The organism is Candidatus Defluviilinea proxima, from assembly GCA_016721115.1.
Taxonomy (GTDB): Bacteria; Chloroflexota; Anaerolineae; order Anaerolineales; family Villigracilaceae; genus Defluviilinea; species Defluviilinea proxima.
Window position 1 is genome coordinate 4,859,086 of sequence record JADKIW010000001.1, and the last position, 115,343, is coordinate 4,974,428.

The window sequence follows — 115,343 nt, forward strand, 5'->3', positions numbered from 1 at the left end:
TCCTCGCAAGCGGACTACTTGTCAGGAAGATCCACGACTCGTCACTCGTCCTTGCAGGGATCGTACTACCCCTAGCCTTTCTCTTCGGCCCTGTCTTTTGCGGATGGGTTTGTCCTTTAGGGACAGTTCAGGAATGGGTCGGCAAATTGGGAAAGAAATTTTTCAAACGACGCTACAACCACTTCGTCCCAACCAAACTCGATAACATTTTGCGCTATGCACGCTATGGAATCTTGATCTGGGTTTTATACGTCACAGCTACAAGCGGAACCCTGGTCTTCGAAGCCTATGACCCCTACTTTGCACTCTTCAATTTCTGGAGCACCGAAGTTGCCCCCACTGCCCTACTCATTCTTGGAGTCACACTTGTATTGTCGGTCTTCGTCGAAAGACCATGGTGTAAGTATGCCTGTCCGTATGGAGCAGTGCTAGGGATCACCAATATCTTCCGCGTATTCTCAATCAAACGCGCCGAATCCACATGCAAAGCGGATGGCGCTTGTTCCATCATGTGCCCCATGAACATCGAAGTAGATACTGTCAAAACCGTACGTGACCACCAGTGCATTTCATGTCTTGAATGTACATCCGAGGCGATCTGCCCCGTTGCGCGAACGGTCGTGTTCACGGCAGGAGGTGTGAAATGACACTCACATCCAAACCTCTTGCAATCATCGTGTTCATCGCTATCTTCGGCGGTATCGGGCTTTCATCTACATTTGGATGGTGGCAAACCGAGTCAACGAAAGAGCCTGCAAAATATACAGAAGGTGAATTTGCCGGTACCGCTAACCCTGCCGATATTCGCGGCTCTTACACTTTCGGTGATATTTCCAATTCGTTTGATGTCACGCCTGAAATTCTTGCACAGGCTTTTCAAGTCACTACGGATACCCCCGCTTCATTCCCAGTGAAAGATTTGGAATCGCTCTATCTTGAAAGTGGCTATGAGATCGGCACCAATTCTGTCCGCTTGTTTGTGGCGTACTATCTTGGCCTGCCTTTCGATACAACTGGGCAAGAAATTTATCTTCCTCAGCCCGCCGCAAATATTCTTCAGAAACATACGACTCTAACACCCGAGCAGTCAACCTATATTCAAACATACACAGTGGATGTAAAACCCGCCTCCCTCGTGGACATTGAGATGAGTCCTGCTCAAAGTGAGGGAACTGCCCCTGAGGCTGGACCAACTACCAGTGCGCCCGAAGCGGGCACTTCATCCGAAGAAGAGTATGCAGTCAAAGGCAAGACCATCTTTGGTGATCTCATCCGCTGGGGCGTCTCGCAAGAGACCATCGAACAGATCATCGGCGCGCCCATGCCAGACCCGGCGATGAAAGTCAAAGATTTTGTGACAGCGAATGGGTTGGAATTTGAAACGGTCAAAACACAGTTGCAAGCAGAAGTAGATAAAGTAAAACCGTAAACTTGAGAATCAAAAACCGCAGGCTTATACCTGCGGTTTTTGGTCTCGTTTATTGCGCAATAACAGAATCATCGTCCTTGAATTTTCGCCACTTTATCAAGACTTTCTCGATCCATAGGACTATACCTACAAAAGCATACCCAACTACGAGGCAGATTCCCGCCATGAAAAACCAAACAAAGAGCAGGCTATATTCAGAACTCCGATATACATCCTTCAGCAGAAGGTTGGAGGCAAATGCCAGATCGTTCATGCGAAGCAATCCGTCAAGGAGATAGTAGATCGAGTCAGGTACCGCAATAGCAATAGCAGGTATCCCCATGGAGCACGCCAACAATACTGGGGAAAGTAAATACAAACGACGGACATCTTCCAAGCTTTTGCCACGTCCCCAGATCAACATCACGATGACCATCCATGTATAGAACGGCCCCCAAATGATCCCTGAAACCCCAAAGAAGGCGATCACTCCCACTACTACTTCAAGGGAGCTTGGCGTATTAAAAAAGCGATCCAGAATACCGGTCAAAAAAGCGACCGCCAGTGAAATGCACAGCGCAAGATAAGGCAACAAAAGGGATAAGTGGTGAAACGTCCTGCGGTTCAACAAATACCGAACCTATTGGGCCGTAATCCGTGTACCAGGTTTACTGCAAAGCAAAAGCAACGTGAACCGGACTCACCAACATCATCGGCGTATGGACCGGTGGCATCTGAGGCAGGAACGGGTTCACGATCTCCGCATCATAAACGGATAGCCACGATATACGCGCCACCTCAAGGCTGGTTGAAAGTTCGGAATGGGTCGAGATGCGGATCTTTCCCTTCACAACAAAGGTTCCCATCAAAACCTGCACGTCCTGCATCATACGGTTGGCTTCTGCAGGGTCATAATCCAAAGTTTCTTCGGTGGGCGGCAGGGTATGGAACCCGATCAGTTGTGAGGTCGGGAAAAAGATCTCAGAAAAAGCTAAAGGCTTGACCGGCGCCCCACCAAACACGATCACCTGCGGTTTAAGAATGTGCATATAATTCGGCGCACCATCTGTCCGAAGCCAGATATTCACCCGCAAAACACTCTGCTTGGTCACTACCTCCCCACGCACCAGAGAATCTTGCGTATAAAGCATGACAGGGGTTGTTTTTTCATCAGGTCGCAGTGTATACATCGTTCCTCCACGCCTGATTATACACTTGCCCCATAATTCAATCACAGTTTATACTGTAACATCAATTTTCAACTTTGAAATTCTAGTATGGGAATGGACAGACCAATAATGCACAATAAACGCTGGGTCATACAGCCTCCGATCACCAACCAAGCCGACGAAGCGCTAGTAAAGTTCCCGTCGATCCTCAAGCAGATCCTTTTTAACCGCGGTTACAGCACCGATGCCGAAGCGCGCACCTTCCTCAAGGCCGAGCCCAACTCAAACACAGACCCCTTCCAAATGATCGGGATGCAAACCGCCGTGGATCGCATCCAGTTCGCGCTCGATCATAGCGAGCCCATCGCCATTTACGGCGATTACGATGTGGATGGCGTCACCGCCACCGCATTACTCGTGCAAGCGCTTGAAGGACTTGGTGCAAATGTACGCGGCTACATTCCAAATCGCTTTGAGGAGGGCTACGGCCTCAACAAAGATGCTCTTGACTCTCTCAAAGCCGACGGCGTCAAACTGGTCATCACCGTGGATTGTGGCATCCGCTCGCCAGACGAAGCGCTTCATTCTCAAACCATCGGGCTGGATCTGATTATCAGTGACCACCACCACCCCGACGGCTTAAACCTGCCCCCTGCCCTTGCCGTCATCAACCCCAAACAACACGGCGATCCATATCCAGATAAAGAATTGGCTGGCGTTGGTATCGCTTACAAAATTGCCGAAGCACTTTTCGGTCTTCGGTCATCAACTGTCAGCTTGCAAGACCTTCTTGATCTTGTTGCCCTCGGCACCGTCGCAGACCTGGCTCCACTGGTCGGCGAGAATCGCATCCTCGTTCGCAGAGGACTCAAGCAGATCCGCGAAACTAAACGACAGGGACTTTTCTCCCTCGCCGGTGTTGCAGATACAAAACTCGAAAAGATCACCGCAGGTAACATCGGCTTCATGCTTGGGCCGCGCCTCAACGCCTCCGGCAGGCTCGAATCGGCACTCGCCTCTTTTGAATTGCTCACCACAACCGACTTCATGAAAGCCGGTCAACTCGCGCAACAACTCGATGTGCAAAACCGCCATCGGCAGACTATCACCAAATCCATGCAGGCGCAGGCCGAAGAGATCGCCATGAGCGAAGACCCCGAAGCCTTTCTGCTCTTCGCCGCACACGAAAGCTTCAACCCTGGCGTTGTTGGTCTGGCCGCCTCACGTCTCACTGAAACCTATTACCGCCCCTCCATCGTCGCCGCAAAGGGACCGGAAGAAACTCGCGGATCTTGTCGCTCCATCCCAGAGTTCCACATCACCGATGCGCTCGACCTGTGCAAGGATCTACTCGTCCGCCATGGAGGCCATGCCGCCGCCGCAGGGTTCACAGTCAAAAACGAAAACCTGCCAGAGTTCGTTACACGCTTGAAAGCGATCGCCAAAGAGCAGCTCGAGGGTAAAGACCTCCGTCAGACTCTCACAGCAGATATCGAGGTGTCACTCGAAGAGATGAATTTCGAAGTGTTGAAACATCTCAATTACCTTGAACCAACCGGTTATGGGAATCCAGACGCGGTCTTTGTCGCCAGAGATGTGCGAGTCAAATCATCGCGCACAGTCGGCGCCGATGGCAGGCATCTCAAATTATCCGTTGAAGATTCGCGTGGCGCATCCTATGATTGCATCGGTTTCCGCTTGGGAGGTCTGCAGTCATCCCTGCCACCGCGCGTGGATGTGATGTTCACGCTCGAAGCCAACGAATGGAACGGCCGCAGTACATTGCAGTTGAACTTAAAGGATTTGAAAGCTTCTGGTGTTCCCGATTGATCGCTCTGCAACCAATCTCCTACAAGGGCGTATATGAAGTGAAATCGTTTTAGGAGAAACTCATGAACACACAACAAAAACCCACCCTCATCCTTGTCATTGCATGGATGACCCTCGCAAGCGGTATCGTCAACCTGTTTTGGGGCTTTGCCGCATCAGGCGCTGTGCTCGCAACCGTTGTCGGTATTATCTGCACGCCGCTTACCATTCTGCCAACCATCCTGGGCGTCTTTGAACTGATCTACGCCGCCAAGCTTTTCAGCAATCCACCGCAAACCGTAAAGCCATCCACGAATATCGCGATCTTCGAAGTTGCATCCGTCCTCACATTCAATGTCTTCTCAATGGCTGTCGGTATTCTCTCATTGGTCTTTTACAATGACGCTGTGGTCAAGGATTACTTCGCACGCCTGAATGGGACTCTTGCACCTGAACCTGTCACTCCTCCCGCGCCCGCCTCACTACCGGACCCTGAGCCTGCTCCCGTTATCGAGGAACCTATTCCTCCACTGATGGAGGAAGCGCCAGTACCTGCTCCTGAAGAGACGCCCGAAAAGCCAAAACGCGCCCCACGTAAAATCGCGAAAAACTAATTTACTGTGCAAACCAAAACGCCCCGAAAAAATTTCGGGGCGTTTTCTTATATCCGTAGCTCGGTTTACCAGATTATGTGACAGCTTGTAAGTTCAGATACAATAAACGGGAAAGGGAACCAATGAAAAGAACAATATCTATCTCTCAATTGATGTTGGCCGTCATCATCCTGGTATCAACAGGAGGATGCAGTCTTTTCCCGAAAGATGAACGTCCCAACATCTTCATCATCGTCACAGATGATCAACGTCTCGACACGATGGAATACATGCCCGAAACTCAATCCCAAATATTCGATCAGGGCGTGACCTTTAACAACGGATTTGTGACCACACCGTTATGTTGTCCAAGCCGTGCCAGCATACTAACTGGAATGTACGCACACAATCACAACGTTCGAGAAAATGACGATAAGCTAAAGTACACCACTTTCATGGAAGTACTGCACAGGAACGGATACTATACCGGGCTGGTCGGCAAGTATCTCAACACCTGGAAAGGTGAACCACGCCCTGAGTATGATTACTGGGTTTCGTATGCCAATGGCGAAACGCGCTACTACAACCCCCGCCTGAACATCAACGGCGAATGGAAACGCCTACAGGGACAATACGTTACTTATGCGCTTGGCGATTATGCAATTGAGTTTTTGAACAAAGCAACGACACAAAGAAAACCTTTTGTTCTCTTGTTTACACCGAATGCCCCCCACCTCCCCAGCACACCTGCCAAGGAAGATGAAGGTCTTTTGCTAGACCTGCCGCCGTCCCGTCCACCTAGTTTCAACGAAACAGATATATCCGATAAACCAGCCTGGCTGGCAAACCGTCCATTGCTGAGCGATAACGATATCCAAGAAGTGGATACACACAGACGTGATGCGCTACTCACCCTCATTTCCCTTGACCGCACCATCGGCAAGATCATGACCGCGCTAAAAGATACTGGCGAGTTGGATAACACGTTGATCATCTTTATTTCAGACAACGGAGAATTCTGGGGAGAACACAGGTTCAACAATGTCAAGAACCGTTACTACGAGGAGAATGTCCACGTTCCGTTTGCGATTCGATATCCACCACTTATCCCAACACCGTATACTGAAAACAAACTTGTCGCCAACATTGATATCGCTCCAACCGTCTTTGACTTGGCCGGTATTCCCATTCCAGCCTCCATGGACGGTGAATCCATGCTCAAGTTGCTCAAACACGAGGGAACCTGGCGTGATTACCTGCTTCTCGAAGGCGGGGTTCGAGATGGCAGTTATGTAGGCGTGCGATCCGAACGGTATTTTTATGGTGAGAACGATACCTACCCAGAATTCTATGATCTACAAGAAGACCCTTTTCAACTGGAAAATCTCATCAACCACCCAGAATACCAGGACATGATCGCTCAATACAAAACCATCATGGATGACATCGCACAACCCAAGATCGTTCCCACGGTCACCCCATAAACATTCAGGAGAACTCATGCAAAGAAAAACAACTCTTTTTCTTCAATACGCACTAACAATTCTCATTCTTCTCTCCACAGGGAGTTGTGGTCTGCTTCCGAAAGATGAACGCCCGAACTTCCTCGTCATCATCACAGATGACCAGCGCTTCGACACCATGGAATACATGCCCAACACGCAGAAATTGATCTTCGATCAGGGCGTTACTTTCTCAAGCGGATATATCACCACGCCATTCTGCTGTCCGAGCCGCGCCAGCATTATGACTGGGCTGTATGCACACGACCATTATGTTCATGTCAACACAGACAAGCTCTACCTACCAACATTGATCGATGATCTACACAAAAACGGATACTACACCGGCCTGGTCGGAAAATACCTGAATTCATGGGACGGAGAAAAACGCCAAGAGTTCGACTACTGGGTTTCCTTTTATGGCGGGACAGTTCCCACTTATTACGACCCTAATTTAAACATCAACGGCAAATGGGAAAAGAAGACCGGGTACATGACTTACCTGTTTGAAGATTACGCCAAGCAATATCTCGATCAGGCCACCAAGCAAAGAAAACCCTTCCTATTGTTCTTTACTCCCAATGCGCCTCATGCACCATATACGCCTTTGAAAGAAGATAAAGAACTATACCCAGATCTGCCCCCACATCGTCCACCAAACTTTAATGAGGCAGATAACTCTGACAAACCGGCATCCATTGCCGGGAAGCCGCTACTCTCAGAAGGTGATATCACAACAATAGACAACACCCGCAGGAGGCAGATACTGACTCTTACAGCGTTGGATCGCTCGATTGGTGCGATCATGAAAAAGTTGGAGGAGACTGGCGAGCTTGATAATACAGTTGTTATCTTCCTCTCAGATAACGGCATGCACTGGGGCGAGCACCGCATGAACGTCAAAAGTACGGCCTATGAAGAAGTGGTCAAAGTTCCGTTTGCAATACGGTATCCTGCGCTGATTCCTACACCATATGTGGAAAACAAGATCGTGGCAAACATCGATATTGCTCCCACGATCTACGAGCTTTCCAAAACAAAGCCGCCCAAAGTCATGGACGGGTTATCACTGATCCCATTGCTGAATGGCAACACAGACTGGCGAACATCCATTTTGCTGGAGGCCTGGCCCGAGCGTGGACATTGGACCGCCGTCCACACCAGTGACGCCGTATACATTGAAACTGACAACGACCTTTCGGAATTTTACGATCTCAAAGTTGACCCTTACGAAATGGATAACGCCATCAACGACCCAAAATACCAGTCCACGATCAATGAGTTGAAACAGATACTGCAAAAGGAAAAAGAGCCCAAACTCTCACCACCTGAAGAAAAGTGATATTACCCAAAAGAGGGCGCTCTTCCTCTTGACTTTGGCCCCTCTAAACCGTAGAATCAAATCACAATATAACGGGCAGCAGGGAAGATGCTCTTAAGACCTGACATGTCTCCGCAAAAGGTTGGTTGATCATAACCTATGTCTATGCGGAGACAGAAAAAGAACGAATACACACTAAGACATGTCAGGTCTACTAAGAGAGCCGAAGGTGCAAATCTGGGAACAAGGCGAGCCCAGATGAATCTCTCAGGCAAAAGGACCCTGTACCTGACCAAACTCTGGAAAATTCTCCGCAGAAAATCACTGCGAGGAATACCGACGGTGTAAAGTTTCAGTCTGCTAGTCCGATAGTCTGCTAGTCTTCGAGTCCACCAGACGAGAAGGCCAAAGACAAGAAGACCAAAAGACTACACTAATCTCTCAGGTCCACTTACAGAGGCGCATGGATAGTTTCCGTGCGCCTTTTTGATTCGCCCATCCCCCACATGGAATCCAGAAGCTTGCCTCTGGAATTTACAACAGCAAGCTGTTGGATTCCAAACATAACCCAAAGGAGATATAGAACAATGAACACCCCTGCCAACTTGAAATACACCAAATCCGATGAATGGTTCGACCCTGCCACTGGTAAAGTAGGTATTACCGATTACGCCCAGTCACAACTTTCCGATATTGTTTTCGTGGAAATCCTCGTGGACGAGGGTGACACCATCGAAGCGGGCAAGGCAATTGCTTCGGTAGAGTCAGTTAAAGCTTCGGCTGAGATCTATGCTCCCGCAGGCGGAAAAGTGGTTGCTGTGAACAAAGGACTTGCAGACAAACCTGAAGCCATCAACACAGATGCCTTCGGCGAAGCATGGATGATCCAATTCGAGGGCGGTTCCGCTGGCGATGTGATGGATGCCGCGGCGTATGAGAAGTATTGCAAAGAAAGAAGTCATTAGCATTCAGCTATTAGCGTTTAGCGAAGGCTAAAAGCCAACAGCTAAGAGCTAACTGCTAACTGCTCGGAGCTAAATATGACCTACATCCCAATTTCCCCAAAGGAACGGGATGCGATGCTGGAGACGGTCGGCGTTAAGTCACTCGATGACTTGTTCGACGCCATCCCCGTCAAACATCGTTTCCCCAAATTAAATCTTCCCGCCGCGCTGACCGAAATGGAAGCGATGGATGAACTCTCAGGCCTTGCCAATGCAAACGAAAACGTGCGCAGTGACCTGGTGTCCTTCCTCGGTGCGGGTATGTACAATCACTACATCCCCTCTGTTGTGGACCACATGCTACGGCGCGGTGAGTTTTATACAGCATACACTCCCTATCAGCCAGAGATCTCACAAGGCACATTGCAAGCCATCTTTGAATATCAATCCTTGATGTCTGCACTGACTGGTATGGATGTATCCAATGCGTCGCATTACGATGGCGCGACGGCAACAGCCGAAGCAGTAAATCTGGCGTTTGCACAGTATCGCGGCAAACGCAGAAAAGTGTTGATGTCGCCGAGTTTGCATCCGCAATATCGCGAAGTTGTCCGAACGTACACACAAGGCATGGAATTGGAATCCGCTGGTGACGCTGAATCAGACCTCGAGTTAAGTCCTGAAGCGTTTGCCAGTCAGGTGGATGACAATACGTGTTTGGTCATTGTCCAATATCCAGATTTCTTCGGGCGAGTCTATGATTACACAAAGCTCATCGAAGATGTCCATGCGAAGGGCGCGCTTGTGTGTGTAGTGGCGAATCCAACAGCACTCGCGATGTTCAAAACGCCTGGCTCGATGGGCGCGGACATTGTCGTGGGCGATGGACAACCGCTCGGCATCCCAATGTGGTACGGCGGACCCAGCGTTGGTTTTTTCACAACGCGAAAAAATATGGTGCACAAAATGGCAGGGCGCCTCGTCGGTGAGACGATTGACTCGCGCGGGCAACGCGCGTATGTGCTCACGCTCACCGCGCGCGAGCAACACATCAAACGCGAACGTGCCACATCGAACATCTGCACCAATCAAGGGTTGATCGCACTCGGCACAGCGGTCTATCTTTCGGTGCTCGGCAAAAAAGGATTGCGGCAGGTCGCTGAACTTTGTTATCAAAAGGCGCACTACGCCGCGCGCGAATTGAACAAGGTCAAAGGTTATAAAGTTTCAGATGGAACTTTCTTCCACGAGTTTGTTTTGGAGTGTCCTGCGCCCGCATCGGAGATCAACGCGCATCTGCTCGAGCACGGCATCATCGGCGGTTACGATCTCGGTCAGGATTTCCCATCGCTTGCGAATCAAATGTTGATCGCTGTCACTGAGATGAACACGAAGCAAGAAATTGACACGCTCATCGAAGTGTTATCGGAGGTGGATCATGGCTAACGCTTCGACTACGTCTTCGCCTAGCGCAAAGATAGTGGAACCGACCATCTTCGACTTATCCTCACCGGGACGCACCGGCGTGACGATGCCCGCTTCAGACGTCCCCGAAACTGCTCTGCCTCCCGAAGCGTTACTACGCCCAGACCTGCCTCTGCCCGAGCTCGCCGAAGTGGACGTGGTGCGACACTATATGCATCTCTCCTCCTTCAACTACAGCGTGGACAGCGGCTTCTATCCGTTGGGTTCCTGCACGATGAAGTACAACCCGAAGATCAACGAAGATACGTGCCGCTTGCCAGGCTTCTTGTTTACGCATCCACTACAACCCATTGAAACTGTACAAGGCAACCTTGCGTTGATGTTTCAATTGCAGGAATGGTTGAAAGAGATCAGCGGCTTCGCTGGTGTGACGTTACAACCCGCCGCAGGCGCACACGGAGAATTCACAGGCGTGCTCATCATGCGCGCGTATCACAAGTCACGCGGCGATGACAAACGCAAGAAGATGCTCATCCCCGATGCCGCACATGGGACCAATCCCGCCTCGGTCGGTATGATGGGCATGACCGTCGTCACCATCCCCTCTGACGAACGCGGCAACGTGGACCTGAAAGCGCTCGAAGCCGCCTGTGATGATACTGTTGTCGGCATGATGCTCACCAACCCGAACACACTCGGTCTGTTCGATGAACACATCGAGAAGGTTATTGAGTTAGTTCACGGATGCGGCGGTTTGATGTACGGCGACGGCGCGAACTTGAATGCCTTGCTTGGCATCGTCCGCCCGGGTGACTTGGGCTTCGACGTGATGCACTTCAACCTGCACAAGACGTTTGCTGTCCCGCATGGTGGCGGCGGACCAGGCTCAGGTCCCGTTGGAGTCGCCGCACATCTGGCAGACTTCCTGCCTGAACCGTTAGTTGGCATCGTCGAAGAAGGCGAGGACGATACACCTCCGCTCTATGGTTTCATCAAACCCGCCAAAACGATCGGACGCATGAAAGCCTTCCACGGACATTTCGGTGGTGGCTTCGTGCGCTCCTTCACCTACATCGCCATGCATGGACCCGATGGTCTCAAGGATATTTCACAGTACGCGGTGTTGAACGCGAACTATTTGCAGGCGCGCCTGCGCGGAACGTACAAGGTTCCGTATGACCGCATCTGCATGCACGAGTTCGTCGCGGAAGGACGCTTCGAAGGCAGTGATGTGCGCGCATTGGACATCGCCAAGCGCTTAATGGACTACAACTTCCACCCACCCACAAACTACTTCCCGCTCATCGTCCACGAAGCGCTGATGATCGAGCCGACTGAGACGGAGAACAAAGACACGCTCGATGCCTTCGCCGATGCGCTCATCAAGATCGCGGAGGAAGCCAAGTCTCAGCCTGAGTTGCTCCACAACGCCCCAAGCACAACACGCTTCGGCAGAATGGACGAGGTCAAGGCAGCAAGGGAGTTGGTTCTTTGTTGTTGGTTGCCTGAAAATTACGATGTGAACGCGTAACGCAAATTTAGTTTTTGAAATAAAAGCCTCGGAGAAATTTCTCCGAGGCTTTTATTGTCGTGCCACAAAGACGGTCTTATAATCCATCCATTGCCTTAGTTTTCAGATAGATGGAGGAGTATCCGATGGACAAGAAAATCTGCAAGAATTGCGGAATCGAATTCGACCCCGATGACCCAAAAGAGAACAATCTGTGCCTTTCCAATCGATATCACCCAGAGAAAGCAATTCATGTAGGAACCGCGGACGCTCGACATGATTATTCTGAGGTCTACAAGTATCCCTGTTGTGACCAACTGGAATTTCCTGAATCCCCATCCGCCCCTCCTGCCCCCGGGTGCGTAGATGGGATTCATATAGCGATGGAGTAGTTTGAAGTCAACTCGCCAGCGCTGCGAAGTTAGGGAGACTGTACAAGATCAAGACTGCGAGGAAATTGACAATTTGTCGTTGATTGTCTGAGAATCCTAGAGAATAAATCCTCTGACACTTTTGTTTTAGCAGTAAATCAAAATATCAATGTATAATCGATTTGGTGATAACCTTCACAATATCTGTGAAAAAATTTAATTGATTTAACAAGTTAATCAATGCTGCTGAATGAGGGTTGAAATTATGTCATCATCAAACAAAACAGACTTAGGCAATAAACCAATTGTTGTAATAATTGGCCTTATAGCATCTATTATTGGCATTATTGCTTTTTTTTCTGGCAAACAAAGTATTCAGGAATTTTTCTCTGGGCCAGAATCTCCATCCAATCACGTTTCTGTGACTGTAGTAGTTTCACAGCCTACAAATATTCCCATTGAAGATTCTCAAGATATTCTTGATCCCCAATTTGACCCAGATAACCCCGAGGGTTTCTTGAGGTGGTATTTTCATCAAATTTGGGCAACCAGGAGCTATGATTATCTATGGGAGTATTTATCGCTAGATTTTCGCCAACGCTTGGACATGTCGTATTCTTCATTTGAAGACAATTGGAATGCAATCGGGAGTATCAATGAGCCTATTGATATAACCTACGAGGGAAAAGACGGTATCTCCCAAAAATATCGCGTTAAATACACAACTCTCAGTAAAAAGAGCGGTTATACTGACAACCGAAACGACTTATATTATCTGTATTTCAACGCTAACAAAGGTCATTGGGAGTTTAAATAAGCATTAACTCATGTCTAGGTATTATTATTGAAAACAGGAAACAGAAAATGGAATTACCAAAATCAAGGCTTGGCTGTAAATCGTACATAAAGAAAATCAACGGCGAGCCAACTTCATACGAAGTAATAGACGAAGAGATATTTCTCGCTCCGTCAAATAATCGCAAGGCTTTTTGCTTACACAAACTTAAGTTTGAAGATGGTCGAGAAGAGTTTCGTATTGCTTATTACATGATTGCTGAAAAGCCTCGAATGCACGGCAAATGGGCTTATGGTCAATTTGCACCGATGATGACTAAAGATGAAATGCATATAATCTTCGAAAAGGCAAAAGCAAAAGGCTGGATATAATAAAAGCTATAAAGCAACTGCCAGTTCACTCTATATCATCATCTCGTACAATACTACTTATCCCAATCAAAATAGGACTATCTTATGAAACGATACGGCGACAATCTACCTTCCAGTTGTATGGAAGAAACAGAAAACCAAAGCGGCGAGACAAAATATCTGGCTGGGAATTGTGCCGTCAGGCAGGATATGGTGGCGTTCATCATGCCCGCAGATGCATCAAACAATCGCAAGACATGGAATCTCTTTTCTCTCTTTGGGTTCGGGCGAAAGAAAACGAACGACAAGGGTGGGTAAATCAAACTCGCTGAAATTCAGATCTCTTTTTCTTGTAAAAGACCCTAAGAGGCTGTTTAATAAATAGGAAAAAGAGGAAAAATCGGGCAAACTTGGATGATGACCAAATCAAACCAAGAATACCCGACTAACCTGAATGATACCGAATGGAAGCAAATTGCGCCATACTTGCCCAGAGCAAAGCGCAAAGGCAGACCACGAGAAATACCTTGGCGAGCGATTATGAATGGCATCTTTTACATTGTCAAAAATGGTTGTGTTTGGCGAGATTTACCACATGAGTTTCCTGCTTGGCAAACAGTCTATTATTATTTTAGACAGTTTGGGAAGAACCGCATGTGGGAAAAGCTTAATACGATCATTCGAGAGCGCGTTCGAATTCAAGCAGGGCGTAGTCCACAAGCGAGTGCAATGATTCTGGATAGTCAAAGCATAAAAAGTGCAGAAGGTGGTGAAAAAATTGGTTTTGATGGTGGCAAACTGATAAAAGGACGAAAAAGAAATGTGATTACAGATACGATGGGGCTCGTAGTTCTGGCCAAAGTCACTGCCGCTGATGTACAAGATGTTTATGCTGGCGAAGAAACTCTGGTGAAATTGAAAAAGAGGAAGTCTCTCAGAGCGCGTTTGCAAAAAATCTTTGCTGATGGTGGTTATCGTGGGCACCTCGTTGATTGGGTCAAAAATGAACTTCAAGCTGAGATCACCTTCATCTTGAAGGTAGGCAACCAAAAAGGATTTCAAGTTCTACCCAAACGCTGGGTCATTGAACGAACTAATGCTTGGATCACGCGCAATCGTCGTATGGCTAGAGACTATGAGCGCTTGGTGCAATCCAGTGAGTCTTTTATTTATATCTTGATGATCCGACTTGGGCTACGACGTCTTGCTAAATTTAAGATTTATTAAACAGCCTCTAAGGGTCTTTTTGGAAATCATCAAATCCCTGAAAGAGAAGCAGACCTTTAGGGTCTCTGTGTAAGAAGGGAACTTCACTGGCCCTTCTCCCGTTAAGTGAACTCATGAAGGAAACTCACGGGAATAACAAAGTAAAATCCATTTTGGCATTTGCGGGGAAAACAACCACTCTCCTGGTTCTCTCAACCATCCTGATCGCTTTCATTGCGGTCAACAACGCTCTGCATCCACCGCGCATTATTCCACCGGGCAACACACTCCGTAAATTACATATCCCCTATCAATCACTCGACCTTATCACCGAAGACGACATCCGTCTCTCGGCATGGTATACGCCTCCACAAAACGGAGTTGTGATCCTGCTCGCACATGGATACGGCGATAACCGCCCCGAGTGGGTCCATGCTGTGCTGGTGGATAAAGGATATGGCGTCCTATCCTGGGACGCGCGTGCACACGGCGAAAGTGGCGGCACGATCTCCACCTTTGGCTATCTCGAAGTGCTCGATGTCAAAGCCGCGCTAAAGTACGCACTTGCGCAACCCGATGTACAACATATCGGCGCATGGGGCGGGTCCATGGGCGGGGCAACGATCATCCGTGCCGCGGCCATCTTCCCTGAGATCGAAGCGCTCTGGATCGATAGTTCCTTTGCCTCGCTCGATGAAGAGTTCGATTATCTCGTGCCGTATCCCATCATCAACCCGATGGCAAAGACCATTGCACAACTTGAGACGGGCATCAACCTCAGCGAGATCGATCCGCTAAAAGACATTGCGAAGATCAGTCCGCGCCCGGTGTATATCGTGCATCCTTTGGGAGATACGGTTGCTCCTCCTACTGCGGGCAGGGAACTTTACGAAGCCGCACACGATCCGCGCTTTTTGTGGGAGGAAAAGAATGTGCCCCACCTGATGATGCACGATACGTATCCGCGCAAATATGAAAGACGGCTAACGGACTTCTTCAATGAACAGTTATTAGGGAAATAACGATTCGCATTTCATGGTATCCTACCGACCATGAACCCCATCGCCTCTATTCTCAACTTTCAACCTGCCCTCGTTATCGACGGCGCTCTCGCCACTGAATTAGAACATCGTGGCTATAACCTCAAAGATGATCTGTGGTCGGCAAAGATCTTGCTCGAACAACCCGAAGCCATCAAACAACTTCACTACGATTATTTCAAGGCAGGCGCAGACTGCGTCATCACGGCCAGCTACCAAGCCACCATTGAAGGCTTTATGAAACGCGGCTTGAACAAAGCCGAAGCAATTGACTTGATCCAAAAATCCGTGCGGCTGGCACTTGAAGCACGCGATGAGTTTTGGAGTGACGAATCAAATCGTGCAGGGAGGGTAAAGCCTTTTGTCGCCGCATCGGTCGGGCCGTATGGTGCGTTCCTGGCAGATGGTTCCGAGTATCGTGGAAATTACGGATTGACCGAAGAACAGTTGATCGAGTTTCATCGTCCGCGCATGAAAGCATTGATCGAAGCAGGCGCTGAGGTATTGGCGTGCGAGACCATCCCATCCCCCATCGAGGCGCGGGCGTTGGTCAAATTATTGGGCGAGTTTCAAGGCGTCCACGCGTGGATCAGCTTCAGTTGCCGAGATGAGGCGCATGTGTGTGAGGGAGAAACGCTCGAAGCATGTATCAGGCAAGTTGAGTCAAGTCCGCAAGTGGCGGCTGTAGGAGTCAACTGCACATCACCAAGGTTTATCACAGCGCTGATTCAAGAAGCGAAGAAAGCAACGGCCAAACCGATCCTTGTGTATCCCAACTCTGGCGAATCATACAGCGCTGAAAAAAAAGATTGGAACAACGATCCTCTGTTTGAATCGTTCGGCGAACACGCGCGCGATTGGTATCACGCAGGTGCACACATGATCGGTGGTTGTTGCCGCACATCGCCGCAAGATATTCAAGTCATCGCAAGTTGGGCAAGGAGTATTCAATGACATCACCAAAAGTTTTGCGCCCCAAGTTGCCCAAAGGATATGCGGACAACCCCGCATCTTTCGTGGAGTGGAGCTGGGTCACCGCGCAATTAACCGATTCTGAAAACTATTGGCTTTCTTCCGTACGCGCTGACGGCAGGCCACATGTGGTTCCACGCTGGGGCGCATTCATCGATAACAAGTTGTACTACGATGGAAGCCCCGAAACACAACATTCACGCAACATCCTAAAGAACCCGCATGTTACGCTTCATCTTGAAAGCGGATACAAAGCCGTCATCATGGAAGGTGTATCGAAACCAGCCGAAAAACCTTCACCGGAATTCGCAAAGATCCTGGCGGCGGCCATCGGTAAAAAATATGCAAGCCAGGGTTATTCACCTGAATCAACACAATGGGACGAAGGCGGGCTATATGTGTTCACTCCACGTCAATGTCTCGCTTGGACACTGTTCTACGAAAACCCGACGAAGTTCGTTTTCGAAGAGTAACCGAGTATGTGGACTTACATCATTCAAGGGATAGGTTATGGATTCGCCGCGGCCGTGCAACCCGGTCCATTTCAAACTTACATCATCTCTCAAACCCTGATGCGCGGCTGGAAGCGGACATTGCCCGCCATGTTTGCCCCGCTCATCAGTGACGGCCCGATCATCGCATTGTGCTTGCTCGTGTTGAGTCAGGTCCCTGTTTGGTTTCAGCGTTTTCTCTATATTGCCGGGGGATTGTTCGTTCTATATCTTGCCTATGGTGCATATCGTTCATGGAAGAATTTTGACATGCACACCCCTGCGATTGAAACAAACACAAGTCAAAGTGTGTTGAAGGCCGCGTTGATGAATACGCTCAGCCCAGGCCCTTATATTTTCTGGAGTTTGGTAACGGGGCCGATCCTATTGCGAGGCTGGCGCGAAGCACCAGTGAATGGGATCGGGTTTCTTGCAGGCTTTTATATCACCATCGTTTCAGGCATCGCGGCTGTTATTCTGGTCTTTGGCGCGGCAAGAGAACTCGGTCCGAAAGTGAACCGTGTATTGGTCGGCGCTTCAGCGGTCGCATTATTCTGTTTTGGGTTATATCAATTGTGGCAGGGAATTTTCTATACCTTACCCTGAACTGCCCAGATCTCTACCGGCTCATTCCGTCCGCGAATTTGCACAGACCCCAATGAAATAAGTTTGAACTTCTCACGGTGATCGCCAAGTGCATCATACGTCCACGGGCTGATGAGGATATCGTGTTCGGGGAATTGTTTGTTCAGCCCGTCAATGCGCGCGGCCAGGTTGACCGTATTACCGACAACCGTATATTCCTGTCGCTCCATCGGTCCAACCGCACCGGCAAGCGCAAAGCCGGTGTTGATCCCTACACCCACACGTAAAGTTTCGCCTCGTTCAGCAAGGCTGACATTCAACTGGCGAACTGCCGTGCGGATCTCAAGAGCAGTGGATACAGCTTTGAAGGCATTATCCTTCACTTCATGCGGCGCACCATAAATGATCAACGTGCTATCCCCACCAAATTTATTGACCATGCCATTATGTTTTTGAGCCGCCTGCACCACCAAAGGGAGAAACTCATTCAAGAGCTTGACCACTTCCTGCGGCGTATGACGTTCTGAAAAATCAGTAAACTCACGAATATCGCAAAACAGGACGGAGACGAGGCGATTCTCCCCTTCCAGAACGACCTGCCCATTGCGGATCGCATCAGCCACTTCCTGACTGACAAAGCGACCAAACAGGTCCTTCAACCATTCACGTTCCTGCAAACCAGTGGCCATCTCATTAAATGCTCTTGCCAGACGACCGATCTCATCTTTCGATGTCTCAGCCACCCGCATGGAAAAATTGCCTTCAGACATTTTCACAGCGGCATTGGCTACGGCGCTCAACGGGTTGATGATCTGCCTTGTCAAAAGAAATGTAAGCGCTCCTCCGATGGACAGAGTGATCAAACCCAAAAGAATACCTTGAAAGGTAATCGTTCGTATTTTTTGATTCAACGGTTCAGTGGAAAGACCGGTAACTACAGCACCAATCGGACGATTTCCAAGAATAACAGACCGTCCGGCAAGTAATTGTCCATCCTGCCATTCAGAGTATTCATCGTTTGCCTTGAGCTTTAATAACTTCTCTCCAAGCGGATCCGGTGTTTGTGAAAACCCCAAGTTTGCTTGCGAGGAATCAACCAGTACTTTCCCCTTTTGATCATATACGATGAAAACCGTTACATCCGGGTTACTGCCCACCACTTTTGCCACATCGCTCAACTCATCCAGTTGCAGATTATAGAGCGAATCGCGCAATGTAAGTGAAGTGGTATCCAAAAGCAGGTTTGCCTGCTCCAGCAATTCTTTCTGAAAGTTCGCGCGCTCCCGTTGGATGGAAAGAAACGTCAGAGCAAGGACCGTTGCCAGAACAAGTAAACTCATCAAGCCAGATATTTTGGCTTGCAATGACATTTTTTGCCAGTAGTTTTGAATACGTAACGAGGCGCGTCTCATCAAATCAATTCATAAATCAAGGAAGTTTTATTTCCTGTACAAGTTGCATCATTTCACGCATACGCGCTGTAGCCACATCAATACCTTGTGGAAATTCATCGAACTTGGATGTTTGGAACGGCTTCAGCGCAGACTTGCCTGCTTCCGTCTCATGCATGGTAGTAAGCACCTTCACAATAGCCTGCACCAACGTATCGTCAAGGCCTGAACGCATCACTACTACTTGACGTGGCGTATATTCGGTACGGGCCAATTCTACCAGTTGTGCCTTGGCATCTTCAGGAAAAGCGACATCAAAATTGTAGTCATCTGTCACCCCGGCATCGGTCAATCCGCTCAAAACCCACTGGAGAGTATTTGTATCATCATAGCTGAACACAAAACCGATCTCATTGTCTGCAACAGGGTCACCATAACTCTTTTTTCCAGTTAAGGTCAGGTCATTTTCCATCAAATGAACAGCCGGTAAAAGAAAACCAGACGTGGAATATGGCGCGTCCATGGAAACCATATGGCCGGGCAACTGATCGATGGAGGTAATGCCACTTGCAACACTGGCAAAGATCACACCCTGATATTCTTCCACGCCAAAACGCCAGCGGCGCAGGATGATCTTCGCTCCGGCCTTGTCACTGATCAACGTGGCAGGATAGGTGCTATCGAAATACAGATCCACTTCCCCATTTGCCAGCAGTTTCGCCATCTCATCGGTGGAGGAGGCGATACGAACCTGACCTTCAGTGATACCGTAATCGCCCAACTGGCTGGCAAGATAATCGGCCAACGGTTGGGTCCCCTCGATCACTTCCGTCGGGTCATCGGATATATCTCCCAGCACAATGGCATGGGTTTCAATTGATTCCGCTGTAGGAATTTCAGTGGGGGCGTTGGCAACTTGCCCACCGCAAGATGCCAACACAAAAGAGAACACAAAGAGAACAATGATCGCTGATTTAACTTTCATATTTCCTCAGAAAATAAAATTTCATTTGCAATGACCTTCCAAATTATAACCGGCGGACTAAACGAATAAGACCTATAAAAGTGTTAATTTGCGAACAAAGGACCGCAATGAACGGGCATTCCCTTTCTCATTGCGGTCCTTTGTCTAAAAAATGACAAGGTAGGGTTTTATTCAATCAGTCAAAATGAACGATCTTTCGGATATTCCCTTCAAGAGGTGCAGGAGATGGAACGTCGCCGCGTTCCCCCAAGGTCATATACAATCCATTTTTCGGGCGGATGGAATTCAACCCAATACAATCCAGTTTCGTGCCAGATTTGAGCGTAAAGGAGTAGCGTCTCAAGATAATCGAAAGCGCGATCTTTAACTGCATCATCGCCAGCGGTTGACCGATGCAATAGCGTGGGCCCGCCGAAAAGGACATGAATTCATATGCGGAGGGATGAATGGTCAACCAACGCTCTGGCAAAAATTTATACGGGTCCGAAAACACATCAGGGATGCGATGCGTAACATACGCACTCATCATTACCCATGTCCCTTTTTTCAATCGGTAATCGCCCAGTTGAAACGGCTCCATCGCATAACGCGCTGTCCAAATGCCAGCCGGGATGAGACGCATCGTCTCCTTGAGCGCGGCATCGAGAAGCGGAAGTTGATCCAGCTGTTCAGGGGTTGGACTTTCCTCCCCCATAGCCTGTTCGATCTCTGCTAAAACTTTTTTGAAGAACTCAGGGTGCTGAGTTAAAAGCAGAATCGTCCAGTAAAGCGCCATACCATTCGGACTATATCCACCACGGAACATGATCGTATGACCGATCAGATCGTTCTCACTCATCCGTGCTGGGTCCTCTTCGTGGAGGCGGATCAACGCTGACAAAATATCATCCCCATCTGTACCCTTGGCTTTTCTTGTGGCGACAATATCTTTGACTACGCGCTCCAACTCTTCTGCACTTTTTAGCAAACGGTGGAAGGGTGTGCCCGGAATATTATAGGGAAACAAAAGCGCAAAAGGTGAAAACATCAACTTCAAACTGTTTTCAAGACGATGCCCCAGTGCTTCTCCTTCTTTCTCAGGGTCAAGACCGAGAATAGGTTTGGTTGCCAGCCACATCGCCAGTTGTTCCATTTCGGAACGCAGATCGATCTGCTCCCCCATCTTCCATGAGGCCAGTTTCCGTTCAGTCACTTCCACACAAGCGTCATGATGACGCCCGATAAAATTACGATGAAAATAAGGAAGCATGTATGCACGATGATCGGCATGTTTGGGCCCATTCAAAAAGGGCATGCTATTCATCACACGTGAGACTGCATGATCGCGAGGGAATGGCAAGGGAATAAAATCGAGGTTGTAGCTGTAGAACACAGATGGATCGCGTAAAACGACACGGTTGTACTCAGGGCTAAACACAATGACCGCAGGAGCCTTCCCATACCCCAAACGGACAACATCCCCATATTTCTTTTGTAAGTTTTCCAAAGCAAGTAATGGATTGAATGCAAAACGGACAAGTTCCGGTAACCAACCCAACACTGGCACAGGTGATGGCCCGGGGATTTCAGCTACAGTCGAAAAAGCAGTCAAATGCTTCCTCCTATTGAAATTTAAGTTTTCATGAAAAGAGTTTTACAGCAAATTTATAACTGACCAGCCAGTTCTCTTGCCATCTTCCATTTGGGAACAGCATCCATCTTTTCAAAGATGCTGATCGCCTTATCGAGATGCACTTTGCGCGAAGCCGGGTCACTTGCAAGAGCCATGCCCAGTTTCATGCGGATCAAACCTTCTTCAAAGCGCATGTTGTACCGTAATGCCGAATCGAGACCCTTTTGCCAGGAACGCAATGCCTGTGCTTGTTTGTTCGTCAACCAATCGAACCAGCCTTGATAATAATGCAGGTCCGGTTCACCGATGGGGAAGACACTTCGAAAAGACAGTAATCGTTTGATCGCCTTTTCGGCAAGAGACTGATATTTCGCTGAATCAGCTGTCCCGTTGGTACGAAGCGCTTTTTCCCACAATTCAAAATACACTTCGGCAATCGCCGCAAAACCAGCATTCATCGAATATACAGTTGGCGAAAGTCCTTCTGAAAGCTCAAGGACTTTATTCGCATGAGGCAATGCCTGTTCTTCCTGACCAGCATAAAAATAAGCAAGCGCGAGCTGTCCATTCGTTTCGATAGACGAAGCGAGATTGGGCGTCTCATCTAAAATCTTCAACGCATCTTCCAACATGGGGATGGCTTCCGCCTCTTTCCCAAAACGGAGGTTGTTCACTGCCACCCCAAGCAGACTCCAACACTGATGCAGTGGGCTCCGTCTGCGACGCGCATCGGCCAACAGTGCTTTTTGCATCTCCATCGAGTATTGCAAATCACCCGCGAGCAAGGCGCTTTCACCAAGCATGGCAACACAATCGCCCCACTGACGATAATCACCAAGTTGTTCGCAGAGGGCTTTTGCTTCTTCCACTTTCTCGCGGACATCCTTCCACTTACCAACTGTGATGTTGTACGCACTGGTGACAACATTGACGGTGATCAGGTTCGATGGCTGATTAAATTCTTTCGAGATGGAGACGCCTCTCTCCGCATAGGTTTCAGCAAGCTTATGCAATTGAGCGATCCCGGCCAACACAGACATACTGGCATAGGCAGAAGCCAATTCGGGAGAAGGCCCAGCTTTTTGCGCCGAGTTCAGCAAGCGCAACCCTGTATACACGATGGGAAGGGTCTCATTGGAATAGAAATAGATACGCGACATTAATTCATATTGTCGCGTCACTTCAAGCGTTACTTCTCTTTCATCGCCATGCACCGAGCCGATATAACGTGACGGGAAGTAATGATGGAAAATCTGCCGTGTGATCTGCGGGAACAAGCTCAACCCAAACTGAATACTCGAATCTGGGATGGGGCTATCCAATAAACGCAATGCTTCACGGATATTTTTACTGCATTCAGGTAAAGACCCCAACCCATAATGCGCCAACCCTATACGGCTATACCAACGAGACCGTTGTATCTGACGTTTATGAGTGGCCGCTTTATTATCAGGCTTGGGTAATTTCGCATCCCATTCCAAGGCTTGTGTGAAGAATTGAATCGCCTCTTTGTTGGCATGGTTTTGCATGGCCTGTTCACCAGCCTTCTCAAGATATATCACTGCCTTTTGAATAGAGTCCGCGTTGACTTCAGCGGCTTGTACCCAGTGATGAGCAAGCAAGGTGTAATACGGATCGAGGTTTTCGGAATGCGTCTGTTCGATCCATTCGGCAACTGCCTGGTGCAATCTCCTGCGCTGTGAATACAGCATCAGGTTGTAGGCTACTTCCTGTGTAACAGCATGCTTGAAGATGTAAGAAAGATCAGGGAGTTCTGATTCCACCATCGTCAGACTCAGGCGCGTGAGAGAGTCCATGTAATCAGGGAGTTGAGGCCGATCCGCTTCAATGGGATGAACCGCTTCCAACACGCGGAACGTAAAGATACGCCCGATCACACTGGCTACTTTGAGCGTTAGTTGTTGTGACGGGTTGAGACTGTCAATGCGATTGATAATGGCGGCTTGCAATGTGTCTGGCAGAGAAATATCTTCAAACGTCGAAAACCGCGTATTGATATGACATTCGTGATCGTTGATCACCAGAATACCGGCCTCACGTAAAGCATACGCCAACTCTTCCGCAAAGAACGGATGCCCTTCCGATTTTTCGCGGATCAAGCGACCGATCATCGGCGGGATAGACTTGACTCCTAATCTTTGGCAGACAAGCGCCTCCACATCGTCAAGCATCATCACTTCGAGCTTGATGAGGCGCGCTTCAGGAGAATCTAAAAGCTGTTTGAATTGAAGCGGCACCGGGTCTGGCAGTGGACGCGTGTTCAACGCAAGCAGGACCGGGCGTACCTTGAGTTGAACATCCACGAGCAATGTCCACGAGGTGGAGTCAAACCAATGCAGATCCTCCAGCACAAGCAGGAGTGGAGCATTTGCGGCTTCATGTGAAAGAACTCGTGTAAGAAGTTCACGGATATTACTGCCGCGAATTTCACCCGTCATGGCGGAGGTCAATTCATTATCAGGAATTTGGATCGGCAGGATGGCATCAAGCAAAGGCGCATAACGCACAAGGTCTGAATCGATCTCTTTCAGTTTCTTCATGACCTTGCCCGTGATGATGTTGCGAGCCTCATCAATCGACTTTACTTTACCAAGCAGTTCCTCAATGTCAAAAATCTTGTTAAAGATCGGGCGCCACACGTGATACGGATTCGACTTCTCAATGGGATCGCTCGTGCTGGTAAGCATATGCACATGCAGAGTTTCGGCCTGCCGTATCAGATCCTCGAACAAACGCGATTTTCCGATCCCTGCCTCGCCTTGCACGATCAAAGTCTGTTGCGGTGTGCCGCGCGCCAATTCCTGCAGGGCATTCGCGATCAAAGCCTTTTCTTCCTGACGTCCGATCATTTCTGTCGCAGGGCGGATGACACTTTTCTTTACATCAATTGGATGGAAAACCTCAACCGGCTCAGACCGACCTTTGACCTGTTGCGGCGGAAGAACCTGGAACTCCACTGAATCTTTTGCCGCATCGAATGTAGCCCGGTCACATAGGATCGGCACATCGTACTTATCGATCAACTCATCCTGATGTCCCGCCACAGCCATCAAACGGGCAGAGAGATTGACAGCATTGCCTATCGTTGTATATTCGCGCCGTGAGTCGTTGCCAATGGATCCGCAAAAGATGCGTCCTGTTGCCACGCCGATATTACTGCGTATCTTGAGGCTCGATAATTCCTTGCGAACCATCAACGCGGCTTGCAAACCACGTGCCGGGTCATTTTCATGGGAGAACGGCGGCAAGCCCATCGCGGCAACAATAGTGATGCCTTTATCATCCACATTGATCTTGTTGATACTGCCCTCATACCGATACACAGATCGTTGCACAAGGCGCGCAACGTTTTGCGCGTCGGCCAGTTCTGTCTTTTGATCGATATCAGGGAGGTTGATGAACAATACAGTAGCGCGACGCAATTCCGCGATCCAACTGCTTTGCCCAGCGGTGAGGCGATTGATGATGGCACCCGGTATGTAAGGACGCAAGGAGCCTTCAGCGCCTTCAGGGATCATCGGTTTGGCAGGTGTCTCAAAAATGGAAGAAGGCTTATTCAGGCTTTTGAGCCGTCCGCCTTGCGCAATGGATTCTTTGAGTTCAAACTCGAGAGGGTCCGCCTCCCCATCGTTGCGGATCAATCTCCATGCAGAGGGCGTGACGATAATATCGCCTGAATTGGCGAGGCTGTTGGCAAGGCCCACTTCGATCAGTGGGTTCCCGGTCAGCAAAAATTCCCAGCGATTGAACACGCCACCTACATGCGCGGTGGTGATGCTCCCGGTGCTGATCGCCAATTTGAGGTAGAGGTTCGCATTTTCTACTTTGTAGTTGGAAAGGCGTGCACGGATCTCGAGCGCACATTCGGCCGCGCGCATTGTCCATTGCCACTGGTCGGCTCTCGAGACTGAATCAGCTGTCCCGTTGCCCCCTGCGGGGATGGTATCTGAGGCGATATTCCAGACAGCGATGACGGCATCACCGGCGAACTTGACCACGTCCCCACCAAAGTGATGGACGATGTTGATAAGTTGTCCAAAATATTCGTTGAGGATATTGGCAATCGCCTCGACTCCAGATGGACCAGCCTCAGCGAGTTGTTCTGTGAGGCGCGTGAAACCAGAAATATCCGCAAAAAGAACAGCCGCCTGGATGTCCTCTGCTACTGGCGATTCAATTGGAGAGGGATCTAGGGCGACTCGTTTTTGGATAAGCCTGGGAACATAACTGGCAAGTACTTCAGCCAGTACGGGGTTGGTCATCTAAAGGGGCTCCATCTCAGGTTTAGGGGTTGGTCGTCAAATGATACCGCCTTTCCCATGTTTCAGGGAGGGAAAATCAAAGAGCCTTCACAAGTTTGTGAAGGCTCTACAACATAAAGTTTTAAGGACTATTTTTCGATCCAACCATGGGTGTTTGTTATTTCGCAACGTGTACCATATCCCTTATTCGTGCCAGAAAGAAGCGTATACCCAAGCACGCCATGTAAATTGCTACTTTTTGCCAAAGCATATTCTCCCACTGTTTCACCATCAACAAGTACATAAGCCTGAGTACCCTTAACAACAAGGGTAACATCCGCTTCATTTGGTTTATCAAATGGATTGCCAAAGCTTACACGCCCAGTTCCATGAACTGGCCCTATTGGATAATAGTATTTGTCAGTCTTAACAAAAAGAACCTTCGATTTATCCAAGAACATAGCATAGTGGTCGCCGTTGTCTTGTATTGCAAAAGCAAATCCACAACCTGAAATATCAGCTTGACGATAGGCGCTGGACCATTTGAAATGGGCTGTCAAATAAAAATTAGTAGCTTTTTCCTCGAACTCCCAGCGACTATACCAACCCAACTGGGCCCAGTCCTCACGAAAATCATCAAACTCTACATATCGCCCTTGAACGGTTGCAAGATCAAAATATTTTTGCACTTCCGCATTGAGTTCCTCATATTTTTGAGTTGCGGTCATATTAGGCGTCCTCGTTGGTCTGGGCGTTGCCGAGGGACGAGGGGTGTTCGTGGGGGTCAATGTGACAGTCGCTGTAGGGGCGGGTGTGTCTGTAGGAACCTCGGTGGGCGCGGGTGCCAGGACACTGCATGCTGATATCGCAAATACAAATATCAACAAGCACGATACGATAGAACTTACCTTGGTTATTTTCATTTCATTCTCCTTTATTATTTGGTTTTCCTGTGATGACATAATACAATTTGCCATCATAAAATATAACTTGCTAAAACCACTACTTTTCTAATTTAACAGAAAAAAACATTATTAAGGTATCTGTTACATTTTTTCTACCCCTTAGGGTGCGAGTTACATTCTCATTCTCTGCGTAGAAACTTGTTATTTTGCAAGTGGCAACTAATCAGGTATAAACAAACGAACATCGGTCATTTCGCATCTTGTGCCATAATCCTTATTTGTACCGGAAAGAACCGTCAAAGCGATGTCTCCTGTTATTGCTTTGCTTTGCGATAGAGTGTATTCGCCAGTTAATTCATCGTTGACAAGTACATATGCCGTCAACCCCTTAACAATAAGAGTAAAGTCCGCTTCGGCAGGGTAGTCGAACTTTACCGCATTGCTTCCACGAGTTACTCCCTGCCTACGTACACCACTTTTAGTCTTGGTCAAGAAATGTACCCGTGACCGGTCAAGAAACACAGCATAATATAATTTATCGGGTGTTAGAGCAAAGATGAAACCACAGCCTGATGTGTCAGCATTCCTATAAGCGCTTTCCCATGCAAAATGGGCGCTCATATAAAAATCACTCGCTTTTTGATTAATTGGCCACCACCTAAACCAATTCAATTGCGCCCACTCCTCTTCAAAATCATCAATCTCCTTGAATTTGCCGTTTGTCGACGATAAGTAGCCCAAATCGTAATATTTTTGGGTTTCAGCTTTGAAAGCCTCGTATCTTTCGGTTGCCGCAAAGTTTGGTGTCCTCGTTGGTCTGGGTGTTGCCGAGGGACGAGGGGTGTTCGTCGAGGTCAATATGACAGTCGCTGTAGGGGCGGGTGTGTTTGTAGGCGCCTCGGCGGGCGCCAGAACGCTACATGCTGATATAGCAAACACAAATATCAACAAGCACGATACGATAGAACTTGCTTTGATTGTTTTCATTCCATTCTCCTATATTGTTTATTTTCCCTTTATGGCTCTATCCCAAATGCCATTACAAGACAAGTGCGTGCCTAAACCCGCCAACTTCCCGACTAACGATAAACAGTATTTTATGGGGAGACTTGGTATTGATTTCCCGAAACCTATATGCAGATTATATACTCATTCTAAAAAACAACGTAAAATTCAAACGCTATTTACACTATATTGTCAGACAAAGCATAAACTTTTATTGGAGACCTCATGCAAATCACTGAAGACATTCGCAAAAAGATACTTGTGTTCCAACAAACGGAGATCACAGAACACCACATTTATAAACGGCTGGCACAAAAGATCAAGTCACCCGAGAATGCCAAGGTGCTTGACAAGATCGCTGACGATGAATTACGCCATTTCAACGAGTGGAAGAAATACACAAACGCAGATGTGCAACCCAGGTGGCTCATGGTCTGGTATTACACAACCATCAGCCTGATCTTTGGCTTCACCTTTGGCATCAAGCTCATGGAACGTGGTGAGGAAGCCGCTCAATCGAACTACGAGAGCATTTCGGAAGTCATCCCAGAAGCCGCCGCAATCCAAAAAGAGGAGGATGGACACGAGGAGCAACTCATCCAAATGCTTTCCGAAGAGCGGCTGGAGTATGCAGGGTCAGTGGTGCTGGGTCTCAACGATGCTCTCGTAGAGTTGACCGGCGCTCTCGCCGGACTGACGCTTGCCCTGCAAGACGTAAAGCTAATCGCCCTTTCGGGCCTCATCACCGGCATCGCCGCTTCGCTTTCGATGGCCGCGAGCGAATATTTATCCACGCGTTCAGAGAAGACAACGAAACACCCCGTCCGTGCAGCGATCTATACCGGCATTGCCTACATCACCACGGTTACGCTTCTGGTACTCCCCTATTTGCTTTTTGAGAACTATTATCTCGATCTCGGCATCGCATTGACAACAGCCGTCATCATTATTGCAGTGTTCAATTACTATATCTCGGTCGCAAAGGACGAATCCTTCAAGGACCGCTTCCTCGAGATGGCGGGACTGAGTCTCAGCGTGGCGTTGTTCTCGTTTGTGATCGGATATTTCATCCGTCAGTGGTTGGGAATCGATGTATAGTCATGGATAACAGGCCAGGATAAAGAAGGAGCGACTATGAATCAGAATCTTCACATTGTCACATTAGGCGTCAGGGACTTCAAGAAGTCAGTTGCGTTCTACGAGAAGACTCTTGGGTGGAAGCCATCCAGCAATAGCAACGACGATATTGCGTTCTTTCCAGTAAGCGGCGTGGTGCTGGGACTCTATCCACGCGAGAAGTTGGCAGAGGATGCGCTGGTATCTTCCGTTGGCGAGGGCTTTCATGGGATGACTCTGGCCTACAATGCACGCAGTGAAGCGGAAGTGGACGAGATCATCGCGGACTTGAGATCGAAGGGCGTGAAGATTGTGAAGGAACCGCAGAAAGTGTTCTGGGGCGGGTACAGTTCATACTTCGCCGACCCCGATGGTTTTCTGTGGGAAGTAGCATATAACCCGTTCTTTGAGTTCGATGACAGTGGGAACCTGAAACTTGGTTGAGTTCAGGGAAGGATCAAATCGTATCGTTGTTCGATCAATGGGATGCCGAAAGCCGTGGACGGTTTCTCTTCGGTGAATTGATAACCATAACGTCTGTATAGTTTGGCTGCGGTCAATTGTTGTTCGGTCGTCCACAGATAGGATGACTTGTAGCCACAACTTCGCAAGAACTCCATGAAGAGATCCATCAATTTTGTGCCGAGGCCGACCCCACGGTATTCAGACTCTAGCAGGAAGTAACGCAACTGCGCGGACTCACCGCGATCCAATAAGGCCAGCGTGCCAATCGGCCTGCCCTCGTCCACAGGACTGCTTCGCTTGTGTTCGCAAACCCAAATACGACTCCGTTCGGGGGTATACCTTTCGGTAAACTCAGCCAGGCTTTGCGCCACATACATTTCAAACGGACCGGTGTATCCATATTCCTTGTAGTACAGCCTACCATGCATGGACAGGACATCGCCAATGTCACCGGGACGAAGTTCGGTGCGGATGGAAATGTCATTGAGAGAAATTTTGCTCATTGATGTATTCCGTCTTCTAATGTTGAGTTATATCAGGTGCAAGATCAGAGAGACTTACATCGGCGATCTTCTCGTGGACCACATCCGCCGCTTGCAAATGTTCAGCGGACAAAGTATGCGCTACAGCGACACAACGCATCCCAGCCGCTTTGGCCGCCTGCACCCCATTGACTGCATCTTCCACAACAGCACATTCCGCAGGCGTGACACCAAGCGTGCGTGCGGCAAGGAGAAAAATATCAGGCGCAGGTTTCTTGTGCGTCACCGCTTCACCGCCAACGACCGCGTCCCAAGTTTCGATGGGTAGACCGATCTTCTGCAAGTTGACAGCGACCTTATGTCGATCTGCACTGGAAGCCACAGCCACGCGCAAACCTGCATCGCGACAAGCCTTCACCAATTCGGGCACACCGGGAAAAGCATGAAGTTGAGATGGCACTAGCTCGAAATAGATCTCATACGTCCTTTGTTTGCCCGCAACAGGATCGAGCGGAAAACCATACTTCTCCGCCACGCCGCCGACGTAACGCTCCTCCCCTGCTCCCACAAACGGGATGAAGTCATCGGGCTGGACTGTCAGTCCTTTTTCTTTGAACATTGCAATCGCCGCTTTGTTGATGAGTGGTTCGGAATCGGTGAGCACACCGTCCATATCGAAGATAACAGCACGAATAGTTGTCATGGACGGTGATTATAATGGGTAGCGGATTTCGTTCTTAAGACCTGACAGGATTTGCCATGCCAATCATAATCTTTGGCCGTCCATAAGCTATAATTTCGTTCATAGCTTATTATGCAGAACTATTCCGCATAACACCTCCAGGCGGATTAATTAAGGAATGGTTTCGCTTAAATCATAGTTAGCCCGCTCTTTGCAAATCAGGTGGTAATTATTTCATGAACAATTCTGTTGGTATTATCTTTTCGTTTCAATCACATTATTATCGTCTAGCAGACATAGAGTGGGGTGCCGATAATTCTTTTTACTTTCTACCAAGCCAGCATGAAACTGAAGTAGGAACACGTGTTAAAAGCTACACAGAAGATTCAGGAAGACTAGTAATAAAACCAAATGAATTGGAATATGGAAAATTTCCTACAAGAAAAATTTCGCGACATCAATCAGGCTTTTATCACATAAAAGATGTAACTGGATCTGGAGGTAATAGAGAGAAAGATGGACTTCGCGGACCTGCTTTTCGCGAAACTAGCGGATTTTATGTTTTTCTCGTTGCTTGTCCCCAAGAAATAAATACAATGGTTAAAACTGAACCTGACTCAAATCGTGATGTAATAATAAATTTACCAGACTGGATTGAGCCATTTTCAGTGCAATTTGCAGCACATCGCAAGAATGTAAATATTGAACTGAAAACGCGTCCTGGAGAATTACTAGGTGACGGCGTTGTTCAAATAAATAATTCAAATTTTGAATATGGTTTGATAATATTTTTGTTAAATGTACAAAAAGGAAAACCTGATGAAGTCTTGCGCTTTCCAACAAAAACATTCTTTCTTATTCAATAATTTGTTAAAATTAAATGCGGGCTAAAAAAGCGTGCACCTGATGCTTGGGATTCTGCGGCAATCTCAAACAGTTTTCTACGCCTTTTCATTTTTCAGGTTGGACGGCTTCGCCATCCCCGCCCCACCAGCGGGTAACGCAAACCGTTCGGCGACTGTTATGCAACGAAGTGCCATCAAAAAGTAAACAATGAAAGCAAATTCCTCTATCAAATTCGACTTACTCATTCTTATTCTTCTTGCCACCATAAAACTGGTTCTGCACTTGCTTACCAACAATCAATATGGCTTTCATCGCGACGAACTTGCTATGCTTCACGACGCACGCAATCTTGCTTGGGGCTTCATTGCTTACCCACCGCTGACTCCGTTTCTTGGAAGTATTGAGCTTAAACTTTTCGGCACGTCGTTAGTCGGCTTTCGTTTTTTCTCGGCGCTGTCGCAGTCCATTGTGATGGTCATTGCGGGGTTGATGGCAAAGGAACTCGGCGGCTCGCGTAGGGCGCAAATTCTCGCCGCGTTTGGAACAGGCATCGGCATGTTCACCCTCATTCAAGGCGCTCTCTTTCAATATGTTGCCTTTGATTTTCTATGGGTTGTGTTGCTTGCCTACTTCGCCATCCGCCTGCTTAAAACAGATACCCCCCGCTGGTGGCTGGCGATAGGCGCGGTTATTGGTTTGGGCATGATGACACGCTACACGATGGGCGTGCATGTCATTGGTTTGATCCTTGCGGTTTTGCTCACACAAACACGAAAACATCTCAAATCTCCGTGGCTGTGGGCAGGTGTAGTGATTGCCTTCGTCATCTTTTTGCCCAACATCATTTGGCAGATCCAACACAACTTTATCTCGCTTGAATTTCAAAAATCTATCCATGAACGGGACGTAAATCTCGGTCGCGCCAAAGGTTATTTCATCGATCAATTATTGATGGCAAATCCGTTTATGCTGTCGTTTTGGATTTCAGGCTTGCTTTTTTATTTCCGCGAAGCAAAATATCGGCTACTCGGCTGGATGTATCTGATCCCTGTTGCTATCTTCTTCCTCATGCAAGGACGCGGCTATTATCCTGCTCCAATTTACCCCATGTTAATCGCGGCAGGCGCAGTGGTATTTGAGCGCCATTTGGAAACTCTCTCTCCTAAAAATGCGCTTCGCCATTTAACCTCGAACTGGATTTCCCTTACATTGGGCTTGGCTGTCGGTGGAGCATTAATGTTACCCGTCGCACCCATCAATTCAACTATGTGGGATATTTCCTATGGTGTCCACGACAATTTCTCCGAACAACTCGGCTGGCGCGAATTGAATGAGCAAGTCGCAAATGTATATCACGCCCTGCCCGCAGCCGAAAAATCTCGTGCGGGGATTCTCGCTGGTAACTACGGTGAAGCAGGCGCTCTGGAGTTATATGGTGATGAGTATAATCTTCCCCAAGTTATCAGTCCTGCGGACTCGTTCTGGCTACAAAGCGCACCTACCGAAAATATTGATGTGTTGATTGTCGTCGGCTACTCTAAAGAAACAGCAGAAAAATATTTCAACTCATGTATACTGGCAGGTGAGATCGTCAATCAGTATGGTGTGGTCAACGAAGAAAGTAAACTCCGAGATGTTTTCCTTTGCAAAGGCTTGCGCCAACCATGGTCTGAGTTGTGGGGTGTAATGCAAAGGTTTATGTAAGTTTTTGGCAAACGAGTCTTGCGTTCATAGAGCCGCCCAACAAAGCTTGCACCTGACGCTGGGGACTGCCCGTAGGACGTGCGCACTCAAGCAGTTTTCTACGCCTTGTCATTTTTCCAGTTGGACGGCTTCGCCGTCCCCGCCCAGTAACGCAAACCGTTGAGCGCCGATACTCAATGATGAGAGTAATACAATGTTCAACCAGATTGGTTTAGTGAGATGAATGTTGATTCCGCACATAAAAGTAATTGGGAAATTGCAGAAGTCGTGTTTGGGATTCCATTTCTTGTGAGTATCGCCTTACATTTCATAGTCCCAATTTCCTTGTCAGAAGGAAGCTTTAGACAAATCATGATCTTTGTGGGAATTGCTTTGATAATCATCGGCATAGCTTTGGTCGTTGTAGTACGCCGTGAGTTTGCACATTTCCGACAACCCACCGACCCTGGTCACCCTACAACAAAGATTGTTAAAACAGGTGTGTTCGCTATCTCAAGAAATCCGCTCTATCTCGGGGGTGTCCTTGTACTTTCAGGTGTTGCCTTGATGCTGAATATGCTTTGGGCATTAGTTATGCTTCTGCCTTCAACGATTCTGTGCCATTACATCCTGATCATTCCTGAGGAGCGCTATCTAACAGCAAAGTTCGGCGACGAATACAAAGAATACGTTGCTTCTGTTCATAGATGGCTGGGTCGTAAATGACTCTCAAAGACATGAATCGATTAATGTCAAACCGCCGCCCAACACAGGTAACGCAAACCGCTAGGCGTTCACATTGAAAATTATGTTATGAAAAAAATCATCATTCACTCATTCGCGATCATCATTTTCTTCTCAATTAGCGCATGTAGCAATTCTGGCTCTCTTCCACCTGCTAGCGCAACTCATCTCCCTCTGCAACGTATACCCCGCTTCCGTCTATCACGCCTTCACCTTTACCTACATCTAGCATACTAGAAGCCCCAGCATTAGTAAAAACATCTCTTGAATTTTTTCGAAATGGAAAAACTTACGAAGTTATTGTTGGCTATGCTGTAGGTGACGCATTCTTTTATGCAACTCCGCATGCGGAAGTCCCCAAAGGAACGCTTTCTAAAATGGGAGTAAGTAGCGCTGAATTGAAACGATATGGCGATTTCGACAATGACGGCGAAAAGGAATTTATTGTCTCCTTGATACATATCGGGGCTTACGCTAGTGAAGAGGTTCAAATCTATAAATACGATCCCGCCAACGACAATTACTATGTTGCTGATGCCTTTGGGGCTAACTATCCAGCAGTAAAAAGTTACACTGACACAAACAAAGACGGTAATCCTGAATTAATAACCAGCAATTATGGCTTTTGTTATCAGTGCAGTTCCTATTCCGTAGTATTTTCTGCCATAACCATTTTGAGATATGAAAATGGCAAGTTTACAGATGTCACAAGAGATTACCCCGAATTAATTCAGCAAGACGCCAATAAGTTTCTTGAATCTTCCAAGACAAACGCAAACAATCAAGATGCAGGACACATTACCCTTGCTTCCTATTTCTACGATATGTATCGCTTAAATAAAACCGATGAAGCCATTCTCATTTTTAACCAGATCTGCACTTCAGTCATCAAGCCAAGTATGCAAAATGCTGATTTCGCTTGTGATAAATATAAATCAGAAGTGGAAACTGCAATACATGATTTTGAGTCAAAGCTATGAATTTTTCAAACACAAAAATGCCTAACACAGCGCGCAAGAGATGGGGATTCTGCGTAATTTACAGACACTTTTCTGGCATTGATTCACCATAGGTAAGGGGACAGAACAGGAGCGTTATAATCATTCTTATAAATAAACCCTATAAGGCGGCAAGATGCAAAACGAACTTCTAGAACCCAGTTCCCTGCTCGATACAAACGGCAAACTGACACAAGTCGGCTGGTCACGTAAGCCATTATTAGATTGCAACCTCGAGAACGCACGCTTCCATCGTTTCCGCATCAAGCGCTGGGATTACTACGCCATCTTCACACCACAGCGTTTCTTCTCCGCTACCATTGCCGATCTTGGCTATGCAGGCAATATCTTCGTCTATACACTCGACTTCGCCACAGGCGAACTGCATGAAGAGGGGCTGGTCATTCCGCTTGGGAAAGGGATCCAGCTCGAAAGGAATCCCGAAGCGGGCGAAGCTTCCTTCATGAACGACAAGGTATCGCTCCACTTCCAAGCGGATGGCGGCGAGCGCCGCGTCAAAGTCGATTGGGCTGGGTTCAACAACGGACGCGGTATCCACGCTGATATCATTCTGCGTGCGCTACCCGAGCACGAGTCAATGAACATCATCATTCCCATTGGCGAAAAACGTTTCTACGACAATACCAAGATCAACTGCATGCCCGCACAGGGATATATCCAATATGGCGATCAACGCGAAGAACTGCAACCCGAAACCTGTATCGGTTCACTTGATTGGGGACGCGGCGTGTGGGAATACCAAAGCTATTGGAATTGGGCCAGCTCTTCAGGTTTCCTCCGCGATGGGCAAACCATCGGGCTAAATCTTGGAATGGGTTTCGGTGATCTCAGCAAAGCGACCGAGAACGCCATCATCCTAAACGGGCGTGTTCATAAACTCGGCACGGTTCGCTTCGACTATAAATCTGGCAATTACATGCAGCCATGGCGCTTCACCGATAATGAAGGCCGCCTTGACCTGACCTTTACTCCCTTCAAGGACCGCACCGCAAAGACCAATCTGGGCATCATCTTCAGCGAGGTCCATCAAATGTTCGGGCACTATAACGGGCGTGCGACACTTGACGATGGCAGTTCGCTTGAGATCCACAATCTGATCGGCTTTGCAGAAGAACATCACGCCCGTTGGTAGAACGAACTGTGTCAATTATCACGTTGACGGCGGATCAGTCGTTACGTATGGTAAGGAAATGAGGCTTGACCTATCCCCATCCCTTCCCAAATAGGAAGGGCGTCTTGTCGATTGATGTTCTAAAGCAATGTTTCGGTTCAAGTGTATTAGCTTCTCCCCTTCAGGGGAGGCGGGAGAGAGGTTAGACAGTAAACTCACAATCAGGATTTAAATATGAAGCAAAACGATGACTTAGACAAAATGAAAGAATGGCAAGATCACCAATACAACCCTGGATATTGGGTCAACAAATTTTCTCCAGGGTTTCCACCAAAAAGATCAAAAGGTTTTTGGCTTTTTAGTTTGATTGATGTCTTCGTTTTCGTTCCCGTATTTATCTTTTCACTGTTCGTTTATTTCATTGAAGGCAATAGTGGCTACTTATATTTGGTAGGGATATTTGGAGCATTTTCTATCTTAGCTATCTTACGTGCACGTCGATTCAAGCCGCTACCAAAGACAAAAAACCAAATAGAAATTGAGGAGTTGAGACGAGAGAAAAAGGAAGAGAAGAAGAAACGTCCGAAAAGAAGAAAAGATTACAATTAATTTCTTATGGGTGCGTACCTAGACTTCATCAAATGCGATAAACCCCTACCCCACAATAATATGCCCCAACTTCTCCAGTGAACGCTCAATCGTGTAATTGAACTCTGCCGCATTCAAGCGAATGAAATTTGCATATTGATTGGTCGCTGAAAAGACATGCCCCGGGGCGAGTGTGATCTTTTGTTCCAGCGCTTTTTTATACAACTCAAGCGAATCCACATTCTCTGGCAATTGCACCCAAAGCACAAATCCGCCTGAGGGGCGCGTGAGTCGCACACCGGAAGGGAAATAACGGATCACCGCACTCGACATCAACTCCACATTGCGCGCATACTCCCGGCGAATGCGCCGCAGATGATGATCGTATCCGCCGCCTTCGATAAAGTCCGCGATGGCGTATTGTGGCAATGTCGGCGGGGAAACGCTGATCGTGAACTTCAACCAGTCCAACTCCGTTTTGAATCGTCCGGGCGCAACCCACCCGATCCGCAAGCCGGGGCTGATATCCTTTGAAAACGCGGAGACCAGCATCACCAGTCCCTTTTTATCGAATGACTTGCAAACAATCGGTCGCTTCTCGCCGAAATAGATCTCGCCGCATACATCATTCTCGATCAGAGGGATCTCATGCCGCGCCAGCAACTCCACAAGTTCTTTCTTCTTCTCGTCTGGCATCTGGCTCCCAAGCGGATTATTGAAATTCGAAATGACGATCACCGCACGCACGGGGTTATGTTGAACAGCAAAAGATAACGCTTCAAGATTGATCCCATCGCGCGGATGTGTGGGGATCTCCAGCACACGCAATCCATGTACTTCCAATGTTTGCAGAGTACCGAAATACATCGGCGACTCGATCGCAACGATATCTCCCGGTCGGCAAACCGCAAGCAGACAAAGGTCAATCGCCTCCAACCCACCCGAGGTGACCATCACCTCACTGGGAGAGAGTTGGCACCCTGACAGTGCCGCACGCTTCGCGATCTGCACACGGAGCTCCTCCAACCCCGGTGGAATGATGTACTTGTGCCCATCCACAGCGTGACGCCGCGCGGCTCGGGTCAGTGCCTGATTGATCTTTTCAGTAGGTAAATAATTGGGATTGGGAAATGCCGCTCCGAGCTGAACAAGTTCGGGGTCGGTTGAATCGCGCATCAACATCATCGCCAGTTCGTGCAGGCTGACCCGGCTTGGGTCCTTTGCTGGAGAGGATATCTCAGGCTCTGGTACCTGGTCATGAGCTTTTCCCCGCACATAATATCCCGATTGCGGCCGGGCTTCGATCCAGCCTTGATTCTCAAGCAGTAGATATGCCTGCAACACCGTGCTGATGCTGACGCCCTGCTGTTTGCTCATCTGCCGCACCGAGGGAATGCGCTCCCCAACGCGATAGGTATCCTTCTCGATCAACGCGATCAACTTGTCTGCGAGGGAACGATACAGCAATGATGAATTCGGATCGGTTTTCATAAGGGAACAGTTTTCCTAAAAATGACCAGTACAGTTGATTATAGCATCCACTGTACTGGTTACAATTCTATAAATCTGCATCTGTACTCGTCACTGGAATATCCATACAATGTGGCTATACAACAGGAGTTTATATGATCGCAATCGAACATTGCAAGCACATAGACTTGAATCTGCACCAACACGAGGTATTGAAGCTCAGTCCAAACACGGGCTTGGAAATTGAGTGTGAAAAAGGCATTTTGTGGGTTACCAGCGCGGGAGATAACAACGACCACACATTGTCGATAGGAGAAAGTTATGTTGCACGTGGACCAAGTACCCTCGTGATCGAAGCGATAGAAGATGCCGTTGTTAATTTGAAAGACATGGACGAGGAGCCTGTGATCCCCGTCATTGCGTAATACCCAATCGCACAGATCGCAATCAAAAAACATTCTCCACCGTTCTGGCGGAGAATGTTCATTAATCCGCTTTTATGCCCGTAAGGGCGGCCCATCAAGACCGTTAAGTAAGTTGCCATTCGCTGGATGGGTCAGTCCCTACGGCAAGAACAAACTACAAAACAAGACTCGAATACATCTTTCTTTTATAGGATAACAAAATGAACCTCCCCTCTATTCTTGGGTCGATCGGCACCATGATCGACCTGATCCGCTCCACCCCACAACTGGCACGCCTGATCCGTGCGCGAAAGGCATTTGGCGTCTCGGTGGATGCCACCGGCACAAGCTGCGTTGTCAGCCTGGGCTGGCTGGCTTATGGAATCATCACCGATCAACCATTCGTCACGCTTGCTTCTGGAATTATTGCGGCGTCCTTTTTCATCATCACACTGATCGCCTTACGTCTCGGGCGAAGCATAAATGAATTTAGAGTAACCCCTGCCTGGCTGGGAGTTTTACTTGTATCAGGAATATTCTTTGGAAAAGTCGGTCTGGGTCTTGCGCTTTCCATCAGTGCGTTGATATCGAATTTCCCACAGGTGCGGGTTGCCTACAAGGAAGAGGATCTCTCTGGACTTTCATTAGGCACATGGCTGTTGAATTTATCGGCTGGGTTGATCTGGGGAGGGTACGCGCTCCTGCAACACGACCTGACGATCATCGCCGCCTCGTTCTTTCAAACGACCACCAGTACGATCATCATCGCCCTGAAGATCTTCAAGCCATCTGTAAACACGTCTTCCCTGCATGAAGTGACAGCCGAGTAAAAGCAAACGCAGAATGAACACAACAATGCTTGTATTTCATTCTGCACTACAATAAGTCCCTTATAGGCGAATACCTCGGTCTTCTAAAACGCAATCAGAAACTGCTGTAGCCAAAGGCCCCACAGAAAGTTCTTGACACAGGTCACTCCCCCACATAAAATAAGAGCAATATCGTCCACAATCAAGAAAAGGAGGCACGAAACAAAATGACAACCTTTATCTCATCCCAAAATTCTGTTTTGAGCACGCCTCCCATAGTTGGACTTTCGTAACGATTCCATTCATCGTTCATTCTGACCATCCAACCGCAGGCGTAACTCACCCTGCGGTTTTTGATTCTTTCTTCCTCGCAGGGCGCGCAACCCTGCGATCTTGTTTTCCGCAGGAGGTTTATACAGGAACACAAAAAATGAAATCCAATTCAAACAGGTTCGATATGGAAGACACGGAAGCAGAAACTTTCGTAAAGTTCAAAAGCAAAAAGCAAAAGCTGACCGGTAAACAGTCGATCAGTCAACTCGTTTCCCGTGACGGAAATTCAGACCCAGATGCAACTTTCGAGAACAGCGATCTGAACGAACTCTCCAAAATGGACTTCCTCGATGAGTTGATCTGCGGTATCAAAACTGGCAAAGAGGCATCAGTCTTTCTCGGCAGAAACTCAAAGGGACTCATAGCAGTCAAAATGTACACAGACCTGCGTGTGCGGTCATTCAAACATGATGCGGCATATAGGCAAGGCAGGTTCGTCGGCGATGACAGGATCCAGAAAGCCATTGAACAAGGCAGTAAGCATGGTCTCGATGCTCATCAAGTCCTTTGGGTGCAGGAGGAGTTCAAACAGATGAAACATCTCCTTGAGCATGGTGTGCGCGTACCACGAGGGATCGCAGTCCACGGGCTGGCACTGGTGATGGAGTTCATCGGGGATGAGAACGGCAATCCCGCTCCGCGCATATCCGATCTAAGGATGGAGAAAGCTGAGGCGGACGAAGCCTTCAGGCAATCGGTCCAGAATTTGAAGCGCATTGTAAAGTCTGGCAGAGTTCATGGCGATTACTCCACGTTCAATATCCTTTGGCACAACAAAGAAGCGGTTGTCATTGATTTCCCACAAGTAATGGAAATTGGGAGCAACCCCAATGCAAATGCCTTCCTTGAAAGGGATGTTCGTTCTTTGTGCAAATCTTTCATGAAGCAGGGTGTTCATGCCGAAGAAGGTAAAGTGTTACGAGAGGTCCGCGGCTAAAAGAAAAGATGGGCCGACTTTATGTACATCTGAATATAATTAAATCCATGAACTTCAAGTATGTACTTTGCTTATCGGGCATCTTCCTTGCTTTGCCAATCCTTGCAGTGATCGCCATTACATTTCCCATCCCGATCACCATTTCAGGGATCGGCTATTTGCTCGCAATCTCCATCGCAATCGCTGGGCTCATCCTGGCACCCTGGGTCCCAAAGTATCGTTCCTTGATCGTGATTGGTTTGCTTGCACTTGCATTGATCGTGGTCACGCGGATCGCCCTCGGAGAACTAAATTCCAAATCCAACCTGCGCATGGTCACTCTGCCACAGGAGAAAGGAACACGTTGGTTAAGTTATGTTCTTGATGAACAAGATAGCCTCATCTTCGGTGAAACGCTGTTTCATTTTATCGGCGGCTCATCAGCAAAGGAACATGAGAACATCACCGAGGCACTCTATCAAGATTATATTGATCTGCGGCAAGCACATGGAATTGTTCCCTCCCCTATTATCAATACCTATCTCACTCTTCAGAGACCGTCAGCTTTTGATGCAGTGGTTATCGAACCAAAAGTAAATCGCCACCCTGATGTCGGTGTTATCTTTCTGCACGGCTTCATGGGCAATGTCACCGCGCAGTGTTGGGAAATTGCTCACGCCGTGGATCGCTTCGGAGCAGTGACAACCTGTCCCTCAGCAGAATGGCAGGGTAAATGGTGGTATCCAGAGGGCGAAACCATTCTGCGGTCCACGTTTCAATATCTTAGGGAACAAGGGATTCAAACGATTTATCTCGGCGGCTTTTCCAACGGCGGATTTGGGATCAGTCGCCTCGCATCCAAGCTGGGAGCTGAAGATGGCCTCAGCGGCCTGATCCTCATCGACGGCATGACCGACGCCCCGGGCCTCCGTAGCTTGGGCATCCCCATCCTGCTCATCCAAGGGACTCAAGACGAAAGAATGCCCGTTACAGAAGCACGCCAGATCGCAGAAGAGCTTGGGAAACTCGGTACCTACGTTGAAATAGACAGCGACCATTTTCTCATTATGAAAGAGCCTCAACTTGTACAGAACGCCATTCAAACATGGCTCGAAGCGCAGACGAAACAGTAGCCAAAAGTATCCCATGTTTTAAAAGTATGACAATAGTCCTACCCCTGTTGACAATTAACATATTTTGAGTATCCTTTTATTAACAGATGGAAAGGAAACAATGAACACTAAAAAACTTACTCAACTACTCGTCATTACAGCACTTCTTGTCACATCTTTTGCGTCAACAGGCGGCGCCTTGGCCTGGTCACAGTGCCCTACCTACATCACTGTGCAGGCAGGTGACACCCTGAGCGGTATTGCGGCCCTCTGCAACACCACAGTGGACGCCATCCGCGCGGTCAACCCCGGTCTCGGCTGGTGGCTCTATACCGGACAAGTCATCAACATCCCAACGGGTTCCACTCCCTCCTACCCACAGACAGGCGGAACCTATGTTGTGCAAACAGGAGACACCCTTGGGAAGATCGCGGCTCGCGGCAAGACCAGCGTCAATGCGCTCCTAGCGGTCAATCCACAGATCAGCAACGCAAGCCTGATCTACGCCGGGCAGGTCATTAACTTACCTGCAGGCGTTACCCTTGAACCATCCAAACCTCCCAAGCCAACGCCTCCGCCCAGCACACCGCCCCCCTCCAACAATGGTTGGGATAAACTGAAGATCCTCTACGAAAAAGGCATGCACGTTCGCACTGGGCCCGATGGAAAGATCATCTCCTCCGCATTGTACAAGGATGTATTGTGGTACGACACAAACTCCGTGTATGTGGACGGTAAGTGGCGCGTATGGGTCATTGTGAAACTCATCAAGCCTACAAAAGATTACACAACTGGCTGGCTCATGGTCCGCGATCAATACGGAACCTACTTCGTCAGTCCGCAGATCGATCCGTAATCAGAACAACTATATTCAAACAGATAAGCCCCGGTCCATTCATCGGGGCTTATGATTCTATTTGAGCCAGACACATAATAAGTATAATTAAACCAACGGAGGCTCACATGGCAAAAAAGGAAAAAACGCAAGAACCAAAAGAAGAGGAACTGGCGATCACCCCGGTTCCTGAAGTTGCAATTCAACCGATTGAAGAAAAGGTCGAAGAACCAAAACAAGATAAGAGGCCGAAGCAAACTTTCGGCGATGTCATGAGGCGCATTATCCTTGCTATTCTGCGGCTGATCATTATTGTGGCCGTCATCGGCGGATGCGGAGCCGCTGTCTATTTTGGCGCACCGTTGGTGTACGACCAATACGTTCGCCCTGTAGAAGAGAACACATCGCAGTTGAATGATCTGGACTATAGACAAAGCCAGAGCGAGATCCAACTTGCGGATTTACAAACGCGTCTTGCCACGCTCGAGGCTGATCAAACACCCCAAAGCGATTCCATCACTCAACTTGATTCGCGCGTCCAAACCCTGGAAGGCGCCGATGTACAGCGCAACGAGACACTCGTTGAACTCACCTATCAATCAGATTTGATCCGCGCCATGGAGTTACTCTCGCGTGCAAGGTTGTTCCTCTATCAAAGCAATTTCGGTTTGGCACGATCCGATGCGCAAGCTGCGCGCGATGTTCTGGCAGAGATGCAAGTCAGCGCGCCTGAAGCCAAACAAACGGACCTCACTGAAGCGATCTTCCGCGTTGACCTAGTCATCAAGAACCTGCCCGATTTCCCCGTTGCTGCCAGCGATGACCTTGATATTGCATGGCAGATCCTCATGGATGGATACCCCGTCCCTGCTACTGCCACGCCAACACCCGTCGCCACTTTGCCCCCTATCGAGGAAACTGCCACACCGACCCTTGTCCCTGACTCAACAGCCACACCGACTGCCATTCCGTAATATAAAAGACCTGACAGGTTTTCGCAGAGCCATGGTTAACCGGCTTATAACGCAACACGAATAAGTCCGATTAACATGTTCCATGATAAAACCCGTCAGGTCTATATTTCCTCTTGACAAATAGACAAACGTCTATATAATAACCATTGATGAAATTCAACCCTGTCCTCTTCGCCAAAGCCATCGCCGATGAAACTCGTCAGAAGATCATGAGCGCGTGTTGCTGTTGCGAGCTCTCTGTCAACGAGATCGTTGAAAAGATCGGCTTCTCGCAACCCACTATCTCACATCACCTCGCCATCTTACGTGATGCGGATCTGGTAAGCATCCGCGAAGAAGGCAAGCAAACTTTTTATACTCTCAATCAAGAGAACATCGCCGTTTGCTGTGGACAGATCATGTTGAAGTTCGCACCCGAGGAAGAGGCAACCGAAGCGGTTATCAAAGTGGTCAACGCATAACCGTCTCTTTTTTTGCCTTGGTTGATAGACAAGTATCTATATGAAAGGAGATAAACGCTATGAACGAATTGAACGTGCTGAGCAACTGCGGTTGCGAAGAATGCGGCGGCGGTGGTTGCTGTTAATGGATCAAGTCTCTGCCCATCACTGTGATGAGCAGAGAGAAATTATCTGTAGGATATTTTTTTAATCTAATACATAGACAGTTGTCTATAAAAAGATTTGCATCAAGGACCAAAGAATGGACATCACATCGTTACTCCAATACACCCTTGGAAAGGTTGTCGAGACCTTTTCACATAACTGGTATTTGCTTCTACTCAGCATCGTTATCAGCGCCGCGCTAAAACTTTATGTTGACCAGGATGCCATCGCAAACTTCTTGCGACGCAACACAAAGAACAGCGTGCTCATGTCCACGGGAGTTGCTGTTGCCACACCTTTCTGCTCATGTGGTACAACAGCGATCATTCTAGGGATGATGGCATCCACTGTCCCATGGGCGCCCATCGTTGCTTTCATGGTCGCGTCACCGCTCACTTCCCCACAAGAACTCTTTTACAGTGCAGGTTTATTCGGTTGGAAATTCGCCATTGCGTTCTTTGTCGCCTCGATCTTGCTTGGCCTGATAGGCGGATTCATTGCCAGCTTTGCTGAAGCTCGTGGCTGGTTGAAAGATCAGGCACGTATGACATCGCCAAAATCAGCATCGTTCTCATTGGGCATCATGGGCGGTCCCGCTCCGCTCGATCTTCCAGTTGTTGTTCAATCATCTGCATCAACAGCACAATGCTCATGCTCATCAGAGCCCGCCAAACCAACGATCACCCTACAAATGTTCATGCAAGAGATGTGGACGATCAGCAAACGGTTGTTCCCCCTCTTCTTAGGGTTTACATTTATTGGATACCTGCTCAATGGCCTCATTCCCACAGCATGGATCACCGGTCTCTTTGGGTCTGGCCATGCCTATAGTATTCCACTTGCCGCCACGCTTGGGCTTCCGTTTTACATCAATACCGAGGCGTCACTGCCTCTTGTCCGTGCCATGCTCGAGAGCGGCATGAGCGAGGGTGCAGCACTGGCCTTCCTCATCACGGGCGCCGGCACATCCCTCGGCGCGTTGGGCGGCGCACTCACCATTGCCCGTTGGCGTGTCATTGCCATTGTTGTTGGCACGTTATGGGTCGGAGCCATTTTTATCGGCCTTGCTTATAACATTCTGTTTCTATAATTTCAAAAGGAGAACCCATGACTCAATCCCCCACCCCCATTCATGATACGGTCCGCGAGCATTATGCAGAGCGGATTAAAAGCAACACTTCCTGTTGTGGACCTTCAGACTGCTGCTCCACCGAAAGCAACCTCTACCCGACAGATCTACTTGCCGTCCTTCCCGAAGGAGAATCATCCGTCAGTTACGGCTGTGGCGACCCGATCACACTCGCATCTCTGCAACCCGGGCAAACAGTCCTTGATCTCGGCTCGGGCGCTGGCCTCGACTGCTTCTTCGCCGCAAAGAAAGTCGGCGAGACCGGAAAAGTTATCGGCGTAGATATGACTCCCGAGATGCTGGAACGGGCCCGGGGCAGTGCGAAGCGGATGAACATCACAAACGTTGAATTCCGTCAGGGATTCATCGAAGACCTGCCCGTTGACTCAAACACAGTGGATGTCATCATCTCGAACTGCGTGATCAACCTCTCGCCCGATAAATCCAAAGTGTTCGCCGAAACATTCCGCGTGCTCAAGCCTGGTGGCAAACTTGCTGTGTCTGATATTGTCACCGACGGTCCATTACCAGATGCAGTGAAACAAAGCCTGAGCGCTTGGGCAGGATGTGTAGCCGGCGCCGTGGAAGCCAAGGACTACATCGGCATGATGGAAGCTGTTGGCTTTACAAATGTATCAGTCACGCCAGTATTCTTCGATAAGCAAACAGTCGACTCCGCGCTTGACGAGATGAAGCTGGATGTGAAGGAATATCCACGCGAAGATGTGTACAAAGCTGTTTATAGCGCAAAAATCACAGCCTATAAGCCTGCATAAAAGAGAATGAGTACAGCAAGACCGTAGTCCACTAGAATATGTAGACCGTGGGCATCAACTGGTTTCAAACAAAAGTGAAGGAGACAGGCTCCTTCACTTTTTTCTTAGAAGAATGTAATCTTCATCATATTGACAGTACAGTCTTTCGGGGGTAAAAACATACCGACTGGTCGGTTTTATTCTACGAAGTAAACATAAAGAGCAAATCAAGGCCTATGCAACAACGTAGCGAAGAGACACGCACAAAAATTCTGGATGCTGCAATCAAGTTGTTCTCCAACAATGGCTATAACAAAGCCAGCGTGGACGATATTTGCGCAGAGGCGGGAATCAGTAAAGGCGCGTTCTATCATCACTTCAAAAGTAAACAGGAACTTTTCCTTGCCATATTAGATGGCTGGTTAAAAGCCATAGACAACGCCATCGAAGTATCAAAAGATATGACGGCTCCTGAAACCTTCATGCAAATGTCTGAGGCGTTTCCTTATATCTTTGAAACCGCAGGTGATGGCTTACCTATGTTCCTGGAATTCTGGATGCAAGCCAGCCGCGATAACAAGATCTGGAATGCAAGTATTTCCCCTTACCGGCGTTATCACAAATATTTCACATCACTCATCAAAAAAGGCGTAGACGAAGGTTCATTTGTTGAAGTGGACCCTGAGCTCACCTCACGCATGATCGTCTCCACAGCGATGGGTCTACTATTGCAAAGTTTGCTCGACCCCAAAGGTGCCAAATGGGAAAAGGTCGCGCGTGAAAGCACAAATATGTTGGTCAACAGTTTGTTGAAGAAGTAAAAAATAAATCTCAAAGGAAAATAAAATGAAAATCGTAACCGATTGTGCATCAGATATGTCTGCCGAGGAACTTGAAAGTTTGGGGATCGTGCAAGCCCCATTGTTCATTCAATTTCCAGAAGGTGAAGTGGACTCAACCGAAATATCTGCAGATGATTTCTACAATCGTCTCGAGGCTATGCGTCCACAGATCCCGACAACTGCACAGCCTTCCAGCGGGATCTTTGCTGAGATCTATCGCAAACTTTCGCAGGTGGAGAAAAACATCCTTTCGATCCATATTTCCTCTGGCTTGAGCGGCACCATCAACTCGGCACGTGATGGCGGCGAGCAGGTAAAGGGTGAAGCCAACATAAAACACTGGGACACACTCACCCTCTCAGGCGGCGAACGTTTTCAGGTTTTAGCGGCGGCGCTTGCATTGAAGGCAGGCTGGGCTTATCAAAACATTCAAGAACGCCTTGAAAAAATCCGCGAGAAGACTGAACTGATCTACACCCTCGACACTTTGGAATACCTTGCACGAGGCGGGCGTATTGGTCGCGTTAAGGCTTTAGCTGGTGCCTTGTTGAATCTCAAGCCCGTCATCCGCGTGGATACGGACGGCAAGTACAGCACGGTCACCAATGGACGCACCATCGGAAAATCCATGAAGGCTATGACAGATCACATCTTCCAAAAATACGGAAATGCCCCGGTCTGGGTCACTGTATTGCATGGTCGCTTTGCTGAAAAAGCCGAAAGCTTCGCAAACCAACTCCAGGAACAGCTCAATGTTGCCAAGTTGGAGGTCAGGCGTATCTCACCCGTGTTAGGTGTACATACGGGCCCCGGCATTGTCGGTGCCGCAGTTGTCCCCATGGAATTGATGGAAGATTTGACCTAAACAACACGCTCGCTATACTGACTTCGTAAAAACAATGGTCAGCCAGATTACTGGTTGACCATTATTGCTTCCAATCAAAATAATTATCGGTATTTGGCGCGTTGACGAACTTTGAGCGCATGTTGCACAAACCAACTATCGTGTTCCTCTCCGTACCCTTCTACAAGTAATGCCTTTACAGCGTTCTGACGCAACCAATACTGCATCCCATATTTTGGAACTGCCCGTAAAACCATCAAATGAAACGGTATGCTTGGTTTATCATCCGCAAGTGGCGGCGCGATGTAGTCTAGATCTTTGATCAACACCGCACCATTGCGTTTATAAAACTGAATACGTCTTTCACGGATTTGTCGATCTTGATCGTTTTCTGCCATCTCAGGGCGTTCAACTTCCAATACCAACCCAAGATAAGACCAGCCTGTTGCCCACACCCCGTCCGCGCGGACCTGTTGAATTGCATCCTGTAACAAAATAGGACCAACTCCTTTACCGCGAATATCCTCGCGCACAGCAATAAACTTTAGGAACCCAAGATAGTATTCCTTATAGCTTGAAAAATATGTAAAACCAGCAACAACATCATCCTCAATCAATACCCGTAAATGCGTCACTTCTTTGTCTGGGTTTTCATTACGTAGGCTGGTTGCAATATTTTCCACCGGGTCGCGTTCAATTTCTGGAAACGATCGTTCATAAATCTGCAACGCCTGCCGGCCCAATGACGAGTCAAGGTCAGTAACTTCACGAATATCAGCGGCAGGAGCCGGTTTGGTTTTAAACAACTGGGTAAAATGGTCAATGGTTTGCATCTCAATACTCCTATATTGTGAATGCCACTTAAAACGCTTTGTATGCTTCTCCCCTGGTATGCAACGGCCCTCGTGTGATGAGGGCCGTTGCATTTTCTACACGAGGCTATATGTTTGCTTGGTACTTACTCCACATATATTTCCACGTGTTCCCCGTCCTCTTCGTCTGTCACATCAATGATCTTGCCGGTTACGCCGGAGCGTACGGCATCCATTACATTCATCATATCTACGCCCTCCACTTCGGGGGCAAAATGAGCACCGATCTTCATACCAGCATCCACCAAAGCAAGCGGGATCTGCACTGAAGCCTTCGAGCGACCGGTGTGAATATCCGTCACACGAATCCGCAACCAGCGTGGCGTACCAGGCATCCCCGGCGTGCGAGGCGGGGTTGGTCCACGTTTCTCAGATAAAGCTACAAGTAATTTTGTCCCCTCCTCCGCGCTGAGTTTACCTTCTTCGATCATCTTTAATATCTTCATACGTTCTTCAGAGCTTGCCATCACACACCTCCATCACCCAATATAAACTTGCACATGGTTACCGTCTTGATCGTCATCAACATTTACGATGAACGGCTCGCCTGATTTACCAGTTGCATCCAACACTTCAATAATCCCATCCACGTTTACCTTTTCCATTCCATGAATATTATGTCCGAAACTTCGTAAGAACCACGAAGTCAAACCCAGAGGTAACGGAAAACCAAACGTCATATTTTTAGGCCAGTCATCGGCATAAGGACGGTCCACATTTACATATAACCACTTCGACCCCTGCCCTGCCGAACCAAGCACGATCAACAAGACGCCCAACATCAAGGGGAACATCAAACAAAAGAACCAAAAGTTCATACCCGCATTTTGCTGGATCGCATAAATACCCCAAGCGCTCAAAACAGCGATGCCGACACCACCCCATAACGGGATCATTGCAAAGTGAAGCGCTCGTGCCTTCACCTTTTCAAACTCAGGGGCTGACGTTCCGCTTCCTTCGAAACCGGAACCTGCTCCAACATCAAAAACATTTGCCGCCTCCTCAGCCTGATCCGCTTCGAGGGCGCGCATCAACTCTGCCGCCTCCCCAGCAGAGATCTTTCCTTCCTCAACCATCTGCAAGATCTTCTTGCGTTCTTCCGAAGACATTATCCGCCTCCTTCCAGTGCCTTAAGCAATTCTTCAGCCTGTGCGGCTGTGATTTTCTTTTCTTGCAACATTTTCAAGATCGACATGCGTTCATCTTCCGAAACCGGCTCAGATGTGCGTGACGATGGCGTGACAGCATTCGGGGTAATGTCCCAATTCCAACGGCCAACATTGACATTTGCCTTCCATTTACGTGCATGTCGCCCGGCATGACGTTCCGCACGGCGGGCCGCTTCTTCTGCACGTTTGGCGGCCTGTGCAGTCGCCTTCTCCACCTGACGTGAAATCCGGTCCCCAAAACCAGACCAGTCAAAGTTCAAGCCAGCAAAGTTCCCAAATTCCTCGGCGAACTCACCGGCATCCGCACGATCACTGACGCGCACATCACCACCAGCACTCAACGAGATCTTTGCAGAACCGTTACCCAGGATAACTGTCCGCTCTGTTGCATCTTCTTCAGACTCGATACCTGGCCAATCAAATTCAATTTCATCACCCTGAACAAGAAGCGTCGCATTGGCAGTTGACGGCATAACGAGCAAAATATCGTCACCAGCCACCACTGAATAAGCACCGTCCGGTTTGGGGTCAAGATACACAACCACATCCTCCCCAACATTGACATTGATATTTCCACGTGCACCGCGTAACGCCAGATCATCGGCAACAGAATCGATTGATACATTTCCGTCCACATCACGGATGGAAACATCACCATGCGCATTCTTTATATACACATTGCCCTTTGTATTTCGCAGGCTCAAGTCCGCGCCGATGGTGCCGATCGATAACGAACCCGCATCACGAATGGAAAGATCCCCACTAATTTCCTTCAATTCAAAGTCGCCAGTTACGCCACGAATAGATGCATCACCACCGACTGACTTAATTTCAAAAGAAGCACCTTTTGGAACCCGCAATGCTAAATCCCCACCACAAGACAGGGAAATTACATCTCCATTTTGCTTGAGGCTCAGATCATCTTCATCACCCTTCACAATGAACTCGCCATCCCAGCCCACAACGCTGATATCGCCGCCGATGGCATCCAACTTGATCTTGGGCGTCTTGCCGACAGAAAGTGTCCTGCTCATGACCTACTCCTCTTCACCGCGCAACATACGCATGGCATCGTCGGCAGAAATACGACCAGCTTCCAGCTCTTCAAGCACAGCATTCCGCTTTTCAGCAGTAACTTCAACAACTTCTTCTTTGCCTGGTTCAAAACCAAGAGTGCGGATCACCTCATGCAGACGGTTTCGAATCGTTGGATACGAAAGGTTAAGTTCCTGTTCCATGCGGTTGATCTTCCCCTCACAACGGACAAAGGTCATAATAAAATCCAAGTGATCGGAAGTCAGATGCGCAAATGGTCCACCTGTGAAGCGACCTTCAATGGCAGTATCACATGAGGAACAATGCAAACGAGCAACCGTCAATTCAGAACTACATACAGGACAATGAGTTGGTGCAGGGTACATAAGGAGCCTCCAAAGATTATCTACATGCTCTCAAAGAGACAAAAATCAACACAGCAAGTAAATCAATAACTGGTAAGATAAGCAGAATAAAAGATAGATTTCTAGGTTAAACCTCAAAATATTGCCTTAATTTACTTCACCAAAGTAAATCTTTATAAAATTATAAACAAATAATTGAAATTGTCAAGTTAAAGATTGATATTTTTGATAATTGCACGCGATCTACTGAAACATTTGAATTAGATACTTGAATTTCCCTACTTTTTTCTCAAAAATGGAGAATCCATGATACGTTCCCTCTACTTTACACCTGGCCAACCCATCCGCAAAGACGTTCCCCCACAAGAATTTCCTAAACTCATTAAAAATAAACGTAGCCTCCTTTGGGTGGATTTCACAAGCGAGAAACCTGAGACCTGCCTCCCCATTCTAAAAAGTTTTGGCTTTCACCCACTGGCAATCGATGATGCGTTACAGGAAACCCACGTCCCCAAGCTGGATGATTGGGGAGACTATCTGTATATAGTTCTCAACTATATGGAAGTGGCAGAAAATAGCAACGACTGGGACGCAGAAATTGACGAGGTCGATGTTTTCTTGGGGGCAAATTACATCATCACACATCACGATTACCCCACCACTGCCATCGATGAAATATGGACTTCCTGCGACCGTGATATGCGTAATTTACAAGATGGTGCCGATCACCTTCTCTATAAAATCGCCGACAAACTGGTAACAGATTACATGCCCATAGTGGAAAAGATTGACGAAGCCATTGACCAGATCGAAGATCAAGTATTTGACAAACCATCGCCTCGGACTCTCGAAAAGCTGTTTGCACTTAAACGAGTTTTACTAGCGATGAGGCGGATCCTGCTCCCACAACGTGAGGTCATGAACAAACTCGCCCGCGACGACTACCAGGTTATCGACCCAAAAGACCGCATCTTTTTCCGCGATATTTACGATCACCTCGTGCGTCTACATGACCTAAACGAAAGCCTGCGTGACCTCGTAGGCGGCGCACTGGATATGTATCTATCCGTGGTCAACAACCGCATGAACGAAATTATGAAAACGTTGACCATTATTACTGTCCTGTTTATGCCTCTCACTTTCCTAACGGGCTATTTTGGCATGAATTTTTTCGAGCCGTCCGGCGCACTTAAAGTTTGGACAACAAGCCCATTTTTCTACGGAACATTAGCGATTACTGTCTTACTGCCCATCGGTATGTACTTCTGGATGCGCCGTCGGACTTGGATTTAATCCTCAAACAAGACTTGACACAGAACAGGCGTTCGGGTATCATTCATAGCACAAATGAGCGAATAATGCTTTCGCATGTCAGTATTTTGGCAGGAGGTTGCTATGATGATGGTACGAAAAAGCAAAGGGATTACCGAGAAACATATTAAAGTTCTCGAGTTTCTTTTGGAATATCAAGAGGAAAACGGACGCCCTCCCTCGATTCGTGAAATCGGTGAGAAGGTGAAGATTTCTTCAACATCTGTTGTCAATTACTACCTTGATCAACTCGAAAAAATGGAATACCTCGAGCGCGACAATCGCGTTTCGCGGGGTGTCCGTTTAACGGACAAAGTCCGTGAAATCATCCAAGTCACAAGCGATATGCTCCGTGTTCCAATTCTTGGCCCAATTGCGGCTGGCCCGCTTATGCTCGTGCCTGAACCCGGCGTCAACTATATGAACGACAAGGAATATGATGCTGTTGATGTCGCTCGTAGCATGCTCCCCTCCAAGGAAAAGGGAAATGACCTGTATGCGCTTGAAGTAAAGGGAGATTCAATGATCGACGCCATGATCAATGACGGCGATATCGTTGTGATGAAACCCGCTACAGAAGCAAAAAACGGCGAGATGGTGGCAGTCCGCGTAAATGATGAATACACCCTCAAGTATTTCTTCAAAGAAAAAGATCGCTATCGCCTTCAACCCGCCAACCCGACAATGAAACCGATCTTCCTCAAGAAGAATGATCCAGTGGAGATCAACGGTAAAGTTGTCATGGTCATCCGTCGTATGGATAGACCTCTCGCGGCATAGATCAGTAAATTGTGTGAATCAAAAAGACGGCTCGTTTGAGCCGTCTTTTTTTGTGCAACTAGAGAATCTTACTCAAGAACGACGGCTGCGCCGGCTTCTTCGAGTTTCTTCTTGGCATCGTTCGCAGCATCCTTGCCGACACCGGCAAGAACCTTGGAACCAGCGGTTTCAGCCATGGTCTTGGCTTCGCCGAGGCCGAGGCTAGTCAATTGGCGGATGACCTTGATCACATCGATCTTCTTGGCGCCAGCATCCTTGAGTACTACATCGAACTCAGTCTTTTCTTCGACAGGTTCAGCTGCGCCGCCAGCGGCAGGCATGGCAGCCATGGCAACAGGAGCAGCGGCGGAAACGCCCCACTTCTCTTCAAGTTTCTTGACCAATTCAGCCGCATCAAGTACGGACAGTGTGGAAAGTTCTTCCACGATTTTATCGAGCTTTTCAGACATTGCTTAACTCCATTACTATTGAGGTAGATTTTAATTTTTTGTTGCGTAATAACAACCGATTACGCCGCGGCGGGGGCCTTCTCTGAGAAAGCCTTGATAACAGCCGCCAAACCGCGTGCGGGTTCGGCAATAGTGCGGACCAGTTTACCAGCAGGAGCCTGCAACACACCCAACAACTGAGAGCGGACAACAGGCAACGGCGGCATATCGGCCAGGGCTTTCACTTGAGCAGAGCTCAACACCTGAGTGCCCATGAAGCCACCTTTGACTTTGATGGCATCCTTGCCTTTCATAGCTTCGCTCAAAGCTTTTGCGGTTGAAGCCGGGTCTGAAAAGGCAAACGAAACAGCCGTACTTTGCACAAGGAATTCCTTGGGCAAGTTCATTCCATTATCAGCAAAAGCGCGGCGGGCGAGCGTATTCTTCAACACATGGAACTCACCGCCGGATTCACGGATCTTGGCACGAATAGCATCCAAATCCTTCATCTTTGTACCGGTATACTCCACAACAATCACAGCCTGACTCTTCTTGAGCCATTCTGCATATGTGGCCAGCACTTCCTCTTTACGTTCCTTTGAAACTGCCAAAAGGTATCACCTCCTTTCAATAAAAAAGTCTTTACCACTTTACAGGTAAAGACTTTTAGCAAATCCCAAGGAGGGATGTAATTGCTTTTCGTCTTCACCTGAGCAGGAAATTAAGTCCCTTTCGGGACACCCGCCTTCATTGGCGAAGTGGTTTTTATATCATCCTGATATTTTTTCAGGACAGGATTAACGGGTATATTTTACCCGGTTACCTCAAGTTTGTGGGTGTCGCTGGGGTTCACTTTGATCCCAGGTCCCATGGTTGTGGCGAGCGTAATGCGCTTGATGTATTCACCTTTTGCGCCAGAAGGACGAGCCTTATGAACAGCGTCCATCAACGCAGAGAAGTTTTCCAAAAGTTGATCTACGCTGAAAGAGACCTTCCCCACTGTTACGTGGATGTTCGCGGTCTTATCCAAGCGGAACTCAACACGACCAGCCTTTGCTTCCTTGATCGCACGGGGCAGATCATCTGCACCAACCACTGTGCCAGCTTTCGGGTTCGGCATGAGACCGCGCGGACCAAGCACACGGCCCAAGCGACCAACTTTACCCATTGCATCAGGGGTGGCGATCGCAACATCGAAGTCGAGCAAGCCGCCTTCGATTTTCTTCAAAGTCTCGTCATCATCGGCGACCAGATCAGCACCAGCCGAGCGGGCGGCCGCAGCGCCTTCGCCTTGAGCGAAAACCAACACGCGGACAGTCTTGCCCAAACCGTGTGGGAGCACAACCACATCGCGTACTTGTTGGTCAGATTGACGCGGGTCAAGTGCTGTGCGCATGTGAACTTCTAAAGTTGAATCGAACTTCGTAATGCTGGTATCTTTTGCAAGAGCAATTGCATCGCGGACCGAATATTCCTTATCCAGATCCACTTTAGCAAGAGCGGCGTTATATTTTTTTCCGTGTTTAGCCATTGTATCCTCCGTGGTGCAAGCGGGTCGTATCAACGACCCTCCCACAAAATTAATCTACGATTGTGATGCCCATTGAACGGGCTGTACCTTCAACCTGCTTCATCGCACCATCAAGGTTGATCGCGTTCAGGTCCTTCATCTTCAACTCAGCGATTTCCTTGATCTGTGCACGGGTCACCTTACCGACCTTCTCTTTGTTCGGCACACCAGAACCCTTTTCGACCTTTGCCGCCTTGCGCAACAAGACCGAAGCAGGAGATGTCTTCAAAACGAACGTAAAGGAACCATCGGTATACACCGTGATCTCGGCAGGAATGACCTCACCGGGCTTGCTCGAAGTACGAGCATTGTATTCCTTACAAAAAGCCATGATATTGATACCATGACCAGCCAAAGCCGGGCCAACTGGGGGCGCAGGATTTGCCTTTCCAGCATCGAGCTGGAGACGAACAATTGCCTTAAACTTCTTTGCCATTTTTACTCCTTGTGGTTTTAGCGGGCGATTTATATAGTGGACGCCCTCCCACCGTTTCAAACTGCGACTGGAAAACGCTTCCTTCCAAGCCGCAGCCTGTTACTGTTTAATTAAGCTTTTTCTACCTGCAAGAAATCCAACTCAACAGGCGTTTCACGCCCAAAGAACGATACATTCACACGTACCTTGGTGCGTTCCATGTCAATTTCCGAGACCACGCCACGGAAATCGTTGAACGGTCCATCAATGATGCGGACGCGCTCACCAACTTTATACGTAACCTTGATAGTTGGCGCATCAGCTTCCATGCGCTTAATGATCTGTGAAACTTCTTCAGGGCGCAAAGGAGTGGGGTTGTTCCCCATTCCTACAAACCCTGTCACACCAGGCGTATTGCGGACCACATACCAGGATTCTTCGGTCAACTGGAGGTTGACGAGAACATATCCCGGGAAGATGTGACGCTCCACTGAACGGCGCTTTCCGTCTTTGACTTCGATCTCTTCCTGTGTAGGAATAACAACATCGAAGATCATGTCCTTCATGCCCATCGTCTCGATGCGTTGCTCGAGGTTATGACGCACTTTATTCTCATAACCCGAATAACAGTGGATCACATACCAGGCAGGTCCATCCACTTCAGAGACAGGTACAGAACTCTCATCCAAAGAAGAATTGGAAACCGATTTCCCCTCCCGAGCCGGTTTTGACACAGTATCTCGTGCGGGTGTCGAATTGTCTTCAGCAGGAACATTTAAAGACTCAACTGCCTCCGATGCATCATTCGCATCAGAAGCTGCTGTTGCCTGCGATTCGATCGAGCTATTCAACTCTTCAACCGAATCTTCGGTTTCATGCTCAAATTGGTCTGGCGATTCCTGTAAGCCCATTCGTCCTCAAATTCTATATCTTAAGTGCCGCGGCTAACCGATCAACAATCCTAACAAATAATGAGCAAGGGCATCGGTGGATCCAAGAATGATACCAACGACAACCATTACCAAAATAACAAGAAGCGTCAACTGACGAGCTTCAGGCCAGGTAGGCCAGGATACCTTACGCAGTTCACCAAACGTTTCACGAAAATACGCTTGAACTGGATTGGTTTTCTTGCTTTTTGCTTTCTCAGCCAAGATTGCTCTCCTTACACTAGTGTTTCTTGCTTTCCGCTAAAAAGCCGCCTTTCGCAAAGCGGCATTAGCGAATACAGGCAGGCCAGGCAGGACTTGAACCCACAACCGCTCGTTTTGGAGACGAGTGCTCTACCAATTGAGCTACTGGCCTGTAAAACAGATGCTTGGTCAGTGATCTGATGGCCGCCCTTTACGGACGACCATCAGATTGTTTTACCAGGCAACCGCCAAACTACTTTGTTTCGCGATGCATTGTATGTTTTTTGCAACGCGGACAATACTTGCTGAACTCAAGACGATTTGGATCGTTGCGACGATTCTTTTCGGTCGTGTAGTTACGTTCCTTGCAATCATTGCACTGTAGCGTAATGACCGGTCGAACGTCCTTCTTTTTGGATGCCATACGAACTTACCAACTTTCTACTATTTATTCAATGATTTTGGTAACGACACCCGCACCGACGGTCAGACCGCCTTCACGGATGGCGAACTTTGAACCCTGTTCCAACGCCACAGGCACAATCAGTTCCACTGTCAGGTTCACATTGTCACCCGGCATCACCATCTCGACACCTTCCGGCAATGCGATGTTCCCTGTCACATCCATTGTGCGGATGTAGAACTGCGGTCGATATCCGCTGAAGAATGCCTTGTGGCGACCACCCTCTTCCTTCTTCAACACGTACACTTCCGCCAGGAATTTCTTGTGCGGTGTCACGCTACCAGGCTTTACCAACACCTGTCCACGTTCCACATCGTCACGCTCGATACCGCGAAGGAGGATACCAGCATTGTCGCCAGCCACCGCTTCGTCCAGTTCCTTGTGGAACATTTCGACGCCGGTGATGACGGAGGATTTCGTCTCGCGTAAACCTACGATTTCGATCGGGTCGCCCTTCTTGGCCATACCACGATCCACACGTCCAGTCACGACCGTTCCGCGTCCCTTGATCGAGAACACGTCTTCTACGGCCATCATGAACGGCTTGTCTGTTTCACGCTTCGGTTCGGGGATGTACTCATCCACCACGCGAAGGAGTTCTTTGATGCATTCGTATTCGGGGGCATTTGGGTCAGTGCTGGCGCTGTCCAAGGCGATCTTGGCTGAACCACGTACGATCGGGGTGGTGTCGCCGGGGAAGCCGTAGCTGCTCAACAGTTCACGCAGTTCCAGTTCCACCAGTTCCAACAGTTCAGGATCGTCCATCTGATCCACTTTGTTCAAGAAGACCACGATGCTCGGCACTTCCACCTGGCGAGCCAACAACACGTGTTCACGTGTTTGGGGCATCGGACCATCGGCGGCGGCCACAACCAAGATGGCACCATCTACCTGCGCGGCGCCGGTGATCATGTTCTTGATGTAGTCACGGTGTCCGGGCATGTCGACGTGGGCATAGTGGCGCTTGGCCGTCTGGTATTCCACGTGGGCGATGTTGATCGTGATACCGCGTGCTTTTTCTTCCGGCGCGTTGTCGATTTGGTCGTAGGCACGAAATTCTGCGTTGCCCATCAACCCTGATACTTTTGTGATCGCAGCCGTTAATGTCGTCTTCCCATGGTCGATGTGTCCCATGGTCCCTACATTCAAGTGCGGCTTGCTCCTGTCAAATTTTTCCTTCGCCATGTCTCTTTCTCCTTTTAACTAGACACAGATCTTTTTTTCAGCAACTGAGCCCTCAATGAGATTCGAACCCATGACCTCACCCTTACCAAGGGTGTGCTCTGCCGACTGAGCTATGAGGGCTTGAAATGCTGACCGGAAATTTTCCGGTAGTGGGCAGTGAAGGATTCGAACCTCCGAAGTCTTCTGACAACTGATTTACAGTCAGTCCCCTTTGGCCACTTGGGTAACTGCCCATGATGAATTTTGATCGATCACCGATGTAACTTACTCGGCAACCACAGAGCCGACGACGAGAATCGAACTCGTAACCTTCCGCTTACAAGGCGGATGCTCTGCCGATTGAGCTACGTCGGCAGACCCAATTAAGCAGAGCGATTATACCAAAGCAGTACTTAATGGGGAAGTGAAACAGCAATTAAATTGCTCCCGCCAGAGGGAGCGGGTCGTAGTTTAGCAGGTTTCACTTTGATAGTCAAGCATGATAAATCAATTGCAAAGATGTAAACGCCCTCTTGACATTGATTGTATTAAGTTGTATATTTAGAACAGATGTTCTAAATGAGGAATTAATGACTGACGATGATGATCGCTTCGCCTTAATGATGGAAACATATGCGGAACTCAAGTCTGAAATGGGGACAACGCGTCAGACTAAGCCGATACCTGCCCAGCCAACCTTGGGCCAGGTGCTCGCTGACTTTGGCCCCATGCCCGATGAGGCTCTCTTCCTCGGTGTTGCGATGGATGAATTGCCGGTTCTGTTGAACTTACACGATCCAATCCCTGGCCCCCTACTCATTGTCAGTGACCCTGGAACTGGTAAGACCGCTCTTCTGCAAGCGATTGCTCATGCGGCAGGGACAATGCATCAGCCAGAGACTCTGCAATTCGGAGCAGTGACCAGCCATCCCGATGAATGGAGCGGGTTTGAAAAAATTCCAAATAATGTTGGAGTATTTTCTATCCACAATCGAGCGTCTGAAGATTTTATTTTGTCACTGGCATCGTGGGCACATGGAAATAAATCAAGCAAGCAATCGGTTTTGCTTCTACTAGATGATTTGGAAGCCGCAACCAAAATGGATGCGGACGCGTTGCAGAATCTGCGCTGGCTACTCTTGCGCGGACCATCGCGCCGAGTGTGGCCTATCATTACATTGAGTTCTCAACATCTTGGAAGTATGTCGCAATGGCTTGATGCCTTTCGCACATTGATTCTGGGAAATGTTCAAAACATCCATCACATTCGCAAATTGGACGCTGGGCAAGCAGACTTGAGATCACTCAACCCCGGCTCTGAGTTTGCACTACGTGAAGGCAATCAATGGCTTCGTTTTTGGGTACCGACTTTAGATGAATGATCGGAGGTAATTATGCACACCGGGATGTTATGGTTTGACGATACACAAACAACTTTGGATATCAAAATCCAAAAAGCTGTGGATTACTATCACAAAAAATACGGACGTATCCCAGACTTGTGTCTGGTTCATCCGAATATGTTGAAAGATGGACAGCCAAAAGATGAAAAGATCACAGTTCGCCCCTATCGACCGGTTTTACCGGGTCACATTTGGGTCGGCGTGGAAGACAAGAACTAAATATTGTTTCTGGCAAAACGGACACGAGTCGAGTCCTGTCCTTTGCAAACCATCCCGTGGAACTGGCCCCCGGGATGGTTTCGTTTTAACCAAGCGCTACAGCCACCGCCACAGAATGACTCTGGCTATGACTGATGCTGACAGACCAGGTTGTTAACCCAAGTTCCTTCGCTTTCTTCTCCGCCTCCCCACTTAAGTTCAACACCGGCGCATGTTGTTCATCGCCGAGAATCTCGATCTCTTTCCATGTCACATCACCGATGCCGCTACCCAATGCCTTGGCAACAGCTTCCTTCGCGGCGAAGCGCCCCGCCAAAGACTCAGCACGCTTACCGCAATACTCTATTTCAGCTGACGTATAAACCCGTTCGAGATAGTGTCTGCCATGACGCTGGACCACTTCCTCAATACGGGAGATTTCGATCAGATCAACACCAGTCCGCAAGATCATTATGGGCCTGCCACAGCGATCGCCAACTTATCGGGATCAATGAATTTGCGTGCAGTGTTCAACACATCTTCACACGTCACTTCATTCACCAAGTCGGCATAGCGAAGGTAATAATCCATACCAAGGTTATGACGCTCAATATTGAGCAACGCACCCGCCACACCGCCGTTCGACTCGAGTGAAAGCGGCAAACGCCCCACATAGTTTGCCTTACTGTCGGCAAGTTCGTCCTTAGTTACACCTTCTTGCACGAAACGCTTCAATTCATCTATGATCAAGCCGGTGGCTTTGCTCACATTCTTGGGGCTGACGCCCGCACTCACTTCCCACGAGCCCGGGCCAATGCCTGCATTCAAACTTGAATATGCATAATACGCCAGCCCTGATTTCTCGCGAACCACATCGCCGATGCGCCCCATCATGCCGAACTGCCCCAACACATTATTCCCCAACGAGGCAGGCATAAAGTCAGCATCTCTGCGTCTTGGGCCATTCGTCCCAATTACAAGATCGGATTGAGACTTACCAGCGATCTTGTGATGCTTGCTGATCGTCTTCTTAATCGGTTTCACATCAGGAAGTTCAAGCGCCTCTTTCTGACCTTTGACCTGCCACCCACCCAACGCGCGTTTGACTTGTCTGACGGCTTCTTCTGCCTCCACTGCACCGACAACAGCGATCACCATCCCACGCGGACCGAAATGCTCGCGATGGAATTTCACCAGATCATCGCGCGTGATTCGTTTGACAGTCTCCGGTGTTCCATCTTCCGGGCGGCTGTAGGGATGATCTTTGTACAAGATCTTATCGAAAGTTGCCGAAGCCATGTCTGAAGTATCTTCTGCACTGATCGCAAGACCTGTGAGAAGTTGCGTACGCAGTTTCTCCACTTCGACTTTCGGGAAGGATGGCTGGGTCAACGTCTCAGAGAGCAAATTGAGAAGCAAAGGTAAATCTTCTACAAGTGACCGTCCACTAAAACCTGACTTGTGAACGCCGGTGCTGAATCCCAACCCTGCTCCAGCTGATTCAAGGATGTTGTAAATCTCATCGAAGCTATGTTTCTTTGTGCCACGCATCAACGAAGATGTTACAAAGTCAGCAAGGCCAAGTTTTTCGTCTGCATCGAACAAGGCACCCGCATCGAAATAACCGCTAATGACAACTGACGGACTGTTGAAGTTTGAACGTGTGACAACGGTGATGCCATTGGGCAACACTTCACGATAAATATCGTTAGGACTGGGCAGAGCAGAATGTTGTTTAGCCATGGTTACCATCCAATAGGATGTAAGTCCCTACGACACGGCTTTGAGGGGCAAAATATTCATTCGCCACGCGCTGAACATCTTTGACTGTGACAGCCGACAATTTATCGAGATAAGTTTCAAACCATTTATAGTTCGCGAACATTTCAGCGTAACCCATCCAGAATGCCTGATTGGTGATGTTCTCACTTCCATAGGCAAATATGGCTCGCGCTTGTTTGATCGCACGTGCGATCTCTGCCTTGGTTACTTTTTCTTGTTTGATCTTTTCGAGTTCCTTGTCCAACGCGGCGAGCGCTTCTTCGGGTTTGCGCTTGGGGTGGATGGTCATCGTGATTGAATATAGGAATGGGTCAATCGTCGCTTGTGCCCCACCGTGGACGCCGACAGCATATTCCTTGTCAACAAGCGCACGGTAAAGGCGGGACGTCTTGTTCGAGATGCCACCACTGAACATATTGAGGTTGCTTGGGCCAGCGAGTAAACTGTCGAGCACAGCTAGTGGGAAAAAGTCTGGGTGAGATGCGGCCGGGAAACGGTAGCAGGCCTGAACGTAGGATGTTGAGCCGGGGCCTTCCACTGAAAGTCGCAACTCCCCTTTTTGCGGAAGTTCATGGCGTGCCAACCGGGCCGGTTCACGTCCCATTGGGATCGGTTCGAAGAGTTCTTTGATGCGCGCCAACATGGACTTGGTATCGAAATCACCAGCTACCGCCATCACTGCGTTATTGGGAACATAGAAGGCGCGATAATGATCGTAAAGATCATCGCGGGTCATGCTGTGGAGGTCGGCCATATCGCCGATAACCTCGTGATGATAAGGATGAATGCGAAACGCGGCGTGCTGGGTTGCTTCGCCGAGTTGAAAGAGAGGTTCGTTTTCACTGCCTTCGCGCTCAGAAATAATGACAGTGCGCTCGGACGTGACTTCTTCTTCTTTGAATTGGCTGTTGACCATGCGATCGGCTTCGAGGCGCAGGGCAAGGTCAATTTTGTCGGCGGGCATGGTCTCGTAGTAAGCCGTCCAATCGAGATAGGTCATGGCATTCCATGAGCCACCCTCACGAGAAATAGACTTATCGAGGATGTTCGCAGGGAATTGCTCCGTCCCTTTAAATTGCATATGTTCGACCCAATGCGAAACGCCGGTGCGACCCGGCACTTCATCGCGTGAGCCGACGCGATACCACAGCCATGATGAAATGATCGGCGCAGTATGGATCTCTTTCAGAAAGACTTTCAGACCATTGGATAATGTTTCTACGGTTAAAGATTTTTTCATGAAGTGGTAGTTTCCTAAGGAGTTACGGGAAAGATCGGAGCGGCAGTGGCACACACATTAACGCCATCCACAACGGTATTTGGCTGAAGGAGACAATAATACGGTTCGACCACTTTTTGTAAACCTACGAATGGGTCATGTAATTCTGTCGCTTTGAGCGGAATATCAACTGGCACATCGAACACAACAGGCACTTGCTGGTCAACTGGCACAACAAGATTTTGGATCGTGACCGGTAAAACGGTGCCCGCCGGAAGTACGATATTGGCACGCGCATTATTGATATTCAAACCACCGGTGTTGACGGTGACCAATGCGCCGGTAATCACAACATCCTTACTCAAAGTTACATCCGTGGGGCCGCTCACGCTCAGACTAAAACGCACTGGGATCGTTTGATTAATAGGGATGGTCGTTTTGATGCTGGCCGCATCCATTTTTACAAAGTTATTGTAGAGACCGCCCAATAAACCGTTGGCTTGTCCCTGCGCGAAAGAAAGCGCCGCTTTGGTGCCACCTAACAGTTGCAAGGCAATCACAAGTGCGATCACCACACCAATGTTGACAAGCATCGAGATCACGCTGGCAATCGTCCAGAAAGTGGGCAGGAATTTATTTTTGAAGTACCCTGTTTCGGTTGTTGTCTCTTGTTGCTTGGGTTTAGCTTCCGCTTTAGGTTTTGTAACCTTGGGCTTTGTAGAAAAAAGCGGCTTTTTGGGTTCACTTGACTTGGGAGCAGACGCAGGCTTCTCTGCCCTCTTCGGTTCGGTATTGTTTGCGCCGCGCGGCAAACGTGATAATGGAGATTCATCTCCAGTCAGGAGTTTTTTCATTCTACTGGGTTCATTTTGATTCGAGTCAGACAATGACATACGACCTCCTCCAACAGATAGTTAATCGTAACATATAGTCTAAGAATTGGAAGTTGTGAATTTCCATAATTACTAAAGCAAGACAATAAATCAGCTTGAAATGCTCTTTTGTTTTATCTATAATGAGGCCAAGATATACGTCAACACATGTTTCCTCCTTCTTGTAGTGGTCAAACATTGAGACTATAATCTGACAGTTTTTATCGAAAATCATTTGCCGTATTTTTAAGGAGGCTTTTTGTGACCAGTCAATACTTCGTCGCCGTTGTAGGTGCAGGACCCACAGGATTGTTCGGCGCACGCGAACTAGCCAATCAAGGTGTACGCGTTGCGTTGTTCAACCGCGATCTCAAACCCGGCGGCCTCGCAGAATATGGGATCTACCCCAACAAACACACCATGAAGAGTGGCCTGCGGAAACAGTTCCGCCAGGTGCTTGATCTTCCGAACATTGATTACTACGGGAACGTCACCATCGGTGAACAAGGTGATTTGAGTCTCGACGATCTACGTGCACTAGGCTTTCAAGCGATCCTTACCACAGCAGGAGCTCAAGGCACCAAATGGCTTGGCTTGCCGGGCGAAGACCTCGATGGTGTCTATCACGCCAAAGATGTTGTTTACTCCTACAACAAACTCCCCCCCTACAGTCAGAAGCCATTCCACTTTGGAAAACGTTGTGCAGTGATCGGCGCTGGCAACGTGATGCTCGATATCACACACTACCTCGCTCGCGAACTAAAAGTGGACGAAGTCATCGCCATTGTACGACGTGGGCCCGCCGAAGTGAAATTCGATAAAAAGGAAATGGAATACGTCATCGCCAATCTTGATCTATCGGCGTTGGACTCTGAGATCGAGCGCGTGACTCCCATCATGCAGGCGCTTCATCAGGACCCGGCAGTTGCCCGGGCCTCGATTGTGGAAGCTCTCCCGAAAGCCTTGCCCAAAGTCTCTGATACAAAATTCCGTTTCGAATTCCTTGCCTCGCCGGTGCAAATGCTCGGAGAAAATGGCAAACTAACTCATCTAGAGATCGAAGATAACATCCTCGTAGAAAAGGACGGGGACACAAAAGCCAAAGGGACCGGGAACAAGCGTCGGCTTGAGGTAGAGACGGTGGTCTTCGCCATCGGCGATAAAGTGGACGAGTCATTCGGTCTGCCGACAGCATCGAACGAGTTCGTCAAATCCCAAACGCCACGCTTCCCCATTGACGATATCTCATATGAATCCATGTTTGAAGATGTCTTTGTGGGAGGCTGGTCGCGCAAGGCCAGCTCGGGGTTGGTTGGTTATGCCCGCAAAGATGGCACGAACGCATCCAAAGCGGTGATGCAATATCTGCAAACCAAACAACCCATCGAAACGAACCCGGGGGCGGTCGCAACAAAGGTCAAAGGCTTGGGCAAACCGATCGTCTTGAAAGACGACGTCAAAAAGCTCGAAGCCGCCGAAATCGCCGAAGCCCAAAAACGCGGACTCGAAGCCTTCAAGTTCGACAGCAACGAAACCATGTTGCAAGCGATGGGGTTAGTGGAAACAGCGTAATTCAACTCAACCCGACAACCTCCCCATGTATTGGGGAGGTTTTTAATTCCAAGGGTAGTTACTAAAGTCACTTGTCTACGAATTTAATTTGTCTATAATAAATTGGTGATCTAAAAGGATACTAACCTTTTCAAGGAAAGGGGTCAACATGAAAACTTATTTCAGAACGAACATTGTCATTGCCTTATGTCTGCTGATCATTGCATGCAGACAGGTGTCGCAAGTCACACCGTCGGCCGTTCAACCTACAGAAACAAAAACTCCGTTTCCAACCACCACATCCATCCCGAGTGCAACTGCCACAGTTCTATCTACACCCAGACCCTATGTTTTCCCTACTTTGATTCCAACCATTGATCCCGCTATATTACCTGAACTTCTTGGTAATACCTTTTCAGTCCAAGCACTTGACGTAAATGGGTATAGCACACAACGCATCACAGGTTGGGAGCATGGTTTTGGAACTAGTATTTGGTACAACTACTGCCCCAAATATATTTGGCTTGATGAAAATCATATTCTTCTTTATCCCGGGGCAGGACAAGAACCCGGTCCGGAGGGGATTTGGGGATTTACTAATGTGGTTCCTCAACCTGTCGTCCTTAACTTGAAAAGTAGAACCATGTGGTTACCATCTGTAAACACATCGTCAGGATCAACTTGTAACGACGTATATTGGTCACCTGAGCTAAATATCCTCATCGTCTCTGGTACTTATAAAAATGAACCCGCAGTATTCACATACTCTGTTGACGGAACCAAAATCTCTATTTACCAGGGAAAATTAGGAGGGGTGTCGCCGAGAAAGACAAAATTACTGCTAGATAACAATATCATCGTAGATTTGCTAACCAACACGAAAATCGACCTGAATTGGGATTTGGAAGATTATAACGAACCAATACTTTCAAGACCCTTCTGGACATCAGATGAAACACGCATATATCGGTGTTGCTATTTCTATGCAGATCTTGTGAAAGGAACAAGTCATCGTTTTCAAAGATCTGATTTTCAAGATGCCAATGGAAACCATTTAGATGATGGAGGATTGTGGTTCCACCAAGGTGAATGGGTACAAGATAACACACACTTTTTAGTGCACTGGCTGGCGGTGGACGATGGTCCAGTGAGAGATCAACCGCTGTTTGACCCGGCTACCAAGCTCTTTTATGATCTGTGGGAGGAGGCAGGAATCTCACCAGATTTGACATGGCGGTATAACAAGGTTTCACCTGATAAGAGCCACGTATGGATCATAGGCTTCGAAGAAAGTTATCTTGTAAACCTCACCACCTTCGAAAAACAACATTTTACACACTCAAATCCATACTCATATATAGACATGGAGTGGTCGACAGACAGTAGATTTACATGGTTTGAAATATACGATTCGGACACCAAATCTACAGAAGCCAAAATCTTTTCAATCACCGATATGGAATTACACCCTTTGCCTATTGCCCCACCAAATGAGGCAGAGTTTTTGTGGCATCCAAATGAAAACTTAATTGTGTATCCTGCCAGGGATAAAAATGCACTTATCTTCTGGAATGCTAAAACAATGTCATCCCGGGAGCTATCATTCAAGGATCAAGACTCACAATACAAAATCACCAACCTTGCCTGGAACCCAGACGGGGACAAACTTATTTTTATCACTGAGAATCACATTCTATGGCAAATAGATTACCCTGCATTGGAAAATCTGGAACAAATAATAGCTTCGGCAGGTACTATAAGCAGTGCACTATGGTCACCCGACGGTAAATCCATTGCATTTGTCAGCGATTCGGACATTTACATTGTTGACACCACAAAGTAAATCTACCCAAACAACTCCCTCAACACATCCTCCGTATGCTCCCCCAACCTCGGTGGCGGGGATTTATACTCAACAGGCGTATCGCTGAATTTGAGTGGCGAGCCAACGAGGGACAAATCTCCAATGGTGGGATGCTCCATGTGGACAAGCATCTCCCTCGTCTCTACTTGCGGCGTGGAGAAGGCTTGCTCAAGGTTATTGATCGCTCCACAAGGGAATTCGTCTCTGATCAGGGAAAGCCATTCGTTCACAGTCTTTGTTGCAAATATAGGTTTGAGGAGAAGAATCAACTCGTCTCTGTTTTGTACGCGGGCAGAGTTTGTCGCAAAGCGGGCATCACTTACCAATTCATCTTTACCAATCACATCACACATCTTCGCAAACTGTTTGTCATTTCCTACTGCGATGACAAACCAACCGTCACTGGCTTGAAAACTCTGATATGGGACAATGTTCGCGTGTGCGTTACCATATCGCTTGGGCAGGTTGCCTGAGATCAGATAATTGCTTGCGACATTGGCAAGCATACTCAATTGCGAATCGAACAAGGAAATGTCGAGGTGTTGTCCTTTGCCAGTTTGGGTTCGTACCTGTAACGCGGCGAGGATGGCAATGACCGCGTTCTGCCCGGCGAACAAATCCGCTACCGCCACGCCGACTTTCATCGGTTCGCCATCGGGTTCGCCGGTGATGCTCATTAGTCCGCCCATGGCTTGGATCATGAAGTCGTAACCGGGCTTGTCGCGCAACGGTCCCGTTTGCCCGAAGCCGCTGATCGAGCAATAGATGAGATTCGGATTGAGAGCAGAAGCAGACTCAAAGTCCAGAGAGAAGCGGGCGAGGGAGCCAGGACGAAAGTTCTCGACCAGAACGTCGCTTTGGGCGATGAGTCGGCTCAAGATGTCGCGTCCCTCCGCCGTTTTGAAATCCACAACAATACTGCGCTTATTGCGATTGACGCACAGGTAATACGCGCTCTCCCCCTCCGCAAACGGCGGCCCCCACGCACGCGTTTCATCACCATCGGGCGATTCAACTTTTATAACATCGGCACCAAGATCGCCGAGAACCATCGTACAATAGGGGCCAGCGAGCACGCGACTGAGATCAAGCACACGAATTCCATGTAACGATTGCATAGTTCTCCTTATGAAACGTGACCTTTATTTTAGCAAACCAATTATGAACGCGGCGGGATCTTTGGGATTCACGCCCGACTTCCGAACGTTGGGAGACTTCGTGACGAACCCGTTCTCCCTGCGCCCGCGCCTGCCTACGTCCCAACCAGCCGTGATCGAATACCCAGGCGGATTCCTGCTACACACGGGTTTGCCGAATCCTGGATTGAAAGCGGGCTTGAAAAAATATGCCGCCAAATGGACTCGTTCTGATTTGCCTGTCATCGTCCATCTCATGGCTGACCGCCCCGAAGAGACTCAGAACATGGTGCGCATGTTGGAGGAGATTGAGAACGTGATGGCGGTGGAACTCGGCTTCGCTCCCCTGCTGGCAGATGACATTTTGATGCTCACGCTTGAAATGTGTTTGGGTGAGATACCGTTGATCTTTTCATTGCCTGTTGAGCAAGTGTTGAGTTTGGGTCCGCGCTTGGTACAGGATGGAGCACAAGCGATCAGCATTGCCGCACCAAGAGGTGCATTGATGACGGATCACTTGGTCACAGGCAGAATCGCTGGACCATCTTTGTTTCCCCAAGCATTGGACACAGTCAACAATGCTGTCAAACTTGGCATCCCCATCATCGGCTCAGGCGGCGTGTGGACAAAAGAAAACGCCGACGCGATGCTCTCGGTCGGCGCATTGGCGGTGCAGGTGGATGCTGCGTTATGGAATCCCGCTTTTAGCTTTGATTCTCCTTCGGCTGAAACAAAGTGATCTGCATTCCATCGGGGTCTTGAAGGCGGACATTGTAGTCGCCCCAGGGAGTCATGACGGGAGGATGCACAAGCGTGGCGCCATTTGCGATTAAACGTTCCATTGCGGATTGCAGATCAGGCACTTGAAGCGCAAAACGGATTTGTCCACTGACTCGCTTTTCCACTTCCAACTGGTCAATGAGTTCAGCCTGCGGTTCATCGAAAATCTCAAGCGTGGCATTACCCATATCCAGAACCAGCGCCTGACCATCGCCATTGTTCCAGATCGCGGCAGGCTCGATCCCCAATCCATCACAATAGAATTTCACCAATCGCTGGTAATCGCTGGTCGTAACGGCAACACGCAATTCAACGACAGGCTGATTTGAGTTTTGGGTAGACATGGCTCCATCCTTTTTAAAGACTATTCCTTTGGCTCCAACAACATCACGGGGATGTGACGATGTGATGCAAATTTTTTGTATCGTTCGTACCCCGCATAAATTGAAACAGCTAACTGCCAATATTTTTCGTACTCGGCTCCGTCAACTTCTCGTGCCGCGTACACTAGCGTCTTACCTTTATATTCGACCTCACACTCAGGATGCGCCTTAAGATTGTAATACCAGCCGGGATTATGCTCACGCCCAAAGCTGGATGCGATCAAAATGATCTTCTTACCATCCATGCTTGCGATCAAGGGCATGGTTCGCTTTTGTCCCGATTTTGCGCCGGTGGTTGTGATCTGAATGATCGGCCAGCCTGCAAGTTCAGCAAATGTGTATTTCCCGCCCGTCAACTTGAGAAGAAAGAAATCCATTCGATGCATTCTTGTAGAAAAGAAAGCGTTCACCGGGCGGATCGAAACGATCTGGTGAAGCAGTTTCTGCAAGATATTCGGCTTGCCTCGTCTCATTTCTCCAGCCATATCGTCACCGGCCCATCGTTATGGATTTCCACTTCCATATGTGCACCAAATTTCCCCGTCTGTGTTGGGACGCCATGCCCGCGCAGGAGTTCAACAAATCGATTTACCAATGGTTCAGCAACCTCGGGCAATGCGGCATCAGTGAAAGAGGGACGGCGTCCCTTGCGGGCATCGGCATAAAGAGTGAATTGCGAAACGACAATCGCTTCGCCTTTCACATCCAACACGGACAGATTCGTTTTGCCTTGCTCATCTTCAAAGATACGCAGGTTAGCAGTCTTCTCCGCAAGAAACGTCACCTGCTCTTCCCCGTCACCGTGACCGATACCCAATAGAATCAACAGACCCTTTCCGATACTGGAAATGGTCTGCTTTTCTACTGTTACACTGGCTTTGGAAACTCGTTGGATTAAGACACGCATTCTTTCACCACAAAGGACACAAAGGTCACGAAGGAATTTTTGCAAAGGGCTTACACTCTTTGTGTCCGTCGTGTCCTTTGTGGTTAATGGTTTTTACGGCAACTGCATCGCTTCGCGCACTTCAACCATTGTCTGTTGTGCAATGACGCGGGCGCGTTTGCCGCCGTCGTTCAAAATATCGTTCACATAATCAGGCTTGGACGCGAGTTCAGAACGTTTGGCGCGGAACGGTTCAAGATTCTTGTTCAGGTTCGCAGCGAAACGTTTCTTACAATCCACGCATCCGATGCCAGCCACGCGGCATTCCTTGTTGATCATGTCCACTTCTTCAGCGGGTGAAAAGATCTTATGCATCGAGAAGACGTTACAAATATCGGGGTTACCGGGGTCTGTGCGTCTCAAGCGCGCGGGGTCGGTAACCATATCCTTGACGCGGGCGGCAGTCTCTTCTGCGGTTGATGCGAGTTCGATATGATTGTTCAAACTCTTGCCCATCTTGGCTTTACCGTCAATACCAAGAACCTTCTTGATCTCCGTATGTTTGACTTGCGGTTCGATCAAAGCCTTGGTGTTATAGCGATAATTGAAGGAACGTACGATCTCACGCGTAAACTCCAAATGAGGGGCCTGATCGATACCCACAGGAACAACGTCAGTTTTATATAAAACAATATCGGCTGCCATCAACACGGGATACCCAACAAGACCATAGTTAACATTCTCTGGATGTTGAGCAACCTTCTCTTTGAAGGTAGGCAGATCGGTCAATTTACCTAGTGATGTGACCATCGAAAGATACGTATGCAACTCCATCACTTCAGGAACGTGTGACTGGATGAAGAGAATCGTTTCTTCAGGGCGAATCCCTGCCGCCAGCCAGTCAATCGCCATCTCGAAAGTATTTTGTTTTAAATCCTGCGTTGTCTCAACCGTTGTCAACGCATGGACATCTACAATACAGTACACACAATCATAGTCCGCTTGCAAAGCAACATAATTCGAGATCGCGCCCAGATAGTTCCCCAAATGCTGACGACCTGTCGGTCGAGCCCCTGAAAATACACGTCCTTTTTTAGCCATTCATAACCTCTTAGATTTTTGTCATTGCGAGGAGGGCATTAGCCCGACGAAGCAATCTCTAATATAAATAAGGAATTACCTCTCCCTATCGCTCGCAATAACGGAATATTATTCTCCAACGATCTTCCTCACCAAGCCCAACACTTCCCCAGACTCAGCGTGTCTTTTCAACTGCGACTTCGAAAAGATCAAATCTCCATTCACAGTCACTTCAAAACGTCCACCATCCGATGGCACAAGCGTGATCGTCTCAATCACATGCTCATAGTTCTTCAACAACTCATCCATCAGGCTCACGGCCCGACCGGTGTAATGTCAGACCGCGCAGTAAACGATCTCGATTTTCAGCATAATGCCTCCGAAGTTTCGAGATTATAACCGAGACCTCCGAGTTCTTAAAGAACTCGGAGGTCTATACTAACTCTTCTAAAAACGCCCGCACGGTCTCATCTGCAGGATACTCCTTGATCTCTCGTACCGTCCCGACCTGCCGCAACATCCCGTCCACGACCACTGCAATACGATGGCTTAACTTCGCCGCCTCATTCAAATTATGCGTGACAAAGACTGCCGTGCGATGATCCTCCGCCAATATTGCGATCAGATCATCCTGTAGCTTTGCGCGCGTGGGCGGATCAAGCGCCGCAAACGGCTCATCGAGCAACAATAGTTCAGGTTCCAGTACAAAAGCTCTCGCGAGACTGACTCTCTGCGCCTCTCCCCCTGACAGTTGGCTGGCTCTGCGTTGCGAAAGCGACTCTATCCCCATAGCCTTGATCCACCTACCCACCCGCTCTTGAATCTCTTCTTTCGAGACACCCCGAAACCTCAACCCCAACGCAACATTCTGCTCCACAGACATATCCATCAACAATGGAGCCTGAAACACAAACGATATTTTCCTTCTATATTCTAGGTCGTTCCAGTGTGTGACAGACTTACCATCAAATTGAATATCACCTCGCGTAGGCTTAAGTAAATGAGCCAATGCCAGCAAAAGGGTACTCTTCCCCGCACCGTTCGGGCCAACAACGGTCAGTGTTTCGCCGCGTTGAATCGAAAGCTGATTTACATCAAGAACCATACGCCCATTGCGTTGGATCTGAAGGTTCTCAATTTCGATGAAACTATTCATCATTCCGCCTTCACTCTTCATCATTATTTTCTCTGCCCCCGCTGTTGGATCAAGGTCAGCGCAAGATTGATGAGGTATGTTATGACCAATAACAAAGCGCTTAACGCTAAGGCTTTATCGAACTCACCTTTACCTGTCTCAAGGACAATCGCAGTAGTCAAAACACGCGTCTGCCCACGGATGTTACCTCCCACCATCATAGAAGCACCGACCTCGGAAATCACAGAACCGAAACCTGCCATCAACGCAGCCAACAGTGGAAGTCGAGCTTCCCGCCACAGGTACCAGACCATTTGTCCGCGTGAGGCGCCGAGGCCAAGTAACTGTTGTTGTAAACGTGGATCCAAAGCTTCGAGCGCAGCGGCAGTCAATCCAGTGACAACCGGTGCAGAGATAACCGTCTGCGCGATAATGATCGCCCAAGGGGTATAGATCAAACGCAAATCCCCCAACGGACCGCTTCGCCAAAGCATCATCGCCACCACGAGCCCGACCACTACGGGAGGCAAAGCCATGCCAGTATTGATGATGCTCAATATCAAAGAACGCCCACGAAAGTTACCGAGCGCCAACCAAGTGCCAAATGGCAAACCGATCAACAAGCTGATGCCTGTCGCAATCGCTGAGACTTGTAATGAGAGTGAGGTGATTTGCCAGACTTCAGGGTCGAAGAGCATGGTTGTCCTTGAATACTGCTTCTGATTATACAAGGCAAGAGTATCAAGGCATGGTTGAATATGACGTTAATCCTGGTCGCGTTTTTCCAATCGTTTAGTAAGCAGGAGTAGGGAAACTGAAACGAGTATCAAGACTACGGATAACGCCAAAGCCGTTTCAAGGTTACGTTCAAAACCGAGATAAATCGCCATGGGCATTGTTTGTGTAACCCCTTCCAAATTCCCAGCGAATAGGATCGTTGCCCCAAACTCCCCCAACGCCCGAGTCCAGGTAAGGATCGCACCGCTAAGCAATGCTCGTCCTGCCAAAGGGAACATGACTTCGTAAAACAATTGCCATTGATTCGCCCCCTCCACATGTGCGGCTTCTTCGAGTTGCTTTTCGATTTCCGAGAAGCCCACGCGGGCAGACCTCACATATAGTGGTGCCGCCACAAAAATCTGCGCGAGGACAACCGCTGTCGTAGTAAAAGGAAGGCTAATCCCCAAAACGCTTAATGCCGAACCAAATAGCCCTCTGCGCCCGAACGCAATCAATAAAGCCAACCCCGCAACAGATGGCGGTAGAACAATCGGCAGATCGATGAACAATTCAAGCCACAATTTAAATCTAAATTTCGAACGTGCCAATGTGTACGCAAAAGGCGTACCGAGTATGATCGTGATAACGGTTGTGATCGAGCTTGTCATCAAGCTCAAACGCAGAGCCTTGAAAGCCTGTTCTGAAAATGCATTCGAAAAAAAGTTCTCGTCGAATGAACGCACAAAAACAGCAACCAAGGGAAGGACAAATAGCGCTAGTAATATGAAACTTGGAATAATGAACAGCCAGCTTAAATGACCGTCATGAAGGGATCTGCTGAAAAGATGTTTGAGTCTGCTCATACGATTAAAAAGTCGCGGGAGGTTTGCTCCCGCGACTTATCTTTCTAGATACGTCTATCGAGCGGGGGCAAATCCCCATTTTTGCAGAACAGCCTGGCCATCAGGTGAAAGGACATATTCGATGAAGGCTGTCGCAAGATCCGTGTTGGTAGATTTCATCAAGGGAGCGATGGGATATTTAGCAACCACATTCAACTCTGCAGGGATTTCAATGGGCTTCAACTCAGGGGCTGCGACTGCATCCGAAGTATACACGATGCCCGCATCCACTTCTCCGAGCTGGACTTTGGCGACCACTTGCTTGACATTATCTTCATTCGAAACAACATTCGCCAACACCTTATCCTTGAAATCGCTTCCGAACTGACCATTCATTGCATCCAGTGATTGACGCGCGTACTTGCCGACAGGTACTTCCTCTGCCGCCAAAACGAGTTTGATGCCCGGCTTGGCAAGGTCTTCGAGTTGCTCTAACGCGGCAGGATTATCTGCTGGCAGAATGACTACGAGTTTATTGTTGAGGAAAATTTGCGATGCATCCTGAGCAACAAATGTGCTTGTGATCAAATTCTCCATTTCTGTTTTGTTGGCAGAAGCAAAAACATCCGCAGGCGCACCTTCCTCGATCTGGGTACGCAAGGCCTGTGAACCTGCAAAGTTAAAGGTCACAGTCACGCCGGGATTGGCGACTTCGAAATTTTTGCCAATCTCCGTGAACGCACTGGTAAGGGATGCGGCGGCGAAAACTGTCAGGGTACGTGATTCAGGCGTCACCGTAGAAGGAATCGCAGTTGGTGCGAGGGACAGAGCCTCAGTTGCAGGAGGCTGTGTCAGAACCGCAGTCGGCGTGGCGGCTGGTGCACATCCTGCTATAAACACAGCAAATACAAATAATAGGGATAGTAAACGTTTCATCTTCATCTCCTTGAAATGCGGAATTGAGTCCTGATCTCAGCCATCCAGTTTTGGATAAGCCGCATCTGCTGAAGGCGAAGGTCAAGGCTTAAATGATTAAAGGTTTGTTCAGGGGGTAGATTTTCGAGCAGACTTTCGAGACGCTCAATGACCGATTCGATCTCGGCCAATTGTGCATTGTAGATCAGTGAGATATTTTCAGGTCTATGGAGTTGAGTGAAATACAGGCGCGTGAGGAACTCAAGGCGGATGGCACGAGAATTCGTGGCAAGCCCCAACTCAAGCCATTCAAAAAAACGCTGGCGTCCCTGCGCAGTGATACGCAACTTCTGGCGTGCAGGAAGTTTTTCCTGTTCAACGATTTGGGAAGTAATATCGCCACGTTGTTCCAACCGTTTCAAGATGGCATACGCCTGACTCTGACTTAGATGCCAGACGTGACCCAACTCAATAGTAAGTTGTTGATGCAGTTCATAGCCATGACTCGCACCTGCGATCAGGAATCCAAGCAATGCAAATTCTGGAGAGAGGTTACCGGTATGATGATCTTTTTTAGGCATATATACTCACTGAGTGAGTATATATGCCTTTCAACGATCTGACAAGGTGAATTATTATCTTATTTCCCCATAAACAAAACAGGCGGTTGTTGCAACCGCCTGTTCGTAAAACTATAAGCCCAAGTCTGCATCGGTCTTATCGGCATCAGGGATAAAGAGTTGTTGTCCGTATGTATCGACGCCAAATTTGCCAATGACATCCTGTGTGGATAGTTCGGTCATGAATTTGTAAAATGCTATAGCGCCATCGTAATTGATCTTTGGCCATTTGTCATTATTGACCGTGATGACATGATATACGTTCAACAACGAGTTATCGCCTTCCATTAAAATTTCAAGTTGCAGGTTGGCCTTGTTGGCAAGGAAAGTCGCACGGTCTGTCAAAGTATAGCCAGCCTTCTCAGAAGCGATCGTCAACGATGCCCCCATGCCCTGACCCGTTTCAAGATACCAGGCAGGTTTTGTAGTAGCGGGGTCAAGCTCAGCCTTCTTCCATAAGCCAAGCTCCTTTGTACTGGTGCCTGATTTATCAGCACGCGCAATGAAAATTGTCTCAGCGGTTGCAATTGCTTTGAATGCATCGACAGTCGAAAGGCCTTTGATCTTGGCAGGATCAGCCGACGGCCCAACGATGATAAAGTCGTTGTGCATGACAAGCGTACGATCCTTGCCCCAACCATCGGTCATGAATTGCTTTTCAGCAGACGGCGAATGGACCAACAACACATCGGCGTTGCCTTCCTGCCCCATCTGCATGGCTTGCCCTGAACCCACCGCCACAGTCTGGACCGTATAGCCTGTCTCTTTTTCAAAAAGCGGAATCAACACATCGAGCAATCCCGAGTCTTGTGTGGATGTTGTCGTTGCAAGGATCAATGTGGGGTTGGCGGGTACCGGCGGTGCAGGAACAGACGTATCAGTTGGAATGGCCGTTGGCGCTTCTGTTGGAGCTACAGTTGTAGGTGGTTCCGTTGGCACTGGTGTAGCGGCAGGTGCACAGGCACCAACAGTCAACATAAAAACGATCAACAAACTAAATAACAAAGACAAACGATTTCTCATTCTTTTCTCCTACAATGAAATTTGCTCTCCGCTGTGCGCAGTGTTATACCCCGTCAACACTGCAAGCGAGTTACGGAAGGTTGATGTCTGCAAATAATCAAGAACTGGTGTGAGAATACTTTCATTCACACGCGGCAAAACGAGATCATAGCGTTCTTCAAATAACGGAATAAACTCAAGACCATTCTGATGCGCGGCGGCTTGGAGACCAAGCGCTGCATCCGCTTTATTCGCAACGATCAAATCAGCCGCTTCGGTGTGTGTTTTCACTTCCTTATCATAGCCGTTGATATTTTCAGCTGGGATTTTGAGTCTGCGGATTTCAGCATCAAACCATAGACGAGTCCCTGACCCCGCATTACGGTTCACAAATCGAACATTCGGCTTGGCCACGTCCGAGATTCTTTTTATGCCCTTTGGGTTTCCTCCTGCCAACATCAACCCCTGTGTGCGATGCGCCAACGTGACAATTTCCACATCACGATCTGGGAACAAATGACGGACGAATGGCGTGTTGTACTCCCCCGTTACATCCAACAGATGTGAGCCGCTGATCTGGCAAAGTCCCTGACGGAGATTGACAAGTCCATCGAGCGAGCCGACAGGCATACTCAACAAAGTGACATGCTTCTCAAGATGTTCTGCGATGCCTTCCAACGCAAGGTCATGACTGCCTGAGAAAATGACGGCAGGCTTTTTTGTTTTAGGGAGAATAACTTCCTGTAAGAACAACGCATCTGCTTTGGCGCGATAGAATTTTTCAGTCACCTTGCCCGTCTGGCGAACCTCACTGACTTCGACCAACCCAGCGGATTCAAGCGTCAGAATATGATGACGTATCCACGCGGGAGACTGCTTCAAGGTCCGTGCGAGATGCGTGAGCGTGGCGGGAGAAGCCATCAACAGACGGAGAATGTCCATGCGGCGGGAGTCTGCCAACAGCTTGATCTTGTCAAACGATGAAATAGATTCTATCTTTTTCATTTCGATTAAGTTTTTCCTTATCAGAGAGTCTACGATTTATGGAGATAAATGTCAAGTAATTTTTATTTGACATCACCCCCACGCCATGATATAAACCCCAAACAACTTACGGATTTACTCATCCAGAGAAGCTGAGGGACCGACCCTGTGACGCTTCGGCAACCGCTAACGACGGTGCCAACTTCGGCAGACCATATGTGTCTGGGAGATGAGAGATGATATACGCTCTGCGTGTCGCCTCTCATAATGAGAGGCGATTTTATTATCATTCATAGGTTCATACTACAAAGGTGAATGGGAATGAAAAAGTCGTTCATCATTACTTCGATCATTGTGTCAGCCATGTTGCTTCTTACACAGTTACAACCTGCAATCATTTACTTTGCAGGAGCCGTGGCAGGGACCTTCGGTGTGCGCCCTGTATCACATCAATGTTTTGGTCTTGTTGTTACGGAGAACGATCATTTCCCGCCTGGTGAAGTTAACATCACAATGATCCTTTTTCATTTTCGGTATTCAGTCTCACACGAAGATGAACGACCTGTATGTGTAGGCCAGGATATCTGGTACGGAGAATAACATCCTATGCAAATCGGAGAGACACTTTACGTAACAACCCGTGACGACTTTCGCAAATGGCTGATAGCAAATCACCAAGCCAAGAAAGAGATCTGGTTGATTCGTTATAAGAAAGTCACGAAGAAACCGTCTCTTGACTACGTGGAGGCGGTGGAGGAAGCCATCTGTTTTGGATGGATCGATAGCATGGAGAAAGGCATGGATGAGGAACGCTTTGCTTTGCGCTTCTCCCCGCGCAAGCCAAAATCGAACTGGACGAACACGAACAAGGACCGTGCCCGCAAGATGATCGCCGAAGGCAGGATGTCTCCCGCTGGGAAGGCAACTCTGCCGCCTGATGTAAAGTAGGATTCAATGTATCCAAAAAGTTGGCGCTACTATCGAAATTCCATGCTACTCTGGGCCATCTTCATTGCTCTTTTGATGTCTGCCGGCTACGCAATAAGGCATCCAATCTATTGGATCACAGCTTTGTTACTTTGGTTCTTCCTTAATTCATGTAGGCGAGCGTTCCATTTCGCCCACCCAAATAGACGCTTCGGCTGGATGGCCGTGACCAAGTTGGAGTTTCGAGAATTGACGTTCAAATCGCGCGATGGGCTGACTCTGTTCGGACGTTTCATCCCAGCCCGAAATCATGCGACGATCATCCTAGTCCACGGACTGGGAAGCGCAAACAATGACATGCTGGTGTACGCGGAATTCCTCGTCAACGCCGGTTATGGAGTCTTCATGATCGACCTGCGTGCTCATGGAAGCAGTGACGGTGACATATCCACATATGGACTTCGCGAAGCGGACGATGTTGCAGGCGCCGTGGATTACTTGCAAACACGCTTGGATGTGCACGGAGACAAGATCGGCGTCTTCGGTATTTCATTGGGTGCACAAGCCGCCCTGCGCGCCGCCCTGAAAACGGACAAGATCCGTGCTCTGGTTTTGGAAGGACTCGGCCCAATGATTTTCAGCGACCACGGCGGCAAGCCTGACTCTTTGATCCGCTGGATACATTACCCAGCCAATTGGTTATATTATCGTCTTTACGAGTTCATGATCGGCGGAAAGGACTTGGGTGTTTTAGAAGTGATCGGCAAACTTGCACCTCGACCCGTTCTATTGATCGCCAGCGGCGCAAATGACATATACTTCAACCGCCTGTTTTTTAAAGCCGCGCAGGAACCCAAAGAATTATGGGAACTACCCAACGGCGTTCATGGCGGCGCTATTCTGCAAGACCCGAAAGAATATACAAAACGTTTGACAGAGTTTTTCAGGAAAGCGTTGGATGTTCAAAGTTGAAAATGATTTTTCTTCCTCCATTAGAAGTGAGAGTCCGCTTTAGTGGGCTTCGTAGAATAGCCCGACGGTTAAACGTCGGGCGGGCATGACCCACGCACCCACCCCGCGCTGGAAGATGTGCAAGGATTGAAAGTTTGAACTGGAACGATTTTAAAGGATTGGATGTCTCTATGACAGAGGCAAATCATGAATAAACATTACATACAATCCATCCTAAAATTTACTTTGTTGATTGTTACTATCCTTTCAGCGGGCTGTGGACGATCAACTCTTACCGCTTCTCCAGAAACAATGGCGGACACTATTACACCACAGCCATTTAGTACTTCAACTTCCGTACCCACGACTCCAACAATTACAGTAACTCCCTTACCATGTTACTCTTGGACACAAACACCCACGACGGATCTTGAGAAAATCGCAGAAAATTGGTTTCTATCTAACATTCCTCAAATTCCCGAGCGTAGTCTGTATCAATTGGTTGACGCAGGAGAAACATGGAGTGCTATTTGCTATCATTATCAATACTTAATATTGACAAATGACACAATAGCTCAAAGTCCAATAGAGATATCTTTACATATACTTACGCAATCTGCTGGTCAAGATTATTTTTACATAGACAACGTAATCGTTGCGGCTGTAAACAGTGATATTTTAAGAAACAATAATCTTGCGGTTCCAGCTCCCCGAGACCGAAATATTATGACTGTCATTGTGACGGACCCATATATCGATGTTCAAACTGAAAGTCGAATAGATTTTGTCTTTGAAAATGATATTTGGGAAATTAAATGGTGGGGATACAGGTGGAAGTGTATTACTGGTGAAGATATAGAATGGAAGAATACAGAAAATATATATGACTGCTAATAATTACAGGAGCAATATGAATAAAAAATATACAAACAGAAAATACCTCGACGCACTCGAAAAGAAAGTCCTCGTTTTCGATGGCGCGATGGGGACTAGCCTGCAACTGCAAAACCTCACTGCTGAACATTTCGGCGGCGAACAATACAACGGATGCAACGACTATCTCGTCATCTCGTATCCGCAAGCCGTGGAAAAAGTCCATCGCTCGTTTCTTGAAGTCGGTGTGGATGTGCTCGAAACGGATACCTTCCGTTCCAACCGCATCACGATGAAGGAATACGGATTGCAAGACAGGGTAATTGAAATAAATGAGACCGCTGCAAGATTAGCGCGTCGATTGGCAGACGAATACTCGACCGTAGCCGATAGACCATCGACCACTGATGGTCAACGGTCAATGGTCAATGGTCATCCTCGGTTTGTAGCAGGTTCGATTGGTCCAAGTGGCAAGCTCCCCTCCACCAACGACCCCGAGCTTTCCAACGTCAGCTTTGACGAACTCGTGGATACTTTCCGTGAACAAGCTGTTGGTCTCATCAAAGGCGGCGTGGATGTCATCCTCATCGAAACATCGCAGGACATTCTCGAAGTCAAAGCCGCCATCATCGGCATCCACAAGGCTTTCGACGAGACTCAAGTCTATTTGCCGATTCAGGCTCAGGTCACGCTTGATACGACGGGTCGCATGTTGCTCGGCACCGACATCAACGCCTCGCTCGCCATCCTCGAAGGCATGGGCATCGATGTCATCGGTCTCAACTGTTCCACGGGACCCGAACACATGCGCGAGCCCATCCGCATCCTCGGCGAAAATTCCACATTGCCTGTGTCATGTATTCCGAATGCAGGTCTTCCGTTGAACGTTGATGGACAAGCTGTTTATCCGCTCGAGCCCGAACCGTTTGCGAATGACCTCTACGAATTTGTGACCAAGCATAATATTTCTGTTGTGGGTGGATGTTGTGGCACGACGCCGACTCATCTTAAGTTGCTTGTGGACAAGCTGAATCAGACTCCGCCTCCCAAGCGACCGCTTCAATCTACGCCTCAGCTTGCCTCTGCCATGTCAGCGATTGCCATGCGACAAGATCCCCCGCCCACCCTGCTCGGCGAACGACTCAACGCCCAAGGCTCACGCAAATTCAAGCGACTCCTGCTCGAAGAAGATTACGACTCGATTTTGGAGATCGCCCGCGAACAAGTGGACTTTGGTGCGCACGCCCTCGACATCTCCTGCGCTGTCACCGAACGCGCCGATGAAGCCGAGCTCATGCGCAAGGTCGTAAAGAAACTTGAGATGGGCGTGGATGTTCCATTGGTGATCGACACCACCGAACTTGATGTTCTCGAAGTTGCGCTCCAGACCGCACCTGGGCGATGTCTCATCAACTCGACTCATTTCGAAGCAGGTCGTACCAAAGCCGATAAAGTTTTTGCATTGGCAAAAGCACATAATGCCGCGGTCATCATCATGACCATTGACGAAAACGGCATGGCAAAGACCCGTGAACGGAAACTCGAAGTCGCCAAACGCATATACGATGTCGCCGTCAACGAATTTGGTCTCAAGCCTGAAGACTTGGTCTACGACGCTTTGACCTTCACCCTCGCCACAGGCGACCAGGAATTTGTCGACTCTGCCATTGAAACCATCGAGGGCATTCGACTCATCAAACAAGAACTGCCTGGTGTGATGGCTTCGCTTGGCGTGAGCAATTTGTCGTTTGGTTTTGCGCCGCAAGCCCGCCCCGCTTTGAACTCGGTCATGTTGTATCACTGCGTGCAAGCAGGATTGGATATGGCAATCGTCAATCCAGCGCACGTTACCGCCTATGCCGACATCCCTGCCGAAGAAAAAGAACTCTGCGAAGATCTCATCTTCAACCGCCGCGCAGATGCACTTCAACGGTATATCGAACACTACGAAAACGTCACTCCAACAACCGAGTCAACTCTTGCCGATCCCACCGAAGGCATGACCCCCGAACAACGCCTGCACTGGAAGATCGTCCACCGCAAGAAAGAAGGCGTCGAGGCAGATATTGATGAGATCATCAACCGAAGTAGGGACGGGCAGCTGCCCGTCCCTACGACCCATGAGGTTGCCGTTCATACCTTGAACAACACCCTCCTCCCCGCCATGAAAGAAGTCGGTGACAAATTCGGGGCGGGTGAATTGATCCTGCCCTTCGTGCTTCAATCCGCTGAGGTAATGAAGAAGACCGTCTCACATCTCGAGAATTATCTTGAAAAAGTCGAAGGCGTCACAAAAGGCACAGTCGTCATCGCTACGGTCTACGGCGACGTGCATGATATCGGCAAGAACCTCGTCAAAACGATTCTCGCCAACAACGGCTACACCGTCATTGACCTTGGCAAGCAGGTCCCTGCGGAAACAATTATCACCAAAGCTGTCGAAGCAAACGCTACTGCGATTGGTTTATCCGCGTTGCTCGTGTCCACATCCAAGCAAATGCCGCTCATCGTCAACGAACTCCAACGCCGCGGACACAAAATCCCTGTGCTCATTGGCGGTGCCGCAATCAATCGTCGCTTCGGACGTCGAATCCTCCAAACCGAAGGTGGCGATTTCTACGACCCGGGTGTCTTCTATTGTAAAGATGCCTTCGAAGGTCTCGAGACGATGGATCAGTTGATCGATACCAATCGGAAACCCGCGCTCCTCGAACAAGTCCGCAAAGAAGCGGATATGGAACTCGGACGCGCCAGCGCTAAACCTACCAGTGTTCAAACTTTCGAACGTTCCAATATTGTCCCTGCACCTCTTACACTCTCACCTTCCAAGTTCGGTATGCGCGTTGTCAAGAACATGCCACTCGAAATGGTGCTTCAACATCTCAATATCAACGAACTTTATCGCCTCTCGTGGGGTGCCAAGAACACACACGGAGAGGAATGGACCAAACTCAAAGCCGAATTCGATGCGCGCCTCAATACGATGAAGCGCGATGCCATGCGCTACAAGTGGCTCAATCCACAAGGCGTTTACGGCCTCTTCCCCTGTCAGGCTGAGGGTGACAATCTCATCGTCTACAATCCAGAGAATCTCGATGAAGTTCTAACTCGCTTCAACTTCCCGCGTCAACCATACGATGAGCATCTCGCATTATCTGATTACTATGCATCGGTCGAGTCTGGGCAAATGGATGTGGTAGCCTTCCAGGTTGTCACCGTTGGGCAGGAAGCCTCCGAAAAATTCGATAAGCTCCAAGCCGCCAACGATTACACCGAAGCCTACTTCACACACGGACTCGCCGTCCAAGCCGCAGAAGCAACTGCAAATTACTTGCACGAACATGTCCGCCGCGAAATGGGTATCCCTGAAGGGCAAGGTAAACGCTACTCGTGGGGCTATCCCGCAATCCCTGAGTTGGAAGATCATCAAAAAGTTTGGGAGTTGCTACCCGCTGTCGAGAAAGAACTCGGTATCACATTATCGCCTTCCTATCAGTTGATTCCTGAACAATCCACGGCAGCGATCATTGTCCATCACCCACAGGCGAAGTATTACAGCGTAGGTGAATCACGCGTTGAGCAGTTGATGAGATAACAACAAACTTGACAAACAAATTTTTAGAATTACTTTCCTCTCAAACTCTGCTCGCCGATGGTGCAATGGGTACCATGCTCCATGCGCGCGGTGTGGGATTCGATAAATGTTTCGATGAACTGAATATCACCAATCCTTCTGCAGTGGCAGAGATCCACCGCACGTATATCGAGGCGGGAGCACAGTTGGTCATTACCAACACCTTCGGCGCGAACCGTTTCAAACTCACAAAACACGGTTTGCAGGAAGATGTCAAAGAGATCAATCACAAAGGCGTGGAGTTGGCCAAACGTGTCATTGCCGCGTCGTTCAAGGATGTGTTGATTGCCGGGGATGTAGGTCCGCTTGGGGTAAGGATCGCCCCCTATGGGCGAGTCCAGTTGGAGGAGGCGCGTGAGGCGTTTGCGGAGCAGATTCAGGCATTGGCAGATGCAGGTGCAGATTTGATCCTGATCGAAACGTTCAGTGATCTATATGAGATCCGCGAGGCGATCAAGGCAACACGAAATGTATGCGACCTGCCTGTCGTTGCGTCGGTCACGTTTACACGCGATGACCGTACATTGCTTGGGGATAATCCAGCCAAAGTGGCCCGGACTCTCCATGAGACAGGCGCAGATATGATCGGCGTGAATTGCTCCGGCGGGCCTGCACAACTTTTGCGAATTCTAAAGCAAATGAAACAGGCTGTGCCCGATCGCTCCGCGAAGTTTTGGGTGAAGCCAAATGCAGGCTGGCCCGAACAAGTTGGCGGACGCATTATGTACCCTGCAGACGCCGACTACTTTGGCGAGTATGCACTTTCGTTCCGCGATGCGGGCGCGTGCATTGTTGGTGGATGTTGTGGGACGACCCCGCAACACATCGCCACCATGCGCAAAGCCCTTGATACAAACCCGCCCATCGATCAGTCGCATATTGAAATCCTGCCGCAAGAGGAACTTGCTGAAACCGAAAAGGAACAGCCCACCCAGTTCGCACAAAAATTGAACAATGGTGGATTCGCCATCGCCGTTGAAATGGATCCGCCGCGCGGACTTTCAACCCACAAATTACTGGCGGGCGCTTCTCTCTTAGCCGACGCTGGCGCGGACGTGATCAACGTCGCTGATTCTCCGATGGCCCGCATGAGAATGTCCGCGTGGGCAGTGTGTGATGTGGTGCAACGTCAGGTAGGTGTAGAGTCGACGCTCCACTTCCCCACTCGTGGACGTAATCTTCTGCGCGTACAAGGTGACTTGCTTGCCGCACATGCACTTGGCATTCGCAATGTATTCGTTGTGATGGGCGACCCAACTTCGATCGGGGATTACCCCGAAGCAATGGATAACTACGATCTCGTGCCATCCGGCTTGATCAAACTCATCAAGCAGGGATTCAACGAAGGTCTTGACCATTCAGGCACATCCATCGGACAACCTACCAATTTCTTTGTCGGTGCCGCTTTGAATTTATGCCCGCCCGATATGGATAATGAGATCAAGAACCTGCATCGCAAGATCAAAGCAGGTGCCGACTTTTTCCTCACACAACCTGTCTATCATCCGGACGACGGGCCAAAACTACTCGAAGCTTACGAAGCAAAACACGGCAGACTGGATAAGCCCATTCTTGCTGGCATCTTGCCTCTGGTCAGTGTGAGACACGCGAACTTCCTACATCATGAGGTACCTGGCATTACGATCCCGGAAGGAATGTTGAAGCGTATCGAAGCGGCGGGCGAGAACGGAGCCAAAGCCGGGGTGGAGGTCGCTGTTGAGTTGGTGAACCAGCTCAAAGGTTGGGCAGGAGGCGCCTATATCATGCCGCAATTCCACAAGTACGATATGGTCGCTGAGATCATCGAAGCGGTGGGGTAGCAGAAATCCAATAAGGTGAAAGAGGAACGAGTGGTAAAATCCAGAAGCCGTTCCTCTTTTTATTACACAGGGTCCTTTATGCTTCTTACCATTGACATTGGAAACACGAACATCACGCTCGGCCTATACGACGATAACAACATGGTTGCACATTGGCGGCTTGCCACCGATCACGCCCGCATGCCGGATGAATATGGTCTGCAGTTTCAGGGCCTTCTACAAAATGCAAACCATACCGCAAAAGATTTGACAGGCGTCTGCCTTGCATCGGTAGTGCCACAAATCACCAGCCGCGTGATACAAGCTTGCCGTGAATACCTTAATCAGGAACCTTTTGTGGTGGATGTAGGCATCAAGACCGGCATCAAAGTGAAATATGAAGACCCTAAAACCGTTGGCGCCGACCGCATCGCAGATGCCGTTGCTGTCTTGTATCTTTACAAAGGCCCTGCCTGTGTGATCGACTTCGGCACAGCCACAACCTTCAACGCCATCACAAGAGATGGTGAATATCTTGGCGGCGCGATCACAGCGGGCATCACACTTGCCACCGAAGCGCTCTTTACCCATGCCGCAAAACTTCCACGCATCGATCTCCAACGTCCGCCATCCGTTATCGGACGAAACACAACACACGCCATGCAAGCAGGCCTGCTCTTCGGATATGTCAGCATGGTCGAAGGCATGGTCGAACGTTTCCGCAAAGAACTCGGCCCCAACATGAAAGTGATTGCCACAGGCGGGCTTGCTACCATCGTGGCACAGGAAACTGATGTGATCCAGATCATCGCTCCCTGGCTCACCCTCGATGGCCTGCGGCTTCTGTGGGACATCAACCATCCCTTATAGGAACTGAATGAAGAAAATTTTTATAGCATCTTTGGGGATTATTTTTCTATTGGCATCCTGCAATGGAGGAACTTCTCTTCCTCCCACACCTTTCGCCACACCGTCAACAACGCCTCTGCCACCAACGGTCACTGCCACCGTTCAACCGAGCTTTACCCCCACTGAGACTTTTACTCCCCTACCATCCCCCACCCCAACCGAAGCATGGATCGTGCAAGGCCCGGGCGATATTACGGTTCCAGTGATCCTCTATCACCGCATTGACATTTCACCGATAGACAGCCGATATTACGTGCGACCTGAAAAGTTCGAAGCGCAAATGAAGCTGTTGCACGATTGGGGCTATACAAGCATCACAACCTCAATGCTGATCGAAGCGATCAACAACGGAGCCAGCCTGCCGCCCCGTCCGTTCTTGCTTACGATAGATGACGGCAATCTCGATAACTACACAAACGCCTTCCCGATCATGCAAAAATATGGGTTCACTGGCGTGTTGTACCTCGTCGGAAATTACATCGGCGCTCAAGGCTACATGGATGTAGACCAAATCCTTGAAATGCACAACGCTGGCTGGGAGGTGGGAAGTCACAGCATGAACCACCTCGACCTGACCAAGCTCGAACCAGATGCGCTTCGCTATGAGATCGTCGAGTCGCGCGCATTTTTGGAAGACAAACTTGGCGTTCCTGTATTGACCTTTGCCTATCCTTTCGGCTTGTATAACGACGCCGCCATAGACTACATCAAGTTCGCTGGATACATCGGAGCCATGGGCGCCAGCGGATATTCCCCCGCACAGGGAACGTGGAATCTTTACAACCTACAACGTGCTGAGATCAAAGGGAACGAAGACGCGAAAACATTCACTCGCTTTCTGCCGTGGGTAGGAGACACCTCCTTTTTACCGGCAGATACACCCACTCCCAGCCCAATACCGTCACGAACACCCAGCCCGTAATTACACAACATATAAGAGAATGAGATTCTGAAGGGATGACATGGTTTCAAGGCCAGGCATCCATCAGGGTCAAGTTATCGTAACAGTGACCAGCCCAAAGGGAGAAAGAATCGCGCGAGTCCAGATGTATCACACAGTTATTATGAAATACGATAGCGTCATCCGCTAACAGAACTCTTATGTGACTTCCCTTGTCATGCCCCCATCGGCGGGCTATAATGCCGTGCTGTTGATTAGCAAGGAGAAAGAAGATGCCCGTATATACTTATCGTTGTGACGCATGTGGTGTGCAATTCGAGAAACATCAATCCTTCCATGATGAACCATTGAAAACATGCCCGGAATGCCGCAAGAAAAAATTAAGAAAAGTCATCACCCCCACCAAGATCGTATTCAAAGGTTCGGGGTTCTATGCCACTGACCACAAGTCGCCGTCAGGAGACACTTCGCACAAGAGCAAAGCCGCGAAGGAAGAAAGCAAACCTGCCGCAACTGAAACAAAAAGCAGTGAAACCAAAAGTGAGTAAACAACAAAGAGAGAAGCGTATGCTTCTCTCTTTGTTGTCCGATGAATTGAGATCAACTCATCCACGGCCCAACAAGAGCATCGATCGAAATCCCATAGGCCAGTGAATTCCAAAACCGTAAACTGGAAGGCATATCCTTTGCCTTCTGCCAATACCCCGAGAACACAAACAAGGTTGTCACCAGGGCAACGACAATGCGCGCCAGAATAATGTACCAGACGCCGAACACCCAAGGTGACTGACTCTTGATGGCTTCCACGGCCACGCTGTAGATCCAACGCAAGATCACACCCAGGAACACGCCAACGAATACTTGTACTTTGGCGCTCGTATCATCCTGTTGCGTCAATAGTTTGAATCGGACAGCGTCACTAAAGATGAATGATTGCATATGCATCTCCTTTGGTAGACTTGAAAATATTATACGACTATCCACTGGCAACGGCTCACACAAGCTATGATGTTCTGCAAGAATGTGGCAACTCACAGAAACCATCAGCTCTGTTATAAGATATTTCTGTTTCTTGAGACCGTATTACCCATCCCTTACCCAAACGGATAAAAACAGGGTCTGGATGTAAAATTCCCCTATACAACATTATGATATTTATCATATGACAAATCAGGTAAAACTCATTAAATGTATGATTTTCACCACTAACAAACTAGACCCAATAGGCGTAAATTAAGAGGCTAAGTGACTACAAAAAATTGGGTTAATCTCAAAATCGAATAAAGAGGCGCACATATATATGACTAGCTCGTTATACATTACCACCATTGAACCGCGGTGCGGAAAATCCATGGTTTCCCTTGGGATTTGCAACTTATTGCTCCGCAAAACAGGCCGTGTTGGAGTTTTTCGCCCGATCATCAATCAGAAAGTGAATTCCACGGATCGGGATAAAAATATCAACCTGCTTATTCAACAATTTGGTCTCAAAATAAATTACGAGGATACTTTCGCATTTTATGAACAAGATGCCGCCTCCCTATTGGGGCAGGGCCAAATGGATGTCATCATTGATACGGTCATCCAGAAGTACAAAGAGTTAGAGTCCCAGTTCGATTTCATCTTGATCATTGGTTCGGATTTTGAAAGCGAAGAAAGCGCCTTTGGCGTGGACCTCAACGCACAAATTGCAAAGAATCTGGGCTCACCGGTCCTGATCGTGAGCCGTGGCGACATGCGCAAGGTCTCGGAAGTTCAGAATGCGATCCGTGTGGCGTACGACACGTTTATCCACGCTGGATGCGAGGTCGCCGGGCTGATCGTCAACCGCGTGGACCCGGAAAACTTGAACACATTGAGAACCTCACTGCCTGAATACCTGAACGACCAGAACACGTTCATCTCCGTCATCCCTGCCGATGAACGTCTCAGCAGTCCAACGATCCGTGAAGTGGCCGAACAACTGGATGCTGAAGTTCTGTATGGAGAAGAATTTCTCGGTAACCTGGCCTATCATTACCTAATCATCTCAATGAACGTGCGGAATTACTTGCTTCATCTCAAAGAAAATGCCCTGCTCATTACTGCAGGCGATCAGGATGATATTCTGCTCAGCGCGATCCAGGCTCACCAATCCCGCAACTATCCGCGTTTATCGGGCATCATCCTCACCGGTGACTTGCGCCCGCCTGCCTCTGTCCTTCGCTTGATCGATGGGCTACCCGACCTATTCCCTATCCTTTTGGTCAAATGCCCCACGTACGAAACCGCTACAAAAGCAACGGACCTGCGCTCGTATATCACAGCGGACAATCCAAAGAAGATCGAGTTGGGCTTGAAGTTGTTCGAAGAGCATATCGACCTGGCCATTCTTGACAACCTGTTGGGACGAGTGCAACCTCGGGGTATCACGCCGAAGATGTTCATCTTCAATCTTGTGCAAAATGCCAGAGCCAATAAACAGCGCATCGTCCTTCCCGAAGCAACGGATGAACGCATCCTCCGCGCGGCCGACCAATTGCTCAGCCGCGATGTGGTGGACTTGACCTTTCTCGGTAACCCCAAACAAGTGCAAGACCTCATTCACCAGTTGGGATTGAAACACATCGACACATCCCGTCACCCGATCATTGACCCGCAAGCGCCCTATAAGCTGGATGAATACGCACAAGCTTTGTATGAGCTTCGCAAGCATAAAGGTCTCACGCTCGAAATGGCACGTGACCTGATGACAGATGTTTCTTACTTTGGGACGATGATGGTCTTCAAGGGAGATGCGGATGGAATGGTCTCCGGCGCGGTCCACACGACGGCTCATACGATTCTCCCTTCCCTTCAATTTGTGAAAACAAAACCGGGCTTTTCCGTCGTTTCATCCGTGTTCTTTATGGCATTGGACGACCGCGTTCTGGTCTATGGAGATTGCGCGATCAACCCGAACCCCACAGCAGAGCAACTGGCAGAAATCGCCATCTCGTCTGCTGATACAGCCAAAACGTTTGGAATAGAGCCGCGCGTCGCGATGTTGTCCTACTCCACAGGGAAATCCGGTACCGGCGAAGAAGTCGAAAAAGTGCGTAAGGCCACCGAGATCGCGCAGTCCCGCCGCCCAGACTTGATCTTGGAAGGACCGATGCAATACGACGCCGCTGTTTCAAAGGAAGTGGCCGCACAAAAGATGCCCGGCTCCAAAGTTGCGGGGCAAGCCACTGTATTCATCTTCCCCGATCTCAACACCGGTAACAACACATACAAAGCCGTGCAAAGAGAAACGGGAGCCATCGCCATTGGCCCCGTGTTGCAGGGACTCAACAAACCCGTCAACGATCTGAGCCGCGGATGCACCGTGGAAGACATCATCAACACCGTAACCATCACAGCCATTCAGGCACAGAAGGGTTGATCCGATATGAAAATCCTTGTTATCAACGCCGGAAGCTCTTCGATCAAATACCAGCTATTCAATATGGAAACCCAAACCGTGCTGGCTGGTGGTTTGGTGGAACGCATTGGGGAAACAAACGGGCGTATCAAACATAATAACTTCGTCAAAGCCGATGCAAAACCCACGGTCAAGGAAGCTCGCATCCCTTCCCATAAAGAGGGACTCACGGATGTTGTTCAACTATTGCTCGACCCTGAGATCGGCGTGATCGCATCGCCGGATGAAATTCGCGCAGTGGGACATCGCGTTGTGCATGGCGGAGAAAAATTCAGCCATCCAACTGTCCTCGATCAGGAAATCCTCGGCGCAATCGATGCTCTTTCCTCGTTGGCTCCGCTCCATAACCCGGCCAATGTTGCAGGGATCCGTGTGGCCATGGAAATGTTCCCCAACGCCACACAGGTCGCTGTCTTTGATACGGCCTTTCACCAGACCATGCCAGCGTATGCCTATCGTTATGCCATCCCAAACAAGTTTTATGACGAGGATCATATCCGTGTGTATGGATTTCACGGCACGTCACATTTGTATGTCTCGAAAGTCGCGGCAGAGCATCTCGGCAAGCCCCTTGAAAGCACAAACCTGATCACAGCCCACTTGGGGAACGGAGCCAGCATCACAGCCATTGCTGGGGGCAAATCCGTGGATACATCCATGGGATTCAGTCCCCTGCCCGGACTCATCATGGGCACACGCAGTGGTGACGTGGACCCGGCAGTCATCTTCCATCTTGCCAAGTCGCAGAACCTCTCCCCCGCTGAGATCGATGGAATGCTCAACAAACGAAGCGGACTGCTCGGCATCTGCGGCGATAACGATCTGCGTGACGTGGAACGCCGCATGGACGAGGGTGACGAGTCAGCTAAATTGGCTTTCGAGATGTACACGTATCGCATCAAGAAATATATCGGCATGTACACCGCCGCGCTCGGGCGCGTGGATGCGCTCGTCTTTACCGCAGGCGTTGGCGAAAACAGCGACAAGGTTCGGGAAGCTGTTTGTGCAGGTCTCGAAAACCTGGGATACGCTCTCGACACTGCCAAGAACGCAAAAGGCAAATCGGGCAAAGTGACCGAAATTCAAACGGCGGATAGTTCAGCCAAGATATTGATCGTCGCTACGAATGAGGAGTTGGAAATTGCGCTGCAAACGGAGTCGTTGATTAAGGGGTAGGAAGTTAATGTCTATCAACAGATGTACAAAACAAAATTGCCTTCAGCTTTTGACTGAAGGCAATTTTGTTTGTTGAAAAACTATTCAACCTATCGAGTGGATTTAGAGTCAAGTCTTGGTGAAGAATATTTCGGATTTATTCTATATAACCCTCAAAATATTTTGACTTTCCGTAATTCCCCAGTTTTCTCGTTACGTTCAAAGTGCATAGAGCTTACTTTGTCTGCGATGACATCCTCAATAATCTTGATTGCCTTCCTAATAGGAAGTCGTATCAGAACATTCTTTTTTTCCCAATCGGAGCATAGTAAAACTCCAATAGCATTGCCTTCTTCCGAGAATTCCGTGAAAATTACATAAGCATGAACAAACTGGTGAGTTAGTAATTTGAGGGACAGTTCCTTCTCTACTCCCGAATTCAGCTCGAATATTTCGTCAATATCATATTTAGTGTAGTCATCTACAATTTTTCCTTTGTTAGGATAAGTAATGAACTTATACTTTCTCTGACTTGTTCGGTCAGTAAGTTTTCCTGCTTCAATCAATGCTCGAATGCTAAAAAAAGTCAGCATCAATTCTCGCTCAAATAAAACAATTGACCTCTCTGGCCAATAATGTTGATTAAGCCTTTTTCTTAAGGCTCGGACATCTTGCCCTAATTTCTCTTTCCAAATTACTGAATCAATCATAAGCTATTGAATGGTAAGCCAACAACGGCACTGCCTGCCTTCAGGCAGAATAAGGCAAAGCCGATTTGGCGAAAAATTTTCGATGATAGAACAACTTCTTTTTGGGATGTAATTTTCACAAGTCAGGTGTGCCTTTGTTGAAAAGCAATTTTATTAGAACTCATTATGAAAAAACATAAACAACAATGGCTACAATAAGGCAAAGAGTGATAACGATTGCGAAAGAACCTATTTGAAGCATTATGTTTAGAATATTTACACCTGGTAGCCGCGTACCTGCTTTTTCTTCCATTTTCTTGGCTTCCTGAACGTAAATGTAATTCACGATAAGACCAGGGAAAAAGAAAAAGAAATACAAGAAGAAAACAAACACAGCAATTCCAGTATAGCTCTTCATTCTTGCAGTGGAGACTTCAAGATCAATAGGTTTTATTGTTTGGGCAATGCTTACTGCTGGGGAAGAGGTTGATATTGACAAGTTTATTCCACATAACAAACAAAAATTAGAGTTTTCTGGAACAGAAGCTCCGCACTTTGGGCAAAATTTCACTTCCATGTTTGGTATCCTTTCAAGACCAAGGTTAGAAGCACCTAAAACATCAAGAAAAATGCTTGAGTTCTGGCGGTGTATCTACTTCACTTAGAAGCTTGACGACTCTTTCATCATCAAAGTCAATTTTCATCATGAGACTTGAGCCAGGCTGACGAGGCTTATCTCCATATATCTTTTTTATTTCAGTTTTGTCTCGTGATTGAATTGGATAATATTGTACATGGTTCCGCAATGCTAGGTTTGTATCATAAATAAGGGATAGTTCAATAATATTATTGGTGGTCTCTAACCATGTGTGAGGACTGAATTGTCCCCCATAGTTATAAACACCCTCAATAAAAATAGCATCTGGTGGAAGGATTTCAGGATAGTCCAAAAAAGCTCTTACTGCATTAGCAAGGCATTCTCCTAGTCGAGCGTCAAGAATTTCCGCTATTCTCTTTGAGAGAATCCAATCTACCTTTTTGGTCGATTCCACTTCTCATTTTCCTTTCTAATACTTTCATCTAATCCCAACCATAATGCTAACACACCTTACTTTTCCCTCACTATAAAACAAAAAGTGCCTTTCGCACAATGACGAAAGGCACTTTTTTTCTTGAAAAGCTCCTCGACCTGGACTCGAACCAGGAACCTAGCGGTTAACAGCCGCTCGCTCTGCCGATTGAGCTATCGAGGAAGGCGACCGAGATTATACCTTAAGGGATAGAGGTGTCAAGCGGGGAAAATCAATTTTTAATGAGATTTCTGCTCAGCTCTTTTTGCCACAGAGATCACAGAGAGAATGAGTTTTAAGAGCTTTTTCTCAAAGGGCTCAGTGCGCTCTGTGGCTAGATGAACCTGCACAAGTACTATATTAATACTTGATCGCGCTCAACTGCCGCAATTTGTCAACTTGATGTGTGGCAGTGATCTGCCTCACAGTGCCCGTCATGCCGCGCACCACAAGTGAGTCCGTGCTGGCACTATTACCGAAATAACGAACGCCTTTCAGCAATTCACCATCGGTGATACCTGTTGCCGCAAAGAAGACATCCTCCGATGACACAAGGTCATTCATTGTGAGGATCTTATCAAAGTCATACCCTGCTTCGTGACCACGTCGCAATTCATCTTCATCGCGCGCATATAACTTTCCCTGTATCTCACCACCCATGGCGCGCAATGCACAAGCGGCAATGACACCTTCGGGCGTGCCACCGATACCGATCAAAACGTCCACGCCGGAATCAGGCCAGGCGGTCATCAATGCCGCGGCTACATCTCCATCAGGGATCGAGCGAATGCGTGCGCCCGCTTTACGAATCTCAGCAATGACATCATCATGACGCGGCCTATCCAGAACAATGGTCGTCAAATCTTCCACGTCCTTGTGTTTGGCTTTCGCTATCGCTTTGAGGTTTTCAGTAATGGGTCTTTCAATATTGATCTTGCCTTTTGCTTCTGGCCCCACAGCAAGCTTGTTCATATACACAAATGGACCGGGGTTGAACATCGTCCCACGTGGGGCAATGGCAACTGTTGCCAGTGCATTCGAGCGGCCAAAGGCCAAAGGGCGAGTCCCGTCAATGGGGTCCACCGCAACATCCACATCGGGGCTTGAACCGTTTCCTACATTTTCCCCGTTGTACAACATCGGAGCGTTATCCTTCTCCCCCTCCCCGATCACAATGATCCCATTCATATCCACGGTTTGGAGGACGATCCGCATCGCATTCACTGCGGCCTGATCCGCCGCCTCTTTATCTCCGCGCCCCATAAAGCGACCAGAGGCCAACGCAGCCGCCTCTGTCACACGTGCAAGTTCAAGTGCCAGGTTTCGAGTGGGGTCGTTCTTGATGCCCATACGCCTCCGTTACAGGATGAGATATTGGATCAGAAAATAACCGATTGCCACTCCCCATATCCACGAGTCGATGCGGTCAAGAAAACCGCCGTGCCCGGGGAAAATATTACTCGAGTCTTTCATTCCACTCTGACGTTTCAACATACTCTCACCAAGATCGCCCAATGGCGCCAGCGCGCCGATGGCAAGTCCTAGCAAGGCTCCCTGCAAAGGGTTGATCAATCCATGTAAAGGTTGCGGTCCCGTTTGCATCGAAGAAAAAGCATACGCAAAGAACGCACCAACGATCACAGATGTAAAGATGCCCGCGAAGTATCCTTCCCAGCTTTTCTTGGGGCTGAGACGCGGCGCCATCTTATGTTTGCCATAGACCGAACCGATTGAATATCCGCCCGTATCCGCCGCCCACACAAGCGGTAGGATAAGCATAAGCCACCACAAGCCTAATTCATTGTTGATAAGCAAACGCAGGTCCAGCAAGTACGAGCCGAGCCAGCCGATATACACAATACCCGCCACCGTGATACCAAAATCAAGGGCGGCTTGATCGCGTCCGCGCTCAAAGGCAATGAGGTGGACTGTCATTGCCAGAAGGATCAAACCGACAAAGATGGGAATCGCGACATCGGCAAAAAAGAAGCGTGCAGTGACTAGCACAAGCACGCCTCCAACGGTGACCATTTCATTTGGTTCGTGTTTAACCGCCCGGTACAAGCGGACGTATTCCCACGCCCCGCCGACCAAAAATGTCCCCATCAGCAAATAGTAAAACACCCCGCCGTAAATGATCGCGGGCAACCCCACAACACCCATCGCCAAAGCGGTCATGATACGCCTAGGCATTCGAAGCCTCATACTCATTCGATGAGACTTTTCCATACCGGCGGTCACGTTGGGCAAAGGTTTCCAGCGCACGGCGATATTCTTCCTTGTCAAAGTCTGGCCAATACGTAGGTGTCACGTACCATTCTGAATAAGCGGCCTGCCAGATGAGGAAGTTGCTCACCCGCAACTCGCCCGATGTACGAATAATGAGATCGGGGTCAGGCACGCCCGCAGTGTACAGATAATTATTTACCAGCTCATCGGTCACGTTCTCGGCAGGAATACCATCGTTGATGATCTTCTGAATGGCATTGACGATCTCATCGCGCCCGCCATAGTTGAACGCAATATTCAAGATTAAGCGGTCGTTGTTCTTTGTCGACTCTATCGCAGAGAGCACCTTCTTTTGAAGCTTGGGAGCCAGGCGCTCCAAACGGCCGATATGACGTAACTGCACGCCTTCTTTGCTCAACTCAGCCAGTTCCTTGTCGATCACATCTTCAAGAATAGACATAAGTCCGCGCACCTCTTCCATGGGGCGTCCCCAATTCTCAGTGGAAAAGGCATAAATGGTGAGGTACTTGACCCCGAACTCTACAGTTGAGCTAATAACACGGCGCAGGTTCTCTGTACCGGCTTTATGACCTGCCAGACGAGGCAGGCCGCGTGAAAGCGCCCAACGCCCGTTGCCATCCATAATCATGGCAACGTGGCGTGGAAGCTTATCTGCGGGAATGGTATTGGAGGAGGTTGGCATTAACAATAAGACCGTGTATGCGGTGCGTGAGCCCGCTTACACTTCCATGATTTCTGCTTCTTTTTTCTTGCCGTGTTCAGCGACTTCTTCCACGTACTTATCGGTCAGTTTCTGAAGGGCTTCTTCGCCACGTTCCAAATCATCCTCTGAAACGAGTTTTTCCTTTTCAAATTCGCGCATGTCGTTGTGTACATCCCTGCGGATGTTGCGGACAGCGATGCGGGCTTCTTCAAGGCGATGGTGCATCTGTTTCACAAGGTCACGGCGGCGCTCTTCCGTGAGCGGAGGCAAGTTGAGGTGGATGACTTTGCCATCGTTGTTGGGATTCAGGCCCAAGTCCGAGGATTGAATCGCTTTTTCGATCGTCTTGATCGTGGAGGCATCGAACGGTTTGATCATCAACGAACGCGGTTCAGGAACGCTGATCGAAGCCAGTTGTTGCAGGGCCGTGGGCGTCCCATAATATTCAACCATCAATCGTTCAACCAAGGTGGGGCTGGCGCGCCCAGTGCGAATGGCCGCCAGATCATTATTTAATGCAGAAAGCGCCCCTTTCATTCTGGATTCAGCATCGTTGAGCAAATCTTTTATCACCACAGTCTCCTGAAATTTGAAAGTTATGTTGATGTTAAGGATACACCAAAACCATGAAAATTGCCATGTAAGCCGCTTGCTCTGAGAGCCTTTGGCAAAACATGAGAGACTCTCAGGGATAAAAACAGGAGAGGCTGGGCCTCTCCTGTTGGCAGTAACACACGACCCATCCTAATCGCGGACGATGGTTCCTACAGCCTCACCCCGGAGTGCAGATAAAAGGGCATTCGGATCCCACAGGTTGACAACCAGAATGGGGATCTTATTTTCCATACAATGAATGACAGCGGTCTTGTCCATCACTTCCAAACCGCGATTGATCACATCAATATATTTCAGTTCATCAAACTTTACAGCATTCGGATTTTTCTTCGGATCAGAGTCGTACACGCCATCCACTTTTGTGGCCTTAATGACCACTTCCGCATCGATCTCGGTCGCACGTAAAGCGGCGGCTGTATCGGTCGAAAAGAACGGATTCCCCGTCCCGGCGCCAAAGATGACCACACGTCCCTTTTCAAGGTGACGGGTGGCACGACGACGAATATACGGCTCAGCAATAGCTCGCATCTCAATGGCCGACATCACACGCGTATACACGCCATCTCGTTCGAGGGCATCCATCAAGGCCATGGCATTCATCACTGTAGCCAACATGCCCATATAATCGGCTGTGGAACGGTCCATACCGCGTTCCAAGCCCTGTTTGCCGCGCCACAGGTTACCAGCCCCGATCACAACGGCAATTTCCAGTCCAGTCTCATGGACGTCCTTGATGCGCTTGGCAATGGCTTCGGCCTCGTCCACGTCGATGCCAAAGCCCGCTTCGCCGCCCATTGCCTCACCACTCAACTTCAAGAGAATACGTTTATATTTGAATTGACTCATATCTCTCCTTTGATTGTATGCCACCCATCAACAGGGCGGTTTATAAAAATGACCAACCCGAAGGTTGGTCATTTCGATTAATTATCCAAACTTTCGCCTAGCTCCCATCGCTGGAAGCGGCGCACAATTATGTTCTCGCCGATGGCGGCCACTGCTTGAAGGATCAACTTCTCCACAGTGACAGATTCATCGCGGATGTAAGCCTGACGGGAAAGCACGACCTCATCCTTGAACTTCTCAAGCCTGCCCTGAACGATCTTCTCATGAATGGCTTCGGGCTTGCCTTCCTCTTTTGCACGAGTACGGGCAATTTCCGATTCATGTTCCAAAACAGAAGCAGGGATATCCTCAGCCTTGAGGTAGCGAGGCGCAGATGCGGCGATCTGTAAGGCAAGTTCGTGAGCCAATTCGCGGAACTTCTCTGAACGCGCCACAAAGTCGGTCTCGCAGTTCACTTCGACCATCACACCCACGCGGCCACCGCCATGTGAGTACAGTTCTACAACGCCTTGTGAAGCATCGCGGTCAGCGCGCTTGGCCGCAGTGGCCATGCCTTTTTCGCGGAGCCAATCCACAGCCTTTTGATAGTCACCGCCAGCTTCGGTCAGTGCCTTACGGCAATCCAGCACGCCTGCATTGGTAGCGGCGCGCAATTCTTTGATCATTTCAGTCGTGATTTCCATCGAACTATTCCTTCTTTGTTCCTGTTACTCAGCAGCAGGGGCATCTGTCCCAGCGACAGTAGTTTCATCATGTGTAGCGTTCAACTTGGCCAGTGTGGATTGACCGAGCAGATCGCCTTCTTCTAATTCTTCATTAAGTTCAACACGGCGGGCAGGCTTGCGAGCAGACTTCTCTGCAGGAGCTTCCAGCGCCTGATCTCTGGCTTCCATCTCGTCATCCTTGCGGGAGGCTTTGCCTTCAAGAACCGCATCAGCGATTTTGGCGACCAACAGCTTGATGGCGCGGATCGCGTCATCATTGGAAGGAATCACATAGTCCACGTTTTGGGGGTTGCAGTTTGTATCCACCAAAGCAACGATCGGGATGTTGAGCAAGTTGGCTTCATGCACAGCGGAATACTCACGACCTACATCGATGATGAACAGCAGGTCAGGGCGGCGCTTCATGGTGCGCAAGCCTTCCAAACGAGTCTGCAAACGAATGATCTCGCGCCCAACCAACAAACCTTCCTTCTTGGTCAGGTGTCCGAGCTCACTGTTATCGCGCATCTTCTCAAGGCGTTCCATTTCCTGAACGCGGGCGTGCATCGTATTCCAGTTCGTGAGAATACCACCCATCCAGCGCTCGGTCACAAAAGGCATACCGCAGCGGACAGCCTCTTCAGCGATCGTTTCCTGCGCCTGGCGCTTGGTGCCGACGAACAGAATGGTACCGCCAGCGGCCACAGTGTCACGAATCACATTGTAGGCCTGGTTCAACAACTTCGAAGTCTGTTGCAGGTCAATGATGTGAATACCGTTACGCTCTGTGAAGATGTACGGTTTCATACGGGGGTCCCACTTATTGGTTCGGTGCCCAAAGTGAACACCGCTCTCAAGCAGGGCTTTCATAGAAATAACAGCCATTTTTCTCCTTACAACTCTGCCTTCCAACGCGCACAAAGTGGCGTGAGACAGAATGAGTTTAGTGGGAATTGATAACCCACTCAAGGACGCTTATTGCCCGTCCTAGGCAAGATGTGTGGCGCTTTGAGCGCCACGGCCCACAGTATAACACAGGATTTTGGGACTCACGCCTCGTTCTTAACCGAAATTTGCTTCTGTCCGAGCCACCTTTTCCTACACTCATAAAAAAAGCCCCGAACTTCTTCGGGGCAATGGAACTCACTAAATCACAGCGGCCTGACCATATAACTGCTGTTTGACACTTACCACCCGCCTTCGCAAATCTGTTTTTGTTTCGATCTCGTTGGCGATCTTTTCGATGGCATACATGACAGTGGTGTGGTCACGTCCACCAAGCGCCTCACCGATCTGTGGAAGAGATGCATTCGTCTCTTTGCGCAAAAGGTACATGGCAACCTGACGCGGCTGAGCGATCTTTTGGGAGCGGTCACGCCCGAGGAGCAGGTCAACCGTGGTCTGCCACTCTCTGGCTACCAACTCGATGATCTTTTCGGGCTCCACATCACTGCGTTGCGGAAGCAGGTCCGCAAGGGCCACTTCCACAAGGTCAGGCGTCAGGGACGAGCCGCTTAAATCAGCAAACGCGAGAATACGGTTTAAAGCGCCTTCCAACTCACGGATATTTGATTGCACGCGTTCAGCGATCAAGCCCAACACTTCATTGGGCACATTGCGTCCTGTCCGTTCCGCCTTTGTGCGAAGGATCGCAAGGCGGGTTTCAAGGTCAGGCGGTTGGATATCAGCAGTCAACCCCCACTCAAAGCGGGAGCGCAGGCGTTCTTCGAGCGTGATCAAGGCCTTGGGCGGGCGGTCAGAAGAAACAATGATCTGCTTATCCTGTCCGTGAAGCGTATTGAAGGTATGGAAAAACTCTTCCTGCGTGGATTCCTTGCCGGCAATGAACTGAATATCGTCCACCAGAAGCACATCCATTGAACGATACTTCTCACGAAAAGCCTGGGTGGTGTGCGTGCGGATGGCAGTGATCAGATCGTTCGTGAATTCTTCAGAAGACACATACAAGACCTGCAAACCACGCATCTGACAGGCATTCCCGATGGCGTGAAGCAAATGGGTCTTGCCGAGTCCCACTCCCCCATACAAGAAAAGCGGATTGTAGGCACGTGCAGGCTTCTCAGCGACCGCAAGACAGGCCGCATGCGCCAAACGATTGCCAGAACCCACGACGAACGCGTCAAAAATATAGCGCGGATTCATGCGTGAGTTACGGGAAGGCGCTTCGTAAGAATCAACAGCCTTCGGGGCGGCCTGAATCGAGGCTTCTCGAATAGAAGAAGGCGCCTCGTCCACGATCCGCTCGATTTCATTTCCATGAACGATAAAGCTCACGTCCACAGTGGAATTAAGAATGCCGACAAGCAAACGGTTCACGGTACTTGCGAGACGGCTTTCAAGCCAATCTCGGGCATATGCATTGCGTACCCCGATGGTGAGGGTTCCTTCATTATAGGAAACGGGCTTGGTATCCCGAACCCATGTATCGAAGGAGGCGCGTGGCATTTCCATTTGAAGTTGTCCAAGTACTGATTGCCATGCTTGTTCAGCGTTCATAAATGCTCCGTTGCGATGGTAATAGAGAGTGTCGAATAAACCCGCCCTATGAGCGGCTCATTTTGAGGGTATTTTCTTGTAAGACTTACTTTGGGTCGTAAAGATGCGTATCGAACTTACATCATAATTTCAGCGTGCACACATTCTAGCAGAGAGTCATATAAAATAACAACACGTAAAGCCTACGTTTGTTTTAAAACTTCCGTTTTTTTAAGGTCGCTCAACGTTAAAGATTCAATTTGTAAAATTTGCATTTTTCATTTTTTAATAGAACACTCGTTTCAGCCATCTATCCATCGAAAAGTTATCCACACCCCCATATATGGGGTTTAAAGAGGCATTTAAACAAAACATTGCAAATGTGGATGTTTGTTCTTAAAGAAACCTCTTGCGCTAAAAAATTAATGGCTTGTTAACGAGCATCAAGAATCTGTGACTCAAAGTTAAAGAATCGTTTTATATGTTGTTTTATCGATGCACATCACGTGGAACCCATACAAGAATCGTTGTTCCCTCACCCGGTGCTGATGATATATCCACTTCACCACCGGCTGAACGTGCACGAGTCTGCATGTTTGCGAGTCCATGACCGATGTTAGCGTTCATTGATTCCATATCGAAGCCTAATCCATCATCATGAACCTCCATCAACACACGTTCATCAGTTGCCCATACTGCAATTTGAACCTTTTTTGCCTTTGCATGCTTGGCCGCATTGGCTAAAGACTCTTGACATATATGAAACAACGCCAAAGAATGGCTTTGCGATAACTCTTTTAGGTCTGATTCGGGCTCTGTGAGATGAACTTCAGCAAAAGTATTGGCTCTATACTCAGCAATGAGACGTTTTATACCGTTGATCAAGCCATCATTCCCTAATTGACGAGGTCGTAGATCCAAAATATAGGAACGTAAATCGCGAATCGCTTGATTCAAACCATCAATCGCGTGCTTCACACGCTTATTTGCATCGTTCGGATCATCTTGAATCGAATGAAGAGCACTCTCTAACGATAAACCCACGCCATAAATAGACTGAATGATGCCATCATGCAGGTCCATACCGATACGATCACGCTCTTCTAACACTGCTAAACGTCGCGCATTGGAATGTAAGCTCGCATTTTCGATGGCTAAACCTGCCCAATTGCCTACAGCCGCCATCATTTGCACGCTTCGATCATCAATTGGCTCTGTGCTAAGCGATGCAACGCTCATGACACCCATCAAAGTATCGCCTGAAAGTAAGGGAATACAGACAATCTGGCGAAATCCTGCCTTTACAACAGCATCGCGTAAAAAACGGACATCATTTGCAATGTCGGTGCTGATCCATGGCTTGCGAGTTTCAGCCACAATACCAACATAACCTTCTCCATACTTGAACATATTGCGCGTCCAGAAGGCTTCTGCGGCCTGACCACGATGTAAAACCATGCGAAGAGTGGTCTTATCCTCTTCCAGAAGGAAAATTTCGCCTGCTTCGACCTTCATGTAGTTCATCACAAGCGCCAGAGTCTTATTAAGTATCTCGTCCAGTTCCAGGCTTGAGGTCAGAGTTGACGCGATGCCGTTCAACAGGGACATATCCACGTTGCGACGGGTCAAAGCCAGGTCACGTTCCCGCATCTGCTCCATCATACGAGCGTTCTGAATGGCCGCCGCCGCATACGTTGCCAGCATTTGGATGATCTTTTCATCATCCGCAGTAAATCCAGGGGCATCCTTCTTCTCAGTCAGGTAGATCTGGCCAAGTTGCGTATCGCCTGCACGGATCGGTACCCCCAAAAACGAAGCCATATGTGGATGATTGACAGGGAAACCAATCGAGCGCGGGTGTTTCTGAAGGATCGGAAGGCGCAAAGGCTCATTGGCATTCATCAACTCCCCGATCAACCCCTTCCCCACAGGTGGATGAGCAATACGATTGATCTGTTTCTCGGTCATCCCGACAGAAATAAACTTTGCAAGCTTACCTTCATCGTCCAGCACACCCAAGGCGGCATACCGTGCGTCGACTTGTTCACACGCCACAGCCGCAATACGCTCCAATAAATGTTCAAGCGAAACATCTTTCACCAACTCAAGGCTGGCGGCATGTAATGCGATCAAACGTTCCTGTAATTGTTCACGAGTCAATAACATGATCCAAATTATCTCATATAATGCTCACAGTCACAAATTATGAAAGTGACAGGATAAATGTGATAGATTTTGGTAGAAGACGAGAATACAATATACAAGGTCAAGCCAAGCTCGCTGTACTCTGTGGCTAAACAAAACCAAAGGTGACAACATGACAACTTCCCGCATTTCTGGCTTTTACAACATGACTCTCGAAGACCGTCGCGCGCAACTCACGGACGCCGCGGCTCTGACTCCCGAAAGCCTGCTCCCGTTTACTGCGGGCGGACTCTCCCCTGAGGCCGCTGACCACATGATCGAAAATGTCATCGGGTTATACAGTTTGCCACTTGGAATCGCGCTCAACTTCCAGGTCAATGGACGCGATGTTCTCGTCCCAATGACTCTCGAAGAGCCATCCGTTGTTGCAGGCGCTTCGTTTATGGCAAAACTCGCCCGTGCCGGCGGCGGATACACCGCAACAACCACCGATCCGCTCATGATCGGGCAGATGCAAGTCATCAATGTCACTAACTTACACGAAGCGAAGTTCAAACTATACGAACACAAAGCGGAATTATTAGCCGAAGCGGACTCGATTGACCCCATCCTCAAGAAATTTGGCGGTGGCGCAAGGGACTTGGAGGTCCGCATCATAGAAGACTCCCCCATTGGCGGCTTCCTCGTTGTTCATCTCATCTATGATGTCCGTGATGCGATGGGCGCGAACGCGGTCAACACAGCTTGCGAACGCTTAGCACCAAGAATCGAAGCCATAACAGGCGGGAAAGTCCATCTCCGCATCCTCTCCAACCTCGCGGACAAACGTATTGCTAGAGCAAGATGCACAATTCCCGTAAAGGACTTGGCGTTTGACGATTTTTCAGGTGAAGAAGTGCGTGATGGCATCATCGCCGCCTATGCCTTCGCCGCCGTGGACCCGTACCGAGCCGCGACCCACAACAAAGGCATCATGAACGGCGTGGACTCGGTTGTCATCGCCACAGGCAACGACTGGCGCGCCATAGAAGCGGGCGCACACGCGTATGCCGCTCGTTCAGGCAAATACACGTCACTCTCCACTTGGGGCAAAGACGAGGACGGTAACCTCGTGGGCACACTCGAAATGCCTATGGCTGTTGGAATCGTCGGTGGTGCAACCAAGGTCCACCCTGCCGCACAAGCCGCAGTCAAACTCATGGGCGTCAAAACGGCATCCGAACTCGCAGAGATCATCGTCTCAGTGGGACTTGCCCAGAACATGGCGGCGCTCCGTGCCCTAGCTACAGAAGGCATCCAACGCGGGCACATGTCGCTACACGCACGTCAAGTCGCCATCGCGGCAGGTGCCAGTGGAGAATTGATCGAAAAAGTCGCTGCGCAGATGGTGGCAGAGAAGGTTGTGAGGATTGATCGTGCGGAAGAGATTTTGAAGGGTTTGCAATCGTAGGGGCGTGGTCCCCACGCCCTTGTGTTGGAATCAAAATTCCTATCAAATGAAACATTCACAGGTTATTGGGCGACGAGACGTCGCCCCTACGAAACCATGAACGACACCCTTCTCTGGCAAATCCGCCACTTCGTTTATCAACACTTCGCGGACACAACCCGTGCTCCCAGCGCAGACGAAACCGCCGCGCACTTTAACATCTCAAAAGAAGAAGCAAGCGAATACTACAAGGAACTCCACAACCGCCACGCCCTTTTTCTTGACCTTGAAACCTTGACCGTCCACATGGCAAACCCATTCTCAGGCATTCCCACAGACTTCAAAGTCCACGCGAATGGCAAGACCTATTTCGCCAACTGCGCCTGGGACATGCTCGGCATCCCGGCCGCCCTCCACACGAACGCAGTCATCGAAACCGTTTGCACAGAGAGCGATGAGTTAGTAAAACTTGAAATAAAAGATGGGCAAATTACCAATAACCAATTACTTGTGCATTTCCCCATCCCCTTCGCCCGCTGGTACGATGACCTGATCTTCACCTGAGCGACGATGCTTCTCTTCCAGTCGGAAGAATGGATTGACAAGTGGTGCCAACGAAACAATCTCGAACGCGGAGAAGTTCTCACCATCCATCAAGTCTGGGAACTTTCAAAGTTGTGGTATTACAACCGCCTGTCACTGGAGTATCATGGACGAAGCACCGAACAGGTTGCAGAGATTTTCAAGCAAGTTGGATTGAAGTCAAAGTTTTGGTATGTGTGAGCCAAGACTTCCGAAGTCTTTGAGACTTCGGAAGTCTGATAGCAAACAAGTAAACACGTCAGCTTCTGTCCGTGAGTCCGTGATAAAGTCCGTTTGGAAAAGCAAGCAGGATTGACGTCTAAGTTTTGGTATGCGTAAAATTACTTTATGAAAAATGAAATTGAAGATACTCTAAAAGTTTTAATCGGCTTGCCTTTGTGGGATGCAGGACGCGCTGCGAGTCTTGAGTGGTTTAGTTTTGGCTGGCAACGCAATACTATCACCATGCGAAACGGAAAGACTAAGGTCGTCAGTGATTATTCATTGCATACAGAAGCAACTTGGCACATCGTGAATAACAAAAGAATCGTAGTAGCATCACAAGACCGCCTATATCCCGCTGGAGAAAATCCTTATAAAGATTTATCGGATTTTGATTGGGATAAACCTGGCGTTAATCGGTGCGACGAAAGAATAAGCCAGTTTATAGAAGAGCACAAAGAGTCGCCTCTTGTTGTGCAATCTTTAGAAGCGAACGATCTGGGAGGACTTAAACTTTATCTATCCAAAAAAACTATTCTGGAAATATTTCCTGCTTCGTCACTTGATTGTGAATATTGGCGATTCTTCGAGCCAGAAAATACAACAAAACATTTTGTTATAACTGCTCACGGTATAGAAGATTAGGAATTATCCTTTGAAAGAAGGTTCTTAAATGACAACCCCACACAATCACACACACTCCCCCACCCTCCTCAAACCCGTCAAGCCTGTCGGCATCGTTGGCTACGGTGCGTACGTGCCACGGTATCGTCTGCCCGCGAAGGAAGTTGCGCGCGTATGGACAGGCGGCAAAGGCGGCGGACTTCCCATTAAAGAGAAAGCTGTCCCCGGGCTCGATGAAGATGTCATCACGATGTCTATTGAAGCGGCGCGCAACGCCATGAAACGCGCACAAATTGACCCGACTGAATTGCGGGCGGTTTGGGTCGGGTCTGAGTCCCACCCTTATGCGGTGAAGCCAACCTCCACCTTAGTCGCTGAAGCGATTGGTGCCGTCCCCAACACGCAAGCCGCCGATTGGGAATTCGCCTGTAAAGCGGGCACCGAAGCATTGGTCGCCGCGATGGGCTTGGTCGGCTCGGGCATGGGACATTACGCCATGGCAATCGGCATGGACACTGCACAAGGCAAACCCGGCGACGCGCTCGAATATACTGCGGGCGCAGGTGGCGGTGCATATATCGTCGGTCCCGCCGAAGAGTCGCTGGCGATCATCAACTCATCGTATTCCTACGTCACCGACACGCCCGATTTCTGGCGGCGTGCCGATGCCAAGTATCCCGAACACGGCATGCGCTTCACGGGCGAGCCCGCCTACTTCAAACACATCACCGAAGCCGCCACGCATCTCATGGAAGCCTCAGGCACCACCGCCAAAGATTACAAGTGGGCAATCTTCCACCAGCCCAACACCAAGTTCCCGCAACGCGTTGCATCGGAACTCGGATTCAAAATGGAACAGATCGAACCTGGCCTCCTCGTCCCTGTGATCGGAAATACATATGCGGGCGCGGCCATGATCGGACTCACAGCGACTCTCGACATCGCCCAACCCGGCGATCGGATTCTCTGCGTCTCTTTCGGAAGTGGAGCTGGTTCCGACGCCTTCGACATCACCGTCACTGATAAAGCGCCGCTCCGCGCAGGTCTTGCAATGAAGACACAAGAATACATCGCGCGCCGGTCAGAAATTGATTACGCCACATATGTGCGCTTCCGTGGCAAGTTGCAAATGAAGTAAAGTTAAAACATGTCGCTGCGAGGCGCTCTTGTTCTTTGCCGAAGCAGTCTCCTCGTAACAGGAGATTGCTTCGTCGGGAAAAGCAAGAGCCCTCCTCGCAACGACATGAGGTTACTTACACGTCATACAACATTCTGCATTCATCATTCACCATTCATCATTTAGGAGTCCCATGGCATTCTTCGACCTCCCACTCGACCAACTCAAGACCTACAAGCCAGAACGCACCGAACCGGCAGACTTCGATGCATTCTGGAAATCCACTTTGGATGAAGCGCGCAAGCATCCGCTCAACGCAACATTTGAGCGCGTTGACTATGGACTCGCCGCGCAGGAAACTTTCGATGTCACCTTCAACGGCTTCGGCGGACAACCCATCAAAGGCTGGTTGATCCTTCCCACACAACGTTCGGGCAAGTTACCCTGTGTCGTTGAATTCATCGGCTACGGTGGCGGGCGCAACTTCCCCACTGACTGGCTCCTCTGGGCAAGCGTGAGATACGCCCACCTCATCATGGATACCCGCGGACAAGGCGGCACATGGTCAACAGGTGATACACCCGATCTTTACGCCGAAGGTGGCAGTCCGCAATTCCCGGGTAGTATGACCAAAGGCATTCTCGATCCCAAACATTACTTCTACCGCCGCGTCTTCACCGATGCCGTCCGCGCCATCGAGACAGCACGCTCTCACCCTGAAGTGGACGCAACCCAGATCGCCGTCACTGGCGGCTCACAAGGCGGTGGTATCAGCATCGCCGCCGCAGGACTTGTCCCTGACGTAGTTGCCGCCATGCCCGGTGTACCGTTCCTTTGTCACTATCGCCGCGCCACAGAGATCTCGGATGGCTATCCATATAAAGAGATCGCCGAGTTCTGTCACGCCCAACGCGATAAGGTCGATGTAGTTTTCAATACGCTTTCCTATTTCGATGGCGTCAACTTTGCCGCACGCGCCAAAGCAAAAGCATTATTCAACACCGCTCTAATGGACCAGATCTGCCCGCCTTCAACCGTCTTTGCCGCATACAATCACTGGGCTGGCGAAAAGGATATCAAGGTCTATCCGTACAACGGCCACGAAGGCGGCGGAACCTATCAGACAATTGAGAACATGAAGTTTTTGAAGAGCATTTGGAAATAACCATCTTGATCTGAGGAAAAGTACATGTTACCGGAAACCATCCAACTCGAAACCCTGCGCCAGAAAATCGAAGATTCGGAGTACGAGGCCGGAGATAAAACAGACTATCTCAGCTATGGCAAGCCCAATGCGGCGCAGGCAAAACAAGCCAAGGAATTGATCGAAAGGCTCAACCAAGAGAGCAAGTCCGCCAGAGCAGAATTAAAGCAATTGCTCACTACTCTGCGAGCCCAACACCCCCAGGCTGTTGAGGAATGGGTCGAGTATCATCTTGGTATTCTGCAAGTGATCGTCAATGAAAAGACAGAAGCCGTTATTACGCCTCGCAAAAATGTGGCCAAAGAGACGATCCAAAATTGGGAAAAGGTACGCGCGGGCGAGATCGAATATGTAAATATCAACTGGCATTTTTTGAAAGACTACAAAGCCAGTGTCAGGACGATCACAAATCATACAGATCCCAAAGAAGCTGGGCAAAGTACCAGTAACAACAAGTCCGCCAAATCTTGGTGGCCGTTCGGGAAGTAATCCAAAAAAGAAAATGGAAATTCTCTACAAATGACAGACGTAGTAATTGCAGGAATTGGACAAACAGAAGTCGGCGAGCATTGGGAGATCGGCCTGCGTGAGCTTGCCTTCGCCGCGATCAAAGACGCGCTCAAAGATGCGGGCGGTCTCAAACCGCAAGCGTTATTCGTTGGCAACATGCTCGCACCGAATCTTTCCAATCAGGCGCATCTCGGCGTGTTGCTCACCGATTACGCAGGCTTGCTCGGTATCGAAGCCGCCACGCTCGAAGCCGCGGGTGCATCGGGTGGTGCGGCCTTACGGCAGGGCTATCTCGCCGTTGCCAGTGGTATGGTGGATGTTGCCCTCGTTGTCGGCGTGGAAAAGTTCACTGACAAAGTTGGTTCGGGTGTTGAAGAGGCACTTTCTACTGTGAGCGATTCTGATTTCGAGGCCGTCCACGGCATGACGCCCACCGCTCAAGCCGCGCTCCTCATGAAACGCTATATGCACGAAAACGATGTCCCTAAAGATGGTTTCGCTGGATTTGCGATCACCGCACATGCCAACGGAGTTGCCAACAAACGCGCCATGTTCCGCAAAGCCATCAAGCCTGAGACATATGCCAAAGCGGAGATCCTCAGCGACCCGCTCAACATGTTTGATATGGCTCCCAATGCGGATGGCGCGGCCGCGCTCGTTCTGACTCGCCGCGAGTTGCTTCCGTCCGATTGGCATAACCCACTCGTGAAGATTTCTGGCTCCGCCGCTTCGTCAGACACATTGGCACTGCACGACCGTAAGGATGTGTTGTACTTCGACACTGCACAACTGTCCGCAGGTAAAGCGTTGAAGCAAGCGAATATCATACTTGAAAACATCGACTTGTTTGAATATCACGATACATTCAGCATCTATGCCGCATTACAACTCGAGGCTGTCGGCTTTGCGATCAAAGGCAGAGGCTGGAAGCTCGCGGCTGATAATGAAATTGGATTGAAGGGAAAGATTCCCTGCGCCACAATGGGAGGTATGAAGGCACGTGGATTTGCAGGCGGGGCCGCAGGTGTGTATCAGGCCGTCGACGCAACGATCCAGCTTCGGGGTCAGGCTGAGGCGAATCAAGTCGCGGGAGCAAAGACCGCGTTGATACAGTCCCTTGGCGGACCCGCATCTACGGCGATCAGTCACGTCCTGCAAAGCTTGGATTAACAGACGATGGACGATAGACCATTGACAATGATGGTCTATCGTCTACGGTCCACGGTCATATTGATCAAGGTGGGAATTGTAAAAGCGGAAAGAATCGCCGCCAACCCAAACATCGTCGCAGGGACGAGCCAACGGGCGTTCACTAAATAATCTTGATACAACAGAATCCCTTGAACGCGAAGTTTGGCAAGCATAATGGGCGGAAGACTCTGCACCGCAAAGAACAACGCTCCAAGAGATAACGCAATGACCAAGCCCAATACAAGATCGTTCCATGTGAAGAGCGCGGGACGCTGATTTGTGTGGATGCGTGCCATCACATCGACAGTGACACTGCGCGGCATGGACGCCAGCGGCTGAGAGTTGAGTGCGTCTTCGATGAGCGCATCTTCTTGTTGTGGAGTTAAGCGATGATCCATGAGTCCTCCAATTGAGCGAGCGTTTTGCGGAGTTGTTCCTTCGCGCGGAAAATACCCGTTTTGACAGTACCAAGCGGCAGGTTAAGAGTCGAGGCGATCTCGTCGTAGGATAGTTCGTTCTGGTAGCGAAGAGTAATCAGCAGTTGGTAATTGGTGTCGAGGTTTTGAATCGCCTGACTCAAGCGTTGTCTGGTTTCATTCGATTCAAACTCAGATGCAGGGGAATTGAAGTGCGGTTCGGGGATATCTTCCATCACATCATCGCCAAGGTCATTGAGGGAACGACGCAAATTGGGCAGGCGGTTGTAGCAAAGATTCGTCACGATGCGATACAGCCACGTGCGAAATTGCGACTGCCCCTTGAAGTTGGGAAGCGCCGTCCACGCACGGACAAAGGTCTCTTGTGTGAGGTCGAGCGCTTCGTTCTCGTCCTTTACAACACGCATGGCAAGGTTATAGACGTAACGTTGATGCGCATCCACAAGGGAAGCAAAGGCATCATGATTGCCTTTCTGCGCCTTCTGGATCAGGGTGGTTTCGGTATCTGCCATACGGTCTCTACAGGGTTAGACAGGGGAAAACGGAAAAAGTTTCAGGCTTCGCCGACCATAGACCATGGACAATAGACGATGACCACTGCTCCATGGTCCACGGTCTATGGTCCATCGTCCAAATGTGAAACTTTTTCGCAAACCGCCTGTCAAACGTAGTGACAACATATAATGCCCATTGCGTTTACAAAATGCACAATTTATAAACACAACGGGTATAACACAAGGAGAACGAAAATGAAAAGACCTATTGTAATAACCCTTTTAGTATTGGCACTATTGTTTGTGCTTGCGGGCATTGGCGGGGTGGTATTCTTTGCCACACGCGGTAGTGGGGATTTCTTCACTGGAAGAATGACAGATCATGCCACCATTGAAGAGAACAAAATTCTCAAAGTGGATGCGGAAACCCCAGTCAAATTGAAAGTAGTTAATGGGGCAGGGAATGTCACGATCATCGGTGCGGATGTAACAACAGTTCAGGTCGATGTGGTAAAGACCGCTTACGCCACATCACAAGCTCGCGCAGACGAGGAAGTAAAAAAGATCAAATACGATATTGATCAAGCTGGCAACACCATTACGCTTACATATGAATACCCCACCATACGCACCAGCCCGCCCAATATTCCCACATTTAACACTAATTCAGACACCGTGGATTTCGTTGTCACTGTTCCTACTGAAGCAACAATTGACATTAACACCAAACTAGGTGAAGTGAGTGTCACAAGCATCAAAGGGAATGTCGCAATTGACAATAGCTTTGGCGATATAAGCGTACAAAATATCGAAGGCGCGCTGACGGTCTCGAACAACAGCGGCGAGATAGAAGCCACAGGCATCAAGGCTGGCTCTGACAATATCGAATTGAATTCAGACTTTGGCAACATCACCCTTGAACAAGCCAATGCCGCCAATATCACCTTCGACTCAAATAGCGGCAAGGTTACGCTCAAAGATGTCAATGCCACAGGTGACTTCTCCAGCAATTCCGATTTTGGCGACACAAAGTTCGAGAATGGCACCGCCGCATCGGTCACCATTGAATCCAAAAGCGGCAAGGTCGCATTGACCAAGGTCAAAGTTAGCAAGCTCATCAAAGTACAGGATGATTTCGGCGATATCACATTGACACAGGCCATGGCCACATCGTATGACCTGCACACCAACAGCGGCTCAGTCACAGTGGATGGCGCAAAAGGCACACTCAAAGCGTACACAGATTTCGGCAACATCGAAGTTACAAATGCCCAAGCTGTCACGCTCAACCTTGTGACCAAGAGTGGCAGTGTTGAATTCAGCGGCTCGCTTGGCACAGGCCCACATACAGTCGCGACCGATTTTGGCAACATCACACTCGCTCTGCCCACCGACTCAAAACTGGATGTGGATCTCAAAACCGATTTCGGCAAGATCAAATCAGATCTACCCATCACGGTCACAGTAACGGGAAGTTCAAGCAGTGATAAGGAAGAGATCGCAGGAGCCGTCAACGGCGGCGGCGCACAACTCACAGTCAAAACGAACAGCGGCAGCATCAACATCAATGCCATGAAGTAAAATTACAGGGCGTGGAAAAAATCCACGCCCTGCTTTTTCGAAAGGAACTCTCATGGACGGACTCATCCCCTGCCTTGGCATCGTCACCATACTCATCATAATTTTCGGCTTCCTCGCTTTCCTGCGTTACATGAACTACAAAGAAACCCTCGCCCTCGCCGAAAAAGGTCTCACCAAACCCGAAGGCAAACCAACCAGCAATCTTTTACGTTGGGGGATCGTCATCTCTGCACTTGGATTCGCACTCTCAGTCGGACTCTACCCGATCGGCTTTGGTTCTGGCAACGATTACCCGCTTCACCTCGGACCGTGGATGTTGGGAGGCTTCGTCCCGCTTTTTCTTGGCCTCGGGCTGATTCTCATTCACTATTTGACAGATAAGAATTGATAATTTGGATTCAGCCAGCTTGCTGGCGTATTGCAGTAGCAAGCTACTGCATTCCATAGTTAACATCCAACCACATGGATTGGTACGGCTTTAGCAAAAGTTTCCCATCCACCGAACGGTTCGTGAACAGATCACGGACCGTTTTGTTTATGGGGTTCTCAATCTCCAATTCTTGCACCGTAACATTTTGCAAGCACAACACTTGTTTCGACTCATCAGGAGAAGTTCGCAGAACAGCAAATATCCCCTTACCCACATCCAAAACTTTTTGTCCACCATGCGGGTCAAACGCGGACGTGGATGAACGTGCGGTCAACAGCTCACGATAATGAGTGAATACTTTTGAGCGGAGAGAGTTTGCATCAGCCAATTGTTTTTCCAGATCGACTCGTTCCAATTTCTGGCGATTGATCGTGCGGTTATGTTTTGTCTGCCCCACGCCTTCTTTCCAATTACGGGAACCAAACAAACTGTGGAAGTAAATGCCAGGCATACCAACGATGGTCAGCATAATCGCCTGCGCCGCCATGAAGCGATCCACTTGCAGATCAAGAGACTCGTCACTGGCTGGGTCGGATAGTGCGTCGAAGTAATTGATGTTCATCTCATACGGGCTCTTCGTCCCGTCACTGTTATGTTTGTACGAGATCAAGCCACCGTGAGCGAGAGTCTGTTCGACGAGGGAGTCAATGTCAGTGTTAGATAAGATGCCTCGAGCAGGATTCAGCCCCACCCCGTCATGTGAGGCGAGGAAGTTGAAAAAGGTCGTTCGGTCAGAGGGAAGTGTCAGACTCGAAGCCCATCCAGATAAAACGCTTGCATCGCCCGTGCGGAAGGTGTGAAGGACAAGCGGCGGTAATGCAAAATTGTAGACGAGTTGCGCCTCATTCTTGCCATCACCAAAATAGGAAATGTTATCGGTATGCGGAACGTTGGTCTCGGTGATGAGGTAGACATGCGGGGCAACATCATCGAGAACGGCGCGCAGGAGTTGAATGACAGCATGCGTTTGGGGAAGATGAATACAGGTTGTTCCGATCTGCTTCCAGAGATACGCGATGGCATCAAGACGGATGAACTGCACGCCACGTTGGGCATACATGAGGAGAACATCGAAGATCTCAAGCAAAACATCGGGGTTTTTAAAATCGAGATCCACCTGATCGGCGCTGAAGGTCGTCCACACTTTGCGTTTGCCTGCAGTGGTTTCGTATTCAGTGAGCAACGGCAACGCACGCGGGCGGACAACTTGCGAGAGATCGGGGTCGCCTTCGACCGTGACAAAATAATCGTTATACGGCTTTTCGTTCTGCAAGAATTTCTGAAACCATTCCCCCTGCGCGGACATATGATTGATAACACCATCGAACATCAAGCGAAAGTGTTTGCTAAGTTCTTCGACATTCTGCCAATCGCCAAGGGCAGAATCCACCTCACGATAGTCTTTGACCGAGAAGCCATCATCTGACGACCAGGGATAGAACGGCAAAATGTGAACACCACCCATGACACCGCGCAAATGTGACTCGCAAAACTCAGCGAGTGTTTGCAGATGTGCCTTTCCTTTTTCCTGCACCTGATCGCCATAAGTGATGAGAAGGGAATCGCGTTCACTCAACGAAGCGTTCTGCGGTTTCGAAATGCGACCTCGATAACGGTCAATCAATTTCAATAAACGTGGTTCAATCTGCGATGCAAGTTCGACATTATAAATTTGGGCGAGTAATGTGGTATAAAAAGTTTGCATAATGTATTGTACTGCAACAATTTTAGGGGACCTTTCATGAACAACATTACGCGAGGGTGCTTCGCACCTCTGGTTCGATTCATTTACCCATATAGGCGACCGCAGTACACAAAAGACACAATATTAATAATTTAAAGAGGAGATAACATCACCATGACACTATCAAGACGCATTGGCTTTATATCCACACGTTTTGCAGGGACAGATGGTGTATC

Annotated in this window: 123 protein-coding genes, 5 tRNA genes and 1 riboswitch (2 of these 129 only partly in view); of the genes, 66 read left to right on the plus strand and 62 right to left on the minus strand. The window is 48.9% G+C overall.

Annotated elements, in window-relative coordinates; genetic code table 11:
* On the plus strand, nt 1–647 hold the 3' portion of the coding sequence (locus IPP66_22600; protein MBK9928070.1) for a 4Fe-4S binding protein. It extends 208 nt beyond the left edge of the window; the window shows 647 of its 855 coding nt (coding positions 209–855); its start codon lies off the left edge, out of view; it ends in the stop codon at nt 645–647.
* Nucleotides 644–1,429 (plus strand): hypothetical protein, encoded by a 786-nt coding sequence (locus tag IPP66_22605; protein MBK9928071.1) that lies wholly within the window; start codon nt 644–646, stop codon nt 1,427–1,429. Before IPP66_22600 ends, IPP66_22605 begins: the two co-directional genes overlap by 4 nt.
* 49 nt (nt 1,430–1,478) lie before the next feature.
* On the opposite strand, the gene IPP66_22610 is transcribed toward IPP66_22605, so the two are convergent.
* Complete coding sequence (locus IPP66_22610) at nt 1,479–1,958, minus strand: hypothetical protein (GenBank protein MBK9928072.1); 480 nt, start codon at nt 1,956–1,958, stop codon at nt 1,479–1,481.
* Nucleotides 1,959–2,076: 118 nt separating this feature from the next.
* A complete protein-coding gene (locus IPP66_22615) occupies nt 2,077–2,598 on the minus strand; it encodes a hypothetical protein (protein MBK9928073.1) in 522 nt (173 codons plus the stop codon).
* A gap of 108 nt (nt 2,599–2,706) precedes the next feature.
* Here IPP66_22615 and recJ point away from each other — a divergent pair, with 108 nt between their 5' ends.
* The 16 genes from recJ to IPP66_22695 all read left to right on the plus strand — a co-directional run bounded on the left by recJ (nt 2,707) and on the right by IPP66_22695 (nt 17,513).
* Nucleotides 2,707–4,407: a single-stranded-DNA-specific exonuclease RecJ gene (gene recJ, locus IPP66_22620; GenBank protein ID MBK9928074.1), complete on the plus strand. Its 1,701-nt coding sequence runs from the start codon at nt 2,707–2,709 to the stop codon at nt 4,405–4,407.
* Between the two features lie 62 nt (nt 4,408–4,469).
* Nucleotides 4,470–5,000 carry a hypothetical protein gene (locus IPP66_22625; GenBank protein MBK9928075.1) on the plus strand — a complete coding sequence of 177 codons (531 nt, stop codon included), beginning with the start codon at nt 4,470–4,472 and terminating at the stop codon, nt 4,998–5,000.
* Nucleotides 5,001–5,122: 122 nt separating this feature from the next.
* Nucleotides 5,123–6,463: a sulfatase gene (locus IPP66_22630; protein ID MBK9928076.1), complete on the plus strand. Its 1,341-nt coding sequence runs from the start codon at nt 5,123–5,125 to the stop codon at nt 6,461–6,463.
* A gap of 16 nt (nt 6,464–6,479) precedes the next feature.
* Nucleotides 6,480–7,823: a sulfatase gene (locus IPP66_22635; protein ID MBK9928077.1), complete on the plus strand. Its 1,344-nt coding sequence runs from the start codon at nt 6,480–6,482 to the stop codon at nt 7,821–7,823.
* Between the two features lie 566 nt (nt 7,824–8,389).
* On the plus strand, nt 8,390–8,767 hold the full coding sequence (locus IPP66_22640; GenBank protein ID MBK9928078.1) for a glycine cleavage system protein H: 378 nt from the start codon (nt 8,390–8,392) through the stop codon (nt 8,765–8,767).
* A 75-nt stretch (nt 8,768–8,842) separates the two neighbouring features.
* Complete coding sequence (gene gcvPA / locus IPP66_22645; GenBank protein MBK9928079.1) at nt 8,843–10,192, plus strand: aminomethyl-transferring glycine dehydrogenase subunit GcvPA; 1,350 nt, start codon at nt 8,843–8,845, stop codon at nt 10,190–10,192.
* Nucleotides 10,185–11,702: an aminomethyl-transferring glycine dehydrogenase subunit GcvPB gene (gene gcvPB / locus IPP66_22650; protein MBK9928080.1), complete on the plus strand. Its 1,518-nt coding sequence runs from the start codon at nt 10,185–10,187 to the stop codon at nt 11,700–11,702. The genes gcvPA and gcvPB overlap by 8 nt, the downstream gene beginning before the upstream one ends.
* Nucleotides 11,703–11,827: 125 nt before the next feature.
* Entirely contained in the window at nt 11,828–12,073 is a 246-nt protein-coding gene (locus IPP66_22655) for a hypothetical protein (GenBank protein ID MBK9928081.1), read from the plus strand.
* A 244-nt stretch (nt 12,074–12,317) separates the two neighbouring features.
* The gene (locus IPP66_22660; GenBank protein MBK9928082.1) at nt 12,318–12,869 is read left to right on the plus strand and encodes a hypothetical protein; all 552 of its coding nucleotides are present in this window, start codon (nt 12,318–12,320) and stop codon (nt 12,867–12,869) included.
* A 47-nt stretch (nt 12,870–12,916) separates the two neighbouring features.
* Nucleotides 12,917–13,219 (plus strand): hypothetical protein, encoded by a 303-nt coding sequence (locus IPP66_22665; GenBank protein MBK9928083.1) that lies wholly within the window; start codon nt 12,917–12,919, stop codon nt 13,217–13,219.
* An 84-nt stretch (nt 13,220–13,303) separates the two neighbouring features.
* Nucleotides 13,304–13,516: a hypothetical protein gene (locus tag IPP66_22670; GenBank protein ID MBK9928084.1), complete on the plus strand. Its 213-nt coding sequence runs from the start codon at nt 13,304–13,306 to the stop codon at nt 13,514–13,516.
* Between the two features lie 96 nt (nt 13,517–13,612).
* Nucleotides 13,613–14,425, plus strand: a complete 813-nt coding sequence (locus IPP66_22675) for an IS5 family transposase (GenBank protein ID MBK9928085.1) — start codon at nt 13,613–13,615, stop codon at nt 14,423–14,425.
* Between the two features lie 113 nt (nt 14,426–14,538).
* Nucleotides 14,539–15,426, plus strand: a complete 888-nt coding sequence (locus IPP66_22680; GenBank protein ID MBK9928086.1) for an alpha/beta hydrolase — start codon at nt 14,539–14,541, stop codon at nt 15,424–15,426.
* Between the two features lie 30 nt (nt 15,427–15,456).
* On the plus strand, nt 15,457–16,398 hold the full coding sequence (mmuM, locus tag IPP66_22685) for a homocysteine S-methyltransferase (protein MBK9928087.1): 942 nt from the start codon (nt 15,457–15,459) through the stop codon (nt 16,396–16,398).
* On the plus strand, nt 16,395–16,889 hold the full coding sequence (locus IPP66_22690) for a pyridoxamine 5'-phosphate oxidase family protein (GenBank protein ID MBK9928088.1): 495 nt from the start codon (nt 16,395–16,397) through the stop codon (nt 16,887–16,889). The genes mmuM and IPP66_22690 overlap by 4 nt, the downstream gene beginning before the upstream one ends.
* A gap of 6 nt (nt 16,890–16,895) precedes the next feature.
* Entirely contained in the window at nt 16,896–17,513 is a 618-nt protein-coding gene (locus IPP66_22695; protein ID MBK9928089.1) for a LysE family transporter, read from the plus strand.
* Here the strand turns inward: IPP66_22695 and IPP66_22700 are convergent.
* The 6 genes from IPP66_22700 to IPP66_22725 form a co-directional block, all read right to left on the minus strand.
* Complete coding sequence (locus tag IPP66_22700) at nt 17,498–18,904, minus strand: HAMP domain-containing protein (GenBank protein MBK9928090.1); 1,407 nt, start codon at nt 18,902–18,904, stop codon at nt 17,498–17,500. The genes IPP66_22695 and IPP66_22700 overlap by 16 nt on opposite strands.
* Nucleotides 18,905–18,920: 16 nt before the next feature.
* Nucleotides 18,921–19,868 (minus strand): phosphate/phosphite/phosphonate ABC transporter substrate-binding protein, encoded by a 948-nt coding sequence (locus IPP66_22705; protein MBK9928091.1) that lies wholly within the window; start codon nt 19,866–19,868, stop codon nt 18,921–18,923.
* Nucleotides 19,869–20,043: 175 nt separating this feature from the next.
* On the minus strand, nt 20,044–21,459 hold the full coding sequence (locus tag IPP66_22710; protein MBK9928092.1) for a cytochrome P450: 1,416 nt from the start codon (nt 21,457–21,459) through the stop codon (nt 20,044–20,046).
* Between the two features lie 53 nt (nt 21,460–21,512).
* Nucleotides 21,513–25,763: an AAA family ATPase gene (locus IPP66_22715; GenBank protein ID MBK9928093.1), complete on the minus strand. Its 4,251-nt coding sequence runs from the start codon at nt 25,761–25,763 to the stop codon at nt 21,513–21,515.
* 128 nt (nt 25,764–25,891) lie between these two features.
* Nucleotides 25,892–26,470 carry a hypothetical protein gene (locus IPP66_22720; GenBank protein MBK9928094.1) on the minus strand — a complete coding sequence of 193 codons (579 nt, stop codon included), beginning with the start codon at nt 26,468–26,470 and terminating at the stop codon, nt 25,892–25,894.
* Between the two features lie 396 nt (nt 26,471–26,866).
* Nucleotides 26,867–27,634, minus strand: coding sequence for a hypothetical protein (locus tag IPP66_22725; protein ID MBK9928095.1), 768 nt, complete (start codon nt 27,632–27,634; stop codon nt 26,867–26,869).
* 243 nt (nt 27,635–27,877) lie between these two features.
* On the opposite strand from IPP66_22725, the gene IPP66_22730 reads away from it, so the two are divergent.
* Together IPP66_22730 and IPP66_22735 are read left to right on the plus strand one after the other, a co-directional pair.
* Entirely contained in the window at nt 27,878–28,750 is an 873-nt protein-coding gene (locus tag IPP66_22730; protein ID MBK9928096.1) for a VIT1/CCC1 transporter family protein, read from the plus strand.
* Between the two features lie 36 nt (nt 28,751–28,786).
* Nucleotides 28,787–29,212, plus strand: coding sequence for a VOC family protein (locus IPP66_22735; GenBank protein ID MBK9928097.1), 426 nt, complete (start codon nt 28,787–28,789; stop codon nt 29,210–29,212).
* Between the two features lie 2 nt (nt 29,213–29,214).
* Here IPP66_22735 and IPP66_22740 read toward each other — a convergent pair whose 3' ends face one another.
* The gene (locus IPP66_22740; protein MBK9928098.1) at nt 29,215–29,736 is read right to left on the minus strand and encodes a GNAT family N-acetyltransferase; all 522 of its coding nucleotides are present in this window, start codon (nt 29,734–29,736) and stop codon (nt 29,215–29,217) included.
* Nucleotides 29,737–29,752: 16 nt separating this feature from the next.
* Nucleotides 29,753–30,418, minus strand: a complete 666-nt coding sequence (locus IPP66_22745; protein ID MBK9928099.1) for an HAD-IA family hydrolase — start codon at nt 30,416–30,418, stop codon at nt 29,753–29,755.
* Between the two features lie 215 nt (nt 30,419–30,633).
* Between IPP66_22745 and IPP66_22750 the strand changes: the two genes are divergently transcribed.
* The 6 genes from IPP66_22750 to IPP66_22775 all read left to right on the plus strand — a co-directional run bounded on the left by IPP66_22750 (nt 30,634) and on the right by IPP66_22775 (nt 36,409).
* Nucleotides 30,634–31,263 carry a hypothetical protein gene (locus IPP66_22750; GenBank protein ID MBK9928100.1) on the plus strand — a complete coding sequence of 210 codons (630 nt, stop codon included), beginning with the start codon at nt 30,634–30,636 and terminating at the stop codon, nt 31,261–31,263.
* Between the two features lie 187 nt (nt 31,264–31,450).
* Nucleotides 31,451–32,947 carry a glycosyltransferase family 39 protein gene (locus tag IPP66_22755; protein ID MBK9928101.1) on the plus strand — a complete coding sequence of 499 codons (1,497 nt, stop codon included), beginning with the start codon at nt 31,451–31,453 and terminating at the stop codon, nt 32,945–32,947.
* Between the two features lie 219 nt (nt 32,948–33,166).
* On the plus strand, nt 33,167–33,652 hold the full coding sequence (locus IPP66_22760; GenBank protein ID MBK9928102.1) for an isoprenylcysteine carboxylmethyltransferase family protein: 486 nt from the start codon (nt 33,167–33,169) through the stop codon (nt 33,650–33,652).
* 395 nt (nt 33,653–34,047) lie between these two features.
* A complete protein-coding gene (locus IPP66_22765; GenBank protein ID MBK9928103.1) occupies nt 34,048–34,650 on the plus strand; it encodes a hypothetical protein in 603 nt (200 codons plus the stop codon).
* A 154-nt stretch (nt 34,651–34,804) separates the two neighbouring features.
* Nucleotides 34,805–35,821 carry a DUF2804 domain-containing protein gene (locus tag IPP66_22770; protein ID MBK9928104.1) on the plus strand — a complete coding sequence of 339 codons (1,017 nt, stop codon included), beginning with the start codon at nt 34,805–34,807 and terminating at the stop codon, nt 35,819–35,821.
* 213 nt (nt 35,822–36,034) lie between these two features.
* On the plus strand, nt 36,035–36,409 hold the full coding sequence (locus tag IPP66_22775) for a hypothetical protein (GenBank protein MBK9928105.1): 375 nt from the start codon (nt 36,035–36,037) through the stop codon (nt 36,407–36,409).
* Nucleotides 36,410–36,454: 45 nt separating this feature from the next.
* Here the strand turns inward: IPP66_22775 and IPP66_22780 are convergent, their stop codons facing one another.
* The gene (locus tag IPP66_22780) at nt 36,455–37,879 is read right to left on the minus strand and encodes a PLP-dependent aminotransferase family protein (protein ID MBK9928106.1); all 1,425 of its coding nucleotides are present in this window, start codon (nt 37,877–37,879) and stop codon (nt 36,455–36,457) included.
* Between the two features lie 134 nt (nt 37,880–38,013).
* Here IPP66_22780 and IPP66_22785 point away from each other — a divergent pair, with 134 nt between their 5' ends.
* The 11 genes from IPP66_22785 (at nt 38,014) to IPP66_22835 (ending at nt 47,437) form a co-directional block, all read left to right on the plus strand.
* On the plus strand, nt 38,014–38,283 hold the full coding sequence (locus tag IPP66_22785; GenBank protein ID MBK9928107.1) for a DUF2917 domain-containing protein: 270 nt from the start codon (nt 38,014–38,016) through the stop codon (nt 38,281–38,283).
* Between the two features lie 200 nt (nt 38,284–38,483).
* Nucleotides 38,484–39,092 (plus strand): hypothetical protein, encoded by a 609-nt coding sequence (locus IPP66_22790; protein ID MBK9928108.1) that lies wholly within the window; start codon nt 38,484–38,486, stop codon nt 39,090–39,092.
* 409 nt (nt 39,093–39,501) lie between these two features.
* A complete protein-coding gene (locus IPP66_22795) occupies nt 39,502–40,341 on the plus strand; it encodes a serine protein kinase RIO (protein ID MBK9928109.1) in 840 nt (279 codons plus the stop codon).
* Between the two features lie 47 nt (nt 40,342–40,388).
* Nucleotides 40,389–41,453, plus strand: a complete 1,065-nt coding sequence (locus IPP66_22800) for a hypothetical protein (GenBank protein ID MBK9928110.1) — start codon at nt 40,389–40,391, stop codon at nt 41,451–41,453.
* 100 nt (nt 41,454–41,553) lie between these two features.
* Nucleotides 41,554–42,288, plus strand: coding sequence for a LysM peptidoglycan-binding domain-containing protein (locus IPP66_22805; protein ID MBK9928111.1), 735 nt, complete (start codon nt 41,554–41,556; stop codon nt 42,286–42,288).
* Nucleotides 42,289–42,395: 107 nt separating this feature from the next.
* Nucleotides 42,396–43,241 (plus strand): hypothetical protein, encoded by an 846-nt coding sequence (locus IPP66_22810; GenBank protein ID MBK9928112.1) that lies wholly within the window; start codon nt 42,396–42,398, stop codon nt 43,239–43,241.
* 149 nt (nt 43,242–43,390) lie between these two features.
* Entirely contained in the window at nt 43,391–43,702 is a 312-nt protein-coding gene (locus IPP66_22815) for a winged helix-turn-helix transcriptional regulator (GenBank protein ID MBK9928113.1), read from the plus strand.
* A 241-nt stretch (nt 43,703–43,943) separates the two neighbouring features.
* Nucleotides 43,944–44,936: a permease gene (locus IPP66_22820; protein MBK9928114.1), complete on the plus strand. Its 993-nt coding sequence runs from the start codon at nt 43,944–43,946 to the stop codon at nt 44,934–44,936.
* Between the two features lie 17 nt (nt 44,937–44,953).
* Complete coding sequence (arsM, locus tag IPP66_22825) at nt 44,954–45,751, plus strand: arsenite methyltransferase (protein MBK9928115.1); 798 nt, start codon at nt 44,954–44,956, stop codon at nt 45,749–45,751.
* A gap of 215 nt (nt 45,752–45,966) precedes the next feature.
* Entirely contained in the window at nt 45,967–46,551 is a 585-nt protein-coding gene (locus IPP66_22830) for a TetR/AcrR family transcriptional regulator (GenBank protein MBK9928116.1), read from the plus strand.
* Between the two features lie 25 nt (nt 46,552–46,576).
* Nucleotides 46,577–47,437, plus strand: coding sequence for a DegV family protein (locus IPP66_22835; GenBank protein ID MBK9928117.1), 861 nt, complete (start codon nt 46,577–46,579; stop codon nt 47,435–47,437).
* Nucleotides 47,438–47,520: 83 nt separating this feature from the next.
* Here IPP66_22835 and IPP66_22840 read toward each other — a convergent pair whose 3' ends face one another.
* The 5 genes from IPP66_22840 to IPP66_22860 all read right to left on the minus strand — a co-directional run bounded on the left by IPP66_22840 (nt 47,521) and on the right by IPP66_22860 (nt 50,878).
* Nucleotides 47,521–48,249: a GNAT family N-acetyltransferase gene (locus tag IPP66_22840; GenBank protein MBK9928118.1), complete on the minus strand. Its 729-nt coding sequence runs from the start codon at nt 48,247–48,249 to the stop codon at nt 47,521–47,523.
* A gap of 125 nt (nt 48,250–48,374) precedes the next feature.
* Entirely contained in the window at nt 48,375–48,755 is a 381-nt protein-coding gene (locus IPP66_22845) for a hypothetical protein (protein MBK9928119.1), read from the minus strand.
* Nucleotides 48,756–48,767: 12 nt separating this feature from the next.
* The gene (locus tag IPP66_22850) at nt 48,768–49,397 is read right to left on the minus strand and encodes a hypothetical protein (GenBank protein MBK9928120.1); all 630 of its coding nucleotides are present in this window, start codon (nt 49,395–49,397) and stop codon (nt 48,768–48,770) included.
* Nucleotides 49,397–50,491: a hypothetical protein gene (locus IPP66_22855; protein ID MBK9928121.1), complete on the minus strand. Its 1,095-nt coding sequence runs from the start codon at nt 50,489–50,491 to the stop codon at nt 49,397–49,399. Before IPP66_22855 ends, IPP66_22850 begins: the two co-directional genes overlap by 1 nt.
* Nucleotides 50,492–50,494: 3 nt before the next feature.
* Nucleotides 50,495–50,878 (minus strand): DUF2089 domain-containing protein, encoded by a 384-nt coding sequence (locus tag IPP66_22860; protein MBK9928122.1) that lies wholly within the window; start codon nt 50,876–50,878, stop codon nt 50,495–50,497.
* Nucleotides 50,879–51,163: 285 nt separating this feature from the next.
* Here IPP66_22860 and corA point away from each other — a divergent pair, with 285 nt between their 5' ends.
* Together corA and lexA are read left to right on the plus strand one after the other, a co-directional pair.
* A complete protein-coding gene (gene corA, locus IPP66_22865) occupies nt 51,164–52,150 on the plus strand; it encodes a magnesium/cobalt transporter CorA (GenBank protein MBK9928123.1) in 987 nt (328 codons plus the stop codon).
* A gap of 102 nt (nt 52,151–52,252) precedes the next feature.
* Entirely contained in the window at nt 52,253–52,948 is a 696-nt protein-coding gene (gene lexA / locus IPP66_22870; protein MBK9928124.1) for a repressor LexA, read from the plus strand.
* A 68-nt stretch (nt 52,949–53,016) separates the two neighbouring features.
* On the opposite strand, the gene rplL is transcribed toward lexA, so the two are convergent.
* The 12 genes from rplL to IPP66_22930 form a co-directional block, all read right to left on the minus strand.
* On the minus strand, nt 53,017–53,397 hold the full coding sequence (rplL, locus tag IPP66_22875; GenBank protein ID MBK9928125.1) for a 50S ribosomal protein L7/L12: 381 nt from the start codon (nt 53,395–53,397) through the stop codon (nt 53,017–53,019).
* 59 nt (nt 53,398–53,456) lie between these two features.
* Entirely contained in the window at nt 53,457–53,987 is a 531-nt protein-coding gene (locus IPP66_22880) for a 50S ribosomal protein L10 (protein ID MBK9928126.1), read from the minus strand.
* A gap of 200 nt (nt 53,988–54,187) precedes the next feature.
* The gene (locus tag IPP66_22885; GenBank protein ID MBK9928127.1) at nt 54,188–54,907 is read right to left on the minus strand and encodes a 50S ribosomal protein L1; all 720 of its coding nucleotides are present in this window, start codon (nt 54,905–54,907) and stop codon (nt 54,188–54,190) included.
* A gap of 49 nt (nt 54,908–54,956) precedes the next feature.
* Nucleotides 54,957–55,382 carry a 50S ribosomal protein L11 gene (gene rplK, locus IPP66_22890; GenBank protein ID MBK9928128.1) on the minus strand — a complete coding sequence of 142 codons (426 nt, stop codon included), beginning with the start codon at nt 55,380–55,382 and terminating at the stop codon, nt 54,957–54,959.
* 110 nt (nt 55,383–55,492) lie between these two features.
* Nucleotides 55,493–56,050 carry a transcription termination/antitermination protein NusG gene (gene nusG / locus IPP66_22895; GenBank protein ID MBK9928129.1) on the minus strand — a complete coding sequence of 186 codons (558 nt, stop codon included), beginning with the start codon at nt 56,048–56,050 and terminating at the stop codon, nt 55,493–55,495.
* Nucleotides 56,051–56,305: 255 nt separating this feature from the next.
* Entirely contained in the window at nt 56,306–56,515 is a 210-nt protein-coding gene (secE, locus tag IPP66_22900) for a preprotein translocase subunit SecE (protein ID MBK9928130.1), read from the minus strand.
* Between the two features lie 78 nt (nt 56,516–56,593).
* Nucleotides 56,594–56,666: transfer RNA gene (locus IPP66_22905), tRNA-Trp, on the minus strand.
* Nucleotides 56,667–56,747: 81 nt separating this feature from the next.
* A complete protein-coding gene (rpmG, locus tag IPP66_22910; GenBank protein MBK9928131.1) occupies nt 56,748–56,918 on the minus strand; it encodes a 50S ribosomal protein L33 in 171 nt (56 codons plus the stop codon).
* Nucleotides 56,919–56,942: 24 nt separating this feature from the next.
* A complete protein-coding gene (tuf, locus tag IPP66_22915) occupies nt 56,943–58,142 on the minus strand; it encodes an elongation factor Tu (GenBank protein MBK9928132.1) in 1,200 nt (399 codons plus the stop codon).
* A gap of 47 nt (nt 58,143–58,189) precedes the next feature.
* Nucleotides 58,190–58,262 (minus strand) — tRNA-Thr (locus tag IPP66_22920).
* A gap of 30 nt (nt 58,263–58,292) precedes the next feature.
* A tRNA-Tyr gene (locus IPP66_22925) sits at nt 58,293–58,375 on the minus strand.
* Between the two features lie 48 nt (nt 58,376–58,423).
* A tRNA-Thr gene (locus tag IPP66_22930) sits at nt 58,424–58,496 on the minus strand.
* A gap of 215 nt (nt 58,497–58,711) precedes the next feature.
* Here IPP66_22930 and IPP66_22935 point away from each other — a divergent pair.
* Together IPP66_22935 and IPP66_22940 are read left to right on the plus strand one after the other, a co-directional pair.
* Nucleotides 58,712–59,503, plus strand: coding sequence for a hypothetical protein (locus IPP66_22935; GenBank protein ID MBK9928133.1), 792 nt, complete (start codon nt 58,712–58,714; stop codon nt 59,501–59,503).
* A gap of 12 nt (nt 59,504–59,515) precedes the next feature.
* Nucleotides 59,516–59,743 carry a hypothetical protein gene (locus tag IPP66_22940; protein ID MBK9928134.1) on the plus strand — a complete coding sequence of 76 codons (228 nt, stop codon included), beginning with the start codon at nt 59,516–59,518 and terminating at the stop codon, nt 59,741–59,743.
* 85 nt (nt 59,744–59,828) lie between these two features.
* Here the strand turns inward: IPP66_22940 and acpS are convergent, their stop codons facing one another.
* From acpS to IPP66_22960, 4 genes are read right to left on the minus strand one after another with little or no spacing between them, the layout of a single operon-like run.
* Nucleotides 59,829–60,191 carry a holo-ACP synthase gene (acpS, locus tag IPP66_22945; GenBank protein MBK9928135.1) on the minus strand — a complete coding sequence of 121 codons (363 nt, stop codon included), beginning with the start codon at nt 60,189–60,191 and terminating at the stop codon, nt 59,829–59,831.
* Between the two features lie 2 nt (nt 60,192–60,193).
* Nucleotides 60,194–61,465, minus strand: a complete 1,272-nt coding sequence (locus tag IPP66_22950) for an insulinase family protein (protein ID MBK9928136.1) — start codon at nt 61,463–61,465, stop codon at nt 60,194–60,196.
* Nucleotides 61,458–62,744, minus strand: a complete 1,287-nt coding sequence (locus IPP66_22955) for an insulinase family protein (protein MBK9928137.1) — start codon at nt 62,742–62,744, stop codon at nt 61,458–61,460. Before IPP66_22955 ends, IPP66_22950 begins: the two co-directional genes overlap by 8 nt.
* 14 nt (nt 62,745–62,758) lie before the next feature.
* On the minus strand, nt 62,759–63,577 hold the full coding sequence (locus tag IPP66_22960; protein ID MBK9928138.1) for a hypothetical protein: 819 nt from the start codon (nt 63,575–63,577) through the stop codon (nt 62,759–62,761).
* 279 nt (nt 63,578–63,856) lie between these two features.
* Here IPP66_22960 and IPP66_22965 point away from each other — a divergent pair, with 279 nt between their 5' ends.
* Both IPP66_22965 and IPP66_22970 read left to right on the plus strand, forming a co-directional pair.
* On the plus strand, nt 63,857–65,167 hold the full coding sequence (locus IPP66_22965) for an FAD-dependent oxidoreductase (GenBank protein MBK9928139.1): 1,311 nt from the start codon (nt 63,857–63,859) through the stop codon (nt 65,165–65,167).
* A gap of 148 nt (nt 65,168–65,315) precedes the next feature.
* A complete protein-coding gene (locus tag IPP66_22970) occupies nt 65,316–66,989 on the plus strand; it encodes a PD40 domain-containing protein (protein MBK9928140.1) in 1,674 nt (557 codons plus the stop codon).
* 2 nt (nt 66,990–66,991) lie between these two features.
* Here IPP66_22970 and IPP66_22975 read toward each other — a convergent pair whose 3' ends face one another.
* Nucleotides 66,992–68,128: a CoA transferase gene (locus IPP66_22975; GenBank protein MBK9928141.1), complete on the minus strand. Its 1,137-nt coding sequence runs from the start codon at nt 68,126–68,128 to the stop codon at nt 66,992–66,994.
* A 10-nt stretch (nt 68,129–68,138) separates the two neighbouring features.
* Here IPP66_22975 and IPP66_22980 point away from each other — a divergent pair, with 10 nt between their 5' ends.
* Entirely contained in the window at nt 68,139–68,885 is a 747-nt protein-coding gene (locus tag IPP66_22980; protein ID MBK9928142.1) for a nitronate monooxygenase, read from the plus strand.
* Here IPP66_22980 and IPP66_22985 read toward each other — a convergent pair.
* The 12 genes from IPP66_22985 to IPP66_23040 form a co-directional block, all read right to left on the minus strand.
* Entirely contained in the window at nt 68,851–69,270 is a 420-nt protein-coding gene (locus IPP66_22985; protein ID MBK9928143.1) for a VOC family protein, read from the minus strand. The genes IPP66_22980 and IPP66_22985 overlap by 35 nt on opposite strands.
* 20 nt (nt 69,271–69,290) lie before the next feature.
* The gene (locus tag IPP66_22990; protein MBK9928144.1) at nt 69,291–69,794 is read right to left on the minus strand and encodes a nitroreductase family deazaflavin-dependent oxidoreductase; all 504 of its coding nucleotides are present in this window, start codon (nt 69,792–69,794) and stop codon (nt 69,291–69,293) included.
* Nucleotides 69,779–70,216 carry a D-tyrosyl-tRNA(Tyr) deacylase gene (locus tag IPP66_22995; GenBank protein MBK9928145.1) on the minus strand — a complete coding sequence of 146 codons (438 nt, stop codon included), beginning with the start codon at nt 70,214–70,216 and terminating at the stop codon, nt 69,779–69,781. The genes IPP66_22990 and IPP66_22995 overlap by 16 nt, the downstream gene beginning before the upstream one ends.
* A gap of 93 nt (nt 70,217–70,309) precedes the next feature.
* The gene (gene trpS / locus IPP66_23000) at nt 70,310–71,296 is read right to left on the minus strand and encodes a tryptophan--tRNA ligase (GenBank protein MBK9928146.1); all 987 of its coding nucleotides are present in this window, start codon (nt 71,294–71,296) and stop codon (nt 70,310–70,312) included.
* Between the two features lie 108 nt (nt 71,297–71,404).
* Nucleotides 71,405–71,593 carry an Rdx family protein gene (locus IPP66_23005; GenBank protein MBK9928147.1) on the minus strand — a complete coding sequence of 63 codons (189 nt, stop codon included), beginning with the start codon at nt 71,591–71,593 and terminating at the stop codon, nt 71,405–71,407.
* 115 nt (nt 71,594–71,708) lie between these two features.
* Nucleotides 71,709–72,455 (minus strand): ATP-binding cassette domain-containing protein, encoded by a 747-nt coding sequence (locus tag IPP66_23010; protein ID MBK9928148.1) that lies wholly within the window; start codon nt 72,453–72,455, stop codon nt 71,709–71,711.
* On the minus strand, nt 72,455–73,108 hold the full coding sequence (locus tag IPP66_23015; protein MBK9928149.1) for an ABC transporter permease: 654 nt from the start codon (nt 73,106–73,108) through the stop codon (nt 72,455–72,457). The genes IPP66_23010 and IPP66_23015 overlap by 1 nt, the downstream gene beginning before the upstream one ends.
* Nucleotides 73,109–73,174: 66 nt before the next feature.
* A complete protein-coding gene (gene modB, locus IPP66_23020; GenBank protein MBK9928150.1) occupies nt 73,175–73,993 on the minus strand; it encodes a molybdate ABC transporter permease subunit in 819 nt (272 codons plus the stop codon).
* A 54-nt stretch (nt 73,994–74,047) separates the two neighbouring features.
* Entirely contained in the window at nt 74,048–74,914 is an 867-nt protein-coding gene (gene modA / locus IPP66_23025; protein ID MBK9928151.1) for a molybdate ABC transporter substrate-binding protein, read from the minus strand.
* Nucleotides 74,911–75,468, minus strand: a complete 558-nt coding sequence (locus IPP66_23030; GenBank protein ID MBK9928152.1) for a PadR family transcriptional regulator — start codon at nt 75,466–75,468, stop codon at nt 74,911–74,913. The genes modA and IPP66_23030 overlap by 4 nt, the downstream gene beginning before the upstream one ends.
* Before the next feature lie 111 nt (nt 75,469–75,579).
* Complete coding sequence (locus tag IPP66_23035) at nt 75,580–76,530, minus strand: substrate-binding domain-containing protein (protein MBK9928153.1); 951 nt, start codon at nt 76,528–76,530, stop codon at nt 75,580–75,582.
* Nucleotides 76,531–76,539: 9 nt separating this feature from the next.
* A complete protein-coding gene (locus tag IPP66_23040; protein MBK9928154.1) occupies nt 76,540–77,514 on the minus strand; it encodes a helix-turn-helix domain-containing protein in 975 nt (324 codons plus the stop codon).
* 115 nt (nt 77,515–77,629) lie between these two features.
* A riboswitch (SAM riboswitch) is annotated at nt 77,630–77,729 on the plus strand.
* 85 nt (nt 77,730–77,814) lie between these two features.
* Between IPP66_23040 and IPP66_23045 the strand changes: the two genes are divergently transcribed.
* From IPP66_23045 to IPP66_23085, 9 genes are all read left to right on the plus strand, one after another.
* On the plus strand, nt 77,815–78,093 hold the full coding sequence (locus IPP66_23045) for a hypothetical protein (protein MBK9928155.1): 279 nt from the start codon (nt 77,815–77,817) through the stop codon (nt 78,091–78,093).
* 6 nt (nt 78,094–78,099) lie between these two features.
* Nucleotides 78,100–78,441, plus strand: coding sequence for a hypothetical protein (locus IPP66_23050; GenBank protein ID MBK9928156.1), 342 nt, complete (start codon nt 78,100–78,102; stop codon nt 78,439–78,441).
* A gap of 6 nt (nt 78,442–78,447) precedes the next feature.
* Complete coding sequence (locus IPP66_23055) at nt 78,448–79,392, plus strand: alpha/beta fold hydrolase (GenBank protein ID MBK9928157.1); 945 nt, start codon at nt 78,448–78,450, stop codon at nt 79,390–79,392.
* 186 nt (nt 79,393–79,578) lie between these two features.
* Nucleotides 79,579–80,265, plus strand: coding sequence for a hypothetical protein (locus IPP66_23060; GenBank protein ID MBK9928158.1), 687 nt, complete (start codon nt 79,579–79,581; stop codon nt 80,263–80,265).
* Nucleotides 80,266–80,281: 16 nt separating this feature from the next.
* Nucleotides 80,282–83,839, plus strand: a complete 3,558-nt coding sequence (metH, locus tag IPP66_23065; GenBank protein MBK9928159.1) for a methionine synthase — start codon at nt 80,282–80,284, stop codon at nt 83,837–83,839.
* Nucleotides 83,840–83,847: 8 nt separating this feature from the next.
* Nucleotides 83,848–85,698, plus strand: coding sequence for a bifunctional homocysteine S-methyltransferase/methylenetetrahydrofolate reductase (locus IPP66_23070; GenBank protein MBK9928160.1), 1,851 nt, complete (start codon nt 83,848–83,850; stop codon nt 85,696–85,698).
* A 78-nt stretch (nt 85,699–85,776) separates the two neighbouring features.
* Nucleotides 85,777–86,547: a type III pantothenate kinase gene (locus IPP66_23075; GenBank protein MBK9928161.1), complete on the plus strand. Its 771-nt coding sequence runs from the start codon at nt 85,777–85,779 to the stop codon at nt 86,545–86,547.
* Nucleotides 86,548–86,554: 7 nt separating this feature from the next.
* Entirely contained in the window at nt 86,555–87,508 is a 954-nt protein-coding gene (locus IPP66_23080; protein ID MBK9928162.1) for a polysaccharide deacetylase family protein, read from the plus strand.
* A gap of 251 nt (nt 87,509–87,759) precedes the next feature.
* Nucleotides 87,760–88,035, plus strand: coding sequence for a zinc ribbon domain-containing protein (locus IPP66_23085; protein MBK9928163.1), 276 nt, complete (start codon nt 87,760–87,762; stop codon nt 88,033–88,035).
* Between the two features lie 52 nt (nt 88,036–88,087).
* Here the strand turns inward: IPP66_23085 and IPP66_23090 are convergent, their stop codons facing one another.
* Complete coding sequence (locus IPP66_23090) at nt 88,088–88,426, minus strand: hypothetical protein (protein ID MBK9928164.1); 339 nt, start codon at nt 88,424–88,426, stop codon at nt 88,088–88,090.
* Between the two features lie 361 nt (nt 88,427–88,787).
* On the opposite strand from IPP66_23090, the gene pta reads away from it, so the two are divergent.
* Both pta and IPP66_23100 read left to right on the plus strand, forming a co-directional pair.
* Nucleotides 88,788–90,890 (plus strand): phosphate acetyltransferase, encoded by a 2,103-nt coding sequence (gene pta / locus IPP66_23095; protein ID MBK9928165.1) that lies wholly within the window; start codon nt 88,788–88,790, stop codon nt 90,888–90,890.
* A 6-nt stretch (nt 90,891–90,896) separates the two neighbouring features.
* Nucleotides 90,897–92,105, plus strand: a complete 1,209-nt coding sequence (locus IPP66_23100; GenBank protein ID MBK9928166.1) for an acetate kinase — start codon at nt 90,897–90,899, stop codon at nt 92,103–92,105.
* 152 nt (nt 92,106–92,257) lie between these two features.
* Here IPP66_23100 and IPP66_23105 read toward each other — a convergent pair whose 3' ends face one another.
* From IPP66_23105 to IPP66_23165, 13 genes are all read right to left on the minus strand, one after another.
* A complete protein-coding gene (locus IPP66_23105; protein MBK9928167.1) occupies nt 92,258–92,794 on the minus strand; it encodes a hypothetical protein in 537 nt (178 codons plus the stop codon).
* 163 nt (nt 92,795–92,957) lie between these two features.
* Nucleotides 92,958–93,350 carry a zinc ribbon domain-containing protein gene (locus IPP66_23110; protein ID MBK9928168.1) on the minus strand — a complete coding sequence of 131 codons (393 nt, stop codon included), beginning with the start codon at nt 93,348–93,350 and terminating at the stop codon, nt 92,958–92,960.
* Nucleotides 93,351–93,393: 43 nt separating this feature from the next.
* Nucleotides 93,394–93,825 carry a hypothetical protein gene (locus tag IPP66_23115; GenBank protein MBK9928169.1) on the minus strand — a complete coding sequence of 144 codons (432 nt, stop codon included), beginning with the start codon at nt 93,823–93,825 and terminating at the stop codon, nt 93,394–93,396.
* Between the two features lie 128 nt (nt 93,826–93,953).
* Nucleotides 93,954–94,026 (minus strand) — tRNA-Asn (locus IPP66_23120).
* Nucleotides 94,027–94,203: 177 nt separating this feature from the next.
* Nucleotides 94,204–95,193, minus strand: a complete 990-nt coding sequence (glpX, locus tag IPP66_23125) for a class II fructose-bisphosphatase (GenBank protein MBK9928170.1) — start codon at nt 95,191–95,193, stop codon at nt 94,204–94,206.
* A 9-nt stretch (nt 95,194–95,202) separates the two neighbouring features.
* Entirely contained in the window at nt 95,203–96,036 is an 834-nt protein-coding gene (locus IPP66_23130; protein ID MBK9928171.1) for a phosphatidate cytidylyltransferase, read from the minus strand.
* Entirely contained in the window at nt 96,029–96,775 is a 747-nt protein-coding gene (locus IPP66_23135) for an isoprenyl transferase (protein MBK9928172.1), read from the minus strand. The genes IPP66_23130 and IPP66_23135 overlap by 8 nt, the downstream gene beginning before the upstream one ends.
* 36 nt (nt 96,776–96,811) lie before the next feature.
* Nucleotides 96,812–97,366 carry a ribosome recycling factor gene (gene frr / locus IPP66_23140; protein MBK9928173.1) on the minus strand — a complete coding sequence of 185 codons (555 nt, stop codon included), beginning with the start codon at nt 97,364–97,366 and terminating at the stop codon, nt 96,812–96,814.
* Nucleotides 97,367–97,540: 174 nt separating this feature from the next.
* Nucleotides 97,541–98,257: a UMP kinase gene (locus IPP66_23145; protein ID MBK9928174.1), complete on the minus strand. Its 717-nt coding sequence runs from the start codon at nt 98,255–98,257 to the stop codon at nt 97,541–97,543.
* A gap of 77 nt (nt 98,258–98,334) precedes the next feature.
* The gene (gene tsf, locus IPP66_23150; protein ID MBK9928175.1) at nt 98,335–98,940 is read right to left on the minus strand and encodes a translation elongation factor Ts; all 606 of its coding nucleotides are present in this window, start codon (nt 98,938–98,940) and stop codon (nt 98,335–98,337) included.
* Nucleotides 98,941–98,964: 24 nt separating this feature from the next.
* Nucleotides 98,965–99,846 carry a 30S ribosomal protein S2 gene (gene rpsB / locus IPP66_23155; protein ID MBK9928176.1) on the minus strand — a complete coding sequence of 294 codons (882 nt, stop codon included), beginning with the start codon at nt 99,844–99,846 and terminating at the stop codon, nt 98,965–98,967.
* Between the two features lie 261 nt (nt 99,847–100,107).
* Nucleotides 100,108–101,478 (minus strand): chromosomal replication initiator protein DnaA, encoded by a 1,371-nt coding sequence (dnaA, locus tag IPP66_23160; protein ID MBK9928177.1) that lies wholly within the window; start codon nt 101,476–101,478, stop codon nt 100,108–100,110.
* A gap of 468 nt (nt 101,479–101,946) precedes the next feature.
* A complete protein-coding gene (locus IPP66_23165; protein ID MBK9928178.1) occupies nt 101,947–103,623 on the minus strand; it encodes a GAF domain-containing sensor histidine kinase in 1,677 nt (558 codons plus the stop codon).
* A 151-nt stretch (nt 103,624–103,774) separates the two neighbouring features.
* Between IPP66_23165 and IPP66_23170 the strand changes: the two genes are divergently transcribed.
* The 8 genes from IPP66_23170 to IPP66_23205 all read left to right on the plus strand — a co-directional run bounded on the left by IPP66_23170 (nt 103,775) and on the right by IPP66_23205 (nt 110,460).
* Nucleotides 103,775–105,052, plus strand: coding sequence for a hydroxymethylglutaryl-CoA reductase, degradative (locus tag IPP66_23170; GenBank protein MBK9928179.1), 1,278 nt, complete (start codon nt 103,775–103,777; stop codon nt 105,050–105,052).
* Nucleotides 105,053–105,148: 96 nt separating this feature from the next.
* Nucleotides 105,149–105,595: a hypothetical protein gene (locus IPP66_23175; GenBank protein MBK9928180.1), complete on the plus strand. Its 447-nt coding sequence runs from the start codon at nt 105,149–105,151 to the stop codon at nt 105,593–105,595.
* Nucleotides 105,596–105,601: 6 nt separating this feature from the next.
* On the plus strand, nt 105,602–105,814 hold the full coding sequence (locus tag IPP66_23180) for a hypothetical protein (GenBank protein MBK9928181.1): 213 nt from the start codon (nt 105,602–105,604) through the stop codon (nt 105,812–105,814).
* A gap of 147 nt (nt 105,815–105,961) precedes the next feature.
* Nucleotides 105,962–106,480 carry a hypothetical protein gene (locus tag IPP66_23185; protein MBK9928182.1) on the plus strand — a complete coding sequence of 173 codons (519 nt, stop codon included), beginning with the start codon at nt 105,962–105,964 and terminating at the stop codon, nt 106,478–106,480.
* A 28-nt stretch (nt 106,481–106,508) separates the two neighbouring features.
* Entirely contained in the window at nt 106,509–107,597 is a 1,089-nt protein-coding gene (locus IPP66_23190; protein ID MBK9928183.1) for a hydroxymethylglutaryl-CoA synthase, read from the plus strand.
* 172 nt (nt 107,598–107,769) lie between these two features.
* Entirely contained in the window at nt 107,770–108,741 is a 972-nt protein-coding gene (locus tag IPP66_23195; GenBank protein ID MBK9928184.1) for an acetylxylan esterase, read from the plus strand.
* Between the two features lie 24 nt (nt 108,742–108,765).
* On the plus strand, nt 108,766–109,269 hold the full coding sequence (locus IPP66_23200) for a hypothetical protein (protein MBK9928185.1): 504 nt from the start codon (nt 108,766–108,768) through the stop codon (nt 109,267–109,269).
* 30 nt (nt 109,270–109,299) lie between these two features.
* Entirely contained in the window at nt 109,300–110,460 is a 1,161-nt protein-coding gene (locus tag IPP66_23205) for a thiolase domain-containing protein (protein ID MBK9928186.1), read from the plus strand.
* A 35-nt stretch (nt 110,461–110,495) separates the two neighbouring features.
* Here the strand turns inward: IPP66_23205 and IPP66_23210 are convergent, their stop codons facing one another.
* Together IPP66_23210 and IPP66_23215 are read right to left on the minus strand one after the other, a co-directional pair.
* Nucleotides 110,496–110,879 (minus strand): hypothetical protein, encoded by a 384-nt coding sequence (locus tag IPP66_23210; protein MBK9928187.1) that lies wholly within the window; start codon nt 110,877–110,879, stop codon nt 110,496–110,498.
* Nucleotides 110,864–111,430 (minus strand): sigma-70 family RNA polymerase sigma factor, encoded by a 567-nt coding sequence (locus IPP66_23215; protein ID MBK9928188.1) that lies wholly within the window; start codon nt 111,428–111,430, stop codon nt 110,864–110,866. The genes IPP66_23210 and IPP66_23215 overlap by 16 nt, the downstream gene beginning before the upstream one ends.
* 237 nt (nt 111,431–111,667) lie before the next feature.
* On the opposite strand from IPP66_23215, the gene IPP66_23220 reads away from it, so the two are divergent.
* Nucleotides 111,668–112,993 carry a DUF4097 family beta strand repeat protein gene (locus tag IPP66_23220; protein MBK9928189.1) on the plus strand — a complete coding sequence of 442 codons (1,326 nt, stop codon included), beginning with the start codon at nt 111,668–111,670 and terminating at the stop codon, nt 112,991–112,993.
* A gap of 52 nt (nt 112,994–113,045) precedes the next feature.
* Nucleotides 113,046–113,381 carry a hypothetical protein gene (locus IPP66_23225; protein MBK9928190.1) on the plus strand — a complete coding sequence of 112 codons (336 nt, stop codon included), beginning with the start codon at nt 113,046–113,048 and terminating at the stop codon, nt 113,379–113,381.
* 43 nt (nt 113,382–113,424) lie between these two features.
* On the opposite strand, the gene IPP66_23230 is transcribed toward IPP66_23225, so the two are convergent.
* Nucleotides 113,425–115,128, minus strand: a complete 1,704-nt coding sequence (locus IPP66_23230; GenBank protein ID MBK9928191.1) for a sugar phosphorylase — start codon at nt 115,126–115,128, stop codon at nt 113,425–113,427.
* Nucleotides 115,129–115,281: 153 nt separating this feature from the next.
* Here IPP66_23230 and IPP66_23235 point away from each other — a divergent pair, with 153 nt between their 5' ends.
* On the plus strand, nt 115,282–115,343 hold the 5' end (the start) of the coding sequence (locus tag IPP66_23235) for a glycosyltransferase family 4 protein (protein MBK9928192.1). It continues 1,279 nt past the right edge of the window; only the first 62 of its 1,341 coding nucleotides appear in the window; its start codon is at nt 115,282–115,284; its stop codon lies beyond the right edge, outside the window.

Bases quoted from the DNA above. Each gene is read 5' to 3' on its own strand.
- IPP66_22605 (MBK9928071.1), top strand. From the start codon at position 644: ATGACACTCACATCCAAACCTCTTGCAATCATCGTGTTCATCGCTATC.
- IPP66_22615 (MBK9928073.1), bottom strand. From the start codon at position 2,598: ATGTATACACTGCGACCTGATGAAAAAACAACCCCTGTCATGCTTTAT.
- recJ (MBK9928074.1), top strand. From the start codon at position 2,707: ATGCACAATAAACGCTGGGTCATACAGCCTCCGATCACCAACCAAGCC.
- IPP66_22625 (MBK9928075.1), top strand. From the start codon at position 4,470: ATGAACACACAACAAAAACCCACCCTCATCCTTGTCATTGCATGGATG.
- IPP66_22630 (MBK9928076.1), top strand. From the start codon at position 5,123: ATGAAAAGAACAATATCTATCTCTCAATTGATGTTGGCCGTCATCATC.
- IPP66_22635 (MBK9928077.1), top strand. From the start codon at position 6,480: ATGCAAAGAAAAACAACTCTTTTTCTTCAATACGCACTAACAATTCTC.
- IPP66_22640 (MBK9928078.1), top strand. From the start codon at position 8,390: ATGAACACCCCTGCCAACTTGAAATACACCAAATCCGATGAATGGTTC.
- gcvPA (MBK9928079.1), top strand. From the start codon at position 8,843: ATGACCTACATCCCAATTTCCCCAAAGGAACGGGATGCGATGCTGGAG.
- gcvPB (MBK9928080.1), top strand. From the start codon at position 10,185: ATGGCTAACGCTTCGACTACGTCTTCGCCTAGCGCAAAGATAGTGGAA.
- IPP66_22655 (MBK9928081.1), top strand. From the start codon at position 11,828: ATGGACAAGAAAATCTGCAAGAATTGCGGAATCGAATTCGACCCCGAT.
- IPP66_22660 (MBK9928082.1), top strand. From the start codon at position 12,318: ATGTCATCATCAAACAAAACAGACTTAGGCAATAAACCAATTGTTGTA.
- IPP66_22665 (MBK9928083.1), top strand. From the start codon at position 12,917: ATGGAATTACCAAAATCAAGGCTTGGCTGTAAATCGTACATAAAGAAA.
- IPP66_22670 (MBK9928084.1), top strand. From the start codon at position 13,304: ATGAAACGATACGGCGACAATCTACCTTCCAGTTGTATGGAAGAAACA.
- IPP66_22675 (MBK9928085.1), top strand. From the start codon at position 13,613: ATGATGACCAAATCAAACCAAGAATACCCGACTAACCTGAATGATACC.
- IPP66_22680 (MBK9928086.1), top strand. From the start codon at position 14,539: ATGAAGGAAACTCACGGGAATAACAAAGTAAAATCCATTTTGGCATTT.
- mmuM (MBK9928087.1), top strand. From the start codon at position 15,457: ATGAACCCCATCGCCTCTATTCTCAACTTTCAACCTGCCCTCGTTATC.
- IPP66_22690 (MBK9928088.1), top strand. From the start codon at position 16,395: ATGACATCACCAAAAGTTTTGCGCCCCAAGTTGCCCAAAGGATATGCG.
- IPP66_22695 (MBK9928089.1), top strand. From the start codon at position 16,896: ATGTGGACTTACATCATTCAAGGGATAGGTTATGGATTCGCCGCGGCC.
- IPP66_22700 (MBK9928090.1), bottom strand. From the start codon at position 18,904: ATGAGACGCGCCTCGTTACGTATTCAAAACTACTGGCAAAAAATGTCA.
- IPP66_22705 (MBK9928091.1), bottom strand. From the start codon at position 19,868: ATGAAAGTTAAATCAGCGATCATTGTTCTCTTTGTGTTCTCTTTTGTG.
- IPP66_22715 (MBK9928093.1), bottom strand. From the start codon at position 25,763: ATGACCAACCCCGTACTGGCTGAAGTACTTGCCAGTTATGTTCCCAGG.
- IPP66_22720 (MBK9928094.1), bottom strand. From the start codon at position 26,470: ATGACCGCAACTCAAAAATATGAGGAACTCAATGCGGAAGTGCAAAAA.
- IPP66_22725 (MBK9928095.1), bottom strand. From the start codon at position 27,634: ATGAAAACAATCAAAGCAAGTTCTATCGTATCGTGCTTGTTGATATTT.
- IPP66_22730 (MBK9928096.1), top strand. From the start codon at position 27,878: ATGCAAATCACTGAAGACATTCGCAAAAAGATACTTGTGTTCCAACAA.
- IPP66_22735 (MBK9928097.1), top strand. From the start codon at position 28,787: ATGAATCAGAATCTTCACATTGTCACATTAGGCGTCAGGGACTTCAAG.
- IPP66_22740 (MBK9928098.1), bottom strand. From the start codon at position 29,736: ATGAGCAAAATTTCTCTCAATGACATTTCCATCCGCACCGAACTTCGT.
- IPP66_22745 (MBK9928099.1), bottom strand. From the start codon at position 30,418: ATGACAACTATTCGTGCTGTTATCTTCGATATGGACGGTGTGCTCACC.
- IPP66_22750 (MBK9928100.1), top strand. From the start codon at position 30,634: ATGAACAATTCTGTTGGTATTATCTTTTCGTTTCAATCACATTATTAT.
- IPP66_22755 (MBK9928101.1), top strand. From the start codon at position 31,451: ATGAAAGCAAATTCCTCTATCAAATTCGACTTACTCATTCTTATTCTT.
- IPP66_22760 (MBK9928102.1), top strand. From the start codon at position 33,167: ATGAATGTTGATTCCGCACATAAAAGTAATTGGGAAATTGCAGAAGTC.
- IPP66_22765 (MBK9928103.1), top strand. From the start codon at position 34,048: ATGGGAGTAAGTAGCGCTGAATTGAAACGATATGGCGATTTCGACAAT.
- IPP66_22770 (MBK9928104.1), top strand. From the start codon at position 34,805: ATGCAAAACGAACTTCTAGAACCCAGTTCCCTGCTCGATACAAACGGC.
- IPP66_22775 (MBK9928105.1), top strand. From the start codon at position 36,035: ATGAAGCAAAACGATGACTTAGACAAAATGAAAGAATGGCAAGATCAC.
- IPP66_22780 (MBK9928106.1), bottom strand. From the start codon at position 37,879: ATGAAAACCGATCCGAATTCATCATTGCTGTATCGTTCCCTCGCAGAC.
- IPP66_22785 (MBK9928107.1), top strand. From the start codon at position 38,014: ATGATCGCAATCGAACATTGCAAGCACATAGACTTGAATCTGCACCAA.
- IPP66_22790 (MBK9928108.1), top strand. From the start codon at position 38,484: ATGAACCTCCCCTCTATTCTTGGGTCGATCGGCACCATGATCGACCTG.
- IPP66_22795 (MBK9928109.1), top strand. From the start codon at position 39,502: ATGAAATCCAATTCAAACAGGTTCGATATGGAAGACACGGAAGCAGAA.
- IPP66_22800 (MBK9928110.1), top strand. From the start codon at position 40,389: ATGAACTTCAAGTATGTACTTTGCTTATCGGGCATCTTCCTTGCTTTG.
- IPP66_22805 (MBK9928111.1), top strand. From the start codon at position 41,554: ATGAACACTAAAAAACTTACTCAACTACTCGTCATTACAGCACTTCTT.
- IPP66_22810 (MBK9928112.1), top strand. From the start codon at position 42,396: ATGGCAAAAAAGGAAAAAACGCAAGAACCAAAAGAAGAGGAACTGGCG.
- IPP66_22815 (MBK9928113.1), top strand. From the start codon at position 43,391: ATGAAATTCAACCCTGTCCTCTTCGCCAAAGCCATCGCCGATGAAACT.
- IPP66_22820 (MBK9928114.1), top strand. From the start codon at position 43,944: ATGGACATCACATCGTTACTCCAATACACCCTTGGAAAGGTTGTCGAG.
- arsM (MBK9928115.1), top strand. From the start codon at position 44,954: ATGACTCAATCCCCCACCCCCATTCATGATACGGTCCGCGAGCATTAT.
- IPP66_22830 (MBK9928116.1), top strand. From the start codon at position 45,967: ATGCAACAACGTAGCGAAGAGACACGCACAAAAATTCTGGATGCTGCA.
- IPP66_22835 (MBK9928117.1), top strand. From the start codon at position 46,577: ATGAAAATCGTAACCGATTGTGCATCAGATATGTCTGCCGAGGAACTT.
- IPP66_22840 (MBK9928118.1), bottom strand. From the start codon at position 48,249: ATGCAAACCATTGACCATTTTACCCAGTTGTTTAAAACCAAACCGGCT.
- IPP66_22845 (MBK9928119.1), bottom strand. From the start codon at position 48,755: ATGGCAAGCTCTGAAGAACGTATGAAGATATTAAAGATGATCGAAGAA.
- IPP66_22850 (MBK9928120.1), bottom strand. From the start codon at position 49,397: ATGTCTTCGGAAGAACGCAAGAAGATCTTGCAGATGGTTGAGGAAGGA.
- IPP66_22855 (MBK9928121.1), bottom strand. From the start codon at position 50,491: ATGAGCAGGACACTTTCTGTCGGCAAGACGCCCAAGATCAAGTTGGAT.
- IPP66_22860 (MBK9928122.1), bottom strand. From the start codon at position 50,878: ATGTACCCTGCACCAACTCATTGTCCTGTATGTAGTTCTGAATTGACG.
- corA (MBK9928123.1), top strand. From the start codon at position 51,164: ATGATACGTTCCCTCTACTTTACACCTGGCCAACCCATCCGCAAAGAC.
- lexA (MBK9928124.1), top strand. From the start codon at position 52,253: ATGATGATGGTACGAAAAAGCAAAGGGATTACCGAGAAACATATTAAA.
- rplL (MBK9928125.1), bottom strand. From the start codon at position 53,397: ATGTCTGAAAAGCTCGATAAAATCGTGGAAGAACTTTCCACACTGTCC.
- IPP66_22885 (MBK9928127.1), bottom strand. From the start codon at position 54,907: ATGGCTAAACACGGAAAAAAATATAACGCCGCTCTTGCTAAAGTGGAT.
- rplK (MBK9928128.1), bottom strand. From the start codon at position 55,382: ATGGCAAAGAAGTTTAAGGCAATTGTTCGTCTCCAGCTCGATGCTGGA.
- rpmG (MBK9928131.1), bottom strand. From the start codon at position 56,918: ATGGCATCCAAAAAGAAGGACGTTCGACCGGTCATTACGCTACAGTGC.
- tuf (MBK9928132.1), bottom strand. From the start codon at position 58,142: ATGGCGAAGGAAAAATTTGACAGGAGCAAGCCGCACTTGAATGTAGGG.
- IPP66_22935 (MBK9928133.1), top strand. From the start codon at position 58,712: ATGACTGACGATGATGATCGCTTCGCCTTAATGATGGAAACATATGCG.
- IPP66_22940 (MBK9928134.1), top strand. From the start codon at position 59,516: ATGCACACCGGGATGTTATGGTTTGACGATACACAAACAACTTTGGAT.
- IPP66_22950 (MBK9928136.1), bottom strand. From the start codon at position 61,465: ATGGCTAAACAACATTCTGCTCTGCCCAGTCCTAACGATATTTATCGT.
- IPP66_22955 (MBK9928137.1), bottom strand. From the start codon at position 62,744: ATGAAAAAATCTTTAACCGTAGAAACATTATCCAATGGTCTGAAAGTC.
- IPP66_22960 (MBK9928138.1), bottom strand. From the start codon at position 63,577: ATGAAAAAACTCCTGACTGGAGATGAATCTCCATTATCACGTTTGCCG.
- IPP66_22970 (MBK9928140.1), top strand. From the start codon at position 65,316: ATGAAAACTTATTTCAGAACGAACATTGTCATTGCCTTATGTCTGCTG.
- IPP66_22975 (MBK9928141.1), bottom strand. From the start codon at position 68,128: ATGCAATCGTTACATGGAATTCGTGTGCTTGATCTCAGTCGCGTGCTC.
- IPP66_22980 (MBK9928142.1), top strand. From the start codon at position 68,139: ATGAAACGTGACCTTTATTTTAGCAAACCAATTATGAACGCGGCGGGA.
- IPP66_22985 (MBK9928143.1), bottom strand. From the start codon at position 69,270: ATGTCTACCCAAAACTCAAATCAGCCTGTCGTTGAATTGCGTGTTGCC.
- IPP66_22990 (MBK9928144.1), bottom strand. From the start codon at position 69,794: ATGGCTGGAGAAATGAGACGAGGCAAGCCGAATATCTTGCAGAAACTG.
- IPP66_22995 (MBK9928145.1), bottom strand. From the start codon at position 70,216: ATGCGTGTCTTAATCCAACGAGTTTCCAAAGCCAGTGTAACAGTAGAA.
- trpS (MBK9928146.1), bottom strand. From the start codon at position 71,296: ATGGCTAAAAAAGGACGTGTATTTTCAGGGGCTCGACCGACAGGTCGT.
- IPP66_23010 (MBK9928148.1), bottom strand. From the start codon at position 72,455: ATGATGAAGAGTGAAGGCGGAATGATGAATAGTTTCATCGAAATTGAG.
- IPP66_23015 (MBK9928149.1), bottom strand. From the start codon at position 73,108: ATGCTCTTCGACCCTGAAGTCTGGCAAATCACCTCACTCTCATTACAA.
- modB (MBK9928150.1), bottom strand. From the start codon at position 73,993: ATGAGCAGACTCAAACATCTTTTCAGCAGATCCCTTCATGACGGTCAT.
- modA (MBK9928151.1), bottom strand. From the start codon at position 74,914: ATGAAGATGAAACGTTTACTATCCCTATTATTTGTATTTGCTGTGTTT.
- IPP66_23030 (MBK9928152.1), bottom strand. From the start codon at position 75,468: ATGCCTAAAAAAGATCATCATACCGGTAACCTCTCTCCAGAATTTGCA.
- IPP66_23035 (MBK9928153.1), bottom strand. From the start codon at position 76,530: ATGAGAAATCGTTTGTCTTTGTTATTTAGTTTGTTGATCGTTTTTATG.
- IPP66_23040 (MBK9928154.1), bottom strand. From the start codon at position 77,514: ATGAAAAAGATAGAATCTATTTCATCGTTTGACAAGATCAAGCTGTTG.
- IPP66_23045 (MBK9928155.1), top strand. From the start codon at position 77,815: ATGAAAAAGTCGTTCATCATTACTTCGATCATTGTGTCAGCCATGTTG.
- IPP66_23050 (MBK9928156.1), top strand. From the start codon at position 78,100: ATGCAAATCGGAGAGACACTTTACGTAACAACCCGTGACGACTTTCGC.
- IPP66_23055 (MBK9928157.1), top strand. From the start codon at position 78,448: ATGTATCCAAAAAGTTGGCGCTACTATCGAAATTCCATGCTACTCTGG.
- IPP66_23060 (MBK9928158.1), top strand. From the start codon at position 79,579: ATGAATAAACATTACATACAATCCATCCTAAAATTTACTTTGTTGATT.
- metH (MBK9928159.1), top strand. From the start codon at position 80,282: ATGAATAAAAAATATACAAACAGAAAATACCTCGACGCACTCGAAAAG.
- IPP66_23075 (MBK9928161.1), top strand. From the start codon at position 85,777: ATGCTTCTTACCATTGACATTGGAAACACGAACATCACGCTCGGCCTA.
- IPP66_23080 (MBK9928162.1), top strand. From the start codon at position 86,555: ATGAAGAAAATTTTTATAGCATCTTTGGGGATTATTTTTCTATTGGCA.
- IPP66_23085 (MBK9928163.1), top strand. From the start codon at position 87,760: ATGCCCGTATATACTTATCGTTGTGACGCATGTGGTGTGCAATTCGAG.
- IPP66_23090 (MBK9928164.1), bottom strand. From the start codon at position 88,426: ATGCAATCATTCATCTTTAGTGACGCTGTCCGATTCAAACTATTGACG.
- pta (MBK9928165.1), top strand. From the start codon at position 88,788: ATGACTAGCTCGTTATACATTACCACCATTGAACCGCGGTGCGGAAAA.
- IPP66_23100 (MBK9928166.1), top strand. From the start codon at position 90,897: ATGAAAATCCTTGTTATCAACGCCGGAAGCTCTTCGATCAAATACCAG.
- IPP66_23105 (MBK9928167.1), bottom strand. From the start codon at position 92,794: ATGATTGATTCAGTAATTTGGAAAGAGAAATTAGGGCAAGATGTCCGA.
- IPP66_23110 (MBK9928168.1), bottom strand. From the start codon at position 93,350: ATGGAAGTGAAATTTTGCCCAAAGTGCGGAGCTTCTGTTCCAGAAAAC.
- glpX (MBK9928170.1), bottom strand. From the start codon at position 95,193: ATGGGCATCAAGAACGACCCCACTCGAAACCTGGCACTTGAACTTGCA.
- IPP66_23130 (MBK9928171.1), bottom strand. From the start codon at position 96,036: ATGCCTAGGCGTATCATGACCGCTTTGGCGATGGGTGTTGTGGGGTTG.
- IPP66_23135 (MBK9928172.1), bottom strand. From the start codon at position 96,775: ATGCCAACCTCCTCCAATACCATTCCCGCAGATAAGCTTCCACGCCAC.
- IPP66_23145 (MBK9928174.1), bottom strand. From the start codon at position 98,257: ATGAGTCAATTCAAATATAAACGTATTCTCTTGAAGTTGAGTGGTGAG.
- tsf (MBK9928175.1), bottom strand. From the start codon at position 98,940: ATGGAAATCACGACTGAAATGATCAAAGAATTGCGCGCCGCTACCAAT.
- rpsB (MBK9928176.1), bottom strand. From the start codon at position 99,846: ATGGCTGTTATTTCTATGAAAGCCCTGCTTGAGAGCGGTGTTCACTTT.
- dnaA (MBK9928177.1), bottom strand. From the start codon at position 101,478: ATGAACGCTGAACAAGCATGGCAATCAGTACTTGGACAACTTCAAATG.
- IPP66_23165 (MBK9928178.1), bottom strand. From the start codon at position 103,623: ATGTTATTGACTCGTGAACAATTACAGGAACGTTTGATCGCATTACAT.
- IPP66_23170 (MBK9928179.1), top strand. From the start codon at position 103,775: ATGACAACTTCCCGCATTTCTGGCTTTTACAACATGACTCTCGAAGAC.
- IPP66_23175 (MBK9928180.1), top strand. From the start codon at position 105,149: ATGAACGACACCCTTCTCTGGCAAATCCGCCACTTCGTTTATCAACAC.
- IPP66_23180 (MBK9928181.1), top strand. From the start codon at position 105,602: ATGCTTCTCTTCCAGTCGGAAGAATGGATTGACAAGTGGTGCCAACGA.
- IPP66_23185 (MBK9928182.1), top strand. From the start codon at position 105,962: ATGAAAAATGAAATTGAAGATACTCTAAAAGTTTTAATCGGCTTGCCT.
- IPP66_23190 (MBK9928183.1), top strand. From the start codon at position 106,509: ATGACAACCCCACACAATCACACACACTCCCCCACCCTCCTCAAACCC.
- IPP66_23195 (MBK9928184.1), top strand. From the start codon at position 107,770: ATGGCATTCTTCGACCTCCCACTCGACCAACTCAAGACCTACAAGCCA.
- IPP66_23200 (MBK9928185.1), top strand. From the start codon at position 108,766: ATGTTACCGGAAACCATCCAACTCGAAACCCTGCGCCAGAAAATCGAA.
- IPP66_23205 (MBK9928186.1), top strand. From the start codon at position 109,300: ATGACAGACGTAGTAATTGCAGGAATTGGACAAACAGAAGTCGGCGAG.
- IPP66_23210 (MBK9928187.1), bottom strand. From the start codon at position 110,879: ATGGATCATCGCTTAACTCCACAACAAGAAGATGCGCTCATCGAAGAC.
- IPP66_23215 (MBK9928188.1), bottom strand. From the start codon at position 111,430: ATGGCAGATACCGAAACCACCCTGATCCAGAAGGCGCAGAAAGGCAAT.
- IPP66_23220 (MBK9928189.1), top strand. From the start codon at position 111,668: ATGAAAAGACCTATTGTAATAACCCTTTTAGTATTGGCACTATTGTTT.
- IPP66_23225 (MBK9928190.1), top strand. From the start codon at position 113,046: ATGGACGGACTCATCCCCTGCCTTGGCATCGTCACCATACTCATCATA.
- IPP66_23230 (MBK9928191.1), bottom strand. From the start codon at position 115,128: ATGCAAACTTTTTATACCACATTACTCGCCCAAATTTATAATGTCGAA.